We start from the raw sequence: 111,645 nt of genomic DNA on the forward strand, positions 1-111,645 counted from the left end.
GTAGACGGCCACGCTCGCGATCCCGGCGTCCCGGCAGGCCCGGGCCACGCGGACAGCGATTTCGCCACGGTTGGCGATGAGCACCTTGCGCACGATTGAGGCTCCCTCCTTGAAACAAGCCGAGTTTAGGGACTGCCGACACGGCACTTCGACCCGTCCCCAGTGGTGACCTTGCCCACACGGAGCGTGATTCCGGGTCGGCCCACCCTGCGAAATCCCATGTCGCGCCTCGGCACGCAGGTCTCTCCCGGAAAACCCTAGCCCTCCGCTGTGGTCAAGGTCTCTGTCATCACGTGCTGCGGGCCACTCGGTTTCTTTGTGGAATCCCTACGAATGGCCCAATGATTCTTTGCCCCCGCCCGAACCCTTGTCCCGAGGTTTACCCGTTAGTAGCGTTCGCGATGTCTCGAAACGTACTTGGGGTAACAGTGGCCGCGCCCGGATGGGCCGGGGCGGCGCTCGGTGAGCTCGGAAGTGGGTGGGACCGGTGGTGCGCAGGCCGGTGGCATGGGTCGTGGCGGTCGTGCTCTTCGTCGAGGCGCTCGGCATCGGGGCGCTGAACTGGTTCCTCGGCATCGTGGTCGACCGCCAGGACATGTCCCTGGCCGGTCTCGATCCTGACGTGATGTCGGTGTCGTCGAAGGTGGGCGGTGTCGTCTTCGGCGCCTACTTCGCGCTGTGCGGTCTGGTGGCCCTGCTCGTGGCCCTGCGCGACCGCGCGCCCGCCGGCTTCGGGCGTGTCCTGCTGATCAGCGCCGCCGTGGTGCACGCGCTGCTGGGCGCGTTCGCGTGGGGTCTGGTGGGCTGGACGGCGTTCCTCTTCATGGTCGTCGTGTTCGCCCTGATCGTGCTGGTCCTGATGACGTACGACGGTCAGGGCGCGCCCGCGAAGCCGGCCGGTGCCCCGTCCGGAGGGGACGGCGACGGCCCCGCGGACGGCGGCTCTCCGGTCACGCCTCCGCCGGCGCCCACAACTCCGTGATCCCGACGCCGAGCCGGCCGAGCAGCCGCCGGACCAGGGGCAGGCTGATGCCGATGACGTTGCCGTGGTCGCCCTCGATGCCGTCGATGAACGGGGCCGAGCGGCCGTCCAGGGTGAACGCCCCGGCGACGTGCAGCGGTTCGCCGGAGGCCACGTACGCGGCGATCTCCTCGTCTGTCGGCTCGCCGAAGCGGACGACGGTGGAGGCGGTCGCCGAGGCGTAGCGGCCGGCGGCCGTGTCGTAGACGCAGTGGCCGGTCTGGAGCGTGCCCGCGCGGCCGCGCATGGCCTTCCAGCGGGCGGTGGCCTCCTCGGCGTCGGCAGGCTTGCCGAGCGCCTGCCCGTCGAGGTCGAGGACCGAGTCGCAGCCGATGACGATCGCGCCCTGGACCTCGGGGCGGGCCGCCACGACGGAGGCCTTCGCCTCGGCGAGCGCGAGGGCCAGCTCGGCGGGGGTGGGGGCGGTGACGGCGTCCTCGTCGACCCCGCTCACGATGACCTCGGGGGCCAGCCCGGCCTGGCGCAGGAGGTTGAGCCGGGCGGGGGACTGGGAGGCGAGGACGAGTCGGCGGCGCGGCTGATCAGTCATGCCGTCAGCGTATCGGCGGGCCGGGGCGTGCTCACCTCAACCCGATGACGATCATCGTCAGGACCATGGCCAGTGCCATGAGAACGCCCAGCCGCCGCAACCTGTCCTGCATCTCGCGCAGTTCCTCGGGCGGCTCGTTCTCGGGGTCGGACCACAGCATGCCTTCCATCGTCGGTCGGGCGCCGTGCCCGGCGCCTGAGTACGCGTACTCAGCTTTTCCCTTAACGGTGCTAGTGTTCCATTAGCTAATGGCACTTTGATTCCGTTTGGAGGCTCGCGTGTTCACCACGTCCTGGAGTGCCGCACCCCAGCTGCCCAGCGAGGGCTTCACCCCCAACTGGTCCCGGGAGGGCTTCTGGCGCCAGTCGCTGCGGCAGGCCGTCCGGCTGTCGGCGGGCGGGCGACGGCTGCGGATACGGCTCGGGCACGCGTACGGCAGCTCGGCCGTGCGGATCGCGGCCGCGAGCGTCGGCCGTACGGCACCCGGGGGCGCCGTACGGTCCGGGACGCTGACCCGGCTCACCTTCGGGGGGTCGCCCGAGGCGGCCGTACCGGCGCGCGGGGAACTCGTCAGCGACGCCGTTTCGCTCGCCGTCAGGGCGGGGGAGTCGCTGACCGTCACCCTGTACTTCGAGGCCGCCACCGGCCCCGTCACGTTCCACGCCCAGGCCTTCGCGGACGCCCACCGCGGCCCCGGCGACCTGACGGCGGATCCCGCCGGGGCTGGCTTCGACGAGGTCAGCGCCTCCTGGTACTTCCTGACGGCGGTGGAGACCGACGCCGGGCGCACGGACGCCGTCGCGCTCTTCGGGGACTCGATCACCGACGGGTTCGGCTCCACGCCGGGCGCCGACCGGCGCTGGTCCGACGCGCTCGCCGCCCGCACCGGACGGCCCGTCCTGAACGCGGGCATCGGCGGGAACCTGCTGCTCCACGACTCCGCCTGGTACGGCGAGCGGGGCGTGGCCCGGCTGCGCCGGGACGTGCTGGAACGGCCGGGCGTGGACACCCTCGTCGTGCTGCTCGGGCTGAACGACATCGGCTTCAGCGAGACCGACGAACAGCCCACCTACAAGCCGGCGCCCGTGGTGGAGGCGGCCGAGCTGATCGCGGGGCACCGGGAGGTGCTGCGGCAGGCCCGAGCGGCCGGGCTGCGGGTGGCCGGCTGCACCCTGCCGCCGTTCGCGGGCTCCGACCACTGGGGCCCGCACGCGGCCGGGGTCAGCCGCGAACTGAACGCCTGGATCGGCGGCTCGGGGGAGTACGACACGGTCGTGGACCTGAACCGGGCGCTGGCCGACCCGGCGGACCCGGACCGGCTGCGCCCCGCGTACGACTTCGGCGATCACCTGCACCCGAACGACGCCGGGTACGAGGTGATGGCCGAAGCCGTCGCGGCGGCCGTCTGACCTGTCAACCGGGCCAGTACGTCCGGGCCCACGTGGACGGGCCCGGCTGGGGCAGCCGGTGTGCGGCGATGCGGGACGGGTCCGACCACCCGTCCCGCGGCTCGGGTGCGCCGGGCGGCACGGCTGCCGCCGCCGCGGCGCGGGCGCGGACCACCGCCAGTGCGGCGGCCAGCTCCTCCGGTGTCGGGTTGCCCCGGAGCACCTTGATGTTCATGACGGCTCCCAGCGGGACTAGAGGGGGATGTTGCCGTGCTTCTTCGGAGGCAGGGATTCCCGCTTCGTCCGCAGCTGACGCAGACCGCGCACGATGTGCAGACGGGTGTCGGACGGCATGATCACCGCGTCGACGTACCCGCGTTCGGCCGCGACGTACGGGTTGAGCAGGGTGTCCTCGTACTCCTGCATCAGCCGCGCACGGGTCGCCTCCGGGTCGTCCGACTCGGCGATGGTGCGGCGGTGCAGGATGTTGACCGCGCCCTGCGCGCCCATCACGGCGATCTGCGCGGTCGGCCAGGCCAGGTTGAGGTCGGCGCCCAGGTGCTTGGAGCCCATGACGTCGTAGGCGCCGCCGAACGCCTTGCGGGTGATGACCGTGATCAGCGGGACGGTCGCCTCGGCGTACGCGTAGATCAGCTTGGCGCCGCGGCGGATGATGCCGTCGTGCTCCTGGTCCACGCCCGGCAGGAAGCCGGGCACGTCGACGAAGGTCAGCACCGGCACGTTGAAGGCGTCGCAGGTGCGCACGAACCGCGCCGCCTTCTCCGACGCGGCGATGTCCAGGCAGCCGGCGAACTGCATCGGCTGGTTCGCGACGATCCCGACGGGACGGCCCTCGACCCGGCCGAAACCGGTGACGATGTTCGGGGCGAACAGCGCCTGCGTCTCGAAGAACTCGCCGTCGTCCAGGACGTGCTCGATCACCGCGTGCATGTCGTACGGCTGGTTCGCGCTGTCCGGCACGATCGTGTCCAGCTCGCGGTCCTCGTCCGTGACCGACAGGTCCGCCTCCTCCGGGAACGCCGGAGGCTCGGACAGGTTGTTGGACGGCAGGTACGACAGCAGCTGCTTGACGTACTCGATGGCGTCCTTCTCGTCGCCGGCCATGTGATGGGCCACGCCGGACGCCGAGTTGTGGGTGCGGGCGCCGCCCAGCTCCTCGAAGCCGACGTCCTCACCGGTGACGGTCTTGATGACGTCCGGGCCGGTGATGAACATGTGCGAGGTCTGGTCGACCATCACCGTGAAGTCGGTGATCGCCGGGGAGTAGACCGCGCCGCCCGCGCACGGGCCGACGACCAGGCTGATCTGCGGGATGACACCCGAGGCGTGCGTGTTGCGGCGGAAGATCTCGCCGTACGCCCCCAGCGAGGCCACACCCTCCTGGATGCGGGCGCCACCGGAGTCGTTGATGCCGATGACCGGGCAGCCGGTCTTCAGCGCGAAGTCCATGACCTTGACGATCTTCTGGCCGTAGACCTCGCCGAGCGCGCCGCCGAAGACGGTGAAGTCCTGCGAGAACACGGCCACCGGACGCCCGTCGACCGTGCCGTAGCCGGTCACCACGCCGTCGCCGTACGGGCGGTTCCCGTCGAGCCCGAAGTTGGTGGAGCGGTGCCGGGCGAACTCGTCGAGCTCGACGAACGACCCCTCATCGAGGAGGAGTTCGATGCGCTCACGGGCCGTCAGCTTGCCCTTGGCGTGCTGCTTCTCGACGGCACGTGCGGAGCCGGCGTGCGTCGCCTCCTCGATGCGGCGCTGGAGATCCGCGAGCTTGCCCGCGGTGGTGTGGATGTCGATCTGCTCTTCCGGCTCGGACATCGGGATCGCGGCTCCCTGCCTGCTCAAAAGGGGGGACGGTTACTCATCCGTAGAGTAGTGGGGGGTCCGCGGATCAGCAGTGCGGCGTTTCACACACCTAGGGTGGCTTGCATGACGCCGCGAGATGCATCAGACGACAGCCGTTGGTCGGACCTGGACCGTCCGCCGCTCAACGCCGCCGCGCTGCGCCGGGGACTCGTCCGCGAGGGCGGACTCTGGCGCGACGTGCGGATCGTGGCGCGCACCGGCTCCACCAACACCGACCTGGTGGAGCTGGCCACCAAGGGCGAGGCCGGCGAGGGCACGGTCCTGATCGCCGAGGAGCAGACGGCCGGCAAGGGCCGCCTCGACCGGGAGTGGACGGCTCCGGCCCGCTCGGGGCTGTTCTTCTCCGTCCTGCTGGACCCGGCCGGGGTGCCGGTGACCCGCTGGGGGTGGCTGCCGCTGCTCACCGGCGTCGCCGTGGCGACCGGGCTGTCGCGCGCGGCGGGCGTGGACACGGCACTCAAGTGGCCCAACGACCTGCTGCTGACCGTCGGCGGCGAGGAACGCAAGGCCGGCGGCATCCTGGCCGAGCGGGCCGGTGACGACGGCGTGGTCATCGGCGTCGGCATCAACGTGACCCTGCGCGCGGACGAGCTCCCGGTGCCCCAGGCCGGCTCGCTGGCGCTCGCGGGCGCCGTCAGCACCGACCGGGACCCCCTGCTGCGGGCCGTGCTGCGGTCCCTGGAGGAGTGGTACGGACGGTGGACGGCCGCGAGCGGCGACCCGGTGGCCAGCGGACTCCAGGAGACGTACGCGGCCGGGTGTGCGACGTTGGGGAAGCAGGTACGGGCCGAACTGCCGGGCGACCGGGCGATCACCGGGGAGGCCGTCGCGCTCGACGGCGACGGACGGCTCGTGATCGCGACCGGAGAGGGCGTGCAGGAGCCGGTGGGCGCCGGCGACATCGTGCATCTGCGCCGGGCGTGACGGAGGCCGTACGGGCGCTCGGGGCGCGAAGCGGAAGCCGGGACGGGCCGGCGTGCGCCGGATCGGACCGTGGCCGTCCGGGTACCCCACCAGCGGCGGCAGGGCAGGGCCGGCTTTCCCCGACGGAGTGAGCTGGCGCACACCTGCCGTAAAGTGAAGGCCGGTCGCTTACTCGACCGCGGCAGATCGGAAGGGCAGCAGGCGTGACCGTCGACGACACGGGCTCCGGCGGGGACGGCCGCGTGGACCCCCACGCCGCCGAACCGGGCGAGGACCCCCTCGCCCTGCGCCTGGAACAGCTCATCCTCGGCGCCGAGCGGCGCTACACCCCGTTCCAGGCGGCCCGCAGCGCCGGGGTCTCCATGGAGCTGGCCTCCCGCTTCTGGCGGGCCATGGGCTTCGCCGACATCGGGCAGGCCAAGGCGCTCACCGAGGCCGACGTGCTGGCGCTGCGGCGCCTCGCCGGTCTGGTCGAGGCGGGGCTGCTCAGCGAGGCGATGGCCGTGCAGGTGGCCCGGTCCACCGGGCAGACCACGGCCCGGCTCGCGGAGTGGCAGATCGACTCCTTCCTGGAGGGCCTGACCGAGCCGCCGGAACCCGGCATGACCCGTACCGAGGTCACCTATCCGCTGGTCGAGCTGCTGCTGCCGGAACTGGAGGAGTTCCTCGTCTACGTCTGGCGGCGCCAGCTGGCCGCCGCGACCGGCCGGGTCGTGCAGGCCGCCGACGACGAGGAGATGGTCGACCGGCGGCTGGCCGTGGGCTTCGCCGACCTCGTCGGCTTCACCCGGCTGACCCGCCGGATGGAGGAGGAGGAGCTCGGCGAGCTCGTCGAGGCCTTCGAGACCACGGCGGCCGACCTGGTCGCCGCGAACGGCGGACGGCTGATCAAGACGCTCGGCGACGAGGTGCTGTACGCCGCCGACGACGCGGGCGTCGCCGCCGAGATCGCGCTGCGGCTCATCGAGACGATGGCCCACGACGAGACCATGCCGGAGCTGCGGGTCGGCATCGCCTTCGGCACCGTGACCACCCGGATGGGCGATGTCTTCGGCACGACCGTGAACCTCGCCTCCCGGCTGACCTCCATAGCCCCCCGTGACGCCGTCCTCGTGGACAGCGCGTTCGCGGAGGAGCTGATCCGGACCGGCGAGGCCCCCGCCTCGGAGGCCGAGGCGGCGGAGGCGGCCGCCACCGCCGAGAAGGAGGGCGAGGAGCCCCCGGTGTACCGGTTCGCGCTCCAGCCGATGTGGCAGCGCCCCGTGCGTGGCCTCGGGGTCGTCGAACCGTGGCTGCTGACCCGGAGGACGCCACCCGGGGAGGAGTGAGCCCCGGCCCGCCCCCCTCAGCCCTTGCCGCTGGAACCGAACAGATCGATGCAGAGCCCGATGACCGGCACACAGACGCCGCGGTCGTCGGGCTCCGACGGTTGCGGAGCCGGTGCCGGGGTCGCTGACGGGGTGGGGCGGCCGGGCGCCGGGGGATGCTGCGGCGTCGTGGGCGCGGGCCGGGACGGCTCCGTGGCGGCCGGCGGCGCCTGAGGAGTCGGGGCGTCGCCTGTCGCGCCGGGTGCGGGGGACCGCGTCCCGCTCGCCGTCGCCGTCGCGGTCGGCACGAGGATCGAACCGGCGGTGGGTGTGGTGCCCAGGCCGCCCATGGCCGACGTGGCCGACGGGCTGGGGTGCGCCCGGGCCGACGGGGCGAGCGTGGCCGCGGCCTCCGTGGAGCGGTCCGTACCGCCACCGGGGTCTCCGGCCCCGATGGCGAGGTCCGGCGCGTCCGCGGGGTCCGCCGGCCCCAGCCCCGGAATCCCCGTCTCGGGCGCCAGCCGTACGAGACTCAACGCCCCGGCGGCCAGGGCCAGCCCGCCGGCCGCGAGCAGGGCCTTGCGGCGAGGCCGCCGCCGGTGCCGCCCGCGGCGGCCGAAGAACCGGGGGTACGCATCCGTCCCGGCTTCGCCGGGGGTGCCGTCGGCGGCGTCGGTGGGGCCCTGAGCCTTCGCGGCAGCGGCTGTCTTTGAGGGCTGGGGCGGCTCGGGTGTGGTGCTCGTGTCCTCGGGCGGTCGGGAAGGCTTGACGGCGGCTGTGGGCAGACCCTGTGCCTCGGCTGCCGCTGTGGCGCTACCCGGTGTCTTGGCCGGGGGCCGCTTTTGGCGGGGTCCAGCAGGGGTCGGCGTCGAGGGTCGGGGAGACCTGGATGTCGTGGCCGCGGCCTCTGACGCTCCTGAAGGCTTGGTTTCGGTTGTGGAGCTGCCTGCGGTCTCGGCGGGGGGCCGCTTCTGGCTGGGGCCAGCGGTGACCGGCTTCGAGGGCTGGGGCGGCTCGGGTGTGGTGCTCGTGTCCTCGGGCGGCTGCGAAGGCTTGGTTGTGGCCGGCCCTGGGTCTTGCGCCGGGGCCGGGGTCGGCTTCGGTGCCGTGGCCTTGGCCGGCTGCGGGGCCCGGTCGGCCGTGGCCGCAGCGGCCGTGTCCGAGGGGTGCGCCTTGGTCGCCGGCGGCACCGGCTTCGGGGTGCCCGTCGGGGTGGTGTCCGGGGTTCTCCGGGGTGACCCCGTTCCGTACGTCGTGGGCCGGGACGGCTGCGGTGCGCCCGCGTCCGCGTCCGCGTCCGTCGCACGCGACCCCGGTATCCGGCCCGGTGCCCGTTCCTTCGGTCTGTCCGCCGTGTTGCCCATCGCGACCCCTCCCAACGCGCCTGTGCCCCCGAGGCGCCGTGGTGTCGGGCACGTTATGCGGTGCTGTGAGGGGTGGGGCGGGACTTGGGCGGGATGTCACTCGAACGAGTGTCGGGACCTGGTGCGGGACCCGTGCGCGGTGGGCCTTTCCCCGGAGGGGCCGGGCTGCGATGATCGGGGCGAGCGTTGTTAACCCGCGTTAACCGGAGGGTGTCATGAGTGAGGAGCGGTTCGGGGAGTTCGTCCTGGTGCGGCGGCACGGGGACGGGCATGTCGCGGAGCTGGCCCTCGACCGGCCCAAGGCCATGAACGCCGTGTCGACGGAGATGGCCCGGTCGATCGCGGGTGCCTGCGCCGCGCTGGGCGCCGACCGTGACGTACGGGTCGTGGTGGTCACCTCCACGCACGAACGGGCGTTCTGCGTCGGGGCGGACCTGAAGGAGCGCAACTCCTTCAGCGACGCCGACCTCGTGCGGCAGCGCCCGGTGGCGCGCGGCGCGTACACGGGCGTGCTGGAGCTGCCCGTGCCGACCGTCGCGGCCGTGCACGGCTTCGCCCTGGGCGGCGGCTTCGAGCTGGCGCTCTCCTGCGACGTGATCGTGGCCGACCCGACGGCCGTGGTGGGTCTGCCCGAGGTGTCGGTCGGCGTGATCCCCGGGGGCGGCGGCACGCAGCTGCTGCCGCGCCGGGTCGGGGCCGCCCGCGCGGCCGAGCTGATCTTCACCGCGCGCCGGGTCGAGGCCCCGGAGGCCCGTGAGCTGGGCCTGGTCGACGTGCTCGTCGAGGAGGGGCGCGACCGCGAGGAGGCGCTGGCGCTGGGCGCCCGGATGGCCGCCAACTCGCCGGTCGGACTGCGGGCCGCGAAGAAGGCGCTGCGCCTGGGCTTCGGGATGGATCTGCGGGCCGGGCTGGAGGTCGAGGACGCGGCCTGGCGGTCGGTGGCGTTCTCGGGGGACCGCGCGGAGGGCGTGGCCGCCTTCAACGAGAAGCGCAAGCCCCAGTGGCCGGGGGAGTGACGGGCGCGGCGGTGTCCCGCTGAGCGCCCCGTTCGCCACACCAATGTCCCAAAGAAGGGCAAAGCTCCCTAGCCTGGGGAGATGGGTGAGGACAGACGGCTCGCGGCCGTGGTCGCGTTGGCCCAGGGGATGGCGGCGGCGCACACCCCGCGCGAGTCCTGGCGGGCGGCGGCACTCGGGGCGTGCCGGGCGCTGGCGGGGAGTTTCGCCGCGCTGTCGGTGTGGGAGCGGGAGCTCGGGCGGCTGCGCGTCCTCGTGAACGTGGGGGACCGCACCCAGGGCGAGGAGGAGTTCCCCGCCGAGGAGACGTATCCCGTCCACCAGTTCCCGGAGATCACCGAGTTCCTGCACGAGCGGTGGGCGGCCGGGGGCGAGCCCGACGCCTGGGTGGAGACCGCCGAGGGGCCCGCCGCGGGCGACCCCGGATACTGCCATCAGCGGGTCGCCGCGCTGCGCCGGCGCGGCCGGGGCTGCTGTGTGGTCGCGCCGATCGTGCTGCACGGGCGGGCCTGGGGGGAGCTGTACGTGGCGCGCCCCGCCGGGGTCCCCGTCTTCGAGCGGGGCGACGCCGACTTCGCGACCGTGCTGGCCTCGGTGGTGGCCGCCGGACTCGCGCAGAGCGAGCGGCTGGAGGAGGCCCGGCGGCTGGCGTTCACCGACTCCCTCACCGGGCTGGCCAATCGCCGAGCCGTCGACGTCCGGCTGGAGGAGGCCGTGGAGCGGCACCGCGTGGACGGGGTCGTCGTCTCCCTCGTCGTGTGCGATCTGAACGGGCTCAAGCGGGTCAACGACACCCAGGGCCACGCCGTCGGCGACCGGCTGCTGGAGCGGTTCGGCTCGGTGCTGTCCCTGTGCGGGGCCATGCTGCCGGGCGCGCTCGCCGCCCGTCTCGGCGGGGACGAGTTCTGTCTGCTGGCCGTCGGCTCCCCGGCGGACGACGTGGTGAAGGCCGCCGACCAACTCTGCCGCCGAGCGGCCGAGTTGGAGCTGGGCGAGGGTGTGGCGTGCGGGGTCGCGTCCACCGAGGACCCGATCGGCCCGGTGCGCAGCGCGCGGCGGCTGTTCCGGCTCGCGGACGCCGCCCAGTACCGTGCCAAGGCGGTGCGGGCCGAGCGGCCCGTGGTCGCGGGGCGCGAGGGACCGGACGATCCGGTGGTGCGGCTCGCCGACGCGGAGCCCTCCGGGGAGGGGGCCGTGGAGCGGCGGCGGTTCCGCGGGCGGGTGCCGTGACCGGGGCGCCGGTGAGGGGTGGAGCGGTAAGGGGTGGAGCGGTCACCCAGTAGTGACATCTTCGTCTTCACTGCGTACGCTCCTGAATATGGATATGCACACTGTGGTGGTGGGGACGTCCGGGGTCACCGCGTCCGACGTCCTCGCCGTGGCACGCGGCGGAGCCCGCGTCGAGCTGTCGTCGCAGGCGCTCGCGGCCCTCGCCGCCGCGCGCGAGATCGTGGACGCGCTCGCGGCCAAGCCCGAGCCCGTCTACGGCGTCTCCACCGGTTTCGGCGCCCTCGCGACCCGGCACATCAGCCCGGAGCTGCGGGCGCAGCTGCAGCGCAACATCGTCCGCTCGCACGCCGCGGGCATGGGCCCCCGTGTGGAGCGGGAGGTCGTGCGGGCGCTGATGTTCCTGCGCCTGAAGACCGTCTGCTCGGGCCACACGGGCGTACGGCCGGAGGTCGCGCAGACCATGGCCGACGTCCTCAACGCCGGGATCACGCCCGTCGTCCACGAGTACGGCTCCCTCGGCTGCTCCGGCGACCTCGCCCCGCTGTCGCACTGCGCCCTCACGCTGATGGGCGAGGGTGACGCCGAGGGCCCCGACGGCGTCGTGCGGCCCGCCCGCGACCTCCTCGCCGCGCACGGCATCGAGCCCGTCGAACTGCGCGAGAAGGAGGGCCTCGCCCTCCTCAACGGCACCGACGGCATGCTCGGCATGCTGATCATGGCCCTCGCCGACCTCGACACCCTCTACAAGTCCGCCGACGTCACCGCAGCCCTCTCGCTGGAGGCCCTTCTCGGCACCGACCGGGTGCTGGCGCCCGAGCTGCACGCCATCCGCCCCCACCCCGGGCAGGGCGCCTCCGCCGCCAACATGGCCGCCGTGCTGAAGGGTTCGGAGCTCACCGGGCACCACCAGGACGACGCGCCCCGCGTCCAGGACGCCTACTCCGTGCGCTGCGCCCCACAGGTCGCCGGCGCCGGACGGGACACGCTCGCGCACGCCCGGCTGGTCGCCGAGCGCGAACTCGCCTCGGCCGTCGACAACCCGGTGGTGCTGCCCGACGGCCGAGTGGAGTCCAACGGCAACTTCCACGGTGCGCCCGTCGCCTACGTGCTCGACTTCCTCGCCATCGCCGCCGCCGACCTCGCGTCCATCGCCGAGCGCCGCACCGACCGGCTGCTCGACAAGAACCGCAGCCACGGGCTGCCGCCGTTCCTGGCCGACGACGCCGGTGTCGACTCGGGCCTGATGATCGCCCAGTACACGCAGGCCGCCCTGGTCAGCGAGATGAAGCGACTGGCCGTACCGGCCTCGGCGGACTCGATCCCGTCGTCCGCCATGCAGGAGGACCACGTCTCGATGGGCTGGTCGGCGGCCCGCAAGCTGCGCACCGCCGTCGGCAACCTCGCGCGCGTCCTCGCAGTCGAGCTGTACGCGGCCACGCGCGCGATAGAGCTGCGCGACGGGCTCACCCCGGCGCCGGCCTCCCGCGAGGTCATCGGCGCCGTCCGGGCGGCGGGCGTCCAGGGCGCCGGGCCCGACCGGTTCCTCGCCCCCGACCTCGAAGCGGCGGACGCCTTCGTGCGCACCGGGCAGCTGGTCGCGGCCGTGGAGAAGGTCACCGGCCCGCTCCAGTGAGACACCGGCCGTCCCGTGACGGCGAAAAGGGGCCCCGTCGCACGACGGGGCCCCTTCTGCGGCGTGCGGGACCTTACTTCAGCTTGGCCGCCTGCGCCTCGATGATGGCGGCGGGGACGCTGTACGTCTTGTCCGTCATCATCAGGCCGATGTTCATCGTGTAGTACGTCGCGATCGTCGCGCCGTGCCGCACCACCTCGACGTGGGTCGTGGCGACGTCACCGTCCTCGGCGTCGCTCGACACCGTGAACGCGACCGACTCGTCGCCCGCGCCGGACGCCTTCTCGGAGGTGAGCTTGGTGAGCTTCTGGTCCGTGCCCTGCATGGTCAGGGTGAAGCCGCCCGCGCAGCCGTCCACCGCGTCCGACACGGACGTGAAGGTCTGCTCGGCACCGTCACCGTCGTACGAGGACAGACCGACGACGGTCATGTCCAGGCTCATCGCGTCGGTGAGCGAGTCCTCGATCTCACTCTCCGTCAGGTCCTCCAGGGACTTGGAGGCGTCGCCGGTGGGCTTCTGCTTGTCCTGCTGGACCATGACGGCGGCGTTCGAGGCCGAGTCGCCCGGCGCCAAGCCCCCCATGGCGTAGGCGATCGGCGCGCACTTCTCGTCGGCGCTCTTGACCTGGTCCTTGGACTTCGGCAGCTGCTTGCCAGAGGCGTCCACCTTGTAGCCCTCGACATCGCCGTCGGCGATGATCGCCTTCTTCAACTCCGCGGCGCTGAGCGCCTTCGCGGCCTTCGTGTCCTTCGCGGCCTGCCCGTCCGACCCGTTCGACGCGTCGTCAGACCCCCCACCGCACCCCGTGACAAGGGCGAGCGACAGCGCGCTCACAACAACCGTGGCGGCTGCACGCACGCCCGATGATCTCTTCATGATCGGACTATGAACGGCGAGTCAAAGAATCGTCAAGATCTTTCAGAAGCCGAGATGTTCGCGGCGCACCGAGTAGGCGACGAACCCCGCGCCGAGCGCGAGGAAGGCGGTCCCGCCCACGATGTACGGGGTGGTGTCGAAGCTTCCGGTATCGGCGAGCCGGGTGTCCTGCGTGGTCCCGGCGGTGCCGTCCGTGCTGGTGGAGGCGGCGCGCGCCTGCTGGGTGACCTGGACGGAGGGGGCCGCCGTGGGTTCCGTTCTCGCCGGTTCCCCGCCCGTGGCGTTCGCGGAGGGCACGAACCACAGGGCGCCTAGCAGGGCTCCCGCGGCGGTGGCGGTCAGCAGCGATCGGCGTGCGGTGGACGACGATCGGTGAGCGGCGGACACGGAATATCGATCCCCTTGCGCTAGCGGCGAATTGGCCGTGTGGGCCGATGGTAGTGAAAGTCGCGGGTCACGGGAAAGTCACGGGAGAAATGAGCCGTACGCTCCGGGTATGAGTACACCGGAAAACACGCGTTTTGTACGCCTTCGTCTGGAGCTCGTCGTGGAAGTGGACGACGAGGGTGCCGTGCGGGACGCCGCGCTGGGGCGCATCGAGGGCGAGGCCGCGGAGGGCGGTCTGCCCGACGACGAGCGGGCGCACGCCGAGACCGCTGTGACGGAAGACACTGCCGAGGCGCTGGCCTATCTCGTGGATCCGTTCGACCTGGTCAGTGAGGTGCCGGGGATCGAGCTCACCCAGGCGTCCTGGTCGACCGAGTCCATCGACTACGACCCGGATTCGCCCGAGTGGGACCTCGGCGAGGATGATGGCGAGGAGGACTTCGACGACGAAGGTCCCACGCGGGCCGGCTGAGGCGTCTTGGGGAAATCGTGACCCCGGACGGCAACCGCCGCCCGGGGTTCCGTCGTCTCATGGGGCGCGCGCACCGCGATCAGCACCACCGGCCACGGCCGAGGTGGTGTGCCCCACACATGACAGGGATGTGGAACGGGACGGACCGGTCGTAGCGTTGAAGATCCTTGACGGGGACTCTCGGGCGTATGGGGATTCGGGAACGATGGAGAAGCGTGTGATGACGAACAGCAAGCGGCGCAAGGGCCTGGCGGCCGCGTCCGCTCTGCTCGGCGGTGTCCTGGTGCTCTCGGCCTGCTCGGGCGGTGACGACGGCGCCTCCGGCGGCGGCGACACCTCGCAGGCGAAGGTCGACGAGGCCGCCGCCAAGAAGACCTCCGAGGCGCAGATCAAGATCACGCCGAAGGACGGCACCGACAACGCCTCCATCAACAACTCCGCGGCCGTCACCGTGAGCAAGGGCTCGCTCACAGAGGTGAAGATGACGACCGCCGACGGCGCCGCCGTCGAGGGCCGGATATCCGCGGACAAGACGAGCTGGAAGCCCAGCGGCCCGCTGAAGCGCTCGACCACGTACAAGATCCAGGTGACCGCGGAGGACGCCAAGGGCCTGGCGGCCCACGAGAACGGCTCCTTCACCACCGTCTCCCCGGCCAACAGCTTCCTCGGCTACTTCACGCCGGAGGACGGCTCCACCGTCGGCGTCGGGATGCCCGTCTCGATCAATTTCGACAAGGCGATCACCAACAAGGCCGCCGTGCAGAAGGCCGTCTCCGTCAACTCCACCAGCGGCCAGGAAGTCGTCTGCCACTGGTTCAACGACAAGCGCATGGACTGCCGTCCCCAGGACTACTGGAAGGAAGGCTCCACGGTCACCCTGAAGATGGCCCTGGACGGCGTCGAGGGCGCCGACGGCGTCTACGGCGTCCAGCAGAAGACGGTCAACTTCACGATCGGCCGCAACCAGGTCTCCTACGTCGACGCGAAGACCAAGCAGATGCGCGTCACGCAGGACGGCAAGGTCGTCAAGACCATCCCGATCTCGGCCGGCTCCCCCGAGAACAAGACGTACGAAGGCGTCATGGTGATGTCGGAGAAGTTCAAGGAGACGCGCATGAACGGCGCGACCGTGGGCTTCACGGACGACGACGGCAAGGGCGAGTACGACATCAAGGACGTGCCGCACGCCATCCGCCTGTCCACCTCCGGCACCTTCATCCACGGCAACTACTGGGGCGCCAAGTCGATCTTCGGCAGCGTGAACACCAGCCACGGCTGCGTCGGCCTGTCCGACACGAAGGGCGCCAACGACAAGGGCACCGCCGGCTACTGGTTCTTCAACAACTCCATCGTCGGTGACGTCGTCGTCGTCCAGAACACCGGAGACAAGACCATCGCCCCGGACAACGGCCTCAACGGCTGGAACCTCGACTGGGCCCAGTGGAAGGCCGGCTCGGCCGTCTGAGCCACCCCCGTCCCCGCACGACCCGATGCCGCCCCTGGGGGCGGCATCGGCGTTTCCGGGGGCCGTGCGGGAGGCCGTGCGGGCCGTGGGGGCCTTCTCATCCCTCTCTTATCGCGGCCTTATCCCTTCATCAGGCGCCGCCCATAGCTTGCGGCGCATGTTCTTCACCTACCTGAGGCGCGAGCTGCGCCGCCGCAGAAAGGCGGCCCTCGTCGTCGCTTCCGGGCTCGCGCTGGGCATCGCGCTGGTCATCGTGGTCACCTCGGTGTCCTCCGGCATGAGCAGGGCCCAGGACAAGGTCCTGCAGTCCCTGTACGGCCTGGGCACGGACATGACCGTCACCAAGGCCGCCGAGCCCGCGCCGAGCGCGTCCGACCGCCCACGCTTCCGGTTCGACGCCCGGGACGACGACTCCGGCGAGGAGCAGTCCAGCGACCGCGTCATGGTCCAGGGCTTCCAGACGCTGCCCGCCTCCACCGTCACCAAGGTCGGCAAGCAGGACGGTGTCGCCGACGCGGTCGGCGGGCTCAGCCTGCAGGTCCTGAAGGTGAGCGGCGAGTTCACCCGTGGGCAGTTCCAGCAGGATTCCGGCGGCGGAGAGCGGGGCGGGCTCCCGGGACAGGGCGGCACCGGGCAGCCGGGGGGCGAAGTGCGCGGCGGCGGCGCCGACTTCGACGTCAACAGCTACTCCGTCTACGGCGCCGACGTCACCCGGACCGGCCTCGGCCCGCTGACCACCTCGAAGATCACCAGCGGCCGTACGTTCAAGGCGACGGAGACCGACGCCAAGGTCGTGATCGCCGACACCTCCTACGCCAAGGAGAAGAAGCTCAAGACCGGTTCCACCGTCACGGTCAAGGGCACGAAGTTCACGGTCATCGGCATCGCCACCCCCGACAGCGGGGACGCGGCGGCCAACCTGTACATGCCGCTGAAGCGGGCGCAGACCCTCGCCGACGCCAAGGACAAGGTGACCACCATCTATGTGCAGGCCACCGACTCCCAGCACATCGACTCCGTGAAGTCGGCCATCCAGAAGAACGTCTCCGGTACGACGGTGACGACGTCCGCCGACCTCGCGGACACGGTGTCCGGCTCCCTGTCCACGGCGTCCTCGCTCGCCACCCGTGTCGGCACCTGGCTGTCCGTCGTGGTGCTCGTGGCCGCGTTCCTGGTGGCCGGGCTGCTGACCTCCTCGGCGGTCTCGCGCCGGGTGCGGGAGTTCGGCACCCTCAAGGCGCTCGGCTGGAAGTCGGGCCGGGTGACCCGGCAGGTCGTCGGCGAGGCGGTCGTCAACGGGCTGCTCGGCGGCGTCCTCGGTATCGCGGTGGGCCTCGCCGGCGCCTACGCGGTGACCGCGGTCAGCCCGACGCTCCAGGCGGAGCTGGGCGGCGGCGGCTCCGGTGGCATGGGCGGTCCCGGGGGCGTGGCCGGCTTCGGCGGCCCCGGACGCCAGAGCGCGGCCCGGACGCTCGAGGTCGCCCTGACCGCCCCGGTCAGCCTCACCACGGTGGGCCTGGCGGTCGGCCTCGCGGTGGCGGGCGGCCTGGTCGCGGGCGCGTTCGGCGGCTGGCGGGCCTCGCGCCTGCGCCCCGCGGACGCCCTGCGCCGCGTCGAGTAGCGGCCGGGAACGACGCGCCCCACCCCGAACCCGACCCAGGAGCCACCATGTACGAACTCAGGAACGTCACCAAGCGCTACACCCGCGGCAAGGACGCCGTCCTCGCCCTCGACGGCATCGACCTCACCATCCCGGACGGCGACCGGCTCGTCATCCAGGGCCCCACCGGCGGCGGCAAGTCCACGCTGCTGCAGATGCTCGGCGGCCTCGACCGGCCGACCTCCGGCGAGGTCGTCCTCGACGGCACCGACCTGGCGGGGCTGCCCGAGGCCCGGCTGACCCGGGTCCGCAGCGAGAACATCGGCTTCGTCTTCCAGTCCTTCAACCTCATCCCCACCCTCACCGCCCAGGAGAACGTCGAGACCGCGCTGGTCCCGCTCGGCCTGAGGGGCCGCGAGCGGCGGGAGCGGGCCGCCGAGGCGCTGAACTCCGTGGGCCTCGGCGAGCGGCTCGGCCATCTGCCGTCCGAGATGTCCGGCGGGCAGCAGCAGCGCGTGGCCGTCGCCCGCGCCCTCGTGAAGCGGCCCAAGGTGCTTCTCGCCGACGAGCCCACCGGAAATCTCGACGAGTCGATGCGCGACGAGATCATGGAGGTGCTCGAACGCATGTGGCAGGAGCTGGGGTTGACGTTCATCATGGTCACCCATGACTCCGCGATCGCTCGGAAGGCCCCGCGGGTGGCGACCATCCGCAAGGGACGCATCACTGTCAAGGAGAACGCCAAAGCCTGACCCCGCGACTGCGTAACGGAGTTGGGCCGGTCACGTAACAGTCGCCCGGTCCGCCGGCCAACTCCCCCCGTTCCCTTGAGGCGTGAGATCGCCCCTCGGCATACTGCGTGCTCCGGGGGGCGACGCGCATGCGTACGAGACCACCCCCGGACGGGTGAGACGGGAACTCACCCGGTTCTTCTGCAAGGGGGAAACTTGCGCAGACACGTCAGACGAGCATGCGTGGCCGCCGTCTCCTCGGCGGCCGCCCTCGCCCTCGCCGCGGGAACGACCGGCCCCGCGTCCGCCCAGCCCGAGCAGCGCCCCTCGGGTACCGCCTCCACCCCGTCCCCGCACCGCGTCACCCTGATCACGGGCGACCGGGTCGCGGTCGACGCCAAGGGCCGGGTCGTCGGCCTGGAGCGGGCGAAGGGACGCACGCACATACCCGTCCAGATACGCCGCATCCAGGGGCACACCCTCGTGATACCGGCCGACGCGGCCGGGCTGGTCGCCGACGGCACGCTCGACCGGCGCCTGTTCGACGTCACCGAGCTGACGAGGTCGCGCACCGCCGCCTCCGGCGCCAAGGGCCCGAAGGTCATCGTCGGCTACCGGGGGGCCGCCGCCGGCGCCAAGGCGGACGTCCGGGACGCGGGCACCCTGCGGCGCACCTTGAGGTCCCTCAACGCGGACGCCGTGCAGACCACCGACCAGGGCGCCCCAGGTCTGTGGGACGCCCTCACCGACGGCGACCGCACCGCCTCCGGCATCGCGCACGTCTGGCTCGACGGCGTCCGCAGGGCCAGCCTCGACAAGTCCGTCGCGCAGATCGGCGCCCCCAAGGCGTGGGCGGCCGGCTACGACGGCAAGGGCGTCAAGATCGCCGTCCTGGACACCGGGGTCGACGCGACCCACCCGGATCTCAACGGCCAGGTGGTCGCCGCCAAGAACTTCAGCCCGGCCCGGGACACCACCGACAAGGTCGGGCACGGCACCCATGTCGCGTCCATCGCGGCGGGCACCGGCGCCAAGTCCGGCGGCAAGTACAAGGGCGTCGCACCCGGCGCCCGCATCCTCAACGGCAAGGTCCTCGACGACGACGGCTACGGCGACGACTCGAGCATCCTCGCCGGCATGGAGTGGGCCGCCGACCAGGGCGCCCAGATCGTCAACATGAGCCTGGGCGGCACCGACACCCCCGAGGTCGACCCCCTGGAGGCGGCGGTGAACAAGCTGTCCGCCGAGAAGGGCGTCCTGTTCACCATCGCCGCGGGCAACGCGGGACCGGAGTCGATCGGTTCGCCCGGCAGCGCGGACGCCGCGCTCACCGTCGGCGCCGTCGACGACAAGGACGCCCTCGCCCCCTGGTCCAGCACCGGCCCGCGGGCCGGCGACGGGGCGGTCAAGCCGGACGTGACCGCGCCCGGCGTGGACATCACGGCCGCCTCCGCCAAGGGCAGCGTCATCGCGCAGGAGGTCGGGGAGAACCCGCCCGGCTATGTGACCATCGAGGGCACCTCGATGGCGACCCCGCATGTCGCGGGTGCGGCGGCGATCCTCAAGCAGCAGCACCCCGACTGGACGTACAGCGAGCTGAAGGGCGCTCTGACCGGCTCCGCGAAGGGCGGCGCGTACACGCCGTTCCAGCAGGGCGCGGGCCGCATCCAGGTGGACAAGGCCATCAAGCAGAACGTGGTCGCCGAACCGGTGTCGGTGAGCTTCGGCACCCAGCAGTGGCCGCACACCGACGACAAGCCGGACGCCCGGAAGCTGACGTACCGCAACCTCGGCACCACGGACGTCACGCTCCAGCTCGCCGTGAAGGCCACCGACCCCAAGGGCCACGCCGCCCCGGCGGGCTTCTTCGAGCTCGGCGCGACCGAGGTGACGGTCCCGGCGGGCGGCAGGGCCACGGTGGACCTCACCGTCGACACCCGCCTCGGCGGCACCGTGGACGGCGCCTACTCGGCGTACGTGACGGCGACGGGCGGCGGGCAGAGCGTCCGTACGGCCGCCGCGGTCCAGCGCGAGGTGGAGTCGTACGACGTCACCGTCAAGCACATCGGCCGCGACGGCAAGCCCGCGCCCGAGTACAACACGGCCCTGATCGGCTTCTCGGGTCTGGCGAACGAGCGCTACTACCAGGTGCCCACGGCCGCCTCCGGCACGGTCGAGCTGCGCGTGCCCAAGGGCGCCTACCTGATGGACGCCTGGATCGCCAAGGACCTGGTGACCATGGAGGGCGGCCTCGACTGGGTGGTCCAGCCCAAGCTGAACGTCACCCGGGACACCACCCTGACCATCGACGCGCGCACCACGAGGTCGGCCGACATCACCGTGCCGGATCCGCGGGCCGAACCGGTGTTCGCCGCCTCCGGCTACTTCTACGACACGGCGGGCATCGGCATCGCCGCCGCCGCCGGCTCTTTCGCCGACCTGCGCATGGCCCACCTGGGCCCGGAGATCGCGAGCGGTCTGACCCAGACCTGGAACGCCCAGTACACCAAGGGCGCCGCCACCGAGTACGACGTCGCCACCTCGGCGAAGGTGAAGAAGATCCAGGGGCACAAGGTCCGCCACTTCACGGCGGGTGAGCTCGCCAAGGTGTCCAACGGCCTCGGCGCCGCCGCCCCCGGCAAGACCGGCGCCCTGCTTCCCGTCGGCTTCCTCCCCGACGACATCGTGTTCGCGACGCCGGTCGAGCAGAAGCTGCCCGGCACCCGGACGCTGTACGTGTCGACGTCCGACAGGATCCAGTGGACGTTCGACATGGAGCAGTACTCCGGCCGGGACGCGGACGGCCTCCCGATCGTCGACGCCTACTACACGCTGGGCGACCCGCAGACCTTCACGGCGGGCAAGAGCTACGCGAAGACGTTCAACACGGCCGTCTTCGGCCCGCACATCAACAAGGACTACGGCCTGTTCCGCGCCGGCAACGAGATCTACGGCTTCCTGCCGCTGTTCGCCGACGCCAACAAGCACGCCGGGTCGTCCGACGTCACCTCGGTCACCACGAACCTCTACCGCGACGGCAGCAAGATCGGCACCAATGCCGATCCGCTGCTCGGGGAGTCGTTCAAGGTGCCCGCGGCGGACGCCGAGTACCGGCTGACGACCTCGGTGAAGCGGAGCGTCAAGGTCGCCGCCGCCTCCACCCGGATCGACGCGAGCTGGACGTTCCGTTCCAAGAAGCCGTCCGGTGACCAGGTGGCCCTCCCGGCCTCCACCGTGCGGTTCGGCGCGAAGACCGGGCTGGACAGCCGGGCCGAGGCCGGCAGGAAGGTCACCTTCCCGGTCACCGTCGTCGGCGCCGCGGCCGGCCGCAACCTGAAGTCGCTGCACGTCTACGTGTCCTACGACTACGGGCAGACCTGGAAGAAGCTGGACGTGAGGAACGGGAAGATCACCGTGAAGAACCCCGGCAAGGGGAAGGGGATCTCCTTCCACGGCAAGGTCGCCGACAAGAAGGGCAACAAGGCGACGATCTCGATCTACAACGCCTACTACGGCAAGTAGATCCCGCACCGGAACGGGGGGCGCCCAGCGGTGGGCGCCCCCCGTTCCGTGCTCCGCGTCAGCCGCCGCCGTAGGGGACCGTCAGGATCTCCAGGTTGTGGCCGTTCGGGTCCTCGAAGTAGGCGCCCCGGCCGCCGTCGTTGCGGTTGATCTCACCGGGCCGGCGGTGGTGCGGGTCGGCCCAGTAGGTCAGCCCGGCCCGCCGTATCCGGCCGAAGATCGCGTCGAACTCGTCGTCCGACACCAGGAACGCGTAGTGCTGCGGTGTGACGGTGCCGGGGGAGTCCAGGAAGTCCAGGGTCACCCCGTTCGGGATCGCGACCGGGACGAAGGGCCCGTAGCGCGGGCCCACCTCCAGGCCGAGGATGTCGGCGAGAAACCGGGCCGACGCCTGCTGGTCGTGCGCGGCGACGATGGTGTGGTCGAGCCGGACGGTCATCGGGCTGCCTCCTCGTGGGACCGGTTCGGTCGTTCCGCGAGTCACGCTAGGCCGCCACTCGTTCCCGGCACATCGGTCCCCGGACGGGGGCGGTCCTCCTCCCAGGGTCCTGCGTCCCGCGACCGGGGCCGGGGACCGCTCAGATCGTCGCCGTGTCGATCACGAAGCGGTACCGCACATCGCTGTCGAGCACCCGCTCGTACGCCTCGTTGATCTCGGCGGCGCCGATCAGCTCGATCTCGGCGCCGATGCCGTGCGCCGCGCAGAAGTCCAGCATCTCCTGGGTCTCGCGGATGCCGCCGATGCCGGAGCCCGCGAGCGTCTTGCGGCCGCCTATCACCGAGAACAGGTTCAGGGCGACGGGCTCCTCGGGGGCGCCGACGTTCACGAAGGCGCCGTCCGTCCGCAGCAGGGACAGGAACCGGTCGAGGTCCAGCGGCGCCGACACCGTGGACAGGATGAGGTCGAAGGTGCCGCGCAGCTCCTTGAACGTGGCGCCGTCACTGGTGGCGTAGTAGTGGTCGGCGCCCAGCCGCAGACCGTCCTCCCGCTTGCGCAGGGACTGCGACAGGACCGTCACCTCGGCGCCGAGCGCGTGCGCGATCTTCACGCCCATGTGCCCGAGGCCGCCCATGCCGAGGATCGCGACCTTCTTGCCGGGGCCGGCGTTCCAGTGGCGCAGCGGGGAGTACGTGGTGATGCCGGCGCACAGCAGGGGCGCGGCGACGTCCAGGGCCAGCCCGTCGGGGACGCGGACGACGAAGTTCTCGTCGACGACGATCTTCTCCGAGTAGCCGCCGTAGGTCGGCTCGCCGTCCCGGCCGATCGCGTTGTAGGTGCCGGTGTTGCCCTCGAGGCAGTACTGCTCCAGGCCCGCCGCGCAGTTCTCGCACTCACGGCAGGAGTCGACCATGCAGCCGACGCCCACCCGGTCGCCGACCTGGAACCTCGTCACCCCGGAGCCGACCTCGGAGACGACGCCCGCGATCTCGTGGCCGGGCACCATCGGGAAGATCGCCTCGCCCCAGCCCTCCCGGGCCTGGTGGATGTCGGAGTGGCAGATGCCGGCGAACCTGATGTCGATCAGGACGTCGTGCGCGCCGACCTCGCGGCGCTCGATGGTGGTGCGCTCCAGCGGAGCCTTGGCGGCGGGTGCGGCGTACGCGGCGACGGTGGTCATGCCGGGGATCTCCTCAGGGGGTTCGGCGTGCGTACCCGGTACGTCCTGGGGTGCTGTGTCCGGGCACGGCGTCCAGCCTGCCCGGACGGGCCGCGGCCACCCAGCCCCCGGGTGTGCGTACGTCCGCTGTTCCTACCACCGGCGGGGTCAGGCTCGCGTGCGTACGACCGGCGATACTCGGGGGCATGGACGAGCAGCCCGTATCCGAGTCAGGGGCCGGCGCCGGGGCGGGACTGGATCCGCGCGCCGAGCTGAGCGAGTTCCTGCGCACCCGGCGGGCCCGGCTGAAGCCGCAGGACGTGGGGCTGCCGGACTTCGGGCGGCACCGGCGGGTGCCGGGGCTGCGGCGCGAGGAGCTGGCGCAGCTGGCCGGGGTGTCCGTGGCGTACTACACGCGGCTGGAACAGGGCAACGGGCGCAATGTCTCCGCCGAGGTCCTCGACGCGATCGCGCGTGCGCTGCGGCTCAGCGACGCCGAGCACGCGCACCTCCTGCATCTGACCAAGCCGAAGCAGCACAAGAGGAAGCCGTCCACCCGGACCGAGCAGGTGCGGCCGGCGCTGCGGCATCTGCTGGAGTCGATCGACGGCGTCCCCGCGTACATCACCGGCCGCCGCTCGGACATCCTCGCCTGGAACCGGATGGCCGCGGCCGTCTTCGGCGACTGGGGGGAGCTGCCGGCGCAGGAGCGGAACTGGGCCCGGATGGTGTTCCTGCGGCCCGACTACCGCGAGCTGTTCGTGGAGTGGGACCAGAAGGCGTCCGACATGGTCGGCTACCTGCGCATGGACGCCGGCTGCCACCCGGACGACCCGAGGCTGTCCGCGCTGGTCGGCGAACTCTCCGTCAAGAGCGCGGAGTTCCGGCGGCTGTGGGCCGTCCACGACGTCAAGGAGAAGACCTACGGCGTCAAGCGCCTGCGGCATCCGCTCGTCGGCGAGCTGACCCTGAACTTCGACTCCTTCCAGCTGTCGGACGGCACCGAGCAGCATCTGACCACGTACTACGCCGAGCCCGGCTCATCGTCGGCGCAGGGGCTGCGGCTGCTGGCGAGCTGGGGCGCGGACGCGACCCGGGCGGGCCGGGGCACGGCTCTGTGAGATGCCCGGCGGGCCGGTGACCACCGCTCCGCCGGGCCGCCCCGCTCAGTGCCCGAACGTCCACACGGCCCGTGGGCCCGGGCCCACGGTGAGGACCGAGCGGCCGATGCGCTCCACGTGCCGGGACGCCTCGGAGCCGTTCAGCGCGAACGTCACCTCGCGCAGGCCCGCCTCCTCACGCGGCACCGCGTCGAACCGGATCGTCGTCCCGCCGCCCTGCGCGACGATCCCGCCGCCCGGTGCCGGGTGGACGGTGAAGCCGCCGGCCCGCAGCAGCGGCACCGTGCTGTCGAGGTCGCGCCGGGTGACCGCCAGCCGGATCGAGCCGACGTCCCGCATCGGGTGGTCGCGGTAGGCGTCGGGCAGATAGCGCTCCCGGCCCACGTCACCGGGGTAGGAGGCTGGTTCGGTGGTGCCGCGCGGGTCCGCGAAGTACTCCGGGCGGTACTCCATCCCCCAGGCGCCGAAGCCGTCGTACTCCCCGGTGGTGAGGACCGCGTCGAACCACGGCACCGGGACGCCGTCGCCGAAGTCGCGGGTCTGCCGGAACGCGATCGGTTCCGGGACGCCCAGGCCCGGCAGCCGCTCGGCCGCGCGGTCCAGGTCGCCGGACCGCTCCGCCGAGATGCCGAGGCCGCCCGCGCCGAGCTCGCCGTCCTGGCCGGGCACGTCGCCCACGCCGAACAGCTCGAGATAGGTCTCGCGGCCCATCAGGTACCGGCCCGTCCAGACCTGTCCGTCGGCGCCCGTGGTGGTGCGGACCTGGAAGTTCGCGAACTCCCTCAGATACGCGGAGTGTTCGATGGCGTCGGCGGTCTCCCGGTCGAGCACGCCGTAGGCGTGGTTGAAGTAGAGCAGCTGTCCGTCGTGCCGGGGGCGCTGATCGGCGGGGGCCCGGCCGTCCCCGGCCAGCGCGGTGCCCGTGCCGGCGCCCAGCGCGCCGGTGAGGGCGATGACGAGGACCAGGACCGTTCGTAACGCTCGGTGAAGGAACATGAGGAGAGCGTAGGCGCGACCCGGCCGAAATCGCAGAGACTTTCGAACGAAAGACGCTCCGAAAAAAAACTTCCCCGGTGATGTCGAGAACCCGTGACCGGCTCCGTCCCCGGTAGGAACGCGACCACAATGGTTCGTGTCCGTACCGAGGAGACCGTCATGGCCAAGTACCTGCTTCTCAAGCACTACCGCGGCGCCCCCGACGCGGTGAACAACGTGCCGATGGACCGCTGGACCCCCGAGGAGGTCTCCGCGCACATCCAGTACATGAACGACTTCGCGGCGCGGCTGGAGAAGACCGGCGAGTTCGTCGACGGACAGGCGCTGGCCCCCGAGGGCACCTGGGTCCGCTACGACGGGGAGGGGCGCCCGCCGGTCACCGACGGGCCGTTCGCGGAGACCAAGGACCTCATCGCCGGCTGGATGGTGATCGACGTCGACAGCTACGACCGCGCCGTCGAACTCGCCGGCGAGCTGTCCGCCGCCCCCGGCGCGGGCGGGAAGCCGATCCACGAGTGGCTGGAGCTCCGTCCCTTCCTGCACGCGGCGCCCACCATCACGGAGTGACCGAGCCGATGCCCCCGTCGCTGGACGAGGCCCTGCTCAGAAACCTCACCCCGCGCGTCCTCGCCGTCCTCGTCCGCCGCGGAGCCGACTTCGCGGCGGCCGAGGACGCCGTGCAGGACGCGCTGGTCGAGGCCGTCCGGGTCTGGCCCACCGACCCGCCGAAGGACCCCAAGGGCTGGCTGATCACCGTGGCCTGGCGCCGGTTCCTCGACGCGGCCCGCGCCGACACCGCGCGCCGCCGGCGCGAGGACCGCGCCGACGAGGAGCCGGCGCCCGGGCCCGTGCCGTCCGCGGACGACACGCTGTGGCTCCACTTCCTGTGCGCCCACCCGTCGCTGAGCCCGTCCTCCGCGGTCGCGCTCACCCTGCGCGCCGTCGGAGGGCTCACCACGCGCCAGATCGCCCAGGCCTACCTGGTCCCCGAGGCGACCATGGCGCAGCGCATCAGCCGGGCCAAGCGCACGGTGTCCGGCGTCCGGCTCGACCGGCCCGGGGACGTCGCCACCGTGCTGCGCGTCCTCTACCTCGTCTTCAACGAGGGCTACTCCGGCGACGTCGACCTCGCCGCCGAGGCCATCCGGCTCACCCGGCAGCTCGCGGCGGCCGTCGACCACCCCGAGGTCGCCGGGCTGCTCGCGCTGATGCTGCTGCACCACGCCCGGCGCGACGCCCGGACCGCGCCCGACGGCAGTCTGGTGCCGCTCGCCGAACAGGACCGCTCCCGCTGGGACACCCGGTCGATCGCCGAGGGCATCGGCATCCTTCAGGCGGCCCTCGCCCGCGACCGGCTCGGCGAGTTCCAGGCCCAGGCCGCCGTCGCCGCGCTGCACGCCGACGCGCAGACCGCCGAGGAGACCGACTGGGTGCAGATCGTCGAGTGGTACGACGAGCTCGTCCGCATCACCGGCAGTCCCGTCGCCCGCCTCAACCGCGCGGTCGCCGTGGGCGAGGCCGACGGCCCGCAGGCGGGACTGGCCGCCCTCGCGGAACTCGACCCCGCCCTGCCCCGCCACACCGCCGTGGCCGCCCACCTCCACGAACGCGCCGGAGACCTCCCGACGGCGGCCCGCCTCTACACGGAGGCCGCCCTCAAGGCCCCCAACCTGCAGGAACGCGCCCACCTGACCCGCCAGGCGGCCCGGCTCAACACCGGGAGCGGCGGGCAGGAGGGTGGCTCCTAGAACGGGTCGGCGTTGCCGCTGTCGTCGTAGGCCGGGTACATGACCGAGGAGGAGACGCACTGGAGCACCGTGGTGCCCTCCATCTGGCACAGCTCGATGTAGGCCCGGCTGATCCAGCCGCCCGGGGTGGCGTACGTGTACCACTCGCCGTAGGTGCCGTTGCCGGTGGACACCCGGCGCAGCTGGAAGCGGACCGTGCCGGCGTCGCCGGTGGTCACCAGGCGCACGGCCACGCCGTGACCGTCGGCCGCCTTGTCCTTGACGTACAGGTAGACCGGGTCGAGGCGGTAGGGGTTCAGGCGCCACTGCGTCTTGGCCTCGGCGTAACCCCAGCCGGTGCTGACGGAGGTGCCCGTGACCGTGCTCGCGGACGCCGGGACGGCGCCGATCAGCGTGAAGAGGGCGGCGGCCGCCGCCGCCAGACCGAGGGTGCGCTTGCGCAGCATGAACACTCCGTGGAGGTCGTGTGATGGAGCGTGCACTCTACCGTTGTCATGATCACTGACACAGCCCCCTTGCGGTACGGAATCCCGGCGGGCCTCCGGGCGTTGTGGCTGGTGGGCATCGATGCCGGTGGACCTGCCCGTCGAGAAGCCCGAGTGTGTGAAGCGACAAGGATGGAGGGCCGCAATGGCTGCGCAGACGCAGAGGGCCGTGCTGGCGGGCGGATGTTTCTGGGGGATGCAGGACCTGATCCGCCGGCTTCCCGGCGTGACGGCGACCCGGGTCGGATACACCGGGGGTGACGTGCCGAACGCGACCTACCGCAACCACGGCACGCACGCGGAGGCCATCGAGATCCTCTTCGACCCCGAGCAGACGGACTACCGCGCGATCCTGGAGTTCTTCTTCCAGATCCACGACCCGAGCACGAAGAACCGCCAGGGCAACGACATCGGCATGAGCTACCGCTCGGCGATCTACTACGTGGACGACGAGCAGAAGCGGATCGCCGAGGACACGATCGCGGACGTGGACGCCTCGGGCCTGTGGCCGGGCAAGGTCGTCACCGAGGTCGAACCGGTCGGCCCCTTCTGGGAGGCCGAGCCGGAGCACCAGGACTACCTGGAGCGCTACCCCGACGGCTACACCTGCCACTTCCCCCGCCCGGGCTGGCGCCTGCCCGCCCGCACGGAGAGCTGACCGCGGACCTTCCGGCCCCGCCGCGCGCGACGCGCGGCGGGGCCGGAAGTGTGTCAGTGGGGCAGCGTGGCCGGGCTGCCGCCGTTCGCCTCGTAGCCCGCCACCGCCAGCGCCCGGAACACCGCGAACTCCGCCGCCGGATCGGCCGACAGCGTCCACGGCAGGGCGCCGACATGCCCGTCGACATGCACCAGCTGGTCCATGGCCTCCGCCCAGCGCTCCCCGCGGACCAGGAAGAACACCAGCAGATGGCGCACATGCGCCAGCATCGGGTCGTCGGGCCGCGCCGCGCCCACCGCGAACAGCGCGCCGTGGACCGCCTTGGTGACGACCTCGCTCTGCCAGAAGCCGGCGACCAGGGTCACCTCCGGCAGATGCTCGAAGACGGCGAACAGCGGCATCGCGGCGAGCAGCGAACCCCGGGGCGCGCGGGCGGCCGCCGCCTCCGCGAACTCGTAGGCCAGCTGCCGCGAGCCGTGCCACTTCTCGCACCAGTAGTGCAGGGCGGCCAGATGCGCGCCCATGTGGGCCGGGGCCCGGTCCAGGATCTTCAGCCACAGCTGCTCGAACTCGGCGCGCGAGTAGCCCAGTCCGCGCGCGACCGACAGCTCGACGATGTACGGGACCGGGTCACCGGGAGCGAGGAGCGCGGCCTGGCCGCACGCGGCCTTCGCCTCCTCCATGATGATCCGGAACTCGTCCGTGCCCGGCGTCGCCGTACGCCACGCCTGCTGCACCAGGAACTCCGCCTGCACGGCCGCGCCGCCCGCGTCCTTCGGCTGCTCGGTGCGCCACACCCGCAGCCACTGCCCGCCGGGCGCCTCGCTGACACCGCCGGGCCGCTGCTGCAGCTCCAGCGCCGCCGCCCCCGCGAACGCCTGCACCCGCTGCCAGCGGCGCTCTCCCTCGGCCTCGGTGCCGGCCAGCAGCTGCGCGGCCGCCCGGTAGTCCTGGGTGCGCTGCACCAGGTCCAGGACGTCCAGCAGGTCCTGGTCGGGGCCCGGCATCCGGATGTCCAGCTCCTCCTGGAGGACGAAGCCGTAGTTCGCCGGGTCCGCGGCGTCCGGGTGGCCCGGTGAGACCTGCTCGATCATGCCCCTCCTGCGCCGCATGAACGGCACCAGCACGAAGCCGATCATGGCGGCGGCGATCAGGACCCAGAGAATCTCCATGCCTCAAGCGTTCCAGACGCCGCCGACTCTTGGCCAACGAGGTCCCGGAGCTGTGGAAAAACGATCCCGCGGACGCGGCGTACGGGCGGCCACGGGCCCGTCGCCCTCCGCCCGCGCCGCATCCCGGGCCCGGGCGCACTACCCTCGGTCCCCATGAGCGACAGGCACATCAGTCAGCACTTCGAGACCCTCGCGATCCACGCGGGCAACACCGCCGATCCCCTGACCGGCGCGGTCGTCCCGCCGATCTACCAGGTCTCGACCTACAAGCAGGACGGCGTGGGCGGCCTGCGCGGCGGCTACGAGTACAGCCGCAGCGCCAACCCGACCCGTACCGCCCTCGAGGAGAACCTCGCCGCCCTGGAGGGCGGCCGCCGCGGCCTCGCGTTCGCGTCCGGACTGGCGGCCGAGGACTGCCTGTTGCGTACGCTCCTCAGCCCCGGCGACCACGTGGTCATCCCGAACGACGCCTACGGCGGCACGTTCCGGCTGTTCGCGAAGGTCGTCGCCCGCTGGGGCGTGGAATGGTCGGTGGCCGACACCTCCGACCCCGCCGCCGTACGGGCCGCGATCACCCCGAAGACCAAGGTGATCTGGGTGGAGACCCCCTCCAACCCGCTGCTCGGCATCACCGACATCGCCGCCGTCGCCCAGGTGGCGCGGGACACGGGCGCCCGGCTCGTCGTCGACAACACCTTCGCGACGCCCTACCTCCAGCAGCCGCTGTCCCTCGGCGCGGACGTCGTCGTGCACTCCCTCACCAAGTACATGGGCGGCCACTCCGACGTCGTCGGCGGCGCGCTGATCGCGGCCGACGCCGAGCTGGGCGAGGAGCTGGCGTTCCACCAGAACGCGATGGGCGCCGTCGCCGGCCCCTTCGACTCGTGGCTGGTGCTGCGCGGCACCAAGACGCTGTCGGTGCGCATGGACCGGCACAGCGAGAACGCCACGAAGATCGCCGACATGCTCAGCCGGCACCCGCGCGTGTCGAGCGTCCTGTACCCCGGGCTGCCCGAGCACCCCGGCCACGAGGTCGCCGCCAAGCAGATGCGAGCCTTCGGCGGCATGATCTCCTTCCGTGTGGAGGGCGGCGAGGAGGCGGCCGTCGAGGTGTGCAACCGCGCCCAGGTCTTCACGCTGGGCGAGTCCCTCGGCGGTGTCGAGTCCCTGATCGAGCACCCCGGCCGGATGACCCACGCGTCCGTGGTCGGCTCGGCCCTGGAGGTCCCGGGCGACCTGGTCCGCCTCTCGGTGGGCATCGAGAACGTCGACGACCTGGTCGAGGACCTCAAGCAGGCGCTCGACCAGTGACGCGGCAGCTCACCAGCCCGTGAGCGGTGGAGTCGTCTCCGACGGCGGCTCCACCCACGGCTGGGCGGTCAGCGCCCACACCGTGAACGCCACCGCCGCCGCGCACAGCAGCACCCACATCAGCCGTACGGCGACCCGGTGGCGCCACAGCAGCCGCTCGCCGCGCCGCACGATCTCCGGGTACAGCTCCGGCGGCACCCGCGGAGGCGGCGCGGCCTCCATGAGCTGCCGGGCGGCCGCCTCCCGCCGGACCCGGTTCACCGGGCCACCGCCTTCGCCCGCGAGACGGCGGGGGCCGTCTCGCGCGGCCGGTGCAGCAGCGTCTCGGTGGCCCGCGCGCAGATCGCCTCGACGCGCTCCCTGGGCAGCCCCAGCAGTGCCGCCGTCTGCTCCTCGGCGACCCCCTCGTACAGCCGCAGCACCAGCACCAGGCGCTCCCTCGGGGAGAGCCGGGCGAGCGGGCTGTCCGGATGCGGGCGGCTGCGGCCCAGCGCGCCGGGACCGCCGTACCGGTGCCACACCGAGCGCGCGAACCGGGTCGCCAGCTCCTGCCGGGCGACGCCGTAGGGGTCCTCGCCGCGCAGCCGGTCCCAGCACGCGTACGTGTGCGCGAGCGAAAGCGTCAGCAGACGACACGCGCGCGGATTGTCGTCCCGCGACTCGCCGGTGAGCAGGGTCGCGGTGTGCAGCAGGCGTCCCGCCGCGCCGGCGACGAACGCCTCGAACTCACGGCCGCGGCGGGCGTCGCGGAGCATGTGCCGTCGTTCCACCGCCCCTCCCGCCAGGCCGCGTGCCGAGGACCGCCCCGCCGGCCGCACGACACGCCTGCCGTGCGTCAGAAGGGCCCGGTCTCATGGGAAGCCTGCGGTGGCCCGGGGGTCAAGAGCCGGGAGCCGTCCTCCCGGCACACGCGGGTGCCCGCCCGCGCGCGAGGCCCCCTCCCCGGCTGCGGCTCAGGACGCGCCGGGCGCCTCCGGGGCCGCGCCTCCCGACGGGGGAGCCATCCGTGCCGACAGCGCGACGTTGAAGCGGGTGAGCAGCGAGCAGAAGGCCTCGCGCTCCTCCGGCGCCCAGTCCTCCGTCAGCTCGGCCATCAACTGACGGCGCGACGCCCGCACTTCCTCCAGCCGGGACTGCCCGCGCGGGGAGAGCTGCAGCACGACCGCGCGCCCGTCCTCCGGGTGCGAGGTGCGCTTGACGAGACCCGTGTCGACCAGCGGGGCGACCTGCCGGGTGACCGTCGACGAGTCGATCCCCATGCTCGCCGCGAGCGCCTTGACACCCATGGGGCCTTCCTTGTGCAGGCGGTTGAGCAGCAGGTACGCGGCGCGGTCCATGGAGTTGCGCACCTGGCCGACCCCACCGAGGCGGGTCTGTTCGGCACGGCGGGCGAACACCGCCACCTCGTGCTGCAGCGTGTCGAGCAGACCGCTGTCAGCGACGGTCGTCATGTCCGTCGACATGTCAGGTGTTGTGGGCATGGCCGGAGGCTCACTTCATGAAGGGGGTGCTGGGTTGGGGGACAGGGTACGCGGCCGGGACGCGGGGTGTACCGACGCTGCGCAATCCCGTCTCGCTGCTTGGTCACACCGCAAAGTAGCGCCTGTGAACTGCGAGACTGGCCACATGAACCACCGCACGTCCGACGTACTGCCCCCCGTCACCCTCGACGACGTGCGCGGCGCCCAGAAGATGCTGAGCGGCGTGGCCCGGGTGACGGCGATGGAGGGCAGCAGGCATCTGACGCAGCTGGTCGGCGCCCCGGTGCACCTCAAGTGCGAGAACCTCCAGCGGACCGGATCGTTCAAGCTGCGCGGCGCCTACGTGCGGATCGCCGGGCTGCTCCCCGAGGAGCGGGCCGCGGGCGTCGTGGCCGCCAGCGCCGGCAACCACGCGCAGGGCGTCGCCCTCGCGTCCTCCCTGCTCGGCGTGCGGTCCACGGTGTTCATGCCCAAGGGCGCCCCGCTGCCGAAGATCAGCGCCACCCGCGACTACGGCGCCGAGGTGCGCCTGCACGGACAGGTGGTCGACGAGACGCTGGCCGCCGCGCAGGAGTACGCGGCCGAGACCGGCGCGGTGTTCATCCACCCCTTCGACCACGCGGACATCATCGCCGGTCAGGGCACGGTCGGGCTGGAGATCCTGGAGCAGTGCCCGGAAGTGCGCACCGTCGTCGTCGGCATCGGCGGGGGAGGGCTCGCGGCCGGGATCGCGATGGCGGTGAAGACGCTGCGCCCGGACGTGCGGATCGTCGGCGTGCAGGCCGAGGGCGCGGCGGCCTACCCGCCCTCCCTGGCGGCCGGCCGCCCGGTCGCGGTCGAGCACCCGGCGACGATGGCGGACGGCATCAAGGTGGGCCGGCCCGGCGACGTGCCGTTCCGGATCATCGGCGACCTGGTGGACGAGGTCCGCACGGTCACCGAGGACGAGCTGGCCGCCGCCCTGCTGCTGTGCCTGGAGCGGGCCAAGCTGGTCGTGGAGCCGGCCGGGGCGAGCCCGGTCGCCGCGCTGCTGAGCGACCCGGGCGCCTTCGAGGGCCCCGTCGTCGCGGTGCTCTCCGGCGGCAACGTCGACCCGGTGCTGCTCCAGCGCGTCCTGCGGCACGGCATGGCAGCGCAGGGCCGCTACCTGGCCGTACGGCTGCGGCTGACCGACCGGCCGGGGGCGCTGGCGTCGCTGCTCGGGGCGTTGTCAGTGGTGGACGCTAACGTCCTCGACGTGAGCCATGTCCGGACCGATCCACGGCTCGGGCTCACGGAGGCGGAGGTCGAGCTGCACCTGGAGACCAAGGGGCGTGAGCACTGCGCCGAGGTCGGCGAGGCGCTGCGCGCGGCGGGCTACACCGTCATCGGCTGAGCCGCCTCGCGGGCCGGGCACCGGCCAGCACGCTCCTCGGACCCCTCGTGTCACTCGTTCGGGAATCTCCATTGAGAGACGCGATACATCGCGTTATGGTGTGTCCCGTAATTCCGCTCTCGAGCGGCATGAGAAGTGCAAACCTAGGCTTTCCGAACCTTCCCCGACGACGTGGAGATCCATATGCCAGGCGCCATCTACGCCGAAGGCCTGGTGAAGACCTTCGGTGACGTAAGGGCTCTGGACGGCGTCGACCTCGATGTCCCCGAGGGCACGGTCCTCGGTCTGCTCGGGCCGAACGGCGCGGGCAAGACGACGACCGTCCGCTGTCTGACGACCCTGCTGCGCCCCGACAGCGGCAGGGCGGTCGTCGCGGGACTCGACGTCCTGCGGCAGCCCGACGCCGTACGCCGTTCCATCGGCCTGTCCGGCCAGTTCGCGGCGGTCGACGAATACCTGACCGGCCGGGAGAACCTCCAGATGGTCGGCCAGCTGTACCAGATGAAGGCGAAGCAGGCGAAGGCCCGCGCGATCGAGCTGCTGGAGCAGTTCGACCTCGCCGACGCCGCCGACCGCCCCGCCAAGACCTACTCGGGCGGCATGCGCCGCCGGCTCGACCTCGCGGCGGCCCTCGTGGTCTCCCCGCCCGTGATGTTCATGGACGAGCCGACGACCGGCCTCGACCCGCGCAACCGCCAGCTGCTCTGGGAGGTCATCAAGCGCCTCGTCTCCGGCGGCACGACGCTGCTGCTGACCACGCAGTACCTGGAGGAGGCCGACCACCTCGCGCACGAGATCGCCGTCGTCGACCACGGCCGGGTGATCGCCAAGGGCACCTCCGACCAGCTCAAGGCCCGCACCGGCGGCGAGCGCGTCGAGGTCGTCGTCCACGAGCGCGAGGACATACAGCCCGCGTCCGAGGTGCTGCGCGGCTTCGGCAAGGGCGAGACCACCGTCGAGGACCACATGCGCAAGCTCACCGTGCCGGTGACCGGCGGCGCCAAGCTGCTCGCCGAGGTCATCCGCGAGCTCGACTCCCGGGGCATCGAGATCGACGACATCGGCCTGCGCCGCCCCACCCTCGACGACGTCTTCCTGTCCCTGACCGGACACGTCGCCGAGGCCAAGAGCGAGGAGAACGGCAAGGAGGAGACGGCCAAGTGAGCGCCATCAACGATTCCGCGGTCATCGCCCGCAGAAACCTGATCCGCATGGGCCGGATCCCCGAGATGCTGATCTTCGGGCTCATCCAGCCGATCATGTTCGTGGTGCTGTTCACCTATGTGTTCGGCGGCTCGATCCAGGTCGGCTCGTCCAGCTCCACCCAGGCCTATCGCGAGTTCCTGATGGCCGGCATCTTCGCCCAGACCGTCACCTTCGCCACGGCGGGCGCGGGCGCCGGTATCGCGGACGACATGCACAAGGGCCTGATCGACCGCTTCCGCTCGCTGCCCATGGCCCGCGGCGCGGTCCTGACCGGCCGCACCCTCGCCGACCTGGTGCAGACCGCGCTCACCCTCGTCGTCCTCGCGGTCGTCGCCGTGATCGTCGGCTGGCGCACCCACGAGAACGCGGGGAAGGTCCTCGCCGGCTTCGGGCTGCTCCTGCTCCTCGGGTACGCGTTCTCCTGGATCGGCGCGCTCATCGGCCTGTCCGTGCGCACCCCGGAGGCGGCGACCTCGGGCGGACTGATCTGGCTGTTCCCGCTGACGTTCATCTCGAACGCCTTCGTCGACGCCAACCAGATGCCCACCTTCCTGCGGCACATCGCCGAGTGGAACCCGTTCAGCGCCACGGTCCAGGCCTGCCGTGAGCTGTTCGGGAACCTGCCGCCGGGCTTCAAGGCACCCGACGCGTGGCCCATGCAGCACCCCGTGTGGGCGTCGCTGATCTGGTCGGTCCTGATCATCGCCTTGTTCCGCACCCTGGCCGTCCGCAAGTACCGCTCCGCGACAGCCTGACCGAAACGGGGCACCGCCCCGGACACGCGGACACGACGAAGCCCCCGGCGCCGAGCGGCGCCGGGGGCTCTCGTGAAGGTGAAGGGGTCGGGTCAGCCGCTGTAGGGCTCGGCCTTCAGGATCCGCACCGAGGCCTTCTTGCCGTTGGGCAGCTCGTACTCCGCGTCCTCGCCGACCTTGTGGCCGATCACGCCGGAGCCCAGCGGGGACTGCGGCGAGTACGTCTCGATGTCCGAGCTCGCGTACTCACGGGAGGCCAGCAGGAAGGTCATCGTGTCGTCCTCGTCGCCGTCGAAGGCGATCGTCACGACCATCCCGGGCGCCACCGCGCCGTCCGCCGACGCCGGGGCCTCACCGACCTTGGCGTTCTCCAGGAGCTGGGTCAGCTGGCGCACGCGGAGCTCCTGCTTGCCCTGCTCCTCCTTGGCCGCGTGGTACCCGCCGTTCTCCCGCAGGTCCCCCTCCTCGCGCGCCGCCGCGATCTTGGCTGCGATCTCCGTGCGCGCAGGACCAGACAGGTACTCCAGCTCGGCCTTGAGCTGGTTGTACGCCTCCTGGGTCAGCCAGGTGACGTTCTCGCTGGTCTGGGTCACAGGTGCTCCTCGTCGGTACTGGGAATACAAAGCATCGCCCTACCCAGAAGAATGTTCCTTCGCGGATGGGCGAAACCACGAGCCTAACAATTGGATGCCCGAAGGGGGAGGACATAAGCCACCAGATTTACATCGCCGCAGGTCAGCGGCGGCGTATTCCGTGTGCCGTCAGTCGGCGTGGCAGCCGAGCAGCTCGGCCGTCGTCCCCGGGGCCGTCGTACGGAGTGTGACGACCTTGTCGATACGGGTGTCGTCCCCGTCGAACCGGAAGTCCGCCCGGCCCACCTCGGCGCCGCTCCGCGCCTGCGACCGCAGCGTGCAGTAGCCCGCGGCCCCGGCGTCCTTGCGGACCTCCAGATGCACGTCCACCGCGTCCTTGCGGACGTCGAACTCGATCACCTCGGCGCTGATCTTGTTCTGGCCGACGTAGTGCCAGCCGAAGTACCCGACCAGCGCCAGCAGCAGCACCCCGAGCACCCCGCCGACGACCTTGAGCGTGCGGTCGGCGCGCGCGTCCGAGGAACGGCCGTAACGGCCCTCGGGCGGTCGCGTGCTCGCCGTACTCATGATCGTCCTCCCGGCCGGAGCGGAACGGATGTCCCAAAACTGGGCCTCCGGGCCGTACCCCGGAATTATCCGCCCCCCGATTCGGTCACTATAGAAGCCGCCGATCGCACCGGGGCACGCCGGGGCGCCGACCACGAGGATTGAGTCTTGACTGACCAGCTGCGACTGATGGCCGTCCACGCCCACCCCGACGACGAGTCGAGCAAGGGCGCGGCGACCATGGCGAAGTACGTGTCCGAGGGGGTGGACGTGCTGGTCGTGACCTGCACGGGCGGGGAGCGCGGCTCCATCCTCAACCCGAAGCTCCAAGGCGACAAGTACGTCGAGGAGCACATCCACGAGGTACGCAAGAAGGAGATGGACGAGGCCCGCCAGATCCTCGGCGTCAAGCAGGAGTGGCTCGGCTTCGTCGACTCCGGCCTGCCCGAGGGCGACCCGCTGCCCCCGCTCCCCGAGGGCTGCTTCGCCCTGGAGGACGTCGACAAGGCGGCCGGTGAGCTGGTGAAGCAGATCCGCTCGTTCCGCCCGCAGGTGATCACCACCTACGACGAGAACGGCGGCTACCCGCACCCCGACCACATCATGACCCACAAGATCTCGATGGTGGCCTTCGAGGGCGCGGCCGACACCGAGAAGTACCCGGAGGCCGAGTTCGGCCCGGCGTACCAGCCGCTGAAGCTCTACTACAACCAGGGCTTCAACCGCCCCCGCACCGAGGCCCTGCACCAGGCCATGCTCGACCGCGGCCTGGAGTCCCCGTACGGGGACTGGCTCAAGCGCTGGGACGAGTTCGAGCGCGTCGAGCGCACCCTCACCACCCACGTCCCCTGCGCGGACTTCTTCGAGATCCGCGACAAGGCGCTGATCGCCCACGCCACCCAGATCGACCCCGACGGCGGCTGGTTCCGCGTCCCGCTGGACCTCCAGAAGGAGGTCTGGCCGACCGAGGAGTACGAGCTGGCGAAGTCCCTCGTCGCCACCTCCCTCCCCGAGGACGACCTCTTCGCGGGCATCCGGGACAATGCCTGACATGACCGCAAGCGCAAGCCTGGCAATGACCCACCTCGCCACCCTCGCCAAGGAGGTGGACGAGGACAAGGTCACCCCCGGCGTCCTCGGTTTCGTCGTCTTCGCCGTGATGGCCCTCGCGGTGTGGGCGCTGATGAAGTCGATGAACCGGCACATGGGCCGGGTCGAGTTCACCGAGGACCCCGACCCGAAGGCCGAGGCCCCCGCCGACGCCACCGGGACGACCACGGGCGCGGACGGGCGGAAGCAGGGCTGACGGCGCCGCCCCGGCGGCCCGGTCAGCGCGGGGTCGCCAAGGCGACCCCCATGACCTCCCGCGCATGGCGGTTCGGCACCATGCCGAGCCGCCATGCCTGCCACCCCGCCTCCAGCTCCACACCCCGCTCCAGCAGCAGCCGGTACGCCTCCAGGTACTCCGCCAGCCTGCCGTCCCGCAGCGGATGCCCCGACCGGGCCAGCTGCGCCAGCTCCTCCAGCGCCACCGCCGTACCCACCTCCACCCCGCCCGGAGCCGCGTACGGCAGCAGCGTGCAGCGCAGGAAACGCGCCCAGTCCCCGCCCCGCAGGTCCCCGTAGGACGCGAACAGCGTCACCGCCTCGTCGCACAGCGCCAGCGCCTGCTGGGTGCGGGCGTTCCCGCCGTCCACCACCGCCAGCTCCAGGCACGTCCACGCCTCCCCGTGCGCGACACCGATGCGCCGGAAGTCCGCGCGCGCGTCGACCAGGAGCTGCCGCGCGAAACCCGAGTTGCGCAGCGACCCCGTCTGCACCGCCCGCTGGTCACGTGTCACCCGCGCCGAATGGTGCCGGGCACACGCCAGGCCGTACACGTCCCGCATCCGCGAGAACATCGTCCGCGACCGCTCCAGCTCCCGCACCGCCGGATCCAGGCCCCCGCCCTCCTCCAGGGCCTGCCCCAGGTAGTACACCGACCACGCCTCGCCCCGCGCGTCCTCGTTCTCCCGGTGCCGGACCGCCGCCCGCCGCAGCCCCTCCACCGCCGGCCCCGGATCCCCGGCCACCAGCCGCGCCCGGGCCAGCTGCGTCAGCGCCCACGCCTCGCCCCGCGCGTCCCGCGTCCGCCCGTACAGCTCCAGAGCCGCCCGCAGATCCGCCTCCGCCGCCGGCACGTCCCCCAGGCGCAGCTCCAGCTGGCCCAGCTGGAAGTGCGCCCACGCCTCCCCGTGCAGCGACTCACCGGCGCGGTGCAGCGCCAGCGACTCCGTCAGCAGCTCCCCGGACTCCGCGACCCGGCCCCGGTCCCGCTCCACCGCCGCCAGCGCGTGCATCGTCCACGCCCGGTCCGCCGCCAGCGCCGGCGCCGCCTGCAGATCCAGCGCCTCCCGCAGCCGCGCCGCCGCCTCCGTCAGATCACCCTGGTGGTGCAGCGTGATCCCCAGCGAACACAGCGCCCGCGCCGCCCCCGCGTCGTGATGCGCCTCCCGGTACAGATCCACCACCGACGCCAGCGTCGCCCGCGCCTTGTCCAGCTCACCCAGCTGCCGGGCCGCGATCCCCGTACGCCACCGCACCGACCGCACCAGCAGCCCCTGGTCCACGGCCTGCGCCAGCTCGCTGATCTCGCCCAGGCGGTACAGGTCCCCGCGCAGCAGGCAGTAGTCGCACAGCGCGCCCAGCAGACTCAGCACCGGACCCTGGTCCACGCCCTCCGCGTGCCGCAGCGCCGCCGTGATGAAGCTCGACTCCTCGTCCAGCCACCGCAGCGCCTCGTCCGGCGACGCGAAGCCGTGCGGGCTGAACCGGTCCGAACGGGTCGACACGTTCCCGTCGACCAGCCGCAGCACCGAGTCCGCCAGATCCGCGTAGCTCGTGATCAGCCGCTCCTGCGCCGCCCTACGCTCCGCCGGCTCCTCCTCGTCCAGGAGACGGGCATGGGCGAACGCCCGCACCACGTCGTGCAGCCGATACCGGTCGCCACGCACATGGTCGATCAGACCGGCGTCCGCCAGACCCGCCAGCAGCCGGCCCGCCTCCGCCCGGTCCGTGGCCAGTAGCGCCGCCGCCGCGGCCGCCCCCAGCGACGCGCGGCCCGCCAGCGCCAGCCTGCGCAGCAGCCGCCGGCCCGTCTCGCCCTGGTCGGTGTAGCGCAGCCACAGCACCCGCTCACCCGGCTCCACCGGCCCGTACGCCCCCAGATCGGCCGCCAGCGCGCGCGGCGATCTCGGCCCCAGGGACGACCCCGCGATCCGCAGCGCCAGCGGCAGCCCCCCGCACAGCTCACGGATCTGGTCCGCCGCCTGCGCGTCGTACGGCCCCGAGACATCCCGCGCGGCCGCCGCCAGCAGCTCCTCCGACCCCGCCGGATCCAGCGGCTCCACCGGCAGCCGGTGCACCCGCGCCGCCGAACCCGCCGGCAGGTCCAGCGGCTCCCGGGCCGTCACCAGGACCAGACTGTCGGACCGCTCCGGCACCAGCGCGGCGACCTGCTCCGCGTCCCGCGCGTCGTCCAGGACCACCACGACCGGCACCCCCGCCAGATGCTGGTGGTACAGCTCGCTCAGCCGCTTGACCTGCTGCCCGGCCGACGCGCGCTCCCGGAACAGCAACTGCTCGCGCGGGGCGCCCAGCCGGTTCAGCAGATGCAGCAGCGCCTCCCGGGTCGTCAGCGGCGGCTCCTCCGGGCTGTCCCCGCGCAGATCCACCACACACGCGCCCCGGAACTGGTCCCGCAGCTCGTGCGCCGCCCGGACCGCCAGCGCCGTACGGCCACTGCCCGGCGGCCCGTGCAGCACCACCACCGTCGGCCGGGTCTCCGTGTCCGCCCGCCCCGCCTGCACCCACCGCCGCACCGAGGCCAGCTCCCGCCGCCGCCCCGCGAACGGCTCCACCGCGTCCGGCAACTGCCCGAACGACTGCTCCAGCATCCCCCGCCCGCGCGCCGCCGCGCTCTTGTCCGCCCCCTTCAGCCGCGGACCCGCCTTCACCGGCCCCGTCGCCGACCCCAGCACCCGCTGCTGGTCCAGGAACGGCCGGATGCCCCGCACCTCCAGCGCCGTCAGCCACTGCAGCCGCAACTGCTCAGGACCGCCCGGCTGCCCCGCCGCCCCGGCCCGGTGATGCGCCGCGGGCAGATGAGCGCCCGCCACCTTCACCACCGTCGCCGCCGCGCCGGCCACCCCCACCGCCACGCCCGCCCCGAGCGCGACACCCGCCCCGGTACCCAGCGCCAGGTCCACGACCGCGGCCGCGAGCGCCGCGACCCCGGCCACCATCAGCGGCGTCCGCCCGCCCTCCCGCGCGAACCGCCCGCCGAACGTCAGCCGCCCGGCCTCCGCCGCGTCCAGCGCCCGCGTGTACGCCTCGTACTCCTCGGCCGCCGTCCGCGCCAGCGCGTCCAGCGACGCACGGGCCCGCGCCGACAGCACCTGCCCGTCCACCCGCCCGCCCGAACGCCGGACCTCCTCCTCCACGGCCCGGCCCACCAACCGCTCCGCCTCTGCCCGGTGGCTGTCCCGCATGGCATGTCCCCCTCCGGCGGCAACTCCAGCGCCTACGAGTGTCCTTCGGCACGCACGCGAGCGCGAGAGGGCGGCGATCAACGCCCCGCCACGCCCCCGAATCACCCGATCACCCGCCCGAACCCCGCACGCCCGCCCGAGCCGGGCCGGCGACAGGCGGAGGCGCGGGCCGTCACTGGATCGTGTCGCACTTTGCCGAAACCGCCGTCGAGGACCTGGGTGATGCGTACGTTCCCCTTGGACCGAAGGGGGATGAGGTGCGTCAGGATCACGCGACGCTGGTCGGGTTGGGCTTCGACTCGGAGGAACTGCGCGAACTGGGCCTCGACGTGCCCGCGACAGCGGAGCCGTCCGGGCTCGTGGACGCCTACGTGCGACGCAGCAACGGAAAGGAGGACCTCGCCACGCTGCGAGAGCATCTGCGGGACGTCGTGCGCTGGGCGCGGGTGAACGGACTTCAGGTCCGGCACGTCTGGTTCGAGCAGATGTCGGCCTCCAAGTCCTCCGTCCGCCGTCGGGAGTTCGAGAAGGCCACGAAGGCGGTCATGGACGGCCGGTGCAGGACGCTCGCCGTCTGGCGGACGGACCGCTTCGACCGGCGTGGCATGGGCGCGGTGGGGCGGATGCTCGACGAGTTCGACCGCAGGGGGGCGAGGCTCGTCTCCGTGTCCAAGGGCCTGGACTCCGCACAGGGCGGACGCATCGTCTTCGCGATTCTCAGCGAACGGGCCAGGGACGAGGCGAGGGACATGGCGAGGCGAGTGAAGACCGGCCATGACGCGCACAAGGCGGAAGGCCGGAGAGGGACGGGCAGACCTCCCTTCGGGCTCTGCAGCGCACCCGGCAGCGGCAAGGTCGAACCGCATCCCGACGAGTACGCGGTGGCCCGCAGGCTCGCCGAACTCCTGCTGGACCGGCGGACGACGAAGGACACGGCCCACCGCCTCAATGAGGAGGGGCACCGGACCCGGAGCGGTGCCACCTGGTCGCCCACCGCCGTGAGCAAGCTCGCCCAGTCCCCGCTCTTCGCCGGCATGGTGCCGGTCCGGCGGCGCAGGACCGACGGGTACGGCAACCTCCTGGACGTGTGGGAGGGGTACGGCGAGGCACTGCGTGACGCGAAGGGCGAGATCGTCCTGTGCGGCACCGGTGTGGTGACACCGGGCGAATGGTTCAGGATCAAGGCGCTCATCGCCGAACGGACCGATGCACGCTGGGCGAAGGGGAAGCCGGAAGGGAAGTACCTCGGCACCGGGAACTACCGGTGCGGACGGCTGCGGGACAAGACGGGCACGGGCCACCTGGAACCGTGCGGTGGCCCGATGAGTCACCGCGGCGGACGCTATCGGTGCGAGATCCGGCAGACGCGGGGCACGTCGATCTGCCAAGGAGTGGTGACCCTCGCCGAACGCATCGATCATGCCGTGGGACAAGCGTGGGTGCGCCACATCGCCTCTCTGGCGCCAGGGGACGCGGTGATCACCGAGATCGCCCGCCGCTGGTCGGGTGCCGCGGACCCGGAGGTCGGGGCGAGGAGGGACGAGGCGGAGAAGGCCCTGACCGCGGCCCAATGGCGCGTGCGGAGGCTCGAGGACGACTTCTATGTGTACGGGAAGATCGACGAGGAGCGCTTCGAGGAACTGCACGAACAGCAGCGGGTCCTCATCGAGGACCTCACCGCGACGCTCGAGGCGCTGAACGCGGAGGCAGGCCTCTTGTCCCCGGCTCGGGCGGACGCCCTCCACGGGGCGTGGCAGGCGGCGGGCGTGGCGGACAGGCGGATGCTGCTGAGGTGTGCCCTGGGGGAGAACGGCATCACGGTGAGGCCGGCCGCGCGTCAGGGGGATCCCACACCGATTCTGGAGCGGCTCGAGTTCGACTGGTTGTCCGCAAGTGGCCGTGTCCCCGTCCTGCCGACCGGGTGAGGGAACGGTGGCGCCCATGCCGTGCCGGTGCCGGTGCGCGAGGATGGGGGCATGCCCAACCGACTCGCGCAGGCCACGTCCCCGTACCTCCTCCAGCACGCGGACAACCCCGTCGACTGGTGGCCATGGCACCCGGAGGCGTTCGACGAAGCCCGCAGGCGCGATGTCCCTGTGTTCCTGAGCGTCGGCTACAGCGCCTGCCACTGGTGTCACGTCATGGCGCACGAGTCCTTCGAGGACGACGGCACCGCCGCGTACATGAACGAGCACTTCGTGTCCGTCAAGGTGGACCGCGAGGAGCGCCCGGACGTGGACGCGGTCTACATGGAGGCCGTGCAGGCGGCCACCGGTCAGGGCGGCTGGCCGATGTCGGTGTTCATGACGCCGGACGGCGAACCCTTCTACTTCGGCACCTACTTCCCGCCCGACGCCCGCCACGGCATGCCGTCCTTCCGGCAGGTGCTGGAAGGGGTGCACAACGCGTGGACGGGCCGGCGGGGCGAGGTGGAGGAGGTCGCGGGCAAGATCACCCGGGATCTCGCCGAGCGGGAACTGAGCACGGGGGATCCCCAGGCGCCCACGGAGGAGACGCAGGCCATGGCTCTCCTCCAGCTGACCCGGGATGTCGAGCCCGCGAGCGGATGGTTCAAGGGGGACACCAAGTTTCCCCCGTCCATGGTGGTCGAGTTCCTGCTGCGGCACCATGCCCGCGCCGGGTCCGTCGCGGCGCTGGAGATGGCGGAAGGGCTGTGCGGCGCGATGGCCCGCTCAAGCCTGTACGACCAGCTGGGAGGCGGGTTCCACCGGTACGTACTCACCCCTCGGGCAGGTGGTGCCTTGATCCCGCACTTCGAGAAGATGCTCTATGACAACGCCCTGCTGTGCCGGGTCTACGCGCACCTGTGGCGGGCCACCGGGTCGGACCTCGCGCGGCGGGTGGCGCTGGAGACCGCCGACTTCATGGTGCGGGAACTGCGTACGGAGCAGGGCGGGTTCGCGTCCGCGCTGGACGCCGACAGCGACGACGGGAGCGGTCGGCACGTCGAGGGCGCGTACTACGTGTGGACGCCCGAGCAGTTGCGCGAGGCGCTCGGGGACGACGACGCCGAGTCGGCCGCGCGGTACTTCGGGGTGACCGAGGAGGGCACGTTCGAGGAGGGTGCCTCGGTGCTGCAACTCCCGCAGCGGGACGAGGTGTTCGACGCCGAGAGGGTCGCGTCGGTGCGGGCCCGGCTGCTGGAGCGGCGGGCGGGGCGGCCCGCGCCGGGCCGGGACGACAAGGTGGTCGCCGCGTGGAACGGCCTCGCGATCGCCGCCCTGGCCGAGACCGGCGCCTACTTCGACCGCCCGGACCTGGTGGACGCCGCGCTCGGTGCCGCCGACCTGCTGGTGCGGGTGCATCTGGACGAGCAGGCGCGGCTGACCCGGACCAGCAAGGACGGCAGGGCCGGGGCCAACGCCGGGGTGCTGGAGGACTACGGCGATGTCGCCGAGGGCTTCCTGGCGCTGGCGTCGGTCACGGGGGAGGGCGTCTGGCTGGACTTCGCCGGGTTCCTGCTGGACCACGTGCTGGCCCGGTTCGTGGACGAGGAGTCGGGCGCGCTGTTCGACACGGCCGCGGACGCCGAGCGGCTGATCCGGCGGCCGCAGGACCCGACGGACAACGCGGTGCCGTCCGGGTGGAGCGCGGCGGCCGGGGCGCTGCTCGGCTATGCCGCGCACACCGGGTCCGAGCCTCATCGCCGGGCGGCGGAGCGGGCGTTGGGTGTGGTGAAGGCGCTCGGTCCGCGGGTGCCGCGGTTCATCGGGTGGGGGCTCGCGGTGGCGGAGGCGCTGCTCGACGGGCCGCGCGAGGTCGCGGTCGTCGGTCCCGCGCTGTCCGACGAGGCTACAAAGGCTTTGCACCGTACGGCACTTCTGGGGACGGCGCCGGGTGCGGTGGTCGCGGCGGGGGCGGCGGAGAGCGACGAGTTCCCGTTGCTCGCCGGGCGTCCGCTGCAGCAGGGGGCGCCGGCCGCGTATGTCTGCCGCAACTTCACCTGTGACGCTCCGACGACCGACCCGGAGCGGCTGCGGGAGGCGCTGAGCAGCTGAAACAGGGGTCGTATCGCGGCAGTTACGCGGGTGGCGCTCGAATTGTTCACTCTCGCCTCCGGTTGTGAGGAAACGCGCTCTTCATCGAAAGCACCTGCGAACTTCACACATCCCTCCTAATCTCTGCACAGTGCCGCGACCGGCGTGAAATGCCGTCGCGACAGGGGGCATTGGGGATCTGGGGGGATCTGTTGCTGACGTCTGTCTTCATAGCCGTCGTCTCGCTGGCCTTGTTCTGGATGGCGGCTTTCACCCTGTGGTGGCAGATGCACGCGTGGCGTACGCCCGAAGTGCTCGCCTCCACCCGGTTCAGCAGACCGGACGGGGACGACCACGTGTCGTTCTCCCTGCTGCTGCCGGCACGGCATGAACAGGCCGTGCTGGACCACACCATCCAGCGGCTGCTGGAGTCGACCCACACCGACTTCGAGATCATCGTGATCGTCGGACACGACGACCCGGAGACCACCGAGGTGGCCGAGCGGGCGGCGGCCCGTGATCCGCGGGTCCGTGTCGTCGTCGACACGCACGAGAAGAAGAACAAGCCCAAGGCGATGAACACCGCGCTGCCGCACTGCCGCGGTGACGTCGTCGGGGTCTTCGACGCCGAGGACCAGGTGCACCCGGAGCTGCTGGCCCACGTGGACCACGCGTTCCGCACCACCGGGGCGGACGTCGTCCAGGGCGGTGTCCAGCTGATCAACTTCCACTCCAGCTGGTACAGCCTGCGCAACTGCCTGGAGTACTTCTTCTGGTTCCGCTCGCGGCTGCACCTGCACGCGCAGAAAGGGTTCATCCCGCTCGGCGGCAACACGGTCTTCGTCCGCACCGACGTGCTGCGCGAGGCCGGCGGCTGGGACCCGGACTGCCTGGCCGAGGACTGCGACCTGGGGGTCAGGCTCTCCAGCGTCGGCAGGAAGGTGGTCGTCGCCTACGACTCCGACATGGTGACCCGGGAGGAGACGCCCGGCAGCCTGATGTCGCTGCTGAAGCAGCGCACCCGCTGGAACCAGGGCTTCCTGCAGGTCTACCGGAAGAAGGACTGGAAGCAACTGCCCACGTTCGGGCAGCGGCTGCTCGCCCGGTACACGCTGATGACGCCGTTCATGCAGGCGTTCACCGGGCTCGTCATCCCGCTGAACATCGCGATCGCGGTGTTCCTCGACGTGCCGGTGAGCATCGCGTTCGTCACCTTCCTGCCGGCCGTCACCGCGCTCGTCACGTTCGTGTTCGAGATCGTCGGACTGCACGACTTCGGGCGGCAGTACGGGCTGCGGGTGCGCTTCGTCCACTATCTGAAGCTCGTCGTGGGCGGCCCCTTCTACCAGGTGCTCCTCGCCGGGGCCGCCGTCCGCGCCGTGTGGCGCGAGCAGCGCGGCCGCAACGACTGGGAGCTGACCAGCCACGTCGGCGCGCATCTGGACGGCGCCGCCGTGACCCGTGACCTCCGAGAGGACGTCCCCGCGTGACCTCCACCCTTCCCGCGGTGACCACTCCGAAGGTCCCCGCGCAGCGCCGGCCTGTGCCCACGGCACGTCCGACCGGTCGAACAGTACCTCCGCGGCTGCGTTCGTCCCGCTCCGACCTGCTCCTGTGCGGTGTCCTCCTGGTGGCGATCCTCGTCGTCCAGGGCTGGAACATCGCCGACTACCCGACCCTCAGCGACGACGAGGGCACCTATCTCGCCCAGGCCTGGGCGGTCCAGGAGGGCCGCGGCCTGGCCCACTACACCTACTGGTACGACCATCCGCCGCTCGGCTGGATCCAGCTCGCCGTGCTGACCTGGATCCCGTCCGCGCTCAGCCCCGAGTCGATGACCGTGGGCTCCATGCGGGCGGCGATGCTCGTCGTCAGCGCGATCAGCGCGGTGCTGGTCTACGTCCTCGGCCGGCGGCTGTCGCTGCCGCGCTGGGCGGCCGGGCTCGGCATGGTGCTGTTCGGCCTGTCGCCGCTGTCGGTGGTGCTCCAGCGGGAGATCTTCCTCGACAACCTCGCGGTGATGTGGACGCTGCTGGCGTTCGCGCTGGCCGCCTCGCCGAGCCGCCATCTGTGGCACCACTTCGGGGCGGGCATCGCCGCGGCCACGGCCGTGCTGACCAAGGAGACGATGCTCTTCGTGCTCCCGGCGGTGCTGGTCACCATGTGGCGGCACAGCCACCGCGACACCCGCAAGTTCGCCCTCACCGGGGCGATCACGGCGTGCGCGCTGATCGGCCTGTCCTATCCGCTGTTCGCGCTGCTGAAGGGCGAGTTGCTGCCGGGCAGCGGGCACGTCTCGCTGTGGGACGGCATCACGTACCAGATGACCCGGCCCGGTTCGGGCTTCATCCTCGACGAGGGCTCGGGCTCCTGGGGTGTGCTGCAGTCGTGGCTCTACTACGACCGGGTCCTCATCGTCGGCGGTCTCGCGGGCGCCCTGCTGCTGCTCGTGACCTGGCGCTGGTCCGTCACCGCCCGCGCGCTGGCCGGGCCGTCGGCCGCCGTCGTGATCCTCGCCCTGGTCGCCCTGCGCCCGAGCGGCTATCTGCCGGCGATGTACGTCATCCAGGCGCTGCCGTTCCTCGCCCTGGTGCTGGCCGGGGGGACGGCCTCCGTCGCGCACGCCGTGCTGCGGCGCCGGCGCTCGGAGAGGGAACCCCGCCCGGTCACCGCCGGCCGGTACGCCCTGGCGGCGGTGCTGGCGATCGCGGCCGGCGCCTATGTCGTGCCGCGCTGGTACGACGGTGACCGCACCGCCGTCACCGCGGACGCCAACGCCCCCTACCAGGCGGCCTCGAAGTGGCTCGCGACCGAGGTGGAGGACCCGGCGGACACCCGGGTCCTGGTCGACGACGCGCTGTGGCTCGACCTGGTGCACGCCGGGTACGAGCCGGGGCGGGGCGTCATCTGGTTCTACAAGGCCGACCTCGACCCGGCCGTCACGAAGACGATGCCGCGCGGCTGGAAGGACCTCGACTACGTCGTCGCGTCCCCGACGGTCCGGCGTGACGCCGTCGACCTGCCCAACGTCAAGGCGGCCATCGAGCACTCCGAGCCGGTCGCCGTGTTCGGCAGCGGTGAGGACCGTATCGAGATCCGCCAGATCCAGACTTCCGCCGGAGGCGTTCGATGACCCACGAGTACACCGTCCCCGGCCGGCTGGACGATCCGGCCGTCGAGGCCACCGAGGTTCCCGAGCCGGGAGCCGTCACCATCGTCGTGCCCACGTTCAACGAGTCGGCGAACGTGCGGCAGTTGCTGCACCAGATCACCGAGTCGGTGCCGTCCCGGCTGCCCTGCGAGGTCGTCTTCGTGGACGACTCCACCGACGACACCCCGCGGGTCATCGAGGAGGCCGCCAAGGACTGCCCGTTCCCCGTCACCGTCCTGCACCGGGACGAGCCCGCCGGGGGGCTCGGCGGCGCGGTCGTGGAGGGCATGAAGGCGGCCGGCTCGGACTGGATCGTCGTCATGGACGGCGACTGCCAGCACCCGCCGTCCCTGGTCCCGGAGCTGGTCGCCACCGGTGAGCGCGCGAACGCCGGACTCGTCGTCGCCTCCCGGTACATCAAGGGCGGCAGCCGGGCCGGACTCGCCGGCAGCTACCGCATCGCCGTGTCCCGGGGCGCGACCTGGCTGACCAAGGCCCTGTTCCCGCGCCGGCTGCACGGCATCAGCGACCCGATGAGCGGCTTCTTCGCGATCCGGCGCAGCGACATCACCGCCGAGGCGCTCAAGCCGCTGGGCTACAAGATCCTGCTGGAGCTGGCGGTCCGCAGCCGCCCCCGGACGGTCACCGAGGTGCCGTTCGTGTTCCAGGAGCGGTTCGCGGGCGAGTCCAAGTCCACGGCGGCGGAGGGGCGCCGCTTCCTGCGGCACCTGGCGGGGCTGCGGACGGCGAGCCCGCTGGCCCGGATGGTGGTGTTCGGGCTGATCGGGCTGACCGGTTTCGTGCCGAACCTGGCCGCGCTGTGGGCGATGACCCAGGCGGGCCTGCACTATCTGCCGGCCGAGATCGTCGCCAACCAGTTCGGGGTGGCCTGGAACTTCCTGCTGATCGAGAAGCTGCTGTTCCGTGAGCGGCGCGCCCACCGGCACTGGGCCGACCGCACCGTCCGGTTCGCGCTGCTCGCCAACGCCGACCTGGTGCTGCGCATCCCGCTGATCGCGCTGCTCGTCGGCCGGTTCGGGCTCGCCGTGCTGCCCGCGACGGCGCTGGCCCTGGTCATCACCTTCGTCCTGCGCTTCGTGGGTACCGAGGCGCTGGTCTATCTGCCCCGCAGGAGCCGCAGCCGCACAGCGAGGAGTACCGCATGAGATCCAGATCCAGAACGGCCCTGCTGGCCGTGACGGGCCTCACCGGAGCGCTGCTCCTCACCGCGCCCCAGCCGGCGTCCGCCGCCAACCTCGTGAAGAACCCCGGCTTCGAGACCTCCGGCGGCGACGACATGCCGTACTGCTGGGAGAAGTCCGGGTGGGGGGACAACGACTTCACCTTCGAGACGGTGGCCGACGCGCACTCCGGCTCCAAGGCGATGAAGGTGACGCTGACCCGCCGGACCGAGGGCGACCGCAAGGCGCTGATCACCGAGACCGCCGAGTGCGCGCCGGTCGTGTCGGCGGGCAGGCAGTACGACCTGGGGCTCTGGTACAAGTCGACGACGCCGGACACCTCGATCACCCTGTTCCGGCACGACACGACCGCGGGCTGGCAGTACTGGACCGACCTGAAGACGCTTCAGACGGCGGCGGGCTGGACCGAGGCGACGGTCCGCACGCCCGAGGTGCCGGCCGGCACCGACCGGATCGCGTGGGGCGTCTCCGTGTACGGCACCGGCTCGGTCACCACCGACGACTACACGATGGACCAGGTCGCCGAGCCCGTGCCGGACCCGGTGTGCACGGGCACCGCCGAGGAGTGCGCGAACGGCCGCTGGGACGTGCTGCCCACCCGGAACCCGGTCCGCTCCATGCACTCCGTCGTCCTCAACAACGGCAAGGTGCTGCTGATCGCCGGGTCCGGCAACAGCGAGGAGATGTTCGAGGCGGGCACGTTCACCAGCGCGGTCTACGACCCGCGGAACGGCACGTACCGGCAGATCCCGACGCCCAAGGACATGTTCTGCGCCGGGCACGTCCAGCTGAAGGACGGCCGGGTGCTCGTGATGAGCGGCAACAAGGGCTATCCGTCGGCCGACGGCACGGTCGGCTACCAGGGCTACAAGGACTCGTACATCTTCGACCCGGTCACCGAGACGTACAGCAGGACCAACGACATGAACGACGGGCACTGGTACCCGTCGGCGACGATCCTCGGCAACGGCGACGTCATCTCCTTCGGCGGGCTGCGGGAGGACTCGACGGGTTCGGTGACGGCCGAGCGGTGGTCGGACGCCGAGCAGAAGTGGCTGGAGCTCTGGAAGGTCAACCAGACCTGGTCGTACTGGGGTCTGTACCCGTCGATGATCCTCATGCAGGACGGGCGGCTGTTCTACTCCGGCAGCCATGTCTTCGGCAACAACATCCCGGGCACCGGCGCGGCGATCTACGACTACGACGCCAACACCGTCACCCAGGTCCCGGGCCTGCGGAACAAGGATGAGCGCGACCAGTCCGCGAGCGTGCTGCTGCCGCCCGCGCAGGACCAGAAGGTCCTCACCATCGGCGGCGGCAACATCGACTCCAACCCGGACGCCAACCGGCTCACCGACGTCATCGACCTCAAGCAGCCGAACCCGTCGTACGTCGCCGGGCCACCGCTCCCGCAGGGCACCGTCGACCTCGGCGCCGGCAAGGTCGCGCAGACCGGCGCCCAGGGCAAGATGTACGTCTCGGCGGTGCTGCTGCCCGACGGCAAGGTGCTGGAGACCGGCGGCGCCCTGCACAACCGTGCGGACCCGGTGTACGAGTCGTCGATCTACGACCCGGCGACCGGCACCTTCGACCCGGTGGCGGCCGACCCGGAGGAGCGCGGCTACCACTCCTCGGCGTTCCTGCTGCCCGACGGCCGGGTCATGGCGACCGGCGACAACCCGGGCAACGGCTCCTGGAACCACGACGTGTCGATCTACACCCCGCCGTATCTGCTCAAGGGCGAACGCCCCACGATCACCTCGGTGATCGACAGCGAGTGGACGTACGGCGACACCCAGCGGATCACCGTCGACCGGCCCATCGCCAAGGCCGAGCTGATCCGCCCGGCCGCGGTCACCCACTCCTCCGACCCCAACCAGCGGTTCGTCGACCTGCCGCTGTCGGTGGACGGGAACAACGTCGACCTGAACGTGACGAGCAACCCCGACCTGGCGCCGCCCGGCTGGTACATGCTCTTCGCGGTGGACGCCGGCGGGGTGCCGTCGGTGGCGAAGTGGGTGCACCTGGACGGCCCGTCGGCGCTGAGCGCCAAGGACGCCTCCGCACACGTCCACGCCTTCGCCGACGATCTCCAGGGCAAGGTCACCGGCCCCGGCAAGAAGCGCACGTCGCAGAAGGTCGCCCCGACCGTCTCCGGCTGCGACCGGCACTACGGCTCCGCCAACGTCTGCGTGCCGACGGACTTCCCGCCGGCCGTGAAGGCGACGACGCAGGCCCGCTGCGACTGGCTGAAGGCCAACGACTACGGCCGGCTGAAGGTCGACGGCCAGGACGACCCGCTCCGCCTCGACCCCAACCGGGACGGCGTGGCCTGCGGAAAGGGTGATGTGAAGAGCAGGCGCTAGCAGTCAGCTCGCGTACTCGGTGAGGGCGCGCTCCACGATGGCCTCCAGCTGTTCGTGGTGCGCGCCCTTCCAGTAGGCGCGCCCGCACGCGGTGCACTGCGCGAAGACGTCGTACGTCCGCCGGGTGCCGCCCGCCAGCTGGTCGGCGACCTCGTCCTTGGTGGCCTCCTTCAGCAGGCCGTTGCAGGCGGTGCAGCGGGTCCAGGGGCGCAGCTCCGGGCGGAAGCGGTCGAGGACGTCCCGCAGCTGCTCCTCGGGGCGGGTGCTGTAGACGTAGCCGCCGGCCCACAGCTCGCGGCGGCGCAGCAGGCCCCGGTCGCGGCTGAGCATGACCCGTTTCTCGGCGGCGGAGCGGGCGGCGAGCGCCGGGTCGCCGATGTCGGTCGACTCGTACGCGGTGTCCACGCCGAGCAGGCGCAGCCGGCGGGCGAGGGTGCCGAGGTGGACGTCGAGCAGGAAGCGCAGAGGGGCGCCGGGCACCCGCTGGGGGCGCTCGACGGGCCGCACGGTGACGGACTCGCCGGCCCGCGGGACGTGCGCGACGGGGGCGGGGCGGCCGTCCACGAGCAGGGTGCCGACCTCGGTGAGCGGGACGCCCAGGGACTCCACGACATGGCCGAGGGTGGAGACGCCGTCGGTGCGGAGCGTGGTGGCGCCGCGCCGCCGCGCACCGGCGACGAACAGACGCAGCTCGGGCGCGAACTCGACGTGGATCTCGGGACCGTTCACCTCGTCAGGATGGCACGGCCGACGGCGGCGTTCCGGGTGTTTTTCCGGCGTCGTCGCTCAGGCGTGCTGGTAGGCGACGAGGGAGATGCCGATGTAGTGCGCGATGAACGCGGCCAGCGTGAAGGAGTGGAAGACCTCGTGGAAACCGAACCAGCGCGGTGACGGGTTCGGGCGCTTGATGCCGTAGACCACGCCGCCGGCGCTGTAGAGGAGACCTCCGACGATCACCAGGACGAGCACGGCGACACCGCCGGTGTGCATGAAGTCCGGCAGGAAGAAGACGGCGGCCCAGCCCATCGCGATGTAGCACGGCGTGTAGAGCCAGCGCGGCGCGCCGACCCAGAAGACCCGGAAGACGATGCCGGCCGCGGCGGCGCCCCAGATGCCCCAGAGCAGCCACCGCCCCTTGGCGCCGGGCAGGAGCAGGATCGTCAGCGGGGTGTAGGTGCCCGCGATGATCAGGAAGATGTTGGCGTGGTCGAGCCGGCGCAGGACGCCGTCCATGCGGCGGCTCCAGGTGCCCCGGTGGTACAGCGCGCTCACGCCGAACAGCAGGCAGGCCGTGAGGGTGTAGATCCCGCAGGAGAGCCGGCCGCGCGGGGACTCCGCGAAGGCGGTGAGGATCAGCCCGGCGACGAGCACGGCCGGGAACATGCCCAGGTGCAGCCAGCCGCGGAGCTTCGGTTTGATCTCCTCGCCGAGCTGCTGGGCGTGGTGGGCGATCTGGTGCGGCAGGGAGGGCACGCCGGAATCCCGGCCGTCGGCCGGCGTGTCCGTGGGCGCGTCGGGGACGGGCGCAGTCATGAAGAAATCGTACCTACGGAACCGTAAGTTATGCCTCGCGGCGGCCGGATGAGGCCGCGAAGTGGCCATCGTCTCACGGGGCCCCGCGGGCCGGTGCACCCGGGGTGAGGCCGTGATGACGGATCGGAAACATCCGGATGAGTGGCGATCCTCACGCCGCTCACTTGTGACGCCCTCTGGACATATGCGCGGACGCGTCGGATGATCAAATGAGTGCGGTCGGCACCGGATGAGCGCGGCGCGATCCAGTCAGTGCGGCGTCCGGGTCGAGGCCCCCACGGGGCACACAAGGGCATATCAAGGACAAAATCCCTCACTTAGGAGCAACCGTGGCGCGTGACAACGCGGCTCCCCCCGTCGTTCCCACCCAGCACCAGGCTCTCGTCACCTGGGTGAACGAGATCGCCGAACTGACGCAGCCGGACAACGTGGTCTGGTGTGACGGATCCGAGGCCGAGTACGAGCGCCTGTGCGAGGAGCTCGTCGCCAAGGGCACCTTCAAGAAGCTCGACCCGATCAAGCGCCCCCACTCCTACTACGCCGCCTCCGACCCGACCGACGTCGCCCGCGTCGAGGACCGGACCTTCATCTGCTCCGAGAAGGAGGAGGACGCGGGCCCGACGAACCACTGGAAGGCCCCGGCGGAGATGCGGGACGTCTTCCAGGGCGAGCAGGGGCTGTTCCGCGGCTCCATGCGCGGCCGCACCATGTACGTCGTGCCCTTCTGCATGGGCCCGCTCGGCTCGCCGCTGTCCGCGATCGGCGTCGAGATCACCGACTCCGCGTACGTCGCCGTGTCCATGCGCACGATGACCCGGATGGGACAGGCCGTCCTGGACGAGCTCGGCTCCGACGGCTTCTTCGTCAAGGCCGTGCACTCCCTCGGCGCCCCGCTGGAGCCCGGCCAGGAGGACGTCCCCTGGCCCTGCAACTCCACCAAGTACATCTCGCACTTCCCCGAGGACCGGGAGATCTGGTCCTACGGCTCCGGCTACGGCGGCAACGCCCTGCTCGGCAAGAAGTGCTACGCCCTGCGCATCGCCTCGGTCATGGCCCGCGACGAGGGCTGGCTCGCCGAGCACATGCTGATCCTCAAGCTGACCCCGCCGCAGGGCGAGTCGAAGTACGTCGCCGCCGCCTTCCCGAGCGCCTGCGGCAAGACCAACCTCGCCATGCTGGAGCCCACCATCTCCGGCTGGACGGTGGAGACGATCGGCGACGACATCGCCTGGATGCGCTTCGGCGAGGACGGCCGCCTCTACGCGATCAACCCCGAGGCCGGCTTCTTCGGCGTCGCGCCCGGCACCGGTGAGCACACCAACGCCAACGCGATGAAGACGCTGTGGGGCAACTCGGTCTTCACCAACGTCGCGCTCACCGACGACGGCGACGTCTGGTGGGAGGGCATGACGGAGGAGACCCCCGCCCATCTCATCGACTGGAAGGGCAACGACTGGACGCCGGAGTCCGGCACCCCGGCCGCCCACCCCAACGCCCGCTTCACCACCCCCGCCTCGCAGTGCCCGATCATCGCGCCCGAGTGGGAGGACCCCAGGGGCGTGCCGATCTCCGCGATCCTCTTCGGCGGGCGCCGCGCCAGCGCCGTACCGCTGGTGACGGAGTCCTTCGACTGGAACCACGGCGTCTTCCTCGGCGCCAACGTGGCCTCCGAGAAGACCGCCGCGGCCGAGGGCAAGGTCGGCGAGCTGCGCCGCGACCCGTTCGCCATGCTGCCCTTCTGCGGCTACAACATGGGCGACTACATGGCGCACTGGGTCGACGTCGCCAAGGACAAGGACCAGTCCAAGCTGCCGAAGATCTACTACGTCAACTGGTTCCGCAAGGACGACGACGGCCGCTTCGTCTGGCCGGGCTTCGGTGAGAACAGCCGCGTCCTGAAGTGGATCGTCGAGCGCCTGGAGGGCAAGGCCGAGGGCGTCGAGACGCCGATCGGCGTCCTGCCCACCAAGGACGCCCTCGACACGGACGGCCTCTCCCTGTCCGACTCGGACCTGGACTTCCTGCTCACCGTCGACAAGGACGTCTGGCGCGAGGAGGCGGCGCTCGTCCCCGAGCACCTCAACACCTTCGGCGACCACACGCCGAAGGAGCTGTGGGACGAGTACCACGCGCTGGTGGAGCGCCTGGGCTGAACACAGCCCCCAAGACGCCGCGGCCGGCTCCGATCGTGCCCTGACCAGCTACATCGTCACGGCCGGCCGCGGTGACCGCCTTCCGGACCGGCGAGGCCCCGTACAACGGCGTGCGGGGCCCCGGGCCTGCCGCCGCCGGTTCCCGTCCGCCCCGACGGGACGAGAGCGGCGGCGGGCCCTCGCCTGACGGCGAGGGCCCGCGCAAGAGCCAGGGTTCAGGGGTCTCAGACCCCGGTGAGTTCCTGCGACGCCTGGGCGGCGGCGTGCGCGTCCATGCGTTCGGCGGCGAGGATCGCCGCGGCGGTGTCCGCGCGGGACGCGGCGACGACCAGGGCGCGCCCGGCCAGCGCGTGCGCCCGGCGGTGCAGGGTCGCCAGCCGCGCCGGGTCGGCCGCGGCGGCGGAGCGGGCCGGCGGGCGTCCTTCCCGGAGCCGGGTCACCTGCTCGGCGAGCCGTTCGGCCGCGAGGTCGAGGTCCTGCGAGGGTGCCGTCGCGCGCAGCTCGTCCGTGACGGCGAGCAGCGCGGCGAGGTGACCGGCGAGCTGGATGTCCAGCTCCTCCTCGCGCGAGCGGTGGGGGAAGTCGGTGCCGCCGGCCATCGTGGTGTGGACCGACTTGGTGCGGATCGGTTCGTACATGGGGGATGGCCTCCTGTGCGCTGACAGGAAGCCATCCTAGCTTAGATCTCGTCTAAAGTTGAGCTGGAAGCAAAAAGTGGACCGTACACGTACAGACGGTCACGGCTGGCCGTATCCGTCGAGGAAGCGGCCGATCCGGCCCATCGCGTCCCGCAGGTCGGTGGTCGTCGGCAGGGTCACCACCCGGAAGTGGTCCGGCTCTGGCCAGTTGAAGCCGGTGCCCTGCACGACCATGATCTTCTCGCGGCGCAGCAGGTCCAGGACCATCTGCCGGTCGTCCCTGATCTTGAAGACCTTGGGGTCCAGGCGCGGGAAGAGGTAGAGCGCGCCCTTCGGGCGGACGCAGCTCACGCCCGGGATGGCGGTCAGCAGCTCGTAGGCGACGTCCATCTGCTCCTTGAGCCGCCCGCCCGGCAGCACCAGGTCGTTGATGGTCTGCCGGCCGCTGAGGGCGGCGACGACCCCGTGCTGGCCCGGCATGTTCGCGCACAGCCGCATGTTCGCGAGGATGGTCAGGCCCTCGATGTAGGAGTCCGCGTGCGCCCGCGGTCCCGAGATCGCCATCCAGCCCACCCGGTAGCCGGCCACCCGGTACGCCTTCGACATGCCGTTGAAGGTGAGGGTCAGCAGGTCGGGGGCGACGGCGGCGGTCGGAGTGTGCCGGGCGCCGTCGTAGAGGATCTTGTCGTAGATCTCGTCGGAGCAGACGAGCAGGTTGTGCCGCCGCGCGATGTCCGTCAGGCCGCGCAGGACGGCCTCGTCGTACACGGCCCCCGTCGGGTTGTTGGGGTTGATGATGACGATCGCCTTGGTGCGGTCGGTGACCTTGCGCTCGACGTCGGCGAGGTCGGGCATCCAGTCGGACTGCTCGTCGCACCGGTAGTGCACGGCGGTGCCGCCGGACAGGGAGACGGCGGCGGTCCACAGGGGGTAGTCCGGCGCCGGGACCAGCACCTCGTCCCCGTCGTCGAGGAGTCCTTGCATCGCCATGACGATCAGCTCGGAGACGCCGTTGCCGATGAAGACGTGCTCCACGTCGGTCTCGATGCCGAGGGTCTGGTTGTGCATGACGACGGCCCGGCGCGCGGCCAGCAGGCCCTTCGCGTCGCCGTAGCCGTGCGCCGACGACACGTTGCGGAGGACGTCCTCCAGGATCTCGGGCGGGCACTCGAAGCCGAACGCCGCCGGGTTGCCGGTGTTCAGCTTGAGGATCCGATGCCCCGCCGACTCGAGCCGCATCGCCTCCTCGAGCACCGGGCCCCGGATCTCGTAACAGACGTTGGCGAGCTTGGTCGACTGGATCACCTGCATGTCTGGGAGCTTACGGCCGCCCCCCGTGCGAAGGCCCGTGTTTTCCGCCACGTGAGACCCGTGGCAGCCGGTGTACGGCCGTACGGGGGAACGGCGACAGGCGCCGCCGGGCCGTCTGTGGGGATCCGGCCACCCTCCCGTGGAGGTCCTGCGCCGCCGCGCCGAAACCTTTCTTACCCGGTGGTAGGGAAAGCCCTACGGCCCGAACTCGGCGGTAACCGACTCCTTGTCCGGCCCCCTCTCCTGAGTGAGAATGCGCATGACAAAAGCGCGGGTGGCCGGAGATCTCTCCGGTCACCCTCCTCGTATGAGGGGACCCCCACATGAGAAAACCTCTCGGCGCCACCCTCCTCGCCCTGGCCATGGCCGGGGCCGGCGCCGCACCCGTGGCCGCGGCTCCCGCGGACACCGCCCCGTCCTTCGGCAAGGGTGCCGGGACGGGCTCGGTCACCTCGGTGGTCCGGGACACCGTCGCCTCCGTCACCGCCGGTCTCGAACAGGCGCTGAAGCCGTCCGTCCAGGCCGTCGACCTCGCCGGCACCGTGGCACTCAGCAACTGTTCCGGTTCCGTCGTGCGCTTCCCCACGTCGCAGGACAGCGACCCGGCGCTCGTCATGTCGAACGGCCACTGCCTGGAGACCGGCATGCCCGGCCCCGGCCAGGTCGTCGTCAACCGCGCGTCCAGCCGGACCTTCAGCCTGCTGAACGCCTCCGGCTCCAGGGTCGCCACCCTGCGGGCCAGCAAGATCGCCTACGGCACGATGACCGACACGGACGTGTCGATCTACCAGCTCACCAGCACCTACGCGCAGATCAAGAGCTCGACCGGGATCAGCGCGCTGACCGTGTCCGACACCCGCCCGGCCGCCGGCACCGCCATCACCGTCGCCTCCGGCTACTGGAAGCGGCTGTACAACTGCAACGTCGACGGCTTCGTGTACCGCCTGAAGGAAGGCGACTGGACCTTCAAGGACTCGGTCCGCTACACCTCCGCCTGCAACACCATCGGCGGCACCTCCGGCTCCCCGGTGATCGACCAGGCCACCAAGCGCGTCGTCGCCGTCAACAACACCGGCAACGAGGACGGCCAGCGCTGCACGGTCAACAACCCGTGCGAGGTGGACGAGAGCGGCAACGTCACCGTCCGCCAGGGCATCAACTACGCCCAGCAGATCTACCAGATCCCCGCCTGCTTCGGCACCGGCAACAAGCTGAACCTGAGCGCGAGCGGCTGCGTGCTTCCCAAGCCGTGACCGGTCACCCGGGGCTCACGGCGTTCTGCGGACCGCCCGTCCCGCCAGTACGTCCGTGCGGCGGCCGTCCTCGATGACGAAACGGCCGTCCACGAGCACATGCGGGATGCCCGTCGGTGGCGTGCGCGGCTCCGCGAACGTGGAGCCCGCCGCCACCGTCTCGGGGTCGAACAGCACCAGGTCCGCCCGGTACCCCTCGCGGACCAGGCCCCGGTCCGGCAGCCGCAGCCGCGCCGCCGGGCGCGAGGTCAGATGGGCCACGCACTCCTCCAGCGACAGCACTCCCAACTCCCGCACGTAGTGCCCGAGATAGTGCGGGAACGTGCCGTACGCGCGCGGATGCGGCTTGCTGCCCTGCAGGATGCCGTCGGAACCGCCCGTGTGGACGCGGTGCCGCATGATCGCCCGGACGTTCTCCTCGTGGCCGACGTGCTGAAGGATCGTCGTGCCGAGCCGGTCCTCCAGGAGCAGCCGGCGCGCGGTCGTCCACGGGGCCTCGCCGCGCGCGTCCGCCGTCTCCCGGACCGTGCGGCCGACGTGGTCCGCCAGCGCGGGCTCGCCCACCCCCGAGATCTCGATCGTGTCCCACTCCACGGGCACGCCGTGGCAGCCGTCCGCGCCGACGACCTCCAGATGGTGCCGGATCCGCTCGGCCGTCCCGTCGTCCGCCAGCCGCGCGAGGACCGCCTCCGGGCCGCCCTCGCTCGCCCAGCTCGGCAGCAGGGCGACCAGGGTCGTGCAGCCGGGGGTGTACGGGTAGGTGTCGAGGCTGATGTCGGCGCCCTCGGCGAGCGCCTTGTCCAGCAGGGACAGCAGCTCCGGGGCGCGGCCCCGGTTCACGCCGAAGTTCATGGTGGCGTGGGCGAGGTGCAGCGCGCAGCCCGCCTCCCGGGTCAGCGCCACCATCTCCTCGTACGCCTCGAGCGCCCCGGCCCCGTAGGAGCGGTGGTGCGGGCAGTAGTAGCCGCCGTAGCGGGCGACGACCCGGCACAGCTCGGTCAGTTCGGCGTCCCGCGCGTACATGCCCGGCGTGTACGTCAGCCCCGACGACAGGCCGACCGCGCCCTGCTCCAGGCCCTCGGCGACCAGGGCGCGCATCCGGTCCAGCTCGGCCGGGGTGGCCTCCCGGTCCTCCCAGCCGACGACGAGCGCCCGGACCGTGCCCTGCGGGATCAGGTACGCGGCGTTCACCGCGACGCCCCGGTCGAGGCGGTCCAGGAACTCGCCGACGGACCGCCAGTCGAAGTCGATGTCGTCGCCCGGGCCGTTCCAGCCGGCGATCGCGCGCCGCACCTCGCCGAGCGTGCGGTCGTCGACGGGCGCGTACGACAGCCCGTCCTGGCCGAGGACCTCCAGGGTGACGCCCTGGGCGGCCTTGGCGCTGTGGTCGGGGTCCCGCAGCAGCGCCAGGTCGCTGTGGGCGTGCATGTCGACGAAGCCGGGGGAGAGGACCAGCCCCTCCGCGTCCAGTTCCCGGCGGGCCTTCGGCCGCTGGCAGCCGGCCGCGGCGGCCTCCTGGACGATCGACACGATCCTGCCGCGGTCCACGACCACGTCGGCGCGGTAGGACGGACCCCCGCCGCCGTCGACGACGTCGGCGTCCCGGATGACGAGCTCTTCCACGACCGGCCCCTCCTCAGAAGAACGTGCGGATGTAGTCGACGACCGTCCCGTCCGCCTCGGCGAGCGGGATCAGCTGCCACTTGTCGAACGCCGTGCACGGGTGGGACAGTCCCAGGCCCAGCCAGTCCCCGACCTCCAGGTCCGCCTCGCCGGTCGTCTCCAGCCAGGCGTGCTGGTCGGACAGCGCGGTCACGGTGATCCCGGTGGCGGGGCGTTCGGCGCCGTCCCGGCGGACCACCTGGGCGACCGGCAGATCGAGGTCGTACGCCGCGTCGCGCTTGCCGGCGTTGGCGAAGGCCTGGCCGGGGGAGGGGCGGGAGACGACCTGCGTCCACAGCCGGAACGCGGGCTCCAGGGCGCCCTCCCCGGGGGCCCGGTTGAACGGGGTGAGCCTGCGGTAGTGGCCGTCGTCGTGCGAGACGTACGCGCCCGAGCGCAGCAGCTTCAGCACGGGCACCGACAGGTCGGGGATCTCGGCGAACACGTCGGCGACCGCGTCGAACCAGGCGCTGCCGCCCGCGCTCACGACGATCTCGTCCAGGCCCGCGAACCGGCCCGCCTCGTCGAAGGCCGCCGCCAGCGCCACCAGCCGGCGCAGCCAGGCGCGCACCCGCTCCGGGTCCGCCCGCGGGACCTCGCCCTCGTACCCGGCGACCCCGACGAGGCGGAGGGTGTCCGTGGCGGCCACGGCGTCCGCGACGGCCGCGCACTCCTCGTCCGTGCGGACGCCGGTACGGGCGCCCTCGCCGGCCGCCAGCTCCACGACGACGTCCAGCGGCCTGCCGGCCCCGGCATCCCGCAGCGCGGCGTCCATGAGGCGCACACCGGACACGGAGTCGACGTAGCAGACGAGGCGGAAGTGCGGGTCGGCGGCCAGCTCTCCGGCGATCCAGCGCAGCGCGGAGGCGTCCACGAGCTCGTTGGCGAGGAAGATCCGCTCGACGCCGAACGCCCGGGCCACGCGCACCTGGTGGGGCACGGCGAGCGTGACGCCCCAGGCGCCGCGCTCGATCTGCCGCTGGAAGAGCTGCGGCGCCATCGAGGTCTTGCCGTGCGGGGCGAACGCGAGGCCGTGACGGTCGGCGTACGTCTCCATCAGGGCGAGGTTGTGCTCCAGGCGCTCGGCGGAGAGCGCGAGCACCGGGGTGGTGAAGCCGTCCGTGAAGAGGTTGCGCCGCTGGGCGGCCAGCTCCCCGACGGTCAGGCCGCCGGCGTCGGGCGGGAGGCCCTTGAAGCGGTGGTCGACGCGTTCCTCCGCCAGGCGGGCCAGCGCCTCGTTCCCCATGGAACCTCCCTGATCAGTGGCGTTGCAGTGAGTGCAACACTCATTGCGTATGTCGCATGCCGCTGTCTAACATCTCGGCCAACCGCGGGTCAACGGAACCGCGGATCCGCCCGCCCAAGGTCTGGAGCTACGACGATCGTGACCCTCACCGGACCCCGCAATGCCCCCGGCGTCGTGGACGTCGTCGCGCTCGGCGAGTCCATGGTCACGTTCCTGCCGTCGCGGCCGGGACGCCTCGCCGACGTCCCCTCGTTCGAGCGGGCCATCGGCGGCGCCGAGTCCAACGTGGCCTGCGGGCTCGCCGCCGCCGGGCACCGGGTGCGCTGGGTGAGCCGGGTGGGGGCCGACGGTTTCGGCGACCACCTCGTGGAGACCATCGGCGGCCACGGCGTCGACGTCTCGGCCGTGCGCCGCGACCCCGCCCGCCCGACCGGCGTCTACTTCCGCACCGCCGGCGACCGGGCCACCGACGCGCACGAGGTCGCCTACTACCGGGCCGGATCGGCCGCGTCCGCCATGTCCGCGGAGAACGTCGACCTCGAAGCGGTGCGCGCGGGACGCGTCCTGCATCTGTCCGGGATCACCGCCGCGCTCTCGGACACCTGCCTGGACCTGCTGCGCGAGCTGACCGCACCGCGCGAGGACCGCCCGCTCGTCTCCTTCGACGTCAACCACCGGCCCGGCCTGTGGCGGGACGCCGGCGGCCCCGCCGTGCTGCTGGACCTCGCCCGCGCCGCCGACCTCGTGTTCGTGGGCGTCGACGAGGCGCAGGACGCGTGGGGCGTCACCGGCGGGCCCGAGGCCATCCGCGCCGCGCTGCCCGAACCGCCGCTGCTCGTCGTGAAGGACGGCCCGCGCGGCGCCACCGCCTTCGACCACGCCCGGCGCCCCGCCCTGCACGTGCCGGCCCCCGAGGTGCGGGTCGCCGCCGCCACCGGCGCCGGGGACGCCTTCGCCGCAGGGTTCCTCTCCGCCACCCTGCGGGGCCTCCCGCTGCGCGACCGGCTCCGCCACGGGCACCTGTGGGCCGGCGCCACCCTCACCAGCCCCGCCGACCTCGCCGCACCCCCCGCCCGCGACACCGCCGACGCCCTGGTGGCCCTCGACGACGCCGCGTGGGAGAAACTTCGACTCGGCCCCGGCCGGACCCACCCCGCGGACCGGGCCGACGAGGAGGTACCCACGCCATGAGCCAGACCGTCGACCGCGCGCTCAGCATCCTGCCGCTGCTCGCCGAGGGCCCCGCCGACCTGGGCAAGGTCGCCGAGCGGCTCGGCGTCCACAAGTCCACCGCGCTGCGGCTGCTGCGCACCCTGCACGAACACGGCATGGTCTACCGCCAGTCCGACCAGCGCTACCGGCTCGGCGCCCGCCTCATCGCCCTCGCCCAGGAGGCGATGGAGAACCTCGACATCCGCGGGATCGCCCACCCCCACCTCGTGCGGCTCAACGAGCAGTGCGGGCACACCGTGCACCTCGCCGTCTACGAGGAGGACGAGGTGCTCTACATCGACAAGGTCGAGAGCCGCTACCCCGTGCGGATGTACTCGCGGATCGGCAAGCCCGTCGCCATCACCGTCGCGGCCGTCGCCAAGCTGCTCCTCGCCGACCTGCCCGAGCACGAGCGGCGGGCCCTCGCCGAACAGCTCGACTACCCCATGTACACGTCCCGTTCCACCCCCAACGCCCCAGCCTTCCTGAGGGAGTTGGACAAGGTCCGCGAACAGGGCTGGGCCACCGACCTCGGTGGCCACGAGGAGTCCATCAACTGCGTCGCCGCGCCGATCCACGGCGCGGACGGCCGGGTCGTCGCCGCGATGTCGGTGTCCGCGCCCAACGTCGTCGTCACCGCCGACGAACTCCTCACCCTGCTCCCGCTCGTGCGCCGCACCGCCGACGCCATCAGCGGCGAGTACTCCGGCAGAACCCCAGCGAAGGACACCCCGTGACCGACAAGATCGCCCTCACCCCGAAGACCCACACCACCCCGCCCGCGAAGTTCTCCCACGGGGTGCGCAAGGGCAACATCCTCCAGGTCGCCGGTCAGGTCGGCTTCCTCCCCGCCGTCGAGGGCCAGGCCCCCACGCCCGCCGGCCCCACCCTGCGCGAGCAGACCCTCCAGACCCTCGCCAACGTCAAGGCGATCCTCGAGGAGGGCGGCGCCTCCTGGGACGACGTCATGATGATCCGCGTCTATCTGACGGACGTGGACCACTTCGCCGAGATGAACGCGCTCTACAACGCCTACTTCGAGGAGCAGGGCCTCACCCAGCCGCCCGCCGCCCGCACGACCGTGTACGTCGGTCTGCCCGCGGGTCTCCTCATCGAGATCGACGCGCTGGCCGTCCTCGGCTGACGCCTCCCTCGTACCGCCCGCCGCACCTGACGCACGGCATGGTGTGCGCCCACCCCCGCGACGCCATGCCGCGATGCCCCCTGCCCGAAAGCCGGATGCACCCACCCCGAGGACCCCCCGATGCCCCCTTCGCTCCTTCCGCTCGCCGCGCAGGCCCCCGAGACACCCCCGCACACCGGCGGTCTGCTGCATCTGATCGACGGCACGGCCGGACTGCTCACGGTCGCCGCCCTCGGTATCGCGCTGCTGCTCTACCTGATCATCAAGGTGCGGCTCCAGCCCTTCGTCGCGCTGCTCGCCGTCTCCATAGCCGTCGGCCTGATGGCCGGCCTGTCCGTCACCGAACTCTTCGGCACCGTCCAGCGGTCCGACGCGGTCTCGACCATCGAGTCCGGCATGGGCGGCATCCTCGGCCATGTCGCCATCATCATCGGCCTCGGCACCATGCTCGGTGCCATCCTCGAAGTCAGCGGCGGGGCCGAGGTCCTGGCCTCGCGTCTGCTGCGGCTGTTCGGGGAGCGGCGGGCCCCGCTCGCGATGGGCGTGACCGGCCTGATCTTCGGCATCCCGGTCTTCTTCGACGTCGGCATCTTCGTCCTCGCGCCGCTCGTCTACGCCGCCGCCAAGCGCTCCGGCAAGTCGATCCTGCTGTACTGCCTGCCGCTGCTCGCGGGCCTGTCGATGACCCACGCCTTCCTGCCCCCGCACCCCGGCCCGGTGGCCGCGGCCGGTCTGCTCCACGTCGAGCTGGGCTGGGTCATCCTCATGGGCGTCGTCTGCGGCATCCCCGCCGTGCTGGCCGCCTGGGCGTACGCGGCCTGGATCGGGCGGCGCGTCTTCGTCGCCGTGCCGCAGGACATGGTCGAGGCGGCCGAGGAGGCCCGGCAGTCGGTCGTCGCCGAACAGCGCGCGGCCGGCGTGGAGCCCCGTGAGGAGCCCGTGCCGCTCGGCACGGTCCTCGGGATCATCGGCACGCCCCTGGTGCTGATCCTCGCCGCGACGTTCTCCTCGATCGGCCTGGACCCCTCCACCACCCGCTCGGTGATCGAGTTCTTCGGGCACCCGTTCGTGGCCCTGACGATCGCCCTGCTCCTCGCGTACTACCTGCTGGGCATCCGGCGCGGCTGGTCCCGCAAGTCCCTGGAGACGGTGTCCACTTCGTCGCTGAAGCCGGTCGGCAACATCCTGCTGGTCGTCGGCGCGGGCGGTGTCTTCGGCGCCGTCCTGAAGGCCAGCGGCGTCGCCCAGGCCCTGTCGGACACCTTCAACGACGTGGGCCTGCCGGTCATCGTGCTGTCGTACCTGATCTCGCTGGTGCTGCGGGTCGCGCAGGGCTCCGCGACGGTCGCCATCGTCACCACGGCGGGCATCGTCGCGCCCCTGCTCTCCGAGGGCCACCACTCGCAGGCGTTCGTCGCCCTGGTCATCATGGCGGTCTCGGCCGGCTCGATCTTCGCCTCGCACGTCAACGACGGCGGATTCTGGATCGTGGCCAAGTACTTCGGCATCACCGAGCGCGACACGTTGAAGTCGTGGACGGTCCTGGAGAGCGTCCTGTCGCTCGCCGGGTTCGCGGTGGCGGCGGTGCTCAGCCTGTTCGTGTAGTCCCGCGTCTCGCGGGTCGGTAACGATGCGGGGGCTGGTTGTGCGGACCACAGGGTTGTCGACCATACTGCTCGGCTGTGGAGCAGCGCATAGGTTCAGGCAGCCGGCCCCTGGTGGAAGGCGCCGGGTTCGACCCGGCCTTCGTCCCCGGGCTCACCCCGCCCGCGTCCGCCGCCCCCAAGGGCCCGCAGGAGAAGGACGGCACGGCCGTGGCGGACTCCGACGAGACGGTGCCCGAGGATGCCGCCGAGACGGCCGAAAAGGTCGACAAGGACGCGGAGTTCGAGGAGCCCGGGGAGACGGAGGACGTCCCGGAGGACGCGGTCGCCGACGAGGCGCCCGTGGACGGCCCGGTGTTCGAGGCCGCCGACCGCCGGGCGCGGATCGTCGCCGACCACCGGGGAGTCCGGCTCCGCCTGGACGACCAGGAGTGCGAGTTCCGCTGGGACGAGATCGCCGCCGTCGAGACGGAGTCCCCGCGCTTCGGGAAGCGGTTCACCATCACGGTGCACACTCCTGACCGCCGCTGGTACCCGATCGAGATCGAGGCGACGGCCAGGAGCCGCTTCACGGAGTGGGACGAGCAGCTGGACGCCGTCCTCGACGCCTACTTCGAGGAGGGCGCGGCCGAGGAGGCCCAGGAGGCCGCGGCCGCTGCCGCGGAGAAGGAGTAACTCCCCGGTCCGCTAGGAGCAGTACTGGGCCTCCTTCCCGATGGACCGGTACATGCAGTCCGCGTTCTCCAGCAGCTGGAGTACGGCGTCCCGGTTGCGGGAGGTCTCCCGCTCAATGACCTCGTCGGGCGGGTAGAACCCCCCGCCGCCGGACCTCGGGTACATCTCGAAGGTGTACGAGAAGATGCGCTGGTCGCCCCAGAGCCAGTCGTCGATCGAGCCGTCGGTGATGTAGAGGTCGCTGGACTGCTCGGGCGTGTAGCCGTTGCTGGCGGCCATCCTGCGGCCGACGGTGGCGAAGGCGTTGCGGTCGTCGGCCGTCATCCCGGTCGTGGTGTCGGAGTACGTGTACCCGAACGGCCACAGCACCAGCTCGCTGTAGGTGTGGAAGTCGATGCCGGCCGTGATCTGCTGCTTCCCGCCGACGATCCGGCCGCGTACGAAGTCGGCGACGACCTTCACCTCCGGGGACGACTCGGCGCGGGCGCCCCGGTAGGTCTCGGAGGACGTGGACCCGGAGGAGCCGCCGCAGCAGCCCCAGCGGTAGGCCCAGTTGCGGTTCAGGTCCGTGCCGACGGCCGAGGAGCCGGAGTTGGGCTGCCGGTTCTTGCGCCACGACCGGTAGGAGCCGGTGGCGATGTCGTACTCGCCGCCGTCCGGGTTGAGGTCGGGGACGATCCAGATCTCCCTGCTGTTCACCAGGCCGGTGACGCGCGTGTCGCTCCCGTAGCCGGACGTCAGTTCGCGCAGCAGGTAGAGCGCCATCTCGACGGTGAGGTGCTCCCGGGCGTGCTGATGGTGGGTGAACAGCACCTCGGGCTCGGCCTCGTCGGTGCCGACGTTGTCGCTGATCTTGACGGCGACGATGTCGCGGCCCTGGTAGGACGTGCCGATGACGCGGCGGCTCGCGATGGACGGGTGGGCGGCCACGATCGTGTTGATCTCCGCCGTCATCTCCGCGTAGTTGTGGTACCGCGAGTCGGCGGAAGGGAAGTCGTACAGCCGGACGTCGTCCTCGCCGGCCGACCGGTCGGGGACCGCGCCGAGCGGGGTGACGTCGTAGCCGAGCGCCCTGAGCTTCTTGATCTGGCCGGCGCGGCCGGAGACGACGACGCCGTGGTCGTCGGCGGCGTCCACGCTCACGCCCGTGCGCTGAAGTGCCGTGCGGTCGGCGGGAGTCGCGTGCAGCCGGACCTCGTACTGACGGATGTCGTCGGCGGAGGGGGCGGCCTCGGCGGCGCTGTCGGCGGACGCGGAGACGGATTCGGCGAGGGGTGCCGCGAGGGCGAGGGAGAGCAGGGCGGCGAGTGCGGCGGCCCGTCTGCCGCCGCGCGCGCCCGGTCCGCGGGTGCGAAGTCGCATGAAGTCTCCTCGGGGGAGTGGGGGTGGGGTTCAGTGCGACGTACGACGTGGTGCGGGGTGCGGGGCTCATGGTCGGGGCATGGCATGAACAGTTCAAGAGTGGAGAACCGGCCGACGCCCGGAACAGGCCGAAAACGAGCCGCGCAGTGTACGCGGGCGGCATGCGCCCGGCGCGTTCCCGGGCGAAGTCCACCCGCCGGTGTGACCCCGGCGTGCGCGGCGGCGCACGGCCGGGAAGGGTGAGGGTCCGCGCAAGGGGGAGCGGGGGGAGCGATGGCGGCGGGGACCGGCGCACCCCCGGCTCCCCCGGCCTCCCCGTGACGTCAGGAGAGCCCGCCGATGACCTCCCCGGCCGCACCCGGCTCCAGCCCGTTCGACCACCGCATGGCCGTCTTCGGCTCCGACGACGAGTTCCTGGCGCAGGCGCTCCCCTTCCTCGCCGAGGGACTCGCCGCGCGGCACGAACCGCCGCCCGTGGTCATCGCCGCCCCCGGCAACCTGGACCTGCTGCGCGACGCCCTCGGCCCCGCGGCCGGCGAGGTCGGCCTCGTCCCGCACACCGAGTGGTACACGGGCTCCGCCGCCAACGCGATCGCGCGGGGCGCCGGTCACCTCGCCGCGCACGCCGGCCCCGGCGGCCGTATCCATCTGCTGATGGAACCCGTGTGGGGCGGCCGGGCCGGCCGCTCGCCCCGCGAGACCGCCGAGTGGATCCGCTACGAGGCCCTCGCCAACCTGCTGTTCGCACCCCAGGCCACCACCGCCCTGTGCGCCTACGACACCCGGGTCGCCGGCGCCACGATCGTCGCCGCCGCCCGCCGCGCCCACCCCGACTGCGGGGTGTACGAGGACCCGCTGCGGATCGCCGCCGAACTGGACGCCGTACCACTGCCCGCGCCACCCGCCGCCGCCGAGCGCATCCCCGGCCCGGCCCCCGCCGCCGGAGCCGTGCGCACCTGGGCCACCGTGCAGGGACTCGCCCCGGCCGAGGCGGAGGCGTTCGCCACGGCCGTCACCGAGGCGGCCGCCGCCCTCGGCCCCGTCGACCGGGCGCTCCTGTGGGCCGACGGCCCGGCCTGCGTCTGCGAGCTGCGGCCCGTGCGCCGCGTCGAGGACCCGCTGGCCGGATTCGTACCACCGCCGGGCGAGGCGCCCGGGCAGGGCCGGGGCCTGTGGTTCGCCCGCCAGGTGTGCGCCTACGTGGACGTCCGCGACGAACCGGGCGGGACGAGCGTACGGCTCCAGTACGGCTGAGCGCGCCGTGGCGCCCGTGCGGACATCGGGTGCAGATCGCGGCACGCCCTCTTGCCGCCCCGGCGCCCGTGCGCTTACTTGACCTGCATGGCGGACACCACGGGAAGCACAGAGGCATCACCGGTCGGCGCGGCGGACTCCCGGCCCCGTAAGTCCAGTTGGCGGTACATCGGGCCCGGTATCGTCGTCGCCGCGACCGGTGTCGGCGCCGGGGACCTGGTCGCCACGCTCATCGCGGGCAGCAACTTCGGCTACACCCTGCTGTGGGCCGCGGTCGTCGGCTGTCTGGTCAAGATCTCGCTCGCCGAGGCCGCCGGACGCTGGCACCTGTCCACCGGCCGCACGCTCTTCGACGGCTGGGCCTCCCTGGGTCGCTGGACCACCTGGTTCTTCGCCGCGTACGTCGTCGTCTGGGGCTTCGTCTACGGCGCGGCGGCGATGTCGTCGAGCGCGCTGCCCCTGCAGGCCCTGTTCCCGGGCGTGATGGACCTGGAGTGGTGGGCGATCGCCTGCGGCCTGACCGGCCTGGTGTTCGTCTGGTTCAACAAGTACGCGGTGTTCGAGAAGGTCATGACCGTCCTGGTGGGCGTCATGTTCGTCGTCACCGTCTATCTGGCGGTCCGTGTCGCCCCGAACCTCGGGGACGCCTTCGCGGGCCTGCTGCCCGTCCTGCCCGACGAGAAGGACTCGATCCTCAACACCCTCGGCCTGATCGGCGGCGTCGGCGGCACCATCACGCTGGCCGCGTACGGCTACTGGGTCAACGCCAAGGGCTGGACGGACAGCGGCTGGATGAAGGTGATGCGGCTGGACAACCGGGTCGCCTATCTCACCACCGGCATCTTCGTCGTCGCGATGCTCTTCGTCGGCGCCGAACTGCTGCACTCGGCGAACGTGGCCATCGCGAGCGGCGACAAGGGCCTGCTCCAGCTCGGCGACATCCTGGAGGACGAGTACGGCACGGCGACCGCGAAGTTCTTCCTGATCGGCTTCTTCGCCACCTCCTACACCTCGCTCATCGGCGTCTGGCACGGCGTGAGCCTGATGTTCGCGGACTTCGTGTCCCGCTACCGGGGTGAGGAGGCGCAGAAGGGCGAGGAGGTCGCCTCCGGTGCCCGGGAACGCTCCTGGCCGTTCCGCGCGTACCTGCTGTGGCTGACCTTCCCGCCCATGGTCCTGCTGTTCCAGGGCCAGCCCTTCCGCCTGATCATCCTCTACGGCGTGCTGGGCGCGGCCTTCCTGCCGTTCCTCGCGGGCACCCTGCTGTGGCTCCTCAACTCGACGCGCACGCCCGCCTCGTGGCGCAACGGCGCGCTCAGCAACGTCATGCTGACGATCGCCGGGCTGCTGTTCCTGGTCCTGTGCGTCAAGCAGATCTGGGACCAGCCGTGGGCCGACTTCTTCTGACCACGGCCTAGCGGTACCGGTCCCACTGCGGGCTCAGGGCGATCTTCCGCAGCTGCGCCTTGCTGAGGACCGGTGCCGTGCGGCTCGGGGCGGTGTGCTGGGTCGGCGCGTTGAGGGCGCTGACGACGACCCGGAAACCGTCGGTGCGCAGGGAGTCCACCGTCCACATCACGGCACCGGGCACGCCCTTGTCGCCGCCGTTCTCCCGGAAGTCGACCAGTGTCCCGTCCGGCAGCGTCTCGGACCCCTCCCCGAACAGCTCCCCGGCCACGTCGCCCATGTTCTGCTGGACGTCGACCTGCACATAGCCGCGGCCCTCGCCGTCGTCCAGGACGAGGAACGAGTAGTCCTCGCCCCGCTCCACGACCTTCACCTTCCGGGGCAGCAGGGCCGCGAACGTGTCCAGCACCGAGTCCACGGACGGCTGGGCGGGCGGCTCCTGCGCCTCCACCGGGTCCTCAGGGAGCGAGTCGACGTAGCCGCGCCACACCGGCGCCGTCACCAGCTTCTTCAACCGGGCGGTGGACAGCGGGGGTTCGGGCCGGGTCACCGGGGAGTCCTTCTCGGCGGCGGCGTTCAGCTCGCTGACGAAGACGTGCTGCCCGGCCGGGGTCACCAGGTCGGCCGACCACAGCTTGGTCTTCGCGCGCCGGTCGCCGTACACGTACCCCTGGAACAGCTTCAGCAGCGAGCCGTCGGGCAGCTCGGTGGAGACACACGCGTCGTGCCGCACCAGGGTGCGGTCGGGGCAGTCGACGGTCTGACGGGCGTGCTGCCCGCCGAACGCGATCCGGTCCAGCCCGACCACGACCGCCGCGGCCCCCTTGCCGTCGTCGAACACGAGACGCGCGTACGGCGCCGGCGCTCCGTCCGCCACGCCCTTGGCCTCCTGCCCGCTCACCTTGCCCTCGGGCAGCAGCCCCTCCAGCGACTCGAGCAGCTCGTGCCCGGTGACGGGTGCCACCGGCGCCTGCGCGGAGGGCCGTCCGGACGTGCCGGGCCGAGGCGCGGCGCCGTCGTCCCAGGGGGTGAGCAGCGTCCCGCCGACCCCAGCCAGCGCCACCCCGGCAACCCCGCCGACGACCGCCGTACGCCGGCGCAGCCGCTGCCGGCGGCCCCGGGCCAGCCCCCCGTCGACGAGGGCCGCGCGGTCGGTCGTGAAGTGGTCGCCGGCGTCGCGCAGGGCGTGCCCGAGCCGGGTCTCGAAGGGGTCCTGGTCGTGTTCCACGGGCATGGCGGATCCACCGTTTCTCGGAGAAGGGTGAGGGTCGGGCTCAGCGGGCGGCGTACTCGCCGAGTTCCTCGCCGAGGAGCTCGCGCAGCCGGCCCAGCGCCCGGGTGCACCGGGTGCGCACGGCGGCCGAGCTGGCGTTCATGACATCGGCGGTCTCCTCGACCGAGCGGTCCTCCCAGTAGCGCAGCACGACGACCGCCCGGTCCTTGGCGGGCAGCCGGGCGAGCGCCTGGAGCAGGGTCAGGCGCAGCGGAAGGTCGCCGTGGCCGCCGTCGGAGGAGGCCCGGTCGGGGAGCGTGTCCGTGGCCCGCTCGGTGCTGCTGCGCCGGCGCTGGTGGGCGAGGAAGAGGCGGGTGAGGACGGTCTGCGCGTAGCCGGCCGGGTTGTCCACCCTTGAGATCCGGCCCCAGCGGACGTAGATCCGGCCGAGGGCCTCCTGCACCAGGTCCTCGGCGAGATGGGTGTCCCCGGCCGTCAGCAGACAGGCCGAGCGGTACAGATGCCCGGCCCTGGCCGCCGCGAACCGCGCGTACTCGTCGGCGCGCGGCTGTCTCATACGTCCCCCTGTTGGCTGTGCGGTGAGGCCCTCACCTCACTGATGCGGTGGGGCGGGGAGAATGTTTCACCGCAGCACCCGGAATTTTCCGGAGCATCCCGCGAGGACGAGGACCAGGACGCCCCCGATGAGCGAGCAGCCACCCGCACCCGGCCCGGGCTTCGGCCCGCCCCCGCCGCAGTACGCGCCCCATCAGGCGCCCGCGCCACCGCCGCACGCCCCCGCGCAGCCGGGGTACGGGCCGGTCCCGCCGCAGCCGCAGCAGCAGGCGGCGGGGCCGGAGTTCCTGGCCGTCGACAAGCGCAACGCGGTCGTCGTGGACGCCTCCGGTGTGGTCTTCGAGATGTACGGCCTGTCCGTCGAGTTCCGCTGGCCGGAGATCCGCAGCGTCCACTACAAGGCGAGCCCGAACGGCAAGGCGCTGATGGTGGCCGTGGTCCACCAGGACGGCCGGTTCTACGAGTGCGTGGTGGAGGCCAAGCCCCGGGCCAGGCTGCAGGAGTGGTTCCCGCAGCTGGCCTGGGTGCTCGGCCACTACCGTCCGGCGGGGTGAGACCTCCCTACGGCAGGGCGTGGACGTGCGGGCCCACCGCGTTGGACCAGGCGTTGCCCGCGGTGGCGTCCCAGTTGGTCGACCAGGTCATCGCGCCCCGCAGGTCCGGGTAGGTCCGGGAGGGCTTGAACGCGCCGCAGTTGGTGCCCTTGGCGAGGCAGTCCAGCGCGTTGTTGACGACCGTCGGCGACACGTACCCGCTGCCCGCGCCCCGGGTGGAGGCCGGGAGGCCGAGACCGACCTGGGAGGGGGCCAGGCCGCCTTCGAGCTGGATGCAGGCGAGGGCGGTCAGGAAGTCCACCGAGCCCTGGCTGTAGACCTTGCCGTCGCAGCCCAGCATCGAACCGCTGTTGTAGTACTGCATGTTGACGACGGTGAGGATGTCCTTGATGTTCAGCGCCGTCTGGAAGTACGTGTTCGACGTCGACTGCATGTCGATGGTCTGCGGCGCCATCGTGATGATCAGCGAGGAGCCCGCCTTCGCCGACAGGGACCGCAGGGCCTGCGTCATGTAGGTGGCGTTCAGGCCGTTCTCCAGGTCGATGTCGACGCCGTCGAAGCCGTACTCCTGCATCAGCGCGTACACCGAGTTCGCGAAGTTCGCCGCCGAGGCGGAGTCGTTCACGGCGACCGTGCCGCGCTCGCCGCCGACCGAGACGATGACCTTCTTCCCGGCGGCCTGCTTGGCCCGGACGTCGGCCTTGAACTGGTCGACGGTGTAGCCGCCGAGCCCTGCCGAGTCCAGGTTGAAGGTGACGGCGCCCGGCGTCCCGGTCGCGTCGGCGAAGGCCACGGCGATGATGTCGTACTGGGACGGCACGTCGGCCAGCTTCTGCACGGTCGCGCCGTTGTTGAAGTTCTGCCAGTAGCCGGTCACCGCGTGCTTGGGCAGGGAGGGCCCGGTCGGGGTCGCCGTGGTCGTCCCCGTCACGGCCGCCGACTTCGCCGACTCACCGGCCGCGTTGGTGGCGGTGACCTGGAAGGAGTACGACGTGGAGGCCGCGAGGCCGGTGACCGTCGCCGAGGTGCCGCCGACCGCCGTCACCTTGGTGCCGTTGCGGTACACGTTGTAGCCGGTGGCGCCGGAGACCGTGTTCCAGGCCAGCGAGACGGAGGACGAGGTGCGGCCCGAGACGCTGAGCCCGCCCGGGACGCCGGGGACCGTCGGAGCGGGGTCGGTGCCCCCGCCGCCGTCCGGCCCGAAGACGGAGAGGTCGTCGGCGAAGTAGGCCGCCTGGCCGTACCAGCCGTGGGTGTAGACCGTCACCGAGCTGGTGGAGCCGCCCGTGGTGAAGGTCGTCGAGAGCTGCTTCCAGGACGCCGAGTCCGGGGTGCAGGTGGACACGTCGGTGGTGCCGGTGCCCGTGACGCCCAGGTAGGTGTAACCGCCCTGGACCCACGCGCTGAGCGTGTAGGTGGAGTTGGGCTTCACCGCCACGGTCTGCGAGCACCGGGCGTTGTCCTGCCCGGCCGGTGTCGCCTTGAGCGCGCTCGCGCCGCCGTGCACGGGTGAGGAGACCGTCGTGCCGCTACCCGCGGTACAGGTCCAGTTGCCGAGGCCGGACTCGAAGCCGGCGTTCTTCGCGTTGTTGACGTCCGCCGCGGACGCCTGGCCCGCGCCCAGGAACGTCAGGGAGAGGGCGGAGGCCACGGCCGCCGCCCAGAGGCGCGCCGGCCGTCCGGGGAGACCCCGGGATCTGTTTATGAACATGCCAAAACACGTTGGTCCAGACCAATCCAACTGTCAAGAGGTTCCGGTCATGGAGAGTTCGTGTGCGCGACCTGCCCCGTTTTGACGGGAGTTGGGGGTGGACAGTTATCTCCCGGCTGCGGAAACGCTGTTCTCCGGTCATCGAGCCGTGGATACAGTGCAGGGACAGTCACGCAACGAAGTCGTCCCGGTGCACCGGAGTGACACGGGAGCGCCGGGGCCGGGCGGGGAGACGGGGAGCGACGCGTGCCAACTGCCATTGCCGTGACCAGTGCCGACATGGCACTGCCGGCGCAGGACGAGCGGACCGTGCCCGCCGTGGTGCTCCCGGACCTAGAACGGGAGCCGCTGGAGCGGTCGCTGACGCATCTGCAGTCCCTGACCGACCAGCACGGCCATGTGATCGTGGTCTGCTCCCAGGCCGTCTCCCGGCGCGCCCGGCAGCGGCTGCACACCGTACGGTCCCTCCTGGAGAGCGACCGCATCGCCGTCTTCGAACCCGCGCTGCCCCCGCTCGCGCTCGCCGTCCTCGCCCGCCAGCTGCGGCAGCTCGCCTCCTGCGACCTCAGCCCCGGCATCCTCGCCTCGGCCGGCCGGCTCCTCACCCACTATCTGCACGCGGGCGCGCTCCTCGGCTCCGTCGCCAGGCTCGACCGCGTCCCCGTCGACCTCGGCTCGCACGCCCGGTCCTGGATGCCCGGCAGCCAGTTCGGCGTCCTCGCCCACCCGTCGCCCCAGCTGGTCCGCGCCGCCCCCGGAGTCACCCTGCCCGGACCGGAGTTCGGCACCTCCATGCTGGTCGCCCAGGGACAGCTCCAGTCCGACTGGGTCGCCGGCACGCTGGCCCCGTCCTGGCGCGCGCAGGGCCTGCGCGAGGTGGCGCTGCCCGCCGAGTCCGTCCCGTGGTGGGGGACGGCCAAGCTCATCGAGTTCTGCGCCTTCCTGCCCGGCCTGCCGGTGCTCTACCAGCTCGTCGGCTCCGTCCGGCGCAGCTCCTGCCACTGGTGCGGCATCGACCTCATCGGCGACCGCTGCGTCTTCTGCTCCGCCACCCCGCCCGCCCACGAGCAGCCCGCCCGCGCAGGCTGACCGGACCAGGACCCGGCCCCGGCCGGACCCACCGACCGCCCCCGACCGATTCCCCCAATGAGGTTGCACGGTTCATGAACTCCCGTCAGCGCCGCGGCGTGATACTCCTGCTCCTGTCCGTCCTGTGCGCCCTCGGCGCCTTCGCCGGCGTGCTGTCCGTCATCAGCGACGTGAAGTCCAAGGTCGGGCCGGAGGTCACCGCCTACCGGCTCACCCGTGACGTGGCGCCCTACACCCCGCTCGGCGCGGCCCAGTTCGAGAAGATCGAGATGCCCGAGCGCTGGCTGTCGCCCAATGCCGTCACCGACCTGAGCGACATCCGCGGCAAGATCGCCGTCACCACGCTCAAGGAGGGCTCCCTCCTCCAGAGCGACATGATCGTCGACCAGCCCGCCCTGAAGCCGGACGAGCAGGAACTCGCCATCATGATCGACGCGGCGACGGGCGTCGCCGGGAAGATCACTCCCGGCTCCATGGTCAACGTGTACGCCACCTTCAAGGGCGAACGCGACGGCGCCCCCGACCAGTCCAAGCTGATCGTGGCCAACGCCCGCGTCATCGACGTCGGCGACCTGACCTCGCTGGAACCCGACCGCGACGACCGGGGCCGCCGCACCGTCGAGGCCGTCCCCATCACGTTCGCGCTCAAGACCGTGGACGCCCAGCGCATCACCTACGCCGAGTCGTTCGCCGACGAGGTGCGGCTCGCGCTGGTGGCGCCCGGTGCCGCCTCCGACGTCGCCCCGTCGGACCGCACGTACGAACTCGCCAAGGACAAGTGAGAGGCCCCCATGCCCACGAGGATCCTCCCGGCCGTCGGCGACGCGGACGCGGTCCGTTCCCTCACCACCCTGCTCAGCCAGCTCCCCGACGCCGAGCCGGTCGCCCCCGTCACCGACTCCACCCAGCTCGTCGACACCCTCGCCCGCCTCGCCGCCGAGTCCGTCGACGAACTGCCCGAGGTCGTCGTCGTCCACGAACGCATCGGCCCCGTCCCGGCCCTGGAGCTGATCCGCGAGGTCGCCCTGCGCTTCCCGGCCGTCGGCGTCGTCCTCGTCACCTCCGACACGAGCCCCGGCCTCTTCCAGGCGGCCATGGACCACGGAGCCCGCGGCCTGGTCGCGCTGCCCCTGCACTACGAGGAACTCGCCAGCCGCGTCGACGCCGTCGCCCAGTGGTCGGTGGGCGTACGGCGGCACCTGGGCGCCGGACCCGACGTGTTCGGCGGAGCCGGCGGCACCGTCGTCACGGTCAGCGGCGCCAAGGGCGGCGTCGGCGCGACCCTGACCGCCATCCAGCTCGCCCTCGCCGCACAGGCGTCGGGGCGCAGCACCGCCCTGCTCGACATGGACCTCCAGACCGGCGACATCGCCTCCTACCTGGACATCCAGTTCCGCCGCTCGGTCGCCGACCTCGCCGCCATCACGGACATCTCGCCCCGCGTCCTCGCCGACGCGGTGTTCCGGCACGACACCGGGGTCGCCCTGCTCCTCGCCCCCGGCGACGGGGAGCGCGGCGAGGAGGTCACCGACACGGCCGCCCGGCACATCGTCGGCGCGCTGCGCTCCCGCTACGAGGTGGTCGTCGTCGACTGCGGCGCCCAGCTCAGCGGCGCGAGCGCGGCCGCCGTGGAGACGGCCGACGCCGCCCTCCTCGTCACCACCCCCGACGTCGTCGCGGTGCGCGGCGCCAAGCGCGCCGTCCGGATGTGGGACCGCCTGCAGATCCGCAAGGCCGAGGAGACCACGATCGTCGTCAACCGGCACACCCGGTACGCGGAGATCCAGCCCGCCCTGATCCAGCGCATCACCGGCACCGCGGTCGCCGCCACCGCCGTCCCCGCCAACTACAAGGAACTGCAGGGCGCCGTCGACGCCGGCCGGGTGCACGAACTGGACGCCAAGTCGACCGTGAAACAGGCCCTGTGGGCCCTCGCCGGTGAACTGGGCCTGGTCGCCGGCACCGAGAGCGCCGCCCCCCGGCGGGGCGGACGGGCCAGGGGCGGGGAGCGGGCCGTCCGGAGCGGAGAGCGGCCCGCGGTGACGTTCCGGCGGCGCAGGGAGATAGGGCGGTGAGGCGGCGGCGGGGAGACCGCGGGCAGGTCGCGATCGAGTTCCTCGGGATGACACCGCTGATCCTGCTGACGCTGGTGCTTCTGTGGCAGTGCGTCCTGGTCGGATACACGTACACGCTCGCCGGGCACGCCGCCGACGAGGCGGCCCGGGCGGGGACGGCCGCGGACCCGGGGGCCCGGCTCGCCGCATGCCAGGAGGCGGGCCTCGAGGATCTACCGGGTGCCTGGACCGGCGACGTGGAGTGCGGCACCGGCGGAGGGCTGGTCACCGCCGACGTGCACCTCGAGGTGCCCGTCCTCTTCCCCGGCTCCATCGGGTTCCCGTTCACGGTCGACGGCCACGCCGGGGCCGTCGAGGAGGAGGGGAGGGACTGACATGGCGTACGGGAGGAAGCACCGCGACCGCGGCCAGGTGGCCCTGGAGTACCTCGGGTTCGTCCCCCTGCTGATCCTCGTCGCCCTGGCCGGCATCCAGCTCGGCCTGATCGCCTACGCCGCCCAGCAGGCCGGCACCGCGGCACGGGCCGGCGCGCGCGCCGCCTCCCTGGACGAGAGCGCGCAGGCGGCCTGCGCCGCCGCGGTCAGCGAATGGCTGGAGGTCAGCTGCCCGCCCGTCATGGGCGGCGACGAGGTCTCCGTCACCGCGACGGTGCAGATCCCGTCGATCGTCCCCGGCTGGGACTTCGACCCCGCCGAGAAGACCGCGATCATGCCGCTCGACCACTGAACGAGGAACCCCCATGAGCCTGAGGTCACGCATCACCACCCCCGAGGAGAAGGGCGGCCGGGGCGAGGACGGACACCTCGTCGCCACCTACCGCGCCAAGCTCCTTCAGGAGATCGACCTCGCGGAGATGAGCTCGCTGGCCGCGGCCGAGCGCCGGGCCCGCCTGGAGCGGGTGCTCGGCCACATCATCAGCCGCGAGGGCCCGGTGCTGTCCACGTCCGAGCGCGCCCAGCTGATCCGCCGGGTCGTCGACGAGGCGCTCGGCCTCGGCATCCTCGAACCGCTCCTGGAGGACGCGTCGATCACCGAGATCATGGTGAACGGCCCCGACGCGATCTTCGTCGAACGCGCGGGCCGCGTCGAGCAGCTGCCGCTGCGCTTCGCCTCCCACGACCAGCTGATGCAGACCATCGAGCGGATCGTCTCCACCGTGAACCGCCGGGTCGACGAGTCCAACCCGATGGTGGACGCCCGGCTGCCGTCCGGCGAGCGCGTCAACGTCATCATCCCGCCGCTCTCCCTCAGCGGGGCCACCCTCACCATCCGCCGCTTCCCGCGCTCCTTCACCCTGCACGAGATGACGGGCCTCGGCTCCCTCGACGAACCCATGGTGTTCCTGCTCGCCGGACTCGTGCAGGCCAAGTTCAACGTCATCGTCTCCGGCGCCACCGGCACCGGGAAGACCACCCTGCTGAACGCCCTGTCCGGCCTGATCCCGTCCTCCGAGCGCATCATCACCATCGAGGACTCCGCCGAACTCCAGCTCCAGCAGGCCCATGTGATCCGCCTGGAGTCCCGCCCGCCGAACGTCGAGGGCAAGGGGCAGGTCACCATCCGCGACCTGGTCCGCAACTCCCTGCGGATGCGCCCCGACCGGATCGTCGTCGGCGAGGTGCGCGGCGGCGAGTCCCTCGACATGCTCCAGGCCATGTCGACCGGCCACGACGGCTCGCTGGCCACCGTGCACGCCAACAGCGCCGAGGACGCCCTGATGCGGCTGAAGACCCTCGCGTCCATGTCCGAGGTCGCGGTCCCCTTCGAGGCGCTGCACGACCAGATCAACAGCGCCGTCGACGTGATCATCCAGCTGACCCGGTTCCCGGACGGCGCCCGCCGCATCACCGAGATCGCCGTCCTGGACAGCCACGGGGCGGAGCCGTACCGGCTGGTGACGGTGGCCCGGTTCAACGCCCAGCCCATGACCCCGGACGGCCGCGTCCACGGCGCCTTCGCCTGCCACCCGCTCCCACGCCGCACCGCCGACCGGCTCTACATGGCGAACCAGCCGATCCCGCAGGCGTTCGGCGTCGCCGCGTCCCCGCTCGAGCTCGCCACCCGAGAGGCCAGGTAGGACCCCGCCCATGGACCTGCAGACCCGCATCACGCTCACCACCGGCATCGCGCTGCTGACCTGCGTCCTGGCCGTCCTGGGCGTCCAGGCGTACGCCGCGGGCCGGGCCCGCCGGCAGGCCCTGGTCGAACGCCTGTCCGCGACCGGACAGCTCACCGGCGCGGGCGGACGCCGCCGCCGGTTCCCCGGCCTGGACCGCCGGCTGCGCCGCACCCGCCTGGGCCGGCGTCTGGAGCTGCGGCTGGCCGCCACCGGCCTGGACGTCACCCCCGGCGAGTTCTTCGTGGCCATGCTGGCCGTGGTGGCCGGCCTCTGGCTCGTCGGGCAGGCGGCCCTCGCCCCCTTCTTCGGGCCGATCGCCGGTCTGCTCGGCGTGTGGGCCGCCGTCCAGTTCCTCAACTGGCAGCGGCAGAAACGCATCGAGCGGTTCATCAACCAGCTCCCCGAACTCGCCCGCATCCTGGCCAACGCCGCACACGCCGGCCTCGCCCTGCGCACCGCGATCGGCCTCGCCGCGGAGGAGCTGGAGGCCCCGGCCGGGGAGGAGCTCGCCAAGGTTTCCCACCAACTCGCCCTCGGCGCCTCCATGGACGACGCGCTCGGCGAACTCGCCGAACGCCTCCCCTCCCGCGAACTCGTCGTCCTGGTCACCACGCTGGTCCTGTCCAACCGGGCCGGCGGCCAGGTCGTCAGCGCCCTGCGGAACCTCACCGAGACGCTGGAGGAACGCAAGGAGACCCGGCGCGAGGTCCGCACCCAGCTCTCCCAGGTCAGCATGACGTCGTACGCCGTCCCCGTGCTGGGCGTCGGATCGCTGTTCCTGATGAACGGCGTGAAGGACGGCGCCCTCGACCGCATGACCGGCAGCCCGCTCGGCCAGGCCGCCGTCCTCGTCGCGTTCGGGCTGTACGCGCTCGGCTTCCTGCTGATCCGCCGCCTCTCACGGATCGACGTCTGAGGGGGCTGGACATGGGAATCGGACTCCTCCTCGCCACCGCCATGGCCCTCGCCGTCGCGGGCGTCTTCGCCGGCGTCCGCATGTACCGCGCGGAGACGAAACTGCCGGCCGACCTGGCGCTCGCACTGGAGGTCGGCGCCACCCGCACCGGCGCCGTGGACTCCGTCGTCGACCGCATGGGCATGCGCTACGCCCCGGCCGTACTGCGCCTCATGGGCCCCAAGCTGGTCGCCCGGTACCGCCGCAGGATCGACCTCGCGGGCAACCCCGGCGGCCTGACCATCGACCGCTACGCGGCCCGGCGCGCCGTGTACGGCTTCCTCGGCGCGGTCGGCTTCCTCGTCTTCCTGCTGCGCGGACAAGTGCTGGTCGCTCTGCTCCTGCTCGCGTTCGGCGCCTTCTGGACGGAGGTCGGCATCTGGTCGGCCATCCGGATCAGGAAGGACGAGATCGAACGCACCCTGCCCGACTTCCTGGACGTCCTCGCCGTCGTGGTCAGCGCCGGCCTCGGCTTCCGCCAGGCCCTCGACCGCGTCGCCGGCCGGTACGAGGGGCCCTGGGCCGACGAACTGCGCATCACCCTGCGCCAGATGGACCTCGGCATGAGCCGGCGCCAGGCCTTCGCGGAACTGCGCCGCCGCAACGACTCCGAGCAGGTGGCGATGTTCGTGACCGCGCTCCAGCAGGGCGAGGAGCTGGGCGCGCCGATCGTCGACACCCTGGTCGCCCTCGCCAAGGACATGCGCCGCACCGACGCGCAGAACGCCCGCCGCAAGGCGGCCCGCGCGGTGCCCAGGGCCACGCTGATGATCACCACCTTCATGGTCCCGGCGACGTTGATCCTGCTGGGCGCGGGCCTGCTGCTCGGGTCCGGCACGGACTTCGGGACGCTGACGGGCGAGTAGGGGGAGGCACATGACCGGCATTCCGGCGCAGGAGGCGCTGCGGATCGTGGTGGCGGACGACGACCCCGCGGCGCGGGCCCGCCTGACCGCCCTGCTGTCCGGCCACACCGGCCTGCGGATCGTGGCGGAGGCGGCCGACGGCCACGAGGCCCAGGAGGCGGCCTGCCGTCACCGCCCCGACGCGACGTTGCTGGACGCGCGCCTGCCGGGCGTGGACGTGGCACGACTGACGCCTCTGGCACCGGTGTTGGTGCTGACGTACGCGGACGAACCGGAGACGGCCCGCGAGGCGCTGCGGCGGGGCGCTCGCGGCTACCTGCTGTACGGCGAGTTCACGGCGGACGAACTGGTCGCGGCCGTACGGGAGGTGAAGCGGGGCAGGGCCCCACTGACACCTTCGGTCGCCGCGTTGCTCGCGCGAGCAAACACCGAAGGCGCCGTGCGGGCAGGGAGTTTTCCGGAACCGCTTTCGCAAGTGCAACCATCTGTGGCACAGTCGTCGTACCGGTCACGGTTCCGATTGAGCAGGAGGGAGGCGGAGATCATGGACCTCATCGCGTCGGGCATGAACAACCAGCAGATCGCCGCCACCTGTTTCATCACCGAAAAGACGGTCAAGAACCACATCAACCGCATCTTCGCCAAACTTCACAGCACCAACCGGGCGGAGGCCGCAGCCAAGTGGCGTGGTACGACGCCCGGTTCACCGTCAGGACGGAGCTGAGGGGCGATGACGCGACGACTGTTTTCGGTCATGGCGCGGAATTGGGCCCAAGGGCCCTCTGGCATTCCGGCCGTTCCCGCCTACGTTTCTCCCCAGAGCGCTCAACGATCGCCGTACACCGGAGGGGACCCCCATGAGCAACTGGATCAACGCGACCGCCGCGTACCTGCGCTCCCGCACCGCACGGGACGACAGGGGACAGACGGCGGTGGAGTACCTGGGCATCATCGCGGTGGTGGTGGCGATCGTGCTGGCGATCACGGGGACGGACATCGGGCAGACCATTTACGACGCCATCGTGGAGCAGATCGACGAGCTCACGGGATGAGGCGGCGCCGCACGCCGGGCGACTCAGGGCAGGCCTTCCCCGTCTACATCACGGTGGTGGGGGGCCTGCTCTTTCTCGCGTTCGCCTATCTCGCCGTCGGGCAGGCCGGTGTGAATCGCAACGGCGCGCAGACGGCGGCAGACGCGGCGGCGCTGGCGGCGGCCCAGGAGACGCGTGACCAACTTGCGGGGGACTGGCTGTCGGCCATCGACGATCCGGACAAATGGCTCGACATCCTCGAAGGCGACAGCGCGGTGCTCGACGGCTGTTTTCGCGCGTATGAGCTGGCCGAGCAGAATCGCGCCGACGTGGACGCCTGCGGCCCCTCGGGGCCGCTGGGCTACAAGGTCGACGTGACCGCCCAGGAGTCCGTGGGCGAGTCCGTCGTACCCGGGACCGAGAACTTCCACTCGACCGCGTCGGCCATAGCGGTGATCGAACCGCGCTGCTCGTTCGACCTCCCCGGCGAGGAGGGCGACGACGGTGACGAGAACGAGCCGCTTCCGCTGCCGCGGCTCGACTGCGGTGACACGGACTGGGACCCGGACCCGGACGACCCGACCACTCTTCCGGAACCCGAGGACCTGTTCGACGTCCACCTGGCCGACGGAACGAACGACGAGTGACGAAGGAAGCAGGGCATGAGCATGCGGTTCTCTACGAAGGCCGGTCGGGGGATGGTCGCGATGACCGTTGCGGCCGGACTGACACTCGGTGCGGTGGGCTGCGGAGGAGGCGGTGACGACGACGGCAAGAAGCCTCGTAGCCCCGCATCGGCCTCCAAGGACCCCAGTGGCTCCAAGCCGAGCACGCAGGAGGGAACCGACGAACTCCTCGCCGAACTCAAGGGCGAGGACGGACTGATCCTCAGGATCACCTCGGTCCAACGGGACTCGGGCGGATTCGTCACCGTGAGCGGTGAGCTGAAGAACGACGGCGACAAACCGGCCCGCCTCTCGGCGCGCACATCGGGTGACGAGACGGAGATCGTCCGGCACGGGACGTCGTTCGGCGGAGCCACACTCGTCGACTCCGGGAGCAAGAAGCGCTACTACGTCCTGCGGGACACCGACGGGCGCCCCCTGACCACGACCGGCGTGCCGCGCATCAAGGCCGGCGACTCCGTACCTGTGTTCATGCAGTTCCCGGCCCCGCCGGCCAGCACCGGCGAGGTGAGCCTCCAGCTCCCCACCTTCGCCTCCGCCACCATCCAGATCTCCGGATGAGCCGCCCATGACCCGCCTCCCCCTCACCCTGACCGCGGTCGGCGTCATGATCGCCGCGAATCTCCTGACCGTCACGACCGCCGAGGCCGACGACGACCCCGTCGTGCCGCCCGGCACCGAGGCGTCCGCCGCCGCGCCCGTGGAGGTCGACGCAAACGACCCGGATCTCAAGCTGCCCGAGGGCGCCACCCTCGCCGCCGCCAAGGTGCTGGACATCAAGCAGGTCGTCGAGGACCAGGCCGGCGAGGAGCGCCGCGAGGACACCAACGCCGACGTGAAGTTCGCGCTCCAGGCCGAGGTGCTGTTCCCCAAGGACAGCGCGAAACTCACCGGCGAGGCGAAGGCCCGTATCGCCGCCATCGCCGAGGAGATCGGCAAGCAGAACGCCACCCGCATCCGCGTCTTCGGCTTCACCGACAACCTGGGCTCCGCGGCCCACGGCGACGTCCTGTCCCGCAAGCGCGCCAACGCCGTGCAGGGCGTCCTGGAGGCCGAGCTGGACGACTCCACGATCACCTACGAGGTGCGCGGCTACGGCGAGCAGTACCCCATCTCCTCCAACGCCACCGAGACCGGCCGCAAGAAGAACCGCAGGGTCGAGGTCTCCTTCCCCCGCACGGGGAGCTGATCAGCCCGCCTCCACACCGACCCGCACCCCCGCCCGCACCCCCCACCCCGCCATCGCCCCCGCCTCCGCCTCCAGGACGTGGCGGGAGCGGAGGCGGGGGAGGCCCAGGCGGCCCGGGGGCATCGTGCGGACGGCGAGGACGCGCAGGTGCCGGTCGAGGTAGGCGACGTCGATCGGCATGCGCATCCGCACCGTGTGCACGCTGCCGGCCGGCGTGAGCAGCATCGCCCCGTCGATCGCGTCCCGCCCCAGCAGCCCCTTCGTCCGGGCCCGGTAGGACGCGGCGATCTCCAGGGGCACCGTCACCTCGCCGTGCTCCCCGTGGACCGTCAGCGTGCCCCGTCCGTCCTGCCATCGCCGAGCCATCGCGGCTCCTCCCGCCCCTCGCGGACATCGCGTTGTCCTGCCCGTGCTACCCGGGTAGGAAAGATCCCATGACCGGACTCGGCGTGGTGTTCCGCCCTCAACTCGCCCCCGAACGGCTGCGCTCCGTCGCCGAGACCGCCGACGGGGCGGGCCTGGAGGAGCTGTGGCTCTGGGAGGACTGCTTCCGGGAGGGAGGTGTCTCCACCGCCGCGGCCGCCCTCGCGTGGACCGAGCGGGTGAAGGTCGGCGTCGGCCTGCTGCCCGTGCCGCTGCGCAACGTCGCGCTCACCGCGATGGAGGCCGCCACCCTGCACCGGATGTTCCCGGGCCGCCCCCTCCTCACCCTCGGACACGGCGTGCAGGACTGGATGGGGCAGGTCGGCGCCCGCGCCGAGTCGCCGGTGACCCTGCTGCGGGAGCATCTCGACGCGCTGCGGGCCCTGTTGCGCGGGGAACGCCTCACCGTCGAGGGACGGTACGTCCGGCTGGACGACGTGGCCCTGGACTGGCCGCCGGACGGGCCGGCACCGGTCCTCGCCGGGGTGACCGGCCCCCGCTCGCTGCGGCTGTCCGGCGCCGCCGCCGACGGGACGCTGCTGACCGCCTCGACCCCGCCCGACGGCGTGCGCGGAGCCCGGCAGCTCATCGACGAGGGGCGGAGCGCGGCCGGGCGCACCGGCGCCGAGCCGCACCCGATCGTCGTCAACCTGCTGGCCGCCACCGGCCCCGACGGCCCCGAGCGCGTACGGACCGAACTGGCCGCCGAGGGCGTCGCGTCCGTGCCCGGCCTCGGAGCCGCCGGAGACGCGGCCACCGTCGCCGCGGCCGTACGGCGGTTCGCCGAGGCCGGGGCGGACACCGTGGTCCTGCAGCCGACCGGCGACGAGCCGGACCCGGAGGGGTTCGTACGGTTCGTCGCCGAGGAGGTCCGCCCGCTGGTCCCCTGATCGGGCGGGCGGGCGTCAGTCGGGCCGGCGCGCGCCCGTCGCCCCGTCGATCAGCTCGCGCACGATGTCCATGTGACCCGCGTGCCGTGCCGTCTCCTCGATCATGTGGACCAGCACCCAGCGCAGGGACATCTCGGCCTCCCGCCAGGCCGGCCTGCCCAGCGCGTCCAGCGGCCGGTCGGCGATCACACGGTCGGCGGCGGCCCGCGCCCGGCCGTAGAAGTCGACGATCTGCCGGGTCGTCTCGCCCTGGTCGGCCCGCATGTCCTCGTCGCTGTAGGGGTCGAACCACAGCGGTTCGGTCTCGCCGCCGAAGCTGTCGACGAACCAGCCGTACTCGACGGAGGCGAGGTGCTTGACCAGGCCCAGCAGGGAGGTGCCCGACGGGGTCATCGGGCGGCGCAGCGCCTCGTCGTCCAGGCCCTCCAGCTTCCACAGGACCGCGTCGCGGTGCCGGTCCAGGCTGTCGCGGAGCACGGCCTTCTCGTCCGCCGTGTACGTCGGGTCCGTCGGTTCCGCAGGGTTCGTCATACGCCGGAAATTATCAGCGGCCACTGACACACCCCTGCCACCATGAGCGCATGGGGCAGCGCAGCAGGTCGTTCGAGGAACTCGTCGCGGAGGGCGCCGCCGTGCCCACCGAGGGCTGGGACTTCTCCTGGTTCGAGGGGCGGGCCACCGAGGAGCGGCCGAGCTGGGGGTACGCCGTGTCGCTGGCCGACCGGCTGGCCGCCGCCACCGCCGCGCTCGATCTGCAGACCGGGGGAGGGGAGGTCCTCGCCTTCGCCCTCGGACGGGCGCCCAAGGCCCCGTTGCTCACCGTCGCCACGGAGGGCTGGCCGCCGAACGTCTCCGAGGCCACCGCGCTGCTCGCTCCGCGCGGGGTCGCGGTCGTCGCCGTACCGGAGGACGCGCCGCTGCCGTTCGCCGACGCGGCCTTCGACCTGGTGTCGAGCCGGCACCCGGTCCGGGCCCCCTGGGCGGAGATCTCCCGGGTGCTGCGCCCCGGGGGCACCTACTTCGCCCAGCACGTCGGCCCGCGCAGCGTCTTCGAGCTGGTCGAGTACTTCCTCGGCCCCCAGCCGGACGAGGTGCGCGACGCCCGGCATCCGGACCGGGAGCGGGCGGAGGCGGAGGCCGCGGGGCTGGAGATCGCCCGACTGCGCGCCGAGACCCTGCGGGTGGAGTTCCACGACATCGCGGCCGTCGTCCACTTCCTGCGCAAGGTGGTGTGGATGGTGCCGGGCTTCACCGTCGAGGCGTACCGCCTCCGGTTGCGTGCCCTGCACGAGCGGATCGAGGCCGGGGGCCCCTTCGTGGCCCACAGCACCCGCCATCTCTTCGTGGCGCGCAAGCCGGGCGGGCCGGGGCCGGACTCCTGAGACGGTCCCTTGCTCCCAAACGGTGCAAATCGCATAACCGAGGGGTTCAGGGGCCTTTCGGCCTCCGCATCCAAGGAACCCTCACCTTTCCCACATCGTTATGGGGACCGGCTCGCTTTCCGTGTGGCTCTCACGTAAGTTCAGACCAAGGCAATTCGCGTAAGCAAAGCTGCGCGGTGGCACCGCGCGGCGGAGGGGGCTGCGCGGTGCCCTGCCCTGCTGCGACCCGCCGCCGCCTCGCCCGCGGTGCGTCAAGCGGACGTTCGCGGCCGGGGTCACCCCTGGGAGGGATGACCCCCCGGACGGCCGAACGGCGCGCACAACCGGCCAAACCCGCCATTACCGGCCATGCGGTCCACATCTTCCCTGGTCAGGGGCGCGCGTCTCGCCGGAATTCCGCCCCGAGGGATCGTTTTCCCTCTCATCCGGCCGTCGCCGGGCGACTCCGGAGCGTAGTTGTCCGGTGCCGATGCACGCAGCATCACTTACGAAGGGTTATGGTGGAAACCCCCCCTCGGGCCGGTCCGTCTCCCCCCCCACGGACCGGCCCGTTTTCTGTCCCGGGACCATCCCCGGGACGCGCCCGCGGTTCCGGGGCCATCCCCCGGGACGCGCCCGCGTCGAACCCCGGTACGCTCCATGCGCGGGGACCGCATCCGTACGGAGGGGCTGACAATCACGTGAACCTGCGCGACAGGCTGCGCGGCCTGCTGGTCAGGCTGTACGCACGCCGGGTGGAAGGCCACCTGGACCACGCTCAGGTGCCCAAGCACATTGGCGTGATCATGGACGGCAACCGGCGCTGGGCCAAGGCAGCGGGCTCCTCCACCGTGCACGGGCACCGGGCCGGCGCCGAGAAGATCGAGGAATTCCTCGGCTGGTGCACCGAGACGGACGTCGAGGTCGTCACCCTCTGGCTGCTGTCGACGGACAACTTCGACCGCCCCCAGGAGGAACTCGTCCCCCTGCTCGGCATCATCGAGGACGTCGTCCGCACGCTCGCCGCCGACGGCCGCTGGCGTGTGCACCACGTCGGCACGCCGGACCTGCTGCCCGGCCCGATGCAGACCACGCTGAAGGAGGCCGAGGAGGCCACCGCCCACGTCGACGGGATACTGGTCAACGTGGCCATCGGATACGGCGGCCGGCAGGAGATCGCCGACGCCGTGCGCTCGATGATCGCCGAGGCGCACGACAAGGGCACCTCCATGGAGGAGCTCGCCGAGTCCGTCAGCGTCGACCTCATCGGCCGTCACCTCTACACCGGCGACCAGCCCGACCCCGACCTCGTCATCCGCACCAGCGGTGAACAGCGGCTGTCCGGTTTCATGCTGTGGCAGACGGCCCACTCGGAGTACTACTTCTGTGAGGTCTTCTGGCCGGCCTTCCGTAAGGTCGACTTCCTGCGTGCCCTGCGTGACTACGCCGCACGGCACCGCCGCTACGGCGGCTGACACCGCACCCCTGCCCCGGCGGGCGGGGGCGGACGTGACGAGGAGTTCACGGGCGTGCCGTCGTACCCGTCGGCATGGCAGCGGGTGTTCGAGGGCATAGACCAAGCAGGTCGACGCCCGAACCACGGGTGTCGGATCTCAGCGGGCGGCGCCGGAGCCGTCCGCCCGGGAGGCCCGTTTGCACCAGCCCTACCGTGCGGTGACGGCACGGAAGAAGCAGTGGAGGGCCGGTTTCCGGCCCGTGCGGGGCGTGCACCGAGGCCGACGACCGGTCCAGCTCCACTCCGTCGCTCCCCGACCTCATCCGAGGGGGTACGTCCTTCCGTGGTGACCAGCACAAAGCGCCACAAGCCCGACCGGCGCACCTATGTTCTCGACACCAGCGTCCTGCTGGCCGACCCGAACGCCCTGAGCCGCTTCGACGAGCACGAGGTCGTGCTTCCCATCGTCGTGGTGACGGAACTGGAGGCCAAGCGGCACCATCCCGAACTCGGCTACTTCGCCCGGCAGGCCCTGCGCCTGCTCGACGACCTCCGGGTCCGGTACGGCCGTCTCGACTCCCCCATCCCCACGGGGGACCTCGGCGGGACCGTCCGTGTCGAGCTCAACCACTCGGACCCCAGCGTGCTGCCCAGCGGCTACCGCCTGGGGGACAACGACTCCCGCATCCTCGCGGTCGCCCGCAATCTGCAGGCCGAGGGGTTCGACGTCACCGTCGTGTCCAAGGACCTGCCGCTGAGGATCAAGGCCTCGTCCGTCGGGCTCCTCGCCGAGGAGTACCGCGCCGAACTGGCCATCACGGACTCCTCCGGCTGGACCGGTATGTCCGAACTGACCCTCCCGGGCGAACAGGTGGACATCCTCTTCGAGGAAGGGCGCGTCCATGTGCCCGAAGCCGCCGCCCTCCCCGTGCACACGGGCCTGACCATCCACTCCGAGCGCGGCAAGGCGCTCGGCAGGGTCACCCCCGACGGCAACGTCCGTCTGGTGCGCGGCGATCGGGAGGCGTTCGGCATCAAGGGGCGCAGCGCCGAGCAGCGGATCGCGCTCGACCTGCTCCTCGACCCGGACGTCGGCATCGTCTCCATGGGCGGCCGGGCCGGCACCGGAAAGTCGGCGCTGGCGCTGTGCGCGGGTCTGGAGGCCGTGCTGGAGCGGCGGCAGCACCAGAAGGTGATGGTCTTCCGGCCGCTGTACGCGGTGGGCGGGCAGGAGCTCGGCTATCTGCCCGGCACCGAGGCCGAGAAGATGAGCCCCTGGGCGCAGGCGGTCTTCGACACGCTGTCCGCGGTCACCAGCCGCGAGGTCATCGAGGAGGTCACCGCGCGGGGGATGCTGGAGGTGCTTCCCCTCACCCACATCCGGGGGCGCTCGCTGCACGACGCGTTCGTCATCGTGGACGAGGCGCAGTCGCTGGAGCGAAACGTTCTGCTGACCGTCCTGTCCCGGATCGGGGCCGACTCACGGGTCGTTCTCACCCATGACGTGGCACAGCGGGACAACCTGCGCGTGGGCCGGTACGACGGAGTGGTCGCCGTCGTGGAGAAGCTGAAGGGACACCCGCTGTTCGCCCACGTCACGCTGAACCGGTCCGAGAGGTCCCAGATCGCCGCCCTTGTGACCGAAATGCTCGAGGACGGTCAGATCTGACGGCTCTGCGCGGTCCTGTGGAGGGCTGCCCAACTTCATAGCGGTTACGCGTCAGTTGGCGCCGTCCGGAAAGGCGAAGAGCCTAGCCGGGCGGCGCCTCGGCGTGTGCCGCTTTCCGGAAAAGCCCAGGGGCAAACTGGGTGTGAGCTTTCACACGCAACACAGAATTGCCTTGCGCCGTCCGGGTGCGGCAGAGTCTCACTCCTGTCAGGCCCCGCATACGACACAGTCGTGCCCCCAGCGGTACGGCGCCACAGCAGCACCACATCAACTGCATAGCGACGTCGTATGCCGCCCGAGTCAACACGCGGCGCTCCCCGCAGGGGAGTTGCCCAGCGGGTCCGTGCCTCCCGTGACCCCGCAGTTGGGAGGCCAGCGCCAGGGGCACGATTGCGTCCGCCAGGGTCACCGAAGCGGGCGATGCTGGAAGGAAACCGTGTGAGTCCGATTTCGGTCAGGGGATTCGCAGTGGCCTCGGCCACCGCGGTCACCGCTGTCGGAAGCGTCGTCGGCGTTGCCTCGGGCAGCACCGCGCAGACCAACGACGCCGAGGCGACGGCAGCCGAGACGACGCTCCTCGCGGACATACCCGCGGGCCAGCAGGCCCAGGTGCAGACCGAGTCCCTGTCGGCGCAGGCGGACGTCCAGGCCATCGCCGCGGACGCGAGCGCCAAGAAGGACGCCGAGGAGGCGGCCCGGAAGGCTGCCGCCCAGAGCGCGATCGAGAAGAAGGAAGCCGCCGAGAAGGCGGAGAAGGCGGCGAAGGAAGCCAAGGAGCGCGAGGAAGCCGAGACCAAGGCGTCCCGGTCCTCCGCCGACTTCCCCGTCCAGAGCTCCTACACCGTCGCGCAGATCCAGGCGATGGCCCGCCAGATGGTGCCGGCCGACCAGTTCCAGTGCTTCAGCAACATCGTGGACCACGAGTCCAGCTGGAACTACCAGGCCGTGAACCCGTCCTCGGGCGCCTACGGTCTCTTCCAGGCCCTGCCCGGTTCCAAGATGTCGTCCGTCGGCGCGGACTGGCAGACGAACCCGGCCACCCAGATCACCTGGGGCCTGAACTACATGAACTCGCGCTACGACAGCCCGTGCGGCGCATGGAGCTTCTGGCAGGCCAACCACTGGTACTAGGCCCCGCCGCGCTCAACCCCGCGACGCCCCTCACCGTCTTCAGGTGAGGGGCTTTCGCTTTGCCGCGTGCCGCCCCTGTAGCGTCGAACCGGCTCCAGGGAGGAGTGGTGGGCACGGACGGGGGAAGAGGACGGATCATGTCACGAGTGCCAGGGTGGCTCGGCCGGCTCGGTGCCGGACTGACCGAAATGAGCGAACGGTTGAACGAACGCCGTGCCGCGGCCGAGCGGGAGAGCGACGACCTCCCCTCCGGAGGGACGTCCGCCGGACCCGCGACCGGCGACGCCCCGGCGTCCCCGGGCACGGCACCGCGCCGCTTCGAGCAGCCGCCCGTGGCCGGCCCCCCGCGGCCCGATCCCGCCCAGGCCGTGCCGTGGGGCATGCGGGTCGCCGCGGAGGCGGGCTGGCGGCTGCTCGTCCTCGCCGGGACCGTCTGGGTGCTGATGCGGATCATCAGCGCCGTCCAGCTCGTCGTCCTGGCCTTCGTCATCGCCCTGCTCCTGACGGCCCTGATGCAGCCCTCGGTGGCCTGGCTGACCCGGCGCGGGGTCCCGCGCGGACTGGCCACCGCCCTCACCGCGATCCTCGGGTTCGTCGTCATCGGGCTGATGGGCTGGTTCGTCACCTGGCAGGTCATGGAGAACATCGACGACCTGTCCGACCAGATCCAGGACGGCATCGACGAACTGCGCAACTGGCTGCTCAACAGCCCGTTCCACGTCACCGACAAGCAGATCAACGAGATAGCGGAGAACCTGCGCAACGCCGTCGGCGCCAACACCGACGAGATCACCTCCGCCGGCCTCGAGGGCGTGACGGTCATCGTCGAGGCCCTCACCGGCATCCTGCTGTCGGTCTTCTCGACGCTGTTCCTGCTCTACGACGGCAAGCGGATCTGGCAGTGGACCCTCAAGCTGGTCCCGGCCGCCGCCCGGCCCGGTGTCGCGGGCGCCGGACCGCGGGCCTGGGCGACCCTCACGGCCTATGTGCGCGGCACGGTCGTGGTCGCCCTCATCGACGCCGTCTTCATCGGCATCGGCATCTACTTCCTCGATGTCCCGATGGCCGTCCCGCTGGCCGTGTTCATCTTCCTGTTCTCCTTCATCCCGCTGGTCGGCGCGGTGGCGTCGGGCGCCCTCGCGGTGGTCGTCGCCCTGGTCACCCAGGGCGTCTTCACCGCCGTCATGACTCTCGTCGTGGTGCTCGCGGTCCAGCAGATCGAGGGGCACATCCTGCAGCCGTTCATCCTCGGCCGCGCGGTCCGCGTGCATCCCCTGGCCGTCGTGCTGGCGGTGGCGGCCGGCGGCATGGTGGCCGGGATCGGCGGCGCCGTGGTGGCCGTACCGCTGGTGGCGGTGACGAACACGATCGTGGGCTATCTGCGGCGGTACTCGCAGGAGATGGACCTGGCGGCCGTCCAGACCCCGCCGGCGGCGGCCGTGCCCGCGCCGGCGGGCGGGCCCGTCGCCGTCGAGCACACGGACGATCCCGCCGAGGGCCCGGCGGGTGACGGGGCCCCGGCGCCCCAGAAGTGAGCGGAGGGCCGGCGGCTACTCGATGCCGGCCAGCACGGCCTCGGCGTCCAGGGTGACGCCGACGGCCTGGACCACCGAAGCGATCCGGAAGGCCTCCTGGACCGTCTCCCGGTCCACGCCCGCCGTGCGCAGCACCCGCTCGTGCGCGTCGAGGCACAGACCGCAGGCGTTGATCGCGGACACGGCGAGCGACCACAGCTCGAAGTCGACCTTGGCCACCCCCGGGTCGCCGAGGACGTTCATCCGCAGGCCCGTGCGCAGGCTGCCGTAGGCGGGGTCGGACAGCAGGTGCCGGGTGCGGTGGAAGACGTTGTTCACCGCCATCACGGCCGCCGCGGACTGCGCCGCCGTGTACGCCTGCGGCGACAGGTTCGCCTTCGCCTCCGGCGCCAGCTCGCGCAGCACGACGGGGGAGCGGGAGGCGATCGCGGTGGCGAGCACCGTGCCCCACAGCTGCTGCTCCGTGAGGCGTGAGCGGCCCAGGACGGCGTCGAGGTTGCGCCTCAGGTCGTGGGCGTAGCCCGGCAGACGGGACTTCAGGGAGTCCAGGGACATGGCTCTCACTCCTGAGGGGGACGGCGTACCCCACCGATCCTGGCACGGGCGGCGACCGTTCGGGCCGCCACGCGGGCGCGGCCGCACCGCGCGAGGCGGTGCGGCCGCGGGCCGCGACGGGTGGGGGTCACTCCGTGCGCAGACCGTCCGGGCGCATCAGCCGCATCAGCGGCGGCAGGCTGAGCAGGGTCACCACGATGATCACGGCCGCGCCGGCGCCCGTCATCGACAGCATGCTCGCCCAGTCCACGGCGACCGGTGTGTCCGTCATCTTCAGCAGGATCGCGCCCAGCGTCAGGCCCACCACCGCCGACAGCAGCAGCCCGAGGGCGATCGGGATGGCCGTCTGCCACAGCACCGATAGGCTGAGCGTCCGCCGCCGGGTGCCGAAGGCGACCAGCGACGACAGCAGCTTCTTGCGGTCCCGCAGCTGCTCCAGCTGGGAGACCAGCAGGCTCGCCCCGATCAGCGTCAGGACACAGACGGCGCCGACGAACAGACCGGTGCGGATGGTGGCGTAGCGCGTGGCCGTCTCCGTGGCGTACCAGTTCATCGGGTACGACAGCGGGTCGGCCGCGGCCGCCGCGTTCCGCACGAGGTCCTGCACGTTCGGCACGGACTCGTCCAGCTGGAGGTACACCTGGCCCCGCAGCGCGGGCGCGGCAGACGGGTCCAGCGCCTTGGGCGTGAGGAGGAGGCCACCGCGCTCACCGCCCGTCAGGTCCTCACGGGCGTGGGCCGGCCGCAGCCCCTTCGGGATCGTGAAGGCGACCTCCTGCCCGCGCGCACCCCCCTCGTACGACGGGTCGAGGTACATCGTCCGTCCGGCCTGTCCGGCCAGCTTCGGGGTGTCCGCGTCCCACTCGGAGTCGGACACGTAGAACGCGTCCCCGTCCTTGCAGGAGGGCAGGACGGCCACCTCGCGCAGCGACGCGCACGCGCCGACGCTGATCTCGAGGCCCTTCTCCGGTTCCTTGCGCCGGTCGCCCGCGTAGCCCCGGTCGTAGGCGAAGACGTCCTTGACACCCTTGGTGGCGCGGAACCGCTCCACCGCCGGGCCGAGCTCGGAGTGGGGGGACAGCGACACCTCCATCTGCGCCCGCGCGACGTCCTTGCCGCTGTCCTTGGTGTAGTCGCTCTCGACCCCGGCGAACAGCATCTGCAGGGCGATGGCACCGGCCACCGCGACCGCGACGCCGTTGACCATGCGGGCCGCCGTGCCGCTGCTCAGCTGGAGCCTGCGGACGGCAAGCTGCCAGGCCACGCCGCCCGAGCCGAGGCGGGAGACGACCGCCTCGACGACCCAGGGCAGCAGCGTGGTGACGCCGATGAGCAGCAGCAGCACACCGCCGATCACCAGGTAGGCGTTGAAGGTGCCGTTCTCGCGGCCCTGGCCGATCATCGGCCACAGCATCGCCAGACCGCCGAGCGGCATCAGCAGCCGCCACCACAGCCGGCGCCGCGCGGGCTTCGCCGTGCGCACCACTCCGAGCGGCTCGATCACCACGCCGCGCATCGCGAACAGGGTGACCACCACGGCCGCCGCGGGCACCGCGACGCCGACGAGCAGGGCGAGCGCGGGGGAGGGGTCCAGATAGCTCGGGAAGACGCTGATGCCGAACACCTCGACGGAGCCCGCGATCTGGCGCCCGATGAGGAAGAACACGGTGCCGAAGACCAGGCCCAGCACGGCACCCGCGAGCGCCTCGCCGGCCGCGACCCGGCGGACCATGCGCCCGTCGGAGCCGACCAGCCGCAGCGCGGCGAGCCGCCGGTCGCGTCGCTCGCCGCCGAAGCGGACGGCCGCGGCGATGAACACGCCGACCGGCAGCAGCAGCACCACGAAGACGACGATGACCAGCAGCAGCAGGACGGGGTCGGTCTCCGGGTCGGTGGGACTCGTGTCCCCGAACCGGTCGATCCGGGCGACCCGGGCGCCGTCGATCGCCTTCGCGAGGCCGTCGGCGCCCCGCACGAAAGCGAGTTCGTGCGAGCCGATCAGCCCGCTCTCCCCGATGGTGCCGACGATTCTGTCGGGCAGCCGCTCGCGCAGCAGCGCGGCGTCGTCCGACGTCAGCAGCCGTTCGAGGGCGGGGGAGACCACCATCTCGCCGACCGCGGGGAAGCGGTCGACGCCCGGTGGCAGCGGCGCCTTCGGGCCCTCCTGCTCGATGGCGCGGCCGCGGATGTCCTTGTCCCGCCAGTCCGTGTCCACGTCCGCGATCAGCAGACTGTGGTCGTTCGCCTTCTTGTCGAGCCGGCTGTAGTCGACGTCGGCGCGGGCGCTCTCCCGGTCGTGCCGGACCGACTGCATGCTGGGGACCGCGGTGGTGAGCAGCAGAAGCGCCACACCGAGGCCGACGCCGACCGCCGTCAGCAGGGCACGGACCCATCCCTCACGGCCGCCGACGAAGGCGAACCGGACCCCCATGCCGAGGTCCCTGGCCCACTGACGCACGTTCATACGACGCGCTCCATGTCCCGGGACTTGCCGTCGCGCACGACGATCTCGCGGTCGGAGTAGGCGGCGACCCGCGCCTCGTGCGTGACCAGCACGACGGCGGCGTTGGTGGATCGCGCGGCGTCCGTGAGCAGTTCCATCACGCGCTCGCCGTTGAGGGAGTCGAGCGCTCCGGTCGGCTCGTCGGCGAAGAGCACCCGCGGGCCGGTGACCAGCGAGCGGGCGACGGCGACGCGCTGCCCCTGACCGCCGGAGACCTCGCCGGGCCGCTTCTTGCGCAGGTCGTCGACCTCCAGGCGCTCCATCCAGGTGAGCGCGGCCCGCTCGGCCTCCTTGCGGGGGGTGCCGTTGAGGCGCAGCGGCAGGGCGACGTTCTCGACGCAGGTCAGCTCGGGGACGAGCTGGCCGAACTGGAAGACGAACCCGAACTCCGAGCGCCGCAGGGCACTGCGCTGGGCGTCGTTCATGGTGGCCAGCTCGCGCCCGTTGTAGACGATGGACCCCGAGTCGGGCGGGACGATGCCGGCGAGGCAGTGCAGCAGCGTGGACTTGCCGGAGCCGGAGGGGCCCATGACGGCGACGACCTCGCCGGGGTGGATGGAGAAGTCCGCGCCGTCGAGCGCGACGGTCGGGCCGTAGGCCTTGCGCAGCTCGGAGGCCGCCAGCAGGGAGCCCTGGGGCGCGGTCACTTGACCACCACCTCCGCCAGCTTGTCGAGACGGGCGGCGGTCAGCTCCAGCCAGCGCAGGTCGGCCTCCAGGTGGAAGAGTGCGTGGTCGCAGATCAGCTGGTCGGCCAGGTCGCCCTTGCGCTTGCGGTCGGTGAGGATGCGCATCATGCGCAGGTGCTCGGCACGCTGGGTGTCGAGGATGTCGGCGGCGTCGCGCCGGGTCAGCAGGGCGAGGACGACCTTGGTGTAGAGGGTCGACTGGAGGTACGGCTCCGGCTTCTCCGGGGTCGCGAGCCACCGCTGGACGTCGGTGACGCCGGCGTCGGTGATCGCGTACCGCTTGCGCTCGGGCCCGCCTCCGGGCTCGATGCCGTCGACCTCGACGAGGCCGTGCTTCAGCAGGCGGGACATCGTCGAATAGACCTGGCCGTAGTGCAGCGGCCGGTCGTGACCGAACTTCTCGTCGAAGGCCCGCTTCAGGTCGTAGCCGTGACGGGGGCCCGACTCCAGGAGCCCTAGGAGGGTGTGACCGATGGACATGCCGAGGACACTACACGGGGTGTATACCCGGTGTGTATACGCACGGTGTGCAGTGATCGGCAGGGGGTGTGAAGGCCCAGGTGAGGGCCCAATGTCACGGTTCCGCTACGGCGCCTCGGGCGGCCGCGCGGGGGGCCGGCCCCGGCGCGGGATCGGCCGGGTGTCGCCTGGCAGCCGGCCCGCCTCGGCCAGCGCGCGCCGCAGCAGGAACTCGATCTGCGCGTTGGCGGAACGCAGTTCGTCGCCCGCCCAGCGGGCGAGCGCCTCGTACACGGCCGGGTCCAGCCGCAGCAGCACCTGCTTGCGCTGCGGCCGGCCCTGCGGGGCGGAACCCCCGGCGGAATCCGTCACTGGTAGAGCGTCCCGGTGTTGAGGACCGGCTGCGGAGCCCGGTCGCCGCACAGCACCACCATCAGGTTCGACACCATCGCCGCCTTGCGCTCCTCGTCCAGCTCCACGATGTCCCGCTCGGAGATCCGCGCGAGTGCCGCCTCGACCATGCCCACCGCTCCGTCGACGATCTGCCGGCGGGCCGCGACGACCGCGCCGGCCTGCTGGCGCTGGAGCATCGCGGAGGCGATCTCGGGAGCGTACGCGAGATGCGTGAAGCGCGACTCGATGATCTGCACACCGGCGGCCTCCACACGCGCGTGCAGCTCGGCGGCCAGCTTCTCGGTGATCTCCTCGGCGTTGCCGCGCAGCGAGAGGCCGGCCTCGTCGTGGGCGTCGTACGGGTACTCGATGGCGATGTGCCGCACGGCCGCCTCGGTCTGCGTCGAGACGAACTCCAGGAAGTCGTCCACCTCGAACGTGGCCTGCGCGGTGTCCTCGACCCGCCACACCACGACCGCGGCCAGCTCGATCGGGTTGCCGTAGGCGTCGTTGACCTTCAGGACGGCCGTCTCGTGGTTGCGCACCCGCGTCGAGATCTTCGTGCGCGAGGTGAACGGGTTCACCCAGCGCAGCCCGTCCTGCCGGATCGTCCCCCGGTAGCGCCCGAAGAGCTGCACCACCCGGGCCTCGCCCGGCGCGACCATGTTCAGCCCGGACATCGCGAGCAGTGCGGCGATCGCGACCAGCACGCCCGCGACGATCAGGGCCGCCTTGCCGCTGTTCCCCGTGACCGCCGTGGCGCCGGCGATCAGCCCCGCGCCCACCAGCAGCCCGACCAGGCCCAGCAGCAGGGCGAGCCCGCCGCCGATGCTGTGGGCGGCGACCTCGCGCACGCGTGGCGCCGGCATCTCCGGCACGTCGGCCGTGGCGGCCGTCGGCGTGAGGTTCCCGTCGTTCGGCATGGTGGTGCCCCCGTTCCTGTGAATGCTTCCATGATTCCATGCGATTAGCTAAGTGATATCAGAATACCCCATCCGGGCAACCCTGAAGCCCCCTGAGCCGTCGGTTCCGTTGGGGTGGGTGCTGATTGTCACGTCCGTAAAAGCCCGGATCGGCCGCCCTTTGTCACAACTTCCGGTGTTAGCTTTCGGAGCTGACCGGAAGCGGCGAACCCGTGTGTCAGGAGCGCACACCCAAGCGAAGCGGAGCGGAACGGAACCATGGGACGAGCGGAAGAGAGACGAGCGCGGCAGCGTGCCGGCCGCCGCGCGGCGCCCCGGCGCTCCCCCGGAGTGCCCCCGCACACTGGGAACGACCCGTCGGTGACCGTCGTCGGCGCTCCGCCGGACGCCGGCGGGGGCCGCGCCGCCGCCCGCCGCGCCGCGAACGGCAAGGGCGCCAAGGGCACGAACGGCAAGGGCCGGATACGCCGGCTGTTCACCTGGAAGAAGATGCTCGGCACCTTCCTGGGCACCTGCCTGCTGGTCATCGGCGCCTTCTTCGCGCTCTACCTGTACGTCGACGTCCCCGGTGACAACGCCGCCGCCCAGGCCGCGCAGCGCCAGAGCAACGTCTACAAGTACAGCGACGGCAGCGTCCTCGCCCGCGCCGGCGACGTGAACCGCGAGATCGTGGACCTGTCCAAGGTCCCGAAGAAGGTCCAGTACACGTTCGTCGCCGCCGAGAACAAGAGCTTCTACAACGACCACGGCATCGACCTGAAGGGCACCGCCCGCGGTCTGCTCAACACCGTGATGGGCAAGGGCGCGCAGGGCGGCTCGACCATCACCCAGCAGTACGTCAAGAACTACTACCTCAGCCAGGAGCAGACGGTCAGCCGCAAGCTCAGGGAGATGGTCATCTCCCTGAAGGTCGACCGCCAGATGACCAAGGACGACATCCTCGCCGGGTACATCAACACCAGCTACTACGGTCGCGGCGCCTACGGCATCCAGGCCGCCGCCCAGGCGTACTACCGCGTGGACGCCGACAAGCTGACCGTCGAGCAGGGCGCCTACCTCGCCGCCCTCCTCCAGGCGCCGAGCCAGTACGACTGGTCGAGCGCGTCCGACACCGGCAAGAGGCTCGTCACGAACCGCTGGAACTACGTCCTGGACAACATGGTCGAGGAAGGCTGGCTCGACCGCGCCGACCGGCAGAAGATGACCGAGCTGCCGGTGCCCAGGGAGCCCAAGCCCGCCGCGGGCCGCGAGGGCCAGAAGGGCTACCTGATCGAGCTCGCCAACCGCCAGCTGGAGGACCAGCTGATGGAGCAGCAGAACCTCACCCGCTCCCAGGCCGAGGCCGCCGTCGTCGACCAGGGCTGGACCATCACCCTCAACGTCGACAAGAAGCGGCAGGCCGCCCTGGAGAAGGCCGTCAAGGCCGAACTCACCCGCAAGCTCGACCCGAAGAAGCGCAAGGTCGACGCGAACGTCCAGGCCGGCGCCGTCTCCGTCGACCCGAAGACGGGCAAGATCGTCGCCCTCTACGGCGGTGTGGACTACTTCAAGCACTACACGAGCAACGCCACCCGCGCCGACTACCAGCCCGCCTCCACGTTCAAGCCGGTGATCCTGGCCGCCGCCCTGGAGAAGGCCGCCCAGACCCAGGACGGCGACCCCATCACCGCCGACACCGTCTACGACGGCACCAGCAAGCGCCCCGTCGTCGACGACGGGACCAAGGTCGGGTTCGCCCCGGAGAACGAGGACGACCAGGACTACGGCGACATCACCGTCCAGACGGCGATGAACAAGTCCGTCAACTCCGTCTTCGCGCAGATGGGCGTCGACGTCGGCATGAAGGACGTCATGGACGTCGCCGGCGCGCTCGGCATGGACACCGCCGAGGCCCAGGCCGTCCCCGCCCAGACCCTGGGCACCATGGGCGCCAGCCCGCTCCAGATGGCCGGTGTGTACGCCACCCTCGACAACCACGGCATCAAGGTCACCCCCGGCATCCTCAAGAAGGCCGAGCACAACACCCGCCAGGTCGAGATCGCCGACCCCATCGGCGAACGCGTCCTGTCCCGCAGCGCCGCGGACACCGTCACCTCCGTCCTGACCGGCGTGGTCGACGACGGAACGGCCCGGCAGGCCGTCGCGAACAACCCCAAGCGCAGCGGGCAGAAGGTCGCCGGCAAGACCGGCACGTCCGACGACAACAAGTCCGCCTGGTTCACCGGCTACACACCCGACCTGGTCACCTCGGTCGGCCTGTTCGGCGAGGACGCCAAGACCCACAGCCAGACCAAGATGTACGGCGCCGGCGGCCTCCCGCGCGTCAACGGCGGCGGCTTCCCCGCCCAGATCTGGGCCTCGTACATGTTCGGCGTGACCCGGCCCGACGCACGGTTCAGCCTGGACACCGACCAGGGCGCCGGCGTCCGGCCGACCTGGACGCCGACCCCGTCGGACACCCCGACCACCGAGGAACCGACCGACGAGCCCACCACCGAGGAACCGTCGGACGAGCCCACCACCCAGGAGCCGACCGACGAGCCCACCACCCAGGAGCCGACGGACGAGCCGACCACCCAGAAGCCCACGACCGACCCCACGGGCCGGCCCACGGGCGGCATCACCCTGGACCCGGTCAAGCCCGACGACGAGAACTAGACGGCTGAGCGCCGCGTCCTTCCAAGGACGCGGCGCTCAGCCGCGGTTCAGCTCGAACCAGACCACCTTGCCGGTGCTCAGCCGGGTCGCACCCCAGCGCCGCGCCAGCCGGTTCACCAGATACAGCCCGCGCCCGTCCTCGTCCGTGGCCCGCGCCTGCCGCAGCCGCGGCAGCTGCGGCACGTCGTCGCCGACCTCGCAGCGCAGCACGTCCGTGCGCAGCAGCCGCAGCGTCACCGGACGCGAGGCGTAGCGGACCGCGTTCGTCACGATCTCGCTGACCAGCAGCTCCACGGAGTCGCTGAGCTCCTCCAGCCCCCAGCCCGACAACGCGCCCCGCGCCAGCCGCCGGGCCCTCCCCGGCGCGGCGTCCTCCGGGTCCAGATGCCAGTACGCCACGTCGCTCGGCGCGATCCCGTCGAACCGGGCGGCGAGCAGCGCGATGTCGTCGTCCCGGTCACCGGGACCGAGCATGTCCAGCACGTCGTCGCACAGCGCCTCCAGCGGCGGCGGGTGGTCCGCGCCGGTCAGCTGGGCCGTCGCCGCGAGCTTCTCCCGCAGCTGCTCTATCCCGGTCCACACGTCGCGCAGCCGCGACTCCACCAGACCGTCGGTGTACAGCAGCAGCGTCGCCCCGGCCGGCGCGTCCAGCTCCACCGCCTCGAAGTCGACACCGCCGACGCCGATCGGCGCGCCCGCCGGCACCCGCAGCACCTCCGCGTGCCCGCCCAGATGCAGCAGCACCGGCGGCGGATGCCCCGCGTTGGCGATCGTGATGCGGTGCGACACCGGGTCGTACACCGCGTACAGGCAGGTCGCCATCCGGTCGGTGCCCAGCCGCTGCGCCTGCTCGTCCAGATGGTGCAGCACCTCCTGCGGCGGCAGATCGAGACCCGCGAGGGTCTGCGCCGTCGTCCGCAGCTGGCCCATGATCGCGGCCGACGTCATGGAGTGCCCCATGACGTCACCCACCACCAGCGCCACCCGGCTGCCCGGCAGCGGGATGGCGTCGTACCAGTCACCGCCGACCCGCGCGGTCTCCGCGGCCGGGAGATAGCGCGAGGCGAGCCGCACACCCGTCGGCCGTGGCAGCGTCTCCGGCAGCATCGTGCGCTGCAACTCGTCCGCGATGTACGCCTCACGGCCGTACAGCACCGCCTTGTCGATGCCCAGCGCGCTGTGCGTGGCCAGCTGGGCCGCGACCAGCAGATCGTCCGGCTCGAACGCGAGCCGCTCCGGCCGGCGCAGGAACACCGCCGCGCCGATCACCCGGCGCCGCCCCCGCAGCGGGGCCAGGATCGCCCGCTGCCCGTCGGGGATGATCGACTCGCCCTCCTCGCCGAGGAGTTCCGGCAGCGCGGCCCGTGCGGCGGGCGCGTCCGCGAACACCGGGCGCACCCCGCGCAGCACCTCGGCCAGCGCACCGCCCGGACGCACCTCGCACAGCTCGGCCGTCACCGACGACAGCCCCGCCAGCTCGGCCGGCTCCGCGGGCGGCGCCGGCGGCAGGAAGCCCTCGGTGTCCCGCTCCTCCGGGATGCGGTCCGTCCGGCGCAGCCGCAGCACCACCGGCCCCGTCGGCCGCTCGTCACCGACCGGCAGCGGGTCCCGCAGGTACACGAGGATCGCGTCGGAGAACGTCGGCACGGTCGCCCGGCACAGCCCCATCACGATCTCGTCCAGGTCCAGACCGCGGGCGATCCGCCGCGTGGCGGCGCCCACGAACCGCAGCCGGTCCCCGTCCCGCCGCATCGGCGTGGGACGGCCCGGCTGCAGCGGCTGGCCCGTGCGCCGCTCGGCGGACGTGGCCGGCTGCTCGGCGCCCGGCTGCGGAGGAATCGCCTCCGGCGCGGGCCGTGGCCGGTGCGCGTCGGGCTCGGCGACGGAGGGCTGCGCGTGCTCGGGACCGTTGCCGACGATGACTGAGGGCTCCTTGCTCGGGCCGGACGGTGCGGTGGTGCCCGGCGTGGAAGGGGTCTCTCCGGTGCGGGCCTGCGCGGGTAACGCGGCACCGCCACCGGAGGGGCGCGCGGACGCGGCGCGGGGCGCCGAGACACGCGCGAGCGCCCCGCGGGGCTCCGCGGGGTCGACGCCCGCCTCGGGGCGCTCGAAGGAGGTCGGCTGCTCCGTCACGCCTTTCGCATCCATCCGTCCGGGGCTGCGCGCCACGCGTGCAGTACGTCCCGCCGAGACTCCGATACCCGCAATACATGCCCCAGGAACGGAAATCCCGCGTGACCAGAGACAGTTCCTGTGCCACCGGTGCGGTGCCGGCGCCGGTCCGTGCCGGCGTCGCCCTGGTAACCCTCGCTCACGTCCTGCCGCCCCTCGGTGACGATCGGTCAAGCCCGGCGCTTCGTCCGTCAGTTGTCCCCGCGCGCCCGTGCGGAGGACGATCCTACGTTTCTTGCCGGGGGGCGCATCAAGGGTCTCACGACGACAGCCGCGCGGGCGTACGGTCCCAGTCCTCAGGCAAAGAAGGTACAGCCCAGGACGGATCGGGGCGCCAGTTCTGCCAGCCGTCGCAGAACGGCGGCCCCCACGCGCGGATCACCTCCACCGCCGCCTCGCCGGCCCGGCGCACCCGCGCGGCCAGCTCCTCGTCCATCAGCCCGTCCCGCCGGGCCTGCGCGAACTCGTCCTCGTCACGCCAGTGCCAACTGCGATCCGGGTGCACGGAGATGTCCAGGAAATGGTCCTCGGAGTCCACCCCGCCCGCCCAGCGGGCCAGCGGCTCCTCCAGGTTCACGTACCAGTTCTTGAACCGCCAGCCCGGCTCCCAGAACAGCCACACCGACCACGGCTCACCGGGCCGCGCCAGCTTCAGCACCCCGGTCCCGAACCAGCGGTCGCGCTGGACGGTGCGCGGCTTGGTGTACCGGGTCCGCAGCGGCTCCAGGTGGACGGACGTCCCGTCGGTCAGCACCGGCTTGACGCACTCCGTGCCCGGCGCGAGCCACACCGCCAGCAGCCGCTCGTCGTCGCGTACGACGGTGACGGGACGCGCGATGTGGAAGCGCCGGCCCGCGTTCTCCCGGTACCGCCACAGGATGTGCGACCCGGGGGCCCAGAAGCCCGTCGACCCGCCCGCTTCCACTTCCGTCGTCACTGACCCGCCGTCTGCCATGCGGAGATATTAGGTGCCCCAGGCACACGCCGCTGCGAGACCGGTCACCGTTCACGCCTTCGTGACCGGCGTCACGGGTGTGTCATCCGCAGCACGTCCAGGGCCTCGTCCAGCTGCTCCAGGGTCAGGTCGCCGCGCTCCACGTACCCGCCGTCCAGGACGACCGCACGGATCGTCCGGCGCTCGGCGAGGGCCTTCTTGGCCACCTTGGCGGCCTCCTCGTACCCGATGTACTTGTTGAGCGGCGTGACGACCGACGGCGACGACTCCGCGTACTCCCGCGCCCGTTCACGGTGCGCGACGATCCCGTCGACCGTGCGGTCGGCCAGCAGCCGGGAGACGTTCGCGAGGAGCCGCACCGACTCCAGGACGTTCTTCGCGATGACCGGCAGCATCACGTTCAGCTCGAAGTTGCCGGCCGCGCCCGCGGTGGCGACGGTGGCGTCGTTGCCGATCACCTGGGCGCAGACCATGAGCACGGCCTCCGGGATCACCGGGTTCACCTTGCCCGGCATGATCGACGACCCGGGCTGCAGATCGGGCAGGGAGATCTCGGCGAGCCCGGTGCGCGGCCCCGACGCCATCCAGCGCAGATCGTTGGCGATCTTCGTCAGCCCGACCGCGATGGTCCGCAGCTGCCCGCTGGTCTCCACGACGCCGTCCCGGGCGCCCTGCGCCTCGAAGTGGTCGCGTGCCTCGGTCAGCGGCAGGGAGGTCGCCCGGGCCACCTCCTCGATGACGGCGGCGGAGAACCCGGGCGGGGTGTTGATGCCGGTGCCGACGGCCGTGCCGCCCAGCGGCAGCTCGGCGAGCCGGGGCAGCGAGGCCCGCAGCCGCTCGACGCCGTACCGCACCTGGGCCGCGTACCCGCCGAACTCCTGACCGAGCGTCACGGGCGTGGCGTCCATCAGGTGCGTCCGCCCCGACTTCACGACGTCGGCGAACTCCCCGGCCTTGCGCTCCAGGGCCGCCGCGAGGTGTTCCAGCGCCGGGATCAGATCCCGGGTGACGGCGGCGGTGGCCGCGATGTGGAGGGAGGAGGGGAAGACGTCGTTGGACGACTGGGAGGCGTTGACGTGGTCGTTCGGGTGCACGTCCCGGCCGAGCCGCTCGGTCGCCAGGGTCGCGACGACCTCGTTGGTGTTCATGTTGGACGAGGTGCCGGACCCGGTCTGGAACACGTCGACGGGGAAGTGCTCGTCCCAGCGCCCCTCGGCGACCTCAGCGGCCGCCTCCTGGATCGCCTCGGCGACGTCCTTGTCGAGCACCCCGAGCCGCGCGTTCACCTTCGCGGCGGCGCCCTTGATGCGGGCGAGCGCCTCGATGTGGGCGCGCTCGATGCGTTGCCCGGAGACGGGGAAGTTCTCCACGGCCCGCTGGGTCTGGGCCCGCCACTTGGCGTGGGCGGGCACCCGCACCTCGCCCATCGAGTCGTGCTCGGTGCGGTACTCGGTCCTGTCCTGCTCGTCGGTCATCGACGATCACCTCCACGTGTCACAGCGCCGGCACCCCGACCACTGTTCCCCGTGGAGGCGATTCGTCACCGACCGCTCAGGCGAGTCCGGGGCCGCGTACCGGAATGGACGTGAAGGTCGGCGGATAGTGGCATTTCCCGAATAATTCGATCTTTTTGTTCGTCCCGCGGGGACTGCTCCTACCGTCGAGACCATGGTCAAAAACCCGAGGGTTCTGGGAACCGTCCGTCTTTCCGTCCTCAGGGACGACACCACCAGCCCCGAGAGGCAGAGGCAGGCGGTGGAACACTGGGCATCGGGTCCGGCTGTGGACGGGCGCATAGTCGCCTTCGCCGAGGATCTGGACGTTTCCGGGGCGATGCATCCCTTCAAACGGCCCGGCCTGGGCCCGTGGTTGAGCGCACCGCCATATCGGTACGGAGACACCCCCGTCGGACAGGCCGACGGGGGCGTGAGAACCGTTTGTCGGCGTGAGGTCAGGCCTTACGGACCGGGATGCTGGTGAAGGTCGGCTGGGAGAGGCTCTCCGGACTGAAGAAGTCGTTGCCCTTGTCGTCGACGACGACGAACGCCGGGAAGTCCTCGACCTCGATCTTCCAGACCGCCTCCATGCCGAGCTCCTCGTACTCGAGGACCTCGACCTTCTTGATGCAGTCCTGGGCGAGGCGGGCGGCGGGGCCGCCGATGGAGCCGAGGTAGAAGCCGCCGTGGGAGGCGCACGCGTCGGTGACCTGCTTGCTGCGGTTGCCCTTGGCGAGCATCACCTTGGAGCCGCCCGCGGCCTGGAACTGCTCGACGTAGGAGTCCATGCGGCCGGCCGTCGTCGGGCCGAAGGAGCCGGACGCGTAGCCCTCCGGGGTCTTCGCGGGACCGGCGTAGTACACCGGGTGGTCCTTGAGGTACTGCGGCATCTCCTCGCCCGCGTCCAGCCGCTCCTTGATCTTGGCGTGCGCGATGTCGCGGGCCACGACCAGCGGGCCGGTCAGGGACAGGCGGGTCTTGACCGGGTACTTCGTCAGCTCGGCCAGGATGGTGTCCATCGGCTGGTTCAGGTCGATCTCGACGACGTCACCGGACTCGTCCAGGTGCTCGTCGGTGGTGTCCGGCAGGAAGCGCGCCGGGTCGGTCTCCAGCTGTTCCAGGAAGACGCCCTCGGCGGTGATCTTTGCGACGGCCTGGCGGTCGGCGGAGCAGGAGACGGCGATGGCGACGGGGCAGGAGGCGCCGTGGCGGGGGAGGCGCACCACGCGGACGTCGTGGCAGAAGTACTTGCCGCCGAACTGCGCGCCGATGCCGATCTTCTGCGTCAGCTCGAAGACCTTCTCCTCCAGCTCCTTGTCCCGGAAGCCGTGGCCCAGCTCGGAGCCCTCGGCGGGGATCTCGTCCAGGTAGTGCGCGGAGGCGTACTTGGCGGTCTTCAGCGCGTACTCGGCGGAGGTGCCGCCGACGACGATCGCCAGGTGGTACGGCGGGCAGGCGGCCGTACCCAGCGAACGGATCTTCTCCTCCAGGAACTTCATCATGGAGGCCTCGTTGAGGACGGCCTTGGTCTCCTGGTAGAGGAACGACTTGTTGGCGGAGCCGCCGCCCTTGGCCATGAAGAGGAACTTGTAGGCGCCGCCGTCGGTCGCGTACAGCTCGATCTGCGCCGGGAGGTTGGAGCCGGTGTTCTTCTCCTCCCACATGGTGAGGGGAGCCATCTGTGAGTAGCGCAGGTTGAGGTTCTTGTATGCGTCGTAGATGCCCTTGGAGAGGGCCTTCTCGTCCTCGCCCCGGGTCAGCACGTTCTGGCCGCGCTTGCCCATGACGATCGCGGTGCCGGTGTCCTGGCACATCGGGAGCACGCCGGCGGCCGCGATGTTCGCGTTCTTCAGCAGGTCCAGGGCGACGAACTTGTCGTTGGAGGACGCCTCGGGGTCGTCGATGATCCGGCGGAGCTGCGCGAGGTGGGCCGGGCGCAGGTAGTGCTGGATGTCGTGGATGGCCTCCTCGGCGAGCTTGCGCAGCGCCTCCGGCTCCACCTGGAGGAAGGTGCGCCCGTCCGGTCCCTCGACCGTGGAGACGCCCTCGGAGGTCACCAGCCGGTAGGGGGTGGTGTCCTCTCCCTGGGGGAGCAGATCGGTGTACGCGAACTCAGGCATCTCGCCCATTCCTCACTCGACAGACAGCGGCTGGCCTCCGTTGGCAGCGCCCACCAGCCTAGAACCTGCCTCTGACGGCGAAGCTGTGAGGTAAGGCTCAGTCCGGTGACCGCCGGACGAATCGCCCGAGGGGTATCGCGATCTATCGTGTTTCGGTACGCTGCTGCCGTGGACCTTCAGAAGCGCACCGCGCCCGCTCCCGCCGCCGAGCTCCGCGCCTCCGACGCCGACCGTGACCGCATCGCCGACATCCTGCGCGACGCCCTGGCCGAGGGGCGCCTGACCGCCGACGAGCACGCCGAGCGGGTCGAGGGCGTCCTCGCCGCGAGGACGGTCGGCGAGCTGGAGGTGTTCGTCCGGGACCTGCCCGCCGGGCATCCGCGCCGCGCAGCCCCGGCCGCCGCGCGCCCGATCCCGGCCCCCGTCCCGGCCGACGCCGACGACCATGTGGTCGCCGTGTTCAGCAGCGCCGTGCGCAAGGGGCGCTGGCGCGCGGGCCGCCGTATCCACGCGTACGCCGTGTTCGGCAGTGTGGAGATCGACCTCAGCGAAGCCCTCTTCCAGTACCAGCACATCGTGATCCGGGCGTGGTCGGTCTTCGGCAGCATCGAGGTCCGCGTCCCGGAGAACGTGTCGCTGCGCGGCACCGGCGGCGGCGTCCTCGGCTCCTTCGAGGTGGACCATCTCGACGCGGAGGACCCGGACGCGCCGGTCGTCCATGTCGACGGCTGGGCCGTGCTGGGCAGCATCGAGGGCCGGCCGCGGCGCGGGAAGCTGGTCGCGGACATCCTGGACCGCGTGCACCGCAAGGTCGACCGGAGCCTGCGCCGGCACCTGGAGCACTGACGACCTGAGCATGGACGACCGTGAACCGGACGGGCTGGTTCCTGCGGCCGGCGCCCCTGCCCGGGCGCGCGCGGCAGCCCGGGAACCAGCGGTTCGGAACTCCCTGCATAGGCGCGCGCACAGCGGGTAGACCTTGTCGCATCGTCTCTCGCTCGCGAAGCCGTCGTCAGGAGTAGACCGTGCTGCAACCGCCGCATTCGTCCCTGCAGGTAGCCGCCGTTCCGGCCCAGCGGGTGCCAGCGCGAGACAGGGATCAGGACGCCCCCTGGCACACCGAGGCGGTGTGCCGGCGCGACGAGGCGGGGCTGTTCTTCGCCCCGTCCAAGGAGCCCACCGCGGCCCGCCTGTCCCGCGAGGAGGCGGCCAAGCGGGTCTGTGCCCGCTGTCCGGTCATGGTCGAGTGCCGTGAACACGCGCTGCTCCAGCCCGAGCCGTACGGCGTGTGGGGCGGACTGACCGCGGCCGAGCGCCGTGTGGTCCTCGCCCGGCGCCGCCGCCGCGAGATGGAGTTGAAGAAGACGGTGGGCGCCGTGAACCGCATAGCCCAGGCCGGCTGAGACACGACGCGAAAGGGCGCCCCCTCCGCACCGGGGGCGCCCTTGCCGCTCAGCGGGACCGCCGCGCCGTCACTTCGCCCTGTCGAAGTCGATGGCGCTGTAGGCCCGCAGCTTGCTGAGCCGGTGCTCGGAGTCGATCCGGCGCACCGTGCCCGACTTGGACCGCATGACGATCGAGTCGGTCGTCGCGGTCTCGGACCGGTAGCGCACCCCGCGCAGCAGCTCGCCGTCGGTGATGCCGGTCGCGACGAAGAAGACGTTGTCCCCGGCGACCAGGTCGTCCGTCATCAGGACGCGGTCCAGGTCGTGCCCGGCGTCGATCGCGCGCTGCCGCTCCTCGTCGTCCTTCGGCCACAGCTTGCCCTGGATGGTGCCGCCGAGGCACTTCACGGCGCAGGCCGAGATGATGCCCTCGGGGGTGCCGCCGATGCCGAGCAGCATGTCGACGCCGGTGCCCTCGCGCAGCGCGTAGATGGAGCCGGCGACGTCGCCGTCGGAGATCAGCTTGATGCGCGCGCCGGCGTCCCGGATCTCCTTGATGATCCCTTCGTGGCGGGGCCGGTCGAGGATGACGACGGTGACGTCCTCCGGGGTGGACCGCTTGGCCTTGGCGACCCGGCGGATGTTGACCCCGACGGGCGCGTCGATGTCGACGAAGTCGGCGGCCTCGGGACCGGTGACGAGCTTGTCCATGTAGAAGACGGCCGACGGGTCGAACATGGAGCCCCGGTCGGCCGCGGCGAGCACGGAGATGGCGTTGGGCATGCCCTTGGCGGTGAGCGTGGTTCCGTCGATCGGGTCGACGGCGATGTCGCACTCCGGCCCGGTCCCGTCGCCGACGCGCTCCCCGTTGAAGAGCATGGGCGCCTCGTCCTTCTCGCCCTCACCGATGACGACGACGCCGTTCATCGACACGGTGTGGACGAGGGTCCGCATGGCGCGCACCGCGGCGCCGTCGGCGCCGTTCTTCTCGCCGCGGCCGACCCAGCGGCCCGCCGCCATCGCGGCCGCCTCGGTCACACGGACCAGTTCCAGGGCCAGGTTGCGGTCGGGGGCCTCGCTCGGTACTTCGAGTTCGGACGGCAGATGATGATGATTCTCGGTCATCGGAGCGCACCTTTCTGATACGACGACGGCCGGATGAGGGTGACGGGCCTGACTCTATCCCCGGGCGGACAGAATGAGCAGGGGGCCCCACGGATGAGCAGAGCGGGCACCTGCGACGATAGGGGACGTGGCTGGTTCGAAGGTTAAGCAGAAGTCGGTCCGCAACATGGTCCTCTCCCTCGCGGTGACCGTGCTCGCGGCGGGAGTCGTCTATCTCTTCGTGCCGCACGACGACGGCACGCCCGACCTCCCGCGGGTCGACTACCGCGTCGAGCTGCTCACGGCCCGCCGGGCCGCGTCCTACCCGGTGGTGGCGCCGCAGGGGCTGCCCGACAGCTGGAAGCCGACCTCCGTGCGGTTCCAGGGCGACAAGTTCGACGCCTGGCACCTCGGCTATCACACCCCGGACGGCGGCTATGTGCAGGTCCAGCAGTCGATGGAGAAGCCGGAGGACTTCATCGAGCAGGCGAGCCAGGGCGGCCACAGGACGGATGTCACGGAGCGGATCGGCGAGCGCACCTGGACCCGCTACACCGGCGGCCGCTACGACGCCCTGGTCTCCCGTGAGGACGGCGCGACGACCGTGGTCGCCGGCACGGGCTCGTTCGGGCAGCTGACGGAGATGGCGAAGGCCCTGCGCGCCGAGTGACCCCCTGAGCGCGGCGAAGGCCCCCGGCGTGACGCCGGGGGCCTTCGCCATGGGCGGCGGGCCCGCGGGGGCCGCAGCGCCGCGGTCAGATCGTGGTGACGACGTCGTCGTACGCCAGACGGGGGGAGCGCGGGTACCAGGCGTCCGGGCCGGGGCGGCCGATGTTGACGATCATCAGCGGGGTGTGGTCGTCGTCCAGGAACTCCTTGCGGACGCCCTCGAAGTCGAAGCCGGTCATGGGGCCGGCGGCCAGCCCGGCGGCGCGGACGCCGACGATGAAGTACGCGGCCTGGAGGGCGCCGTTCAGCGCGGCGCTGTTCTCGCGGACCACGCGGTCGCCGAAGACGGCGTCCTTGGCCTGCGGGAAGTGCGGGAAGAGAACCGGCAGCTCCTCGTGGAACTCGTTGTCCGCGGAGAGGATCGCGACCAGTGGGGCGGTGGCGGTCTTCTGCCGGTTGCCCTCGGCCATGTGGGCGACCAGGCGCTCGCGGGCCTCGGCGGAGCGGACCAGCGTGACGCGCAGCGGGGACTGGTTCATGGAGGTCGGGCCGTACTTGACCAGGTCGTAGATCGCCTGGACCTGCTCGTCGGTCACCGGCTCGTCGGTGAAGGAGTTCGCGGTGCGGGCCTCGCGGAACAGCAGGTCCTGAGCGGCGGGATCGAGGACGAGAGACATGCGGAACCTTCTCGGTGGTGCGGTGTGGGGGTACCGCACGGGGACCGCGCGGCACACGTAAGCGGACCGGGGACCGCTTACGTGGGCGACAGTACGCGAGACAAGTTCAATGTTCAACAAAGCGGCGGGTTCCGGTGATCGTCGTCACAGGAACCGCCCCTTCGCGGGACGTACGGGCGGCGTCAGTCGTCGCCGCCCTCCTCCCGCCCGTCCCCGGCCTCCTCCTCGGCGAGCGCCGCG

General features: G+C 71.8%; 105 protein-coding genes (1 of these 105 only partly in view). 61 read left to right on the plus strand and 44 right to left on the minus strand.

From position 1 onward, the window contains the following. A partial coding sequence (locus ACFV46_RS23180; RefSeq protein WP_280842533.1) for a biotin carboxylase N-terminal domain-containing protein occupies window positions 1-93 on the minus strand: 93 nt, incomplete at its 3' end. A gap of 409 nt (window positions 94-502) precedes the next feature. On the opposite strand from ACFV46_RS23180, the gene ACFV46_RS23185 reads away from it, so the two are divergent. Beyond that, window positions 503-982, plus strand: a complete 480-nt coding sequence (locus ACFV46_RS23185; RefSeq protein ID WP_361926576.1) for a hypothetical protein — start codon at window positions 503-505, stop codon at window positions 980-982. Here ACFV46_RS23185 and ACFV46_RS23190 read toward each other — a convergent pair. After that, on the minus strand, window positions 951-1,571 hold the full coding sequence (locus ACFV46_RS23190) for a nucleoside triphosphate pyrophosphatase (RefSeq protein WP_361926574.1): 621 nt from the start codon (window positions 1,569-1,571) through the stop codon (window positions 951-953). The genes ACFV46_RS23185 and ACFV46_RS23190 overlap by 32 nt on opposite strands. Window positions 1,572-1,602: 31 nt before the next feature. Continuing rightward, the gene (gene mmpB / locus ACFV46_RS23195) at window positions 1,603-1,731 is read right to left on the minus strand and encodes a morphogenic membrane protein MmpB (RefSeq protein WP_086869350.1); all 129 of its coding nucleotides are present in this window, start codon (window positions 1,729-1,731) and stop codon (window positions 1,603-1,605) included. Between the two features lie 118 nt (window positions 1,732-1,849). Between mmpB and ACFV46_RS23200 the strand changes: the two genes are divergently transcribed. After that, on the plus strand, window positions 1,850-2,980 hold the full coding sequence (locus tag ACFV46_RS23200) for an SGNH/GDSL hydrolase family protein (RefSeq protein ID WP_385499506.1): 1,131 nt from the start codon (window positions 1,850-1,852) through the stop codon (window positions 2,978-2,980). 4 nt (window positions 2,981-2,984) lie between these two features. Here the strand turns inward: ACFV46_RS23200 and ACFV46_RS23205 are convergent, their stop codons facing one another. Next, window positions 2,985-3,194 carry an acyl-CoA carboxylase epsilon subunit gene (locus tag ACFV46_RS23205; RefSeq protein WP_151785576.1) on the minus strand — a complete coding sequence of 70 codons (210 nt, stop codon included), beginning with the start codon at window positions 3,192-3,194 and terminating at the stop codon, window positions 2,985-2,987. Between the two features lie 17 nt (window positions 3,195-3,211). Further along, on the minus strand, window positions 3,212-4,798 hold the full coding sequence (locus tag ACFV46_RS23210) for an acyl-CoA carboxylase subunit beta (protein WP_361926568.1): 1,587 nt from the start codon (window positions 4,796-4,798) through the stop codon (window positions 3,212-3,214). Window positions 4,799-4,909: 111 nt separating this feature from the next. On the opposite strand from ACFV46_RS23210, the gene ACFV46_RS23215 reads away from it, so the two are divergent. Further along, window positions 4,910-5,770 (plus strand): biotin--[acetyl-CoA-carboxylase] ligase, encoded by an 861-nt coding sequence (locus tag ACFV46_RS23215; RefSeq protein WP_361926565.1) that lies wholly within the window; start codon window positions 4,910-4,912, stop codon window positions 5,768-5,770. A gap of 203 nt (window positions 5,771-5,973) precedes the next feature. After that, a complete protein-coding gene (locus ACFV46_RS23220; RefSeq protein ID WP_361926562.1) occupies window positions 5,974-7,098 on the plus strand; it encodes an adenylate/guanylate cyclase domain-containing protein in 1,125 nt (374 codons plus the stop codon). A 17-nt stretch (window positions 7,099-7,115) separates the two neighbouring features. Here ACFV46_RS23220 and ACFV46_RS23225 read toward each other — a convergent pair whose 3' ends face one another. Then, window positions 7,116-7,613: a hypothetical protein gene (locus ACFV46_RS23225; RefSeq protein ID WP_385499507.1), complete on the minus strand. Its 498-nt coding sequence runs from the start codon at window positions 7,611-7,613 to the stop codon at window positions 7,116-7,118. A gap of 1,043 nt (window positions 7,614-8,656) precedes the next feature. On the opposite strand from ACFV46_RS23225, the gene ACFV46_RS23230 reads away from it, so the two are divergent. From ACFV46_RS23230 to hutH, 3 genes are all read left to right on the plus strand, one after another. Next, window positions 8,657-9,457, plus strand: coding sequence for an enoyl-CoA hydratase/isomerase family protein (locus ACFV46_RS23230; RefSeq protein WP_151785580.1), 801 nt, complete (start codon window positions 8,657-8,659; stop codon window positions 9,455-9,457). An 81-nt stretch (window positions 9,458-9,538) separates the two neighbouring features. Next, a complete protein-coding gene (locus ACFV46_RS23235) occupies window positions 9,539-10,687 on the plus strand; it encodes a diguanylate cyclase domain-containing protein (RefSeq protein ID WP_385499508.1) in 1,149 nt (382 codons plus the stop codon). A gap of 94 nt (window positions 10,688-10,781) precedes the next feature. Next, entirely contained in the window at window positions 10,782-12,320 is a 1,539-nt protein-coding gene (hutH, locus tag ACFV46_RS23240) for a histidine ammonia-lyase (RefSeq protein ID WP_385499569.1), read from the plus strand. A 73-nt stretch (window positions 12,321-12,393) separates the two neighbouring features. On the opposite strand, the gene ACFV46_RS23245 is transcribed toward hutH, so the two are convergent. Then, on the minus strand, window positions 12,394-13,197 hold the full coding sequence (locus ACFV46_RS23245) for a hypothetical protein (RefSeq protein WP_385499509.1): 804 nt from the start codon (window positions 13,195-13,197) through the stop codon (window positions 12,394-12,396). A 42-nt stretch (window positions 13,198-13,239) separates the two neighbouring features. After that, a complete protein-coding gene (locus ACFV46_RS23250) occupies window positions 13,240-13,584 on the minus strand; it encodes a hypothetical protein (RefSeq protein ID WP_376729574.1) in 345 nt (114 codons plus the stop codon). 109 nt (window positions 13,585-13,693) lie between these two features. Here ACFV46_RS23250 and ACFV46_RS23255 point away from each other — a divergent pair, with 109 nt between their 5' ends. From ACFV46_RS23255 to ACFV46_RS23275, 5 genes are all read left to right on the plus strand, one after another. Then, window positions 13,694-14,056 (plus strand): hypothetical protein, encoded by a 363-nt coding sequence (locus tag ACFV46_RS23255; protein WP_361926549.1) that lies wholly within the window; start codon window positions 13,694-13,696, stop codon window positions 14,054-14,056. Between the two features lie 205 nt (window positions 14,057-14,261). Continuing rightward, entirely contained in the window at window positions 14,262-15,521 is a 1,260-nt protein-coding gene (locus ACFV46_RS23260) for an Ig-like domain-containing protein (protein ID WP_385499511.1), read from the plus strand. A 157-nt stretch (window positions 15,522-15,678) separates the two neighbouring features. Further along, window positions 15,679-17,142 (plus strand): ABC transporter permease, encoded by a 1,464-nt coding sequence (locus ACFV46_RS23265; RefSeq protein WP_385499512.1) that lies wholly within the window; start codon window positions 15,679-15,681, stop codon window positions 17,140-17,142. 47 nt (window positions 17,143-17,189) lie between these two features. Next, complete coding sequence (locus ACFV46_RS23270; protein ID WP_376729577.1) at window positions 17,190-17,873, plus strand: ABC transporter ATP-binding protein; 684 nt, start codon at window positions 17,190-17,192, stop codon at window positions 17,871-17,873. Window positions 17,874-18,068: 195 nt separating this feature from the next. Next, window positions 18,069-21,374: a S8 family serine peptidase gene (locus tag ACFV46_RS23275; protein WP_385499513.1), complete on the plus strand. Its 3,306-nt coding sequence runs from the start codon at window positions 18,069-18,071 to the stop codon at window positions 21,372-21,374. A 58-nt stretch (window positions 21,375-21,432) separates the two neighbouring features. Here the strand turns inward: ACFV46_RS23275 and ACFV46_RS23280 are convergent, their stop codons facing one another. Then, window positions 21,433-21,813, minus strand: coding sequence for a VOC family protein (locus ACFV46_RS23280; protein ID WP_361926536.1), 381 nt, complete (start codon window positions 21,811-21,813; stop codon window positions 21,433-21,435). A gap of 139 nt (window positions 21,814-21,952) precedes the next feature. Next, on the minus strand, window positions 21,953-22,993 hold the full coding sequence (locus tag ACFV46_RS23285; RefSeq protein WP_385499514.1) for an NAD(P)-dependent alcohol dehydrogenase: 1,041 nt from the start codon (window positions 22,991-22,993) through the stop codon (window positions 21,953-21,955). Between the two features lie 185 nt (window positions 22,994-23,178). On the opposite strand from ACFV46_RS23285, the gene ACFV46_RS23290 reads away from it, so the two are divergent. Beyond that, window positions 23,179-24,093: a helix-turn-helix domain-containing protein gene (locus tag ACFV46_RS23290; RefSeq protein WP_376729579.1), complete on the plus strand. Its 915-nt coding sequence runs from the start codon at window positions 23,179-23,181 to the stop codon at window positions 24,091-24,093. Between the two features lie 45 nt (window positions 24,094-24,138). Here the strand turns inward: ACFV46_RS23290 and ACFV46_RS23295 are convergent, their stop codons facing one another. Continuing rightward, a complete protein-coding gene (locus ACFV46_RS23295) occupies window positions 24,139-25,089 on the minus strand; it encodes a DUF5829 family protein (protein ID WP_385499515.1) in 951 nt (316 codons plus the stop codon). A gap of 159 nt (window positions 25,090-25,248) precedes the next feature. On the opposite strand from ACFV46_RS23295, the gene ACFV46_RS23300 reads away from it, so the two are divergent. Both ACFV46_RS23300 and ACFV46_RS23305 read left to right on the plus strand, forming a co-directional pair. Next, window positions 25,249-25,656 carry a YciI family protein gene (locus ACFV46_RS23300; protein WP_361926526.1) on the plus strand — a complete coding sequence of 136 codons (408 nt, stop codon included), beginning with the start codon at window positions 25,249-25,251 and terminating at the stop codon, window positions 25,654-25,656. Window positions 25,657-25,676: 20 nt separating this feature from the next. Continuing rightward, window positions 25,677-26,837 carry an RNA polymerase sigma factor gene (locus ACFV46_RS23305; RefSeq protein WP_385499571.1) on the plus strand — a complete coding sequence of 387 codons (1,161 nt, stop codon included), beginning with the start codon at window positions 25,677-25,679 and terminating at the stop codon, window positions 26,835-26,837. Here ACFV46_RS23305 and ACFV46_RS23310 read toward each other — a convergent pair. Next, complete coding sequence (locus ACFV46_RS23310; RefSeq protein WP_376729581.1) at window positions 26,834-27,283, minus strand: hypothetical protein; 450 nt, start codon at window positions 27,281-27,283, stop codon at window positions 26,834-26,836. The genes ACFV46_RS23305 and ACFV46_RS23310 overlap by 4 nt on opposite strands. A gap of 184 nt (window positions 27,284-27,467) precedes the next feature. On the opposite strand from ACFV46_RS23310, the gene msrA reads away from it, so the two are divergent. After that, entirely contained in the window at window positions 27,468-27,980 is a 513-nt protein-coding gene (gene msrA / locus ACFV46_RS23315) for a peptide-methionine (S)-S-oxide reductase MsrA (protein ID WP_062671587.1), read from the plus strand. A gap of 53 nt (window positions 27,981-28,033) precedes the next feature. Here the strand turns inward: msrA and ACFV46_RS23320 are convergent, their stop codons facing one another. Continuing rightward, entirely contained in the window at window positions 28,034-29,152 is a 1,119-nt protein-coding gene (locus tag ACFV46_RS23320; RefSeq protein ID WP_376729582.1) for a hypothetical protein, read from the minus strand. A 153-nt stretch (window positions 29,153-29,305) separates the two neighbouring features. Between ACFV46_RS23320 and ACFV46_RS23325 the strand changes: the two genes are divergently transcribed. Then, window positions 29,306-30,463, plus strand: coding sequence for a cystathionine gamma-synthase (locus ACFV46_RS23325; RefSeq protein WP_385499516.1), 1,158 nt, complete (start codon window positions 29,306-29,308; stop codon window positions 30,461-30,463). 9 nt (window positions 30,464-30,472) lie between these two features. Here the strand turns inward: ACFV46_RS23325 and ACFV46_RS23330 are convergent, their stop codons facing one another. The 3 genes from ACFV46_RS23330 to ACFV46_RS23340 form a co-directional block, all read right to left on the minus strand. Further along, the gene (locus ACFV46_RS23330) at window positions 30,473-30,724 is read right to left on the minus strand and encodes a hypothetical protein (RefSeq protein ID WP_361926516.1); all 252 of its coding nucleotides are present in this window, start codon (window positions 30,722-30,724) and stop codon (window positions 30,473-30,475) included. Beyond that, entirely contained in the window at window positions 30,721-31,218 is a 498-nt protein-coding gene (locus tag ACFV46_RS23335; protein WP_376729624.1) for a sigma factor-like helix-turn-helix DNA-binding protein, read from the minus strand. The genes ACFV46_RS23330 and ACFV46_RS23335 overlap by 4 nt, the downstream gene beginning before the upstream one ends. A 198-nt stretch (window positions 31,219-31,416) precedes the next feature. Further along, window positions 31,417-31,944 (minus strand): MarR family transcriptional regulator, encoded by a 528-nt coding sequence (locus ACFV46_RS23340; protein WP_361926510.1) that lies wholly within the window; start codon window positions 31,942-31,944, stop codon window positions 31,417-31,419. A 145-nt stretch (window positions 31,945-32,089) separates the two neighbouring features. Between ACFV46_RS23340 and ilvA the strand changes: the two genes are divergently transcribed. The 3 genes from ilvA (at window position 32,090) to ACFV46_RS23355 (ending at window position 35,280) form a co-directional block, all read left to right on the plus strand. Beyond that, window positions 32,090-33,319: a threonine ammonia-lyase gene (gene ilvA, locus ACFV46_RS23345; RefSeq protein ID WP_361926508.1), complete on the plus strand. Its 1,230-nt coding sequence runs from the start codon at window positions 32,090-32,092 to the stop codon at window positions 33,317-33,319. Between the two features lie 183 nt (window positions 33,320-33,502). Beyond that, window positions 33,503-34,483: an ATP-binding cassette domain-containing protein gene (locus ACFV46_RS23350; RefSeq protein ID WP_361926506.1), complete on the plus strand. Its 981-nt coding sequence runs from the start codon at window positions 33,503-33,505 to the stop codon at window positions 34,481-34,483. Beyond that, window positions 34,480-35,280 carry an ABC transporter permease gene (locus tag ACFV46_RS23355; protein ID WP_062671571.1) on the plus strand — a complete coding sequence of 267 codons (801 nt, stop codon included), beginning with the start codon at window positions 34,480-34,482 and terminating at the stop codon, window positions 35,278-35,280. The genes ACFV46_RS23350 and ACFV46_RS23355 overlap by 4 nt, the downstream gene beginning before the upstream one ends. 92 nt (window positions 35,281-35,372) lie before the next feature. On the opposite strand, the gene greA is transcribed toward ACFV46_RS23355, so the two are convergent. Both greA and ACFV46_RS23365 read right to left on the minus strand, forming a co-directional pair. Further along, window positions 35,373-35,873: a transcription elongation factor GreA gene (greA, locus tag ACFV46_RS23360; RefSeq protein ID WP_055621740.1), complete on the minus strand. Its 501-nt coding sequence runs from the start codon at window positions 35,871-35,873 to the stop codon at window positions 35,373-35,375. 168 nt (window positions 35,874-36,041) lie between these two features. Further along, the gene (locus ACFV46_RS23365) at window positions 36,042-36,440 is read right to left on the minus strand and encodes a DUF4307 domain-containing protein (RefSeq protein ID WP_361926503.1); all 399 of its coding nucleotides are present in this window, start codon (window positions 36,438-36,440) and stop codon (window positions 36,042-36,044) included. Between the two features lie 147 nt (window positions 36,441-36,587). Between ACFV46_RS23365 and mca the strand changes: the two genes are divergently transcribed. Continuing rightward, window positions 36,588-37,469, plus strand: coding sequence for a mycothiol conjugate amidase Mca (mca, locus tag ACFV46_RS23370; RefSeq protein WP_361926500.1), 882 nt, complete (start codon window positions 36,588-36,590; stop codon window positions 37,467-37,469). Beyond that, complete coding sequence (locus ACFV46_RS23375) at window positions 37,462-37,725, plus strand: hypothetical protein (protein ID WP_361926498.1); 264 nt, start codon at window positions 37,462-37,464, stop codon at window positions 37,723-37,725. The genes mca and ACFV46_RS23375 overlap by 8 nt, the downstream gene beginning before the upstream one ends. A gap of 22 nt (window positions 37,726-37,747) precedes the next feature. Here the strand turns inward: ACFV46_RS23375 and ACFV46_RS23380 are convergent, their stop codons facing one another. After that, on the minus strand, window positions 37,748-40,948 hold the full coding sequence (locus ACFV46_RS23380) for a tetratricopeptide repeat protein (RefSeq protein WP_385499517.1): 3,201 nt from the start codon (window positions 40,946-40,948) through the stop codon (window positions 37,748-37,750). Window positions 40,949-41,205: 257 nt separating this feature from the next. Here ACFV46_RS23380 and ACFV46_RS23385 point away from each other — a divergent pair, with 257 nt between their 5' ends. The 6 genes from ACFV46_RS23385 to ACFV46_RS23410 all read left to right on the plus strand — a co-directional run bounded on the left by ACFV46_RS23385 (window position 41,206) and on the right by ACFV46_RS23410 (window position 51,665). Continuing rightward, entirely contained in the window at window positions 41,206-42,873 is a 1,668-nt protein-coding gene (locus tag ACFV46_RS23385; protein ID WP_385499518.1) for a recombinase family protein, read from the plus strand. A 51-nt stretch (window positions 42,874-42,924) separates the two neighbouring features. Then, on the plus strand, window positions 42,925-44,967 hold the full coding sequence (locus ACFV46_RS23390) for a thioredoxin domain-containing protein (protein WP_385499520.1): 2,043 nt from the start codon (window positions 42,925-42,927) through the stop codon (window positions 44,965-44,967). 191 nt (window positions 44,968-45,158) lie between these two features. Continuing rightward, on the plus strand, window positions 45,159-46,436 hold the full coding sequence (locus tag ACFV46_RS23395) for a glycosyltransferase (RefSeq protein WP_361926490.1): 1,278 nt from the start codon (window positions 45,159-45,161) through the stop codon (window positions 46,434-46,436). Next, on the plus strand, window positions 46,433-48,079 hold the full coding sequence (locus tag ACFV46_RS23400; RefSeq protein WP_385499521.1) for an ArnT family glycosyltransferase: 1,647 nt from the start codon (window positions 46,433-46,435) through the stop codon (window positions 48,077-48,079). The genes ACFV46_RS23395 and ACFV46_RS23400 overlap by 4 nt, the downstream gene beginning before the upstream one ends. After that, window positions 48,076-49,263 (plus strand): glycosyltransferase family 2 protein, encoded by a 1,188-nt coding sequence (locus tag ACFV46_RS23405; protein WP_361926486.1) that lies wholly within the window; start codon window positions 48,076-48,078, stop codon window positions 49,261-49,263. Before ACFV46_RS23400 ends, ACFV46_RS23405 begins: the two co-directional genes overlap by 4 nt. Beyond that, the gene (locus ACFV46_RS23410; RefSeq protein ID WP_385499522.1) at window positions 49,260-51,665 is read left to right on the plus strand and encodes a galactose oxidase-like domain-containing protein; all 2,406 of its coding nucleotides are present in this window, start codon (window positions 49,260-49,262) and stop codon (window positions 51,663-51,665) included. The genes ACFV46_RS23405 and ACFV46_RS23410 overlap by 4 nt, the downstream gene beginning before the upstream one ends. Before the next feature lie 3 nt (window positions 51,666-51,668). Here ACFV46_RS23410 and ACFV46_RS23415 read toward each other — a convergent pair whose 3' ends face one another. Next, entirely contained in the window at window positions 51,669-52,394 is a 726-nt protein-coding gene (locus ACFV46_RS23415; RefSeq protein WP_385499523.1) for a Mut7-C RNAse domain-containing protein, read from the minus strand. Between the two features lie 57 nt (window positions 52,395-52,451). Beyond that, a complete protein-coding gene (locus ACFV46_RS23420) occupies window positions 52,452-53,198 on the minus strand; it encodes a hemolysin III family protein (protein WP_376729589.1) in 747 nt (248 codons plus the stop codon). Between the two features lie 329 nt (window positions 53,199-53,527). Here ACFV46_RS23420 and ACFV46_RS23425 point away from each other — a divergent pair, with 329 nt between their 5' ends. After that, window positions 53,528-55,351 carry a phosphoenolpyruvate carboxykinase (GTP) gene (locus tag ACFV46_RS23425; RefSeq protein ID WP_385499524.1) on the plus strand — a complete coding sequence of 608 codons (1,824 nt, stop codon included), beginning with the start codon at window positions 53,528-53,530 and terminating at the stop codon, window positions 55,349-55,351. Between the two features lie 224 nt (window positions 55,352-55,575). Here ACFV46_RS23425 and ACFV46_RS23430 read toward each other — a convergent pair whose 3' ends face one another. Together ACFV46_RS23430 and ACFV46_RS23435 are read right to left on the minus strand one after the other, a co-directional pair. Beyond that, window positions 55,576-55,989 (minus strand): hypothetical protein, encoded by a 414-nt coding sequence (locus tag ACFV46_RS23430; protein WP_361926470.1) that lies wholly within the window; start codon window positions 55,987-55,989, stop codon window positions 55,576-55,578. 99 nt (window positions 55,990-56,088) lie between these two features. Next, window positions 56,089-57,300, minus strand: coding sequence for a pyridoxal phosphate-dependent aminotransferase (locus ACFV46_RS23435; protein WP_385499526.1), 1,212 nt, complete (start codon window positions 57,298-57,300; stop codon window positions 56,089-56,091). A 323-nt stretch (window positions 57,301-57,623) separates the two neighbouring features. Here ACFV46_RS23435 and ACFV46_RS23440 point away from each other — a divergent pair, with 323 nt between their 5' ends. Beyond that, window positions 57,624-58,553 (plus strand): serine protease, encoded by a 930-nt coding sequence (locus tag ACFV46_RS23440; RefSeq protein ID WP_361926462.1) that lies wholly within the window; start codon window positions 57,624-57,626, stop codon window positions 58,551-58,553. 15 nt (window positions 58,554-58,568) lie between these two features. Here ACFV46_RS23440 and ACFV46_RS23445 read toward each other — a convergent pair whose 3' ends face one another. Continuing rightward, complete coding sequence (locus ACFV46_RS23445) at window positions 58,569-60,176, minus strand: amidohydrolase family protein (protein ID WP_385499527.1); 1,608 nt, start codon at window positions 60,174-60,176, stop codon at window positions 58,569-58,571. A 13-nt stretch (window positions 60,177-60,189) separates the two neighbouring features. Next, entirely contained in the window at window positions 60,190-61,461 is a 1,272-nt protein-coding gene (locus ACFV46_RS23450) for an amino acid deaminase (protein WP_385499528.1), read from the minus strand. Between the two features lie 138 nt (window positions 61,462-61,599). Between ACFV46_RS23450 and ACFV46_RS23455 the strand changes: the two genes are divergently transcribed. The 5 genes from ACFV46_RS23455 (at window position 61,600) to ACFV46_RS23475 (ending at window position 66,096) form a co-directional block, all read left to right on the plus strand. Continuing rightward, window positions 61,600-62,652 carry a sugar kinase gene (locus ACFV46_RS23455; protein WP_385499529.1) on the plus strand — a complete coding sequence of 351 codons (1,053 nt, stop codon included), beginning with the start codon at window positions 61,600-61,602 and terminating at the stop codon, window positions 62,650-62,652. Continuing rightward, window positions 62,649-63,410: an IclR family transcriptional regulator gene (locus tag ACFV46_RS23460; RefSeq protein WP_385499531.1), complete on the plus strand. Its 762-nt coding sequence runs from the start codon at window positions 62,649-62,651 to the stop codon at window positions 63,408-63,410. Before ACFV46_RS23455 ends, ACFV46_RS23460 begins: the two co-directional genes overlap by 4 nt. Next, the gene (locus tag ACFV46_RS23465) at window positions 63,407-63,817 is read left to right on the plus strand and encodes a RidA family protein (protein WP_361926449.1); all 411 of its coding nucleotides are present in this window, start codon (window positions 63,407-63,409) and stop codon (window positions 63,815-63,817) included. The genes ACFV46_RS23460 and ACFV46_RS23465 overlap by 4 nt, the downstream gene beginning before the upstream one ends. A 120-nt stretch (window positions 63,818-63,937) precedes the next feature. Then, on the plus strand, window positions 63,938-65,422 hold the full coding sequence (locus ACFV46_RS23470) for a GntP family permease (protein WP_376729595.1): 1,485 nt from the start codon (window positions 63,938-63,940) through the stop codon (window positions 65,420-65,422). Between the two features lie 77 nt (window positions 65,423-65,499). Continuing rightward, the gene (locus tag ACFV46_RS23475) at window positions 65,500-66,096 is read left to right on the plus strand and encodes a hypothetical protein (protein ID WP_385499532.1); all 597 of its coding nucleotides are present in this window, start codon (window positions 65,500-65,502) and stop codon (window positions 66,094-66,096) included. Between the two features lie 12 nt (window positions 66,097-66,108). On the opposite strand, the gene ACFV46_RS23480 is transcribed toward ACFV46_RS23475, so the two are convergent. Beyond that, window positions 66,109-67,458, minus strand: a complete 1,350-nt coding sequence (locus ACFV46_RS23480) for a M14 family metallopeptidase (protein ID WP_385499534.1) — start codon at window positions 67,456-67,458, stop codon at window positions 66,109-66,111. 339 nt (window positions 67,459-67,797) lie between these two features. On the opposite strand from ACFV46_RS23480, the gene ACFV46_RS23485 reads away from it, so the two are divergent. Both ACFV46_RS23485 and ACFV46_RS23490 read left to right on the plus strand, forming a co-directional pair. Beyond that, on the plus strand, window positions 67,798-68,712 hold the full coding sequence (locus ACFV46_RS23485) for an anti-sigma factor RsbA family regulatory protein (RefSeq protein ID WP_385499535.1): 915 nt from the start codon (window positions 67,798-67,800) through the stop codon (window positions 68,710-68,712). A gap of 87 nt (window positions 68,713-68,799) precedes the next feature. Continuing rightward, window positions 68,800-70,119: an Nramp family divalent metal transporter gene (locus tag ACFV46_RS23490; protein WP_385499537.1), complete on the plus strand. Its 1,320-nt coding sequence runs from the start codon at window positions 68,800-68,802 to the stop codon at window positions 70,117-70,119. Window positions 70,120-70,126: 7 nt separating this feature from the next. Here ACFV46_RS23490 and ACFV46_RS23495 read toward each other — a convergent pair whose 3' ends face one another. Together ACFV46_RS23495 and ACFV46_RS23500 are read right to left on the minus strand one after the other, a co-directional pair. Further along, on the minus strand, window positions 70,127-71,353 hold the full coding sequence (locus tag ACFV46_RS23495; protein WP_385499538.1) for a hypothetical protein: 1,227 nt from the start codon (window positions 71,351-71,353) through the stop codon (window positions 70,127-70,129). Window positions 71,354-71,393: 40 nt separating this feature from the next. Then, window positions 71,394-71,909 (minus strand): SigE family RNA polymerase sigma factor, encoded by a 516-nt coding sequence (locus ACFV46_RS23500; RefSeq protein ID WP_385499539.1) that lies wholly within the window; start codon window positions 71,907-71,909, stop codon window positions 71,394-71,396. Window positions 71,910-72,036: 127 nt separating this feature from the next. Between ACFV46_RS23500 and ACFV46_RS23505 the strand changes: the two genes are divergently transcribed. Beyond that, window positions 72,037-72,462 (plus strand): hypothetical protein, encoded by a 426-nt coding sequence (locus ACFV46_RS23505; RefSeq protein WP_385499540.1) that lies wholly within the window; start codon window positions 72,037-72,039, stop codon window positions 72,460-72,462. A gap of 7 nt (window positions 72,463-72,469) precedes the next feature. Here ACFV46_RS23505 and ACFV46_RS23510 read toward each other — a convergent pair whose 3' ends face one another. Next, window positions 72,470-74,173 carry a chitinase gene (locus tag ACFV46_RS23510; RefSeq protein WP_385499541.1) on the minus strand — a complete coding sequence of 568 codons (1,704 nt, stop codon included), beginning with the start codon at window positions 74,171-74,173 and terminating at the stop codon, window positions 72,470-72,472. Window positions 74,174-74,452: 279 nt separating this feature from the next. On the opposite strand from ACFV46_RS23510, the gene ACFV46_RS23515 reads away from it, so the two are divergent. The 13 genes from ACFV46_RS23515 to ACFV46_RS23575 all read left to right on the plus strand — a co-directional run bounded on the left by ACFV46_RS23515 (window position 74,453) and on the right by ACFV46_RS23575 (window position 84,183). Then, entirely contained in the window at window positions 74,453-75,262 is an 810-nt protein-coding gene (locus ACFV46_RS23515) for a hypothetical protein (protein ID WP_361926828.1), read from the plus strand. 74 nt (window positions 75,263-75,336) lie between these two features. After that, entirely contained in the window at window positions 75,337-76,044 is a 708-nt protein-coding gene (gene cpaB, locus ACFV46_RS23520; protein ID WP_385499542.1) for a Flp pilus assembly protein CpaB, read from the plus strand. 9 nt (window positions 76,045-76,053) lie between these two features. Beyond that, window positions 76,054-77,337 carry a CpaE family protein gene (locus tag ACFV46_RS23525; protein WP_385499543.1) on the plus strand — a complete coding sequence of 428 codons (1,284 nt, stop codon included), beginning with the start codon at window positions 76,054-76,056 and terminating at the stop codon, window positions 77,335-77,337. 47 nt (window positions 77,338-77,384) lie between these two features. Beyond that, window positions 77,385-77,711: a pilus assembly protein gene (locus ACFV46_RS23530; protein ID WP_376729625.1), complete on the plus strand. Its 327-nt coding sequence runs from the start codon at window positions 77,385-77,387 to the stop codon at window positions 77,709-77,711. A 1-nt stretch (window position 77,712) separates the two neighbouring features. Then, window positions 77,713-78,063 (plus strand): TadE/TadG family type IV pilus assembly protein, encoded by a 351-nt coding sequence (locus ACFV46_RS23535; RefSeq protein ID WP_361926413.1) that lies wholly within the window; start codon window positions 77,713-77,715, stop codon window positions 78,061-78,063. Window positions 78,064-78,076: 13 nt separating this feature from the next. Continuing rightward, complete coding sequence (locus tag ACFV46_RS23540) at window positions 78,077-79,414, plus strand: CpaF family protein (protein WP_385499545.1); 1,338 nt, start codon at window positions 78,077-78,079, stop codon at window positions 79,412-79,414. A 10-nt stretch (window positions 79,415-79,424) separates the two neighbouring features. Next, window positions 79,425-80,372, plus strand: coding sequence for a type II secretion system F family protein (locus ACFV46_RS23545; RefSeq protein WP_361926409.1), 948 nt, complete (start codon window positions 79,425-79,427; stop codon window positions 80,370-80,372). 11 nt (window positions 80,373-80,383) lie between these two features. Then, window positions 80,384-81,277 carry a DUF5936 domain-containing protein gene (locus ACFV46_RS23550; RefSeq protein WP_361926406.1) on the plus strand — a complete coding sequence of 298 codons (894 nt, stop codon included), beginning with the start codon at window positions 80,384-80,386 and terminating at the stop codon, window positions 81,275-81,277. Between the two features lie 10 nt (window positions 81,278-81,287). Next, the gene (locus ACFV46_RS23555) at window positions 81,288-82,001 is read left to right on the plus strand and encodes a LuxR C-terminal-related transcriptional regulator (RefSeq protein WP_385499546.1); all 714 of its coding nucleotides are present in this window, start codon (window positions 81,288-81,290) and stop codon (window positions 81,999-82,001) included. Between the two features lie 133 nt (window positions 82,002-82,134). Beyond that, on the plus strand, window positions 82,135-82,329 hold the full coding sequence (locus tag ACFV46_RS23560; protein ID WP_055621778.1) for a Flp family type IVb pilin: 195 nt from the start codon (window positions 82,135-82,137) through the stop codon (window positions 82,327-82,329). Beyond that, window positions 82,326-82,955 (plus strand): pilus assembly protein TadG-related protein, encoded by a 630-nt coding sequence (locus ACFV46_RS23565; RefSeq protein ID WP_385499547.1) that lies wholly within the window; start codon window positions 82,326-82,328, stop codon window positions 82,953-82,955. Before ACFV46_RS23560 ends, ACFV46_RS23565 begins: the two co-directional genes overlap by 4 nt. A gap of 15 nt (window positions 82,956-82,970) precedes the next feature. Then, window positions 82,971-83,555 (plus strand): hypothetical protein, encoded by a 585-nt coding sequence (locus tag ACFV46_RS23570; RefSeq protein ID WP_385499548.1) that lies wholly within the window; start codon window positions 82,971-82,973, stop codon window positions 83,553-83,555. Between the two features lie 7 nt (window positions 83,556-83,562). Further along, complete coding sequence (locus tag ACFV46_RS23575; protein ID WP_361926392.1) at window positions 83,563-84,183, plus strand: OmpA family protein; 621 nt, start codon at window positions 83,563-83,565, stop codon at window positions 84,181-84,183. Here ACFV46_RS23575 and ACFV46_RS23580 read toward each other — a convergent pair whose 3' ends face one another. Then, on the minus strand, window positions 84,184-84,549 hold the full coding sequence (locus ACFV46_RS23580) for a DUF192 domain-containing protein (RefSeq protein WP_361926390.1): 366 nt from the start codon (window positions 84,547-84,549) through the stop codon (window positions 84,184-84,186). A gap of 68 nt (window positions 84,550-84,617) precedes the next feature. Here ACFV46_RS23580 and ACFV46_RS23585 point away from each other — a divergent pair, with 68 nt between their 5' ends. After that, window positions 84,618-85,496: an LLM class flavin-dependent oxidoreductase gene (locus ACFV46_RS23585; protein ID WP_361926387.1), complete on the plus strand. Its 879-nt coding sequence runs from the start codon at window positions 84,618-84,620 to the stop codon at window positions 85,494-85,496. 15 nt (window positions 85,497-85,511) lie between these two features. On the opposite strand, the gene ACFV46_RS23590 is transcribed toward ACFV46_RS23585, so the two are convergent. Next, entirely contained in the window at window positions 85,512-86,027 is a 516-nt protein-coding gene (locus ACFV46_RS23590) for a DinB family protein (RefSeq protein ID WP_376729611.1), read from the minus strand. 50 nt (window positions 86,028-86,077) lie between these two features. On the opposite strand from ACFV46_RS23590, the gene ACFV46_RS23595 reads away from it, so the two are divergent. The 5 genes from ACFV46_RS23595 to ACFV46_RS23615 all read left to right on the plus strand — a co-directional run bounded on the left by ACFV46_RS23595 (window position 86,078) and on the right by ACFV46_RS23615 (window position 92,648). After that, the gene (locus ACFV46_RS23595) at window positions 86,078-86,878 is read left to right on the plus strand and encodes a methyltransferase domain-containing protein (RefSeq protein ID WP_385499550.1); all 801 of its coding nucleotides are present in this window, start codon (window positions 86,078-86,080) and stop codon (window positions 86,876-86,878) included. A gap of 680 nt (window positions 86,879-87,558) precedes the next feature. Continuing rightward, window positions 87,559-88,332, plus strand: a complete 774-nt coding sequence (locus tag ACFV46_RS23600; RefSeq protein WP_361926380.1) for an isoprenyl transferase — start codon at window positions 87,559-87,561, stop codon at window positions 88,330-88,332. Between the two features lie 324 nt (window positions 88,333-88,656). Then, window positions 88,657-89,982, plus strand: coding sequence for a PhoH family protein (locus ACFV46_RS23605; protein ID WP_055621787.1), 1,326 nt, complete (start codon window positions 88,657-88,659; stop codon window positions 89,980-89,982). Between the two features lie 420 nt (window positions 89,983-90,402). Continuing rightward, a complete protein-coding gene (locus tag ACFV46_RS23610; RefSeq protein ID WP_079034425.1) occupies window positions 90,403-91,113 on the plus strand; it encodes a transglycosylase SLT domain-containing protein in 711 nt (236 codons plus the stop codon). A 137-nt stretch (window positions 91,114-91,250) separates the two neighbouring features. After that, window positions 91,251-92,648 (plus strand): AI-2E family transporter, encoded by a 1,398-nt coding sequence (locus ACFV46_RS23615; protein WP_361926376.1) that lies wholly within the window; start codon window positions 91,251-91,253, stop codon window positions 92,646-92,648. Window positions 92,649-92,663: 15 nt separating this feature from the next. Here the strand turns inward: ACFV46_RS23615 and ACFV46_RS23620 are convergent, their stop codons facing one another. The 6 genes from ACFV46_RS23620 to ACFV46_RS23645 all read right to left on the minus strand — a co-directional run bounded on the left by ACFV46_RS23620 (window position 92,664) and on the right by ACFV46_RS23645 (window position 98,169). Continuing rightward, window positions 92,664-93,203, minus strand: coding sequence for a carboxymuconolactone decarboxylase family protein (locus tag ACFV46_RS23620; protein WP_361926374.1), 540 nt, complete (start codon window positions 93,201-93,203; stop codon window positions 92,664-92,666). Between the two features lie 127 nt (window positions 93,204-93,330). Beyond that, window positions 93,331-95,667, minus strand: a complete 2,337-nt coding sequence (locus ACFV46_RS23625) for an FtsX-like permease family protein (protein ID WP_361926371.1) — start codon at window positions 95,665-95,667, stop codon at window positions 93,331-93,333. Continuing rightward, entirely contained in the window at window positions 95,664-96,353 is a 690-nt protein-coding gene (locus ACFV46_RS23630; protein ID WP_361926368.1) for an ABC transporter ATP-binding protein, read from the minus strand. The genes ACFV46_RS23625 and ACFV46_RS23630 overlap by 4 nt, the downstream gene beginning before the upstream one ends. Further along, the gene (locus tag ACFV46_RS23635; protein ID WP_250077429.1) at window positions 96,350-96,874 is read right to left on the minus strand and encodes a PadR family transcriptional regulator; all 525 of its coding nucleotides are present in this window, start codon (window positions 96,872-96,874) and stop codon (window positions 96,350-96,352) included. Before ACFV46_RS23635 ends, ACFV46_RS23630 begins: the two co-directional genes overlap by 4 nt. A 105-nt stretch (window positions 96,875-96,979) precedes the next feature. Further along, entirely contained in the window at window positions 96,980-97,225 is a 246-nt protein-coding gene (locus ACFV46_RS23640) for a hypothetical protein (protein ID WP_062673243.1), read from the minus strand. Beyond that, window positions 97,222-98,169, minus strand: a complete 948-nt coding sequence (locus ACFV46_RS23645; RefSeq protein WP_385499552.1) for an SPFH domain-containing protein — start codon at window positions 98,167-98,169, stop codon at window positions 97,222-97,224. Before ACFV46_RS23645 ends, ACFV46_RS23640 begins: the two co-directional genes overlap by 4 nt. A 258-nt stretch (window positions 98,170-98,427) precedes the next feature. On the opposite strand from ACFV46_RS23645, the gene ACFV46_RS23650 reads away from it, so the two are divergent. Next, window positions 98,428-100,827, plus strand: coding sequence for a transglycosylase domain-containing protein (locus ACFV46_RS23650; RefSeq protein WP_385499553.1), 2,400 nt, complete (start codon window positions 98,428-98,430; stop codon window positions 100,825-100,827). A gap of 36 nt (window positions 100,828-100,863) precedes the next feature. Here ACFV46_RS23650 and ACFV46_RS23655 read toward each other — a convergent pair whose 3' ends face one another. The 4 genes from ACFV46_RS23655 to ACFV46_RS23670 form a co-directional block, all read right to left on the minus strand. Next, window positions 100,864-102,975 (minus strand): SpoIIE family protein phosphatase, encoded by a 2,112-nt coding sequence (locus ACFV46_RS23655; protein ID WP_385499554.1) that lies wholly within the window; start codon window positions 102,973-102,975, stop codon window positions 100,864-100,866. A gap of 283 nt (window positions 102,976-103,258) precedes the next feature. After that, a complete protein-coding gene (locus ACFV46_RS23660; RefSeq protein WP_385499555.1) occupies window positions 103,259-103,954 on the minus strand; it encodes a DUF402 domain-containing protein in 696 nt (231 codons plus the stop codon). Window positions 103,955-104,025: 71 nt separating this feature from the next. Next, on the minus strand, window positions 104,026-105,429 hold the full coding sequence (locus tag ACFV46_RS23665) for a class II fumarate hydratase (RefSeq protein ID WP_361926353.1): 1,404 nt from the start codon (window positions 105,427-105,429) through the stop codon (window positions 104,026-104,028). A 476-nt stretch (window positions 105,430-105,905) separates the two neighbouring features. Then, on the minus strand, window positions 105,906-107,579 hold the full coding sequence (locus tag ACFV46_RS23670; RefSeq protein ID WP_376729619.1) for a fumarate hydratase: 1,674 nt from the start codon (window positions 107,577-107,579) through the stop codon (window positions 105,906-105,908). Window positions 107,580-107,738: 159 nt separating this feature from the next. On the opposite strand from ACFV46_RS23670, the gene ACFV46_RS23675 reads away from it, so the two are divergent. Continuing rightward, complete coding sequence (locus ACFV46_RS23675; RefSeq protein WP_385499556.1) at window positions 107,739-108,416, plus strand: DUF1707 domain-containing protein; 678 nt, start codon at window positions 107,739-107,741, stop codon at window positions 108,414-108,416. Window positions 108,417-108,595: 179 nt separating this feature from the next. Continuing rightward, window positions 108,596-108,973 (plus strand): WhiB family transcriptional regulator, encoded by a 378-nt coding sequence (locus ACFV46_RS23680; RefSeq protein WP_385499557.1) that lies wholly within the window; start codon window positions 108,596-108,598, stop codon window positions 108,971-108,973. Window positions 108,974-109,042: 69 nt separating this feature from the next. Here the strand turns inward: ACFV46_RS23680 and glpX are convergent, their stop codons facing one another. Beyond that, window positions 109,043-110,080: a class II fructose-bisphosphatase gene (glpX, locus tag ACFV46_RS23685; protein ID WP_283286504.1), complete on the minus strand. Its 1,038-nt coding sequence runs from the start codon at window positions 110,078-110,080 to the stop codon at window positions 109,043-109,045. Between the two features lie 127 nt (window positions 110,081-110,207). Here glpX and ACFV46_RS23690 point away from each other — a divergent pair, with 127 nt between their 5' ends. Continuing rightward, entirely contained in the window at window positions 110,208-110,729 is a 522-nt protein-coding gene (locus ACFV46_RS23690) for a DUF4245 domain-containing protein (protein WP_376729620.1), read from the plus strand. A gap of 85 nt (window positions 110,730-110,814) precedes the next feature. On the opposite strand, the gene ACFV46_RS23695 is transcribed toward ACFV46_RS23690, so the two are convergent. Together ACFV46_RS23695 and ACFV46_RS23700 are read right to left on the minus strand one after the other, a co-directional pair. Continuing rightward, the gene (locus ACFV46_RS23695; RefSeq protein WP_361926344.1) at window positions 110,815-111,405 is read right to left on the minus strand and encodes a malonic semialdehyde reductase; all 591 of its coding nucleotides are present in this window, start codon (window positions 111,403-111,405) and stop codon (window positions 110,815-110,817) included. Between the two features lie 182 nt (window positions 111,406-111,587). Continuing rightward, window positions 111,588-111,645, minus strand: the final stretch of a protein-coding gene (locus tag ACFV46_RS23700; protein WP_361926341.1) for an exodeoxyribonuclease VII small subunit. It continues 182 nt past the right edge of the window; 58 of the gene's 240 nt are visible here — the last part of the coding sequence; the start codon falls outside the window, past its right edge — the gene reads right to left on this strand; the stop codon is at window positions 111,588-111,590.

It is taken from the genome of Streptomyces sp. NPDC059852, assembly GCF_042731455.1.
Classification (GTDB): domain Bacteria; phylum Actinomycetota; class Actinomycetes; order Streptomycetales; family Streptomycetaceae; genus Streptomyces.

What these genes read in the sequence shown, in the direction of transcription:
- ACFV46_RS23190 (WP_361926574.1), bottom strand. Translation starts at nt 1,571, where the DNA reads ATGACTGATCAGCCGCGCCGCCGACTCGTCCTCGCCTCCCAGTCCCCC.
- mmpB (WP_086869350.1), bottom strand. Translation starts at nt 1,731, where the DNA reads ATGCTGTGGTCCGACCCCGAGAACGAGCCGCCCGAGGAACTGCGCGAG.
- ACFV46_RS23205 (WP_151785576.1), bottom strand. Translation starts at nt 3,194, where the DNA reads ATGAACATCAAGGTGCTCCGGGGCAACCCGACACCGGAGGAGCTGGCC.
- ACFV46_RS23210 (WP_361926568.1), bottom strand. Translation starts at nt 4,798, where the DNA reads ATGTCCGAGCCGGAAGAGCAGATCGACATCCACACCACCGCGGGCAAG.
- ACFV46_RS23215 (WP_361926565.1), top strand. Translation starts at nt 4,910, where the DNA reads ATGACGCCGCGAGATGCATCAGACGACAGCCGTTGGTCGGACCTGGAC.
- ACFV46_RS23230 (WP_151785580.1), top strand. Translation starts at nt 8,657, where the DNA reads ATGAGTGAGGAGCGGTTCGGGGAGTTCGTCCTGGTGCGGCGGCACGGG.
- ACFV46_RS23235 (WP_385499508.1), top strand. Translation starts at nt 9,539, where the DNA reads ATGGGTGAGGACAGACGGCTCGCGGCCGTGGTCGCGTTGGCCCAGGGG.
- hutH (WP_385499569.1), top strand. Translation starts at nt 10,782, where the DNA reads ATGCACACTGTGGTGGTGGGGACGTCCGGGGTCACCGCGTCCGACGTC.
- ACFV46_RS23245 (WP_385499509.1), bottom strand. Translation starts at nt 13,197, where the DNA reads ATGAAGAGATCATCGGGCGTGCGTGCAGCCGCCACGGTTGTTGTGAGC.
- ACFV46_RS23255 (WP_361926549.1), top strand. Translation starts at nt 13,694, where the DNA reads ATGAGTACACCGGAAAACACGCGTTTTGTACGCCTTCGTCTGGAGCTC.
- ACFV46_RS23260 (WP_385499511.1), top strand. Translation starts at nt 14,262, where the DNA reads ATGGAGAAGCGTGTGATGACGAACAGCAAGCGGCGCAAGGGCCTGGCG.
- ACFV46_RS23265 (WP_385499512.1), top strand. Translation starts at nt 15,679, where the DNA reads ATGTTCTTCACCTACCTGAGGCGCGAGCTGCGCCGCCGCAGAAAGGCG.
- ACFV46_RS23270 (WP_376729577.1), top strand. Translation starts at nt 17,190, where the DNA reads ATGTACGAACTCAGGAACGTCACCAAGCGCTACACCCGCGGCAAGGAC.
- ACFV46_RS23280 (WP_361926536.1), bottom strand. Translation starts at nt 21,813, where the DNA reads ATGACCGTCCGGCTCGACCACACCATCGTCGCCGCGCACGACCAGCAG.
- ACFV46_RS23285 (WP_385499514.1), bottom strand. Translation starts at nt 22,993, where the DNA reads ATGACCACCGTCGCCGCGTACGCCGCACCCGCCGCCAAGGCTCCGCTG.
- ACFV46_RS23290 (WP_376729579.1), top strand. Translation starts at nt 23,179, where the DNA reads ATGGACGAGCAGCCCGTATCCGAGTCAGGGGCCGGCGCCGGGGCGGGA.
- ACFV46_RS23295 (WP_385499515.1), bottom strand. Translation starts at nt 25,089, where the DNA reads ATGTTCCTTCACCGAGCGTTACGAACGGTCCTGGTCCTCGTCATCGCC.
- ACFV46_RS23300 (WP_361926526.1), top strand. Translation starts at nt 25,249, where the DNA reads ATGGCCAAGTACCTGCTTCTCAAGCACTACCGCGGCGCCCCCGACGCG.
- ACFV46_RS23310 (WP_376729581.1), bottom strand. Translation starts at nt 27,283, where the DNA reads ATGCTGCGCAAGCGCACCCTCGGTCTGGCGGCGGCGGCCGCCGCCCTC.
- msrA (WP_062671587.1), top strand. Translation starts at nt 27,468, where the DNA reads ATGGCTGCGCAGACGCAGAGGGCCGTGCTGGCGGGCGGATGTTTCTGG.
- ACFV46_RS23320 (WP_376729582.1), bottom strand. Translation starts at nt 29,152, where the DNA reads ATGGAGATTCTCTGGGTCCTGATCGCCGCCGCCATGATCGGCTTCGTG.
- ACFV46_RS23325 (WP_385499516.1), top strand. Translation starts at nt 29,306, where the DNA reads ATGAGCGACAGGCACATCAGTCAGCACTTCGAGACCCTCGCGATCCAC.
- ACFV46_RS23335 (WP_376729624.1), bottom strand. Translation starts at nt 31,218, where the DNA reads ATGCTCCGCGACGCCCGCCGCGGCCGTGAGTTCGAGGCGTTCGTCGCC.
- ACFV46_RS23340 (WP_361926510.1), bottom strand. Translation starts at nt 31,944, where the DNA reads ATGCCCACAACACCTGACATGTCGACGGACATGACGACCGTCGCTGAC.
- ilvA (WP_361926508.1), top strand. Translation starts at nt 32,090, where the DNA reads ATGAACCACCGCACGTCCGACGTACTGCCCCCCGTCACCCTCGACGAC.
- ACFV46_RS23350 (WP_361926506.1), top strand. Translation starts at nt 33,503, where the DNA reads ATGCCAGGCGCCATCTACGCCGAAGGCCTGGTGAAGACCTTCGGTGAC.
- ACFV46_RS23365 (WP_361926503.1), bottom strand. Translation starts at nt 36,440, where the DNA reads ATGAGTACGGCGAGCACGCGACCGCCCGAGGGCCGTTACGGCCGTTCC.
- ACFV46_RS23375 (WP_361926498.1), top strand. Translation starts at nt 37,462, where the DNA reads ATGCCTGACATGACCGCAAGCGCAAGCCTGGCAATGACCCACCTCGCC.
- ACFV46_RS23380 (WP_385499517.1), bottom strand. Translation starts at nt 40,948, where the DNA reads ATGCGGGACAGCCACCGGGCAGAGGCGGAGCGGTTGGTGGGCCGGGCC.
- ACFV46_RS23390 (WP_385499520.1), top strand. Translation starts at nt 42,925, where the DNA reads ATGCCCAACCGACTCGCGCAGGCCACGTCCCCGTACCTCCTCCAGCAC.
- ACFV46_RS23405 (WP_361926486.1), top strand. Translation starts at nt 48,076, where the DNA reads ATGACCCACGAGTACACCGTCCCCGGCCGGCTGGACGATCCGGCCGTC.
- ACFV46_RS23410 (WP_385499522.1), top strand. Translation starts at nt 49,260, where the DNA reads ATGAGATCCAGATCCAGAACGGCCCTGCTGGCCGTGACGGGCCTCACC.
- ACFV46_RS23420 (WP_376729589.1), bottom strand. Translation starts at nt 53,198, where the DNA reads ATGACTGCGCCCGTCCCCGACGCGCCCACGGACACGCCGGCCGACGGC.
- ACFV46_RS23430 (WP_361926470.1), bottom strand. Translation starts at nt 55,989, where the DNA reads ATGTACGAACCGATCCGCACCAAGTCGGTCCACACCACGATGGCCGGC.
- ACFV46_RS23435 (WP_385499526.1), bottom strand. Translation starts at nt 57,300, where the DNA reads ATGCAGGTGATCCAGTCGACCAAGCTCGCCAACGTCTGTTACGAGATC.
- ACFV46_RS23440 (WP_361926462.1), top strand. Translation starts at nt 57,624, where the DNA reads ATGAGAAAACCTCTCGGCGCCACCCTCCTCGCCCTGGCCATGGCCGGG.
- ACFV46_RS23450 (WP_385499528.1), bottom strand. Translation starts at nt 61,461, where the DNA reads ATGGGGAACGAGGCGCTGGCCCGCCTGGCGGAGGAACGCGTCGACCAC.
- ACFV46_RS23460 (WP_385499531.1), top strand. Translation starts at nt 62,649, where the DNA reads ATGAGCCAGACCGTCGACCGCGCGCTCAGCATCCTGCCGCTGCTCGCC.
- ACFV46_RS23470 (WP_376729595.1), top strand. Translation starts at nt 63,938, where the DNA reads ATGCCCCCTTCGCTCCTTCCGCTCGCCGCGCAGGCCCCCGAGACACCC.
- ACFV46_RS23480 (WP_385499534.1), bottom strand. Translation starts at nt 67,458, where the DNA reads ATGCGACTTCGCACCCGCGGACCGGGCGCGCGCGGCGGCAGACGGGCC.
- ACFV46_RS23485 (WP_385499535.1), top strand. Translation starts at nt 67,798, where the DNA reads ATGACCTCCCCGGCCGCACCCGGCTCCAGCCCGTTCGACCACCGCATG.
- ACFV46_RS23490 (WP_385499537.1), top strand. Translation starts at nt 68,800, where the DNA reads ATGGCGGACACCACGGGAAGCACAGAGGCATCACCGGTCGGCGCGGCG.
- ACFV46_RS23495 (WP_385499538.1), bottom strand. Translation starts at nt 71,353, where the DNA reads ATGCCCGTGGAACACGACCAGGACCCCTTCGAGACCCGGCTCGGGCAC.
- ACFV46_RS23500 (WP_385499539.1), bottom strand. Translation starts at nt 71,909, where the DNA reads ATGAGACAGCCGCGCGCCGACGAGTACGCGCGGTTCGCGGCGGCCAGG.
- ACFV46_RS23505 (WP_385499540.1), top strand. Translation starts at nt 72,037, where the DNA reads ATGAGCGAGCAGCCACCCGCACCCGGCCCGGGCTTCGGCCCGCCCCCG.
- ACFV46_RS23510 (WP_385499541.1), bottom strand. Translation starts at nt 74,173, where the DNA reads ATGTTCATAAACAGATCCCGGGGTCTCCCCGGACGGCCGGCGCGCCTC.
- ACFV46_RS23515 (WP_361926828.1), top strand. Translation starts at nt 74,453, where the DNA reads ATGGCACTGCCGGCGCAGGACGAGCGGACCGTGCCCGCCGTGGTGCTC.
- cpaB (WP_385499542.1), top strand. Translation starts at nt 75,337, where the DNA reads ATGAACTCCCGTCAGCGCCGCGGCGTGATACTCCTGCTCCTGTCCGTC.
- ACFV46_RS23525 (WP_385499543.1), top strand. Translation starts at nt 76,054, where the DNA reads ATGCCCACGAGGATCCTCCCGGCCGTCGGCGACGCGGACGCGGTCCGT.
- ACFV46_RS23530 (WP_376729625.1), top strand. Translation starts at nt 77,385, where the DNA reads ATGACACCGCTGATCCTGCTGACGCTGGTGCTTCTGTGGCAGTGCGTC.
- ACFV46_RS23535 (WP_361926413.1), top strand. Translation starts at nt 77,713, where the DNA reads ATGGCGTACGGGAGGAAGCACCGCGACCGCGGCCAGGTGGCCCTGGAG.
- ACFV46_RS23540 (WP_385499545.1), top strand. Translation starts at nt 78,077, where the DNA reads ATGAGCCTGAGGTCACGCATCACCACCCCCGAGGAGAAGGGCGGCCGG.
- ACFV46_RS23545 (WP_361926409.1), top strand. Translation starts at nt 79,425, where the DNA reads ATGGACCTGCAGACCCGCATCACGCTCACCACCGGCATCGCGCTGCTG.
- ACFV46_RS23550 (WP_361926406.1), top strand. Translation starts at nt 80,384, where the DNA reads ATGGGAATCGGACTCCTCCTCGCCACCGCCATGGCCCTCGCCGTCGCG.
- ACFV46_RS23555 (WP_385499546.1), top strand. Translation starts at nt 81,288, where the DNA reads ATGACCGGCATTCCGGCGCAGGAGGCGCTGCGGATCGTGGTGGCGGAC.
- ACFV46_RS23560 (WP_055621778.1), top strand. Translation starts at nt 82,135, where the DNA reads ATGAGCAACTGGATCAACGCGACCGCCGCGTACCTGCGCTCCCGCACC.
- ACFV46_RS23565 (WP_385499547.1), top strand. Translation starts at nt 82,326, where the DNA reads ATGAGGCGGCGCCGCACGCCGGGCGACTCAGGGCAGGCCTTCCCCGTC.
- ACFV46_RS23570 (WP_385499548.1), top strand. Translation starts at nt 82,971, where the DNA reads ATGAGCATGCGGTTCTCTACGAAGGCCGGTCGGGGGATGGTCGCGATG.
- ACFV46_RS23575 (WP_361926392.1), top strand. Translation starts at nt 83,563, where the DNA reads ATGACCCGCCTCCCCCTCACCCTGACCGCGGTCGGCGTCATGATCGCC.
- ACFV46_RS23580 (WP_361926390.1), bottom strand. Translation starts at nt 84,549, where the DNA reads ATGGCTCGGCGATGGCAGGACGGACGGGGCACGCTGACGGTCCACGGG.
- ACFV46_RS23585 (WP_361926387.1), top strand. Translation starts at nt 84,618, where the DNA reads ATGACCGGACTCGGCGTGGTGTTCCGCCCTCAACTCGCCCCCGAACGG.
- ACFV46_RS23590 (WP_376729611.1), bottom strand. Translation starts at nt 86,027, where the DNA reads ATGACGAACCCTGCGGAACCGACGGACCCGACGTACACGGCGGACGAG.
- ACFV46_RS23595 (WP_385499550.1), top strand. Translation starts at nt 86,078, where the DNA reads ATGGGGCAGCGCAGCAGGTCGTTCGAGGAACTCGTCGCGGAGGGCGCC.
- ACFV46_RS23610 (WP_079034425.1), top strand. Translation starts at nt 90,403, where the DNA reads ATGCTGGAAGGAAACCGTGTGAGTCCGATTTCGGTCAGGGGATTCGCA.
- ACFV46_RS23615 (WP_361926376.1), top strand. Translation starts at nt 91,251, where the DNA reads ATGTCACGAGTGCCAGGGTGGCTCGGCCGGCTCGGTGCCGGACTGACC.
- ACFV46_RS23620 (WP_361926374.1), bottom strand. Translation starts at nt 93,203, where the DNA reads ATGTCCCTGGACTCCCTGAAGTCCCGTCTGCCGGGCTACGCCCACGAC.
- ACFV46_RS23625 (WP_361926371.1), bottom strand. Translation starts at nt 95,667, where the DNA reads ATGAACGTGCGTCAGTGGGCCAGGGACCTCGGCATGGGGGTCCGGTTC.
- ACFV46_RS23635 (WP_250077429.1), bottom strand. Translation starts at nt 96,874, where the DNA reads ATGTCCATCGGTCACACCCTCCTAGGGCTCCTGGAGTCGGGCCCCCGT.
- ACFV46_RS23645 (WP_385499552.1), bottom strand. Translation starts at nt 98,169, where the DNA reads ATGCCGAACGACGGGAACCTCACGCCGACGGCCGCCACGGCCGACGTG.
- ACFV46_RS23650 (WP_385499553.1), top strand. Translation starts at nt 98,428, where the DNA reads ATGGGACGAGCGGAAGAGAGACGAGCGCGGCAGCGTGCCGGCCGCCGC.
- ACFV46_RS23655 (WP_385499554.1), bottom strand. Translation starts at nt 102,975, where the DNA reads ATGGATGCGAAAGGCGTGACGGAGCAGCCGACCTCCTTCGAGCGCCCC.
- ACFV46_RS23660 (WP_385499555.1), bottom strand. Translation starts at nt 103,954, where the DNA reads ATGGCAGACGGCGGGTCAGTGACGACGGAAGTGGAAGCGGGCGGGTCG.
- ACFV46_RS23665 (WP_361926353.1), bottom strand. Translation starts at nt 105,429, where the DNA reads ATGACCGACGAGCAGGACAGGACCGAGTACCGCACCGAGCACGACTCG.
- ACFV46_RS23670 (WP_376729619.1), bottom strand. Translation starts at nt 107,579, where the DNA reads ATGGGCGAGATGCCTGAGTTCGCGTACACCGATCTGCTCCCCCAGGGA.
- glpX (WP_283286504.1), bottom strand. Translation starts at nt 110,080, where the DNA reads ATGACCGAGAATCATCATCATCTGCCGTCCGAACTCGAAGTACCGAGC.
- ACFV46_RS23695 (WP_361926344.1), bottom strand. Translation starts at nt 111,405, where the DNA reads ATGTCTCTCGTCCTCGATCCCGCCGCTCAGGACCTGCTGTTCCGCGAG.